Here is a 92,561-nt window from a genome sequence, read left to right on the forward strand (position 1 = left end):
TCAAGGACCCGAACTACCGCTACCAGTCGGCCGACGAGATGCGCGCCGACATCGAGGCCTGCCTGGACGGCCAGCCGGTCGCGGCGACCGCCGCGCTCGGCACCATCGGATACGGATACGGCGGCTCCACAAACAGCGCACCGACCGCGCTGCCGACGCTGCAGCAGCCGCGTCCCACACATGCCCAGCAGCAACAGTCTCGCCACGGCGACCACGGCGGCCGCCCGGGCGGCGCGGGCTTCGGCGCAGGGTCCACCGATCCGGCACCCGCCGGAGGCCGACGTCCATCCCTGGGCGCACTCATCGGCATAGGCGTGGCCGGCCTCGCTCTGATCGGCATTGCCGTGGGCACCGCACTCGGCCTCGGCGGCAACGACCAGCAGCCAGCCGCCGACACCTCCGCCATCTCCGACAGCGGCCAGTTGGGGACAGACGCTGCGCAGGCCCAAGCGAAGTCGCTCGACGCGCTGCTGAAGTCGAGCAACAGCAGCCGCACCACGGTGATCAACGCGGTCGCCTCCGTCAAACAATGCAGCAACCTCGCTAGTTCAGCGACCGACCTGCGCACCGCCGCGCGCCAGCGCGACGACCTGGTCACCAAACTCTCCCAGCTCACCGTCGACAAACTACCCAACCACAGGGAACTGGTGGCCCAACTCACCACGGCCTGGAAGGCGTCCGCCGCCGCCGACAACCACTACGCCGCCTGGGCCGACCAGGTCGCCGGCACGACGGGCTGCCCAAACGGCCAGGCGAAGAACACCAGACAGACCCTCCGGGGCAACGCGGCCAGCGAGCAGGCGACCCTCGCCAAGAAGAAGGCCGCCACCCTGTGGAACCCCATAGCACGCCAGTACGACCTCCCGCAGCGCCAGTTCACCCAGCTCTGAGCGAAATCCCGCGCCGATCACTACATTCCAAGTCTTGGAAACGCGCATGACGGACGCGACTTCTGCAACGGTCAGAAACACGACCTCGTTCAACGGATGCAGCGTGGACGGCCTGTTCGGCACAGGCGATGCGGTGATGTCCTCCCAGCCCGCGGTGCTGTCATCGGCGGGCTCACCCAGCATGCGGAGTAGTTGCTCCTTGCGTTCCGCCAGGCTCTCTCGGTCGATTTCCGACGAGTGACGGGCGAGCGGCTGAGTCTGGCCGCAGCGGCGGTCCGTGCATTTGGGAGCCACCAATCGTCGCCCCGGATCCGCGAGGCCGACCTCCGGTTCGCGCAGCGCGGCCGGGTTCGCGCGGCGCGGCCGGGTTCGCGCGGCGCGGCGGAGTGAACCCGACAGCGCGGGCTTGCCCAAGGCCGTCCTGGGCTTGCCCGCGCCACCGGCCGAGGCTTGCCCTGGGTCAGGTGCGGAAGTGCGAGAACCAGCCGCCGGCTTTCTGCTCGGGCACAACCTGGTCCTGCTCCTGGCGCTCGTGCTCGTCCCGGCTCGCGGCCTCGATGGCCTTGTCCTCGCACCCGTCGCACAACGTCGGATGCCACCGTAGCCCCGGCTTCGGGTACGCCACCGTCGCCTCCCATCGGTCGTCGGTGAACTTCGCCCCGCAGTTGGCGCAGACAGGACGGCGGGCACCTCGTCCGCTCCACCACCTGCCCGGTGTTCCGCAGCCCTCCAGCCGAAAGACTTCACCACCGCGACCGCCTCGCCCGGCGGAAGCAGGCGCCTTGCCCGTGGAGCCCTCCGGCAGCTCGTCATCGACCACCTCAGCGCCTACCCCGGTGAGTCCTTCACCGCCACGAGGATCAGCCGTGTGATCGACCGTTCGTCCGGTGCCGTCGCCAATGCGCTCGCTGGTCAAGGACGGCGTCGCCGAGCAGATGAGCGACCGACCGCGCACTTACCGCATGGCGACGCCGGACGGCAAGGCGTAGCCGCTCAATAGCAGCCAACCGGGGTTGGTCTCCATGAGAGTTGGGAGCCAGTCCCGGCTGGCTCTGCTCAGGGAGAAGAACCCGCGTCCGTTCGTTCCCACCTGCTGGGGGCGATATATGCACCGCTGCCAGCGTCGTTCCACAAGAGTGCGGAATCCCCAGAGCAGGGACGCGGTGTTGTCGCGGCATTTACGGAATGAGACTATTTGGCACCGGTCACTACGACCCCGACAACATGGAGCCTCCGCTACCTTGAAACCGCAGGTAGAGGGCCTGGTGTGACCGGTTCCCGGGGGGCTCCCGCAGAGCTGTCGCGACGCCTGTCAACACAGTCACCGTCGCATCCCTGGTCCTCTGGCGCCGTTCATGGTCGCCCTGGCGGGCGCTAGTTCCTCAGGCTCTGCGTGATTCGTAGGAACTCGGCGTCAGTCATGAACGGGTCGTCGGCCCAGAGGGTGATGGTGTATCCGTTCTGTGTCCACACTGCCGTCCACGTCCGTCCCGAGCCTTCTGTCTTCTGGATCCGGGCGGGATGACCGTTGACGGATATCAGGGTTCCCTGTGTGGGTGTGGTCTCGCCGGTGACCGCCGTGATGCTCACGGTTCCGGCTCGCCCTCCCTTGCCGAGGTTCCGTTGGTAGCTGTAGGTCCATGTGGGCTTGTCACCCCTGATGGGAGGCGCATTTCCGATCTTGCTCACCGCGATGACTTTCTCAGTACGAGTGAAGCCGGACGGCAGGTATCGGGGGTAGGGGAAGTGCGCGTCGTCGAAGGGGATGATGCGCGACCCGGTGACGGAGTCGGTGATCTCTCTGTCCCCCACCGGGCCATTGAGGGAGGTGCTGGCCAGTCCTTCGTGTGTGTCGCCGCACGAGTCGTTGACGCTGCGCGACGACTGCTGCTTCTCCTTCATTACCAGCGTGATGTCATGGGCGGATTCGTGGGCTTCGAGGCGGGGCCTGTCCTCGCAGTCCGTCCATGCAATGGGGGTGGTCAAGGTACGTCCGTGGTTACTCATGAGCACGTTTTCCAGCACGGCCGAGTCGTGACTGTACGAGTCGTCCCAGACCATCCAGCCGGTCACGGCTCCCGCGAGGCAGACCAACGCGACGCCGGCCCACACCACGCGGCGGAAGCGTCGGGAGTTCTTCAAGGGCACGGTCGCATACTCCGTTGTCTTCCGGTGGATGGCTGGCGTTAAAGCCTGCCATCGCGGAACCGAAGGGGGGAAGGGCGGGTGGGGTGCTCCACCCGCCCTCGTATCAGCCGGTGACAAGCGTCCAGTTCATGTCGTGCAGCGTCTGGTAGATCGGAACGTAGTAGAGCCCCAGGAAGCACCACGGCGTGCGGACGTGGCCGTCCGCCACGGTGGTTGCAGTTTCGTCTGCTGGGCAGGTGACCGTGGTATCGAAGGCAGTGAGTGTTCCGCGTGCCTCGTCGGCGGTGTAGTTGTTCACGCCGGCGAAGACGGGTGCGCCGCTGTCGCCGTTGACTCCTGCGATGCCGTCCGGAGTCAGTGAGGTGGCGTAAGCGAGATCGGTGATGGGCCGCCACCAACCGCCAACGCCGCTGGTTCCGATGTCAGTCTTTGCGATCTTGATGTTGCAGTGAACACCGCCGTTGGCGCCGTCCTCGCACACGTAGTCGCCGACGTTGTTGTGGCCCCAGCCGGTGACCGGCTTTGAGTAGTCGTAGGCCAGCTTCGCTGCCCCGTCGTACAGGTAGCCGCTGAGCTGGGGTTTCGGAAGGTCGATTCCCTGGACGTCGTCGGCCGTAGAGACCTCGAGGCCGTCGCTGCTGCCGACGGCGTCACCACCGGCATAGGTCCGCCAAAGGCCGTCGTTCCCGTTGCAGTGGGCGGCGGTGGTCAGCATGTTCTGACCCTTTTCGTTCTTGATGCCGAAGCCACTGGAGCAGATACCGCCGGTGGGATTCTTCAGCGCGGAACCTCCGGTCCACGGGGCGAAGTCCGTCTGCCTGGTGATCTCCGATGCGTTGGGGTGTGCGGCGGCAGGACGGCTGACCGGGGCCGCGGGTGTTGCGGCCTCTGCGGGCGGAGCCTTGTAGCTCACGGTGGTGTTGATGCCCGTCAACCGGCCGGTGAGGGCCTTGACCTCGCGCGAGCGGTCCTTGCGGACAGCGGGTGCGAGGGGATCCCTTGGGGTGGCCGTGCCCGGACCGAGGGCATCGGCATAAGTAATGTCGAGGCCGTTTCCGTCCACGGCCGGGCCGATGCTGGTGATGCGGATGGGGGTCGACACGCCAGCGACACGCAGCATCACGGGCTTCCCGCCGCGCAGGAGCTTGTTCCGGGCCGCGTGCAGATCGGCCTTGGAGTAGCGGGCCGGAAGGACCGAAGCAGTCACGCCCTTGGGCAGGTGAGCAAGGATACGCTGCACACGCTGCGGCGGGGAGCCCTTCCAGTGCAGGCGCAGGCCGTTGTGGTCGGGGTCAACTTCGATTTCCGTGAAGCCCGGAATCCTGGCCCGGTCCGATTCGGAGAGCCCTTCAGTGATCTGCCCGGCGACCTTGTCGAGCACTTCCTGCTTCTTCTCGATCGCGATGAGACGCGGATCCGTGACAGGGCGGGCTTCGCCGGCGACGGCTGCTGCCTTGGCCGCCGCGCCGCCGGGCGCTTGGACCGACGCGCCCGCGGAGGGGGAAGCGATGAAGGGAAGGGAGAGGGCCAGCGCCGCGACGGGGATGGCTGTCGCCGCCCGTCTGCGGCTTCTGCCGGTGTCCTTCACAAGACCTCATTTCATCGATTGCGCAATTGACGTGACCATGATCTCCAGCGGTGATCTTGGGAGCTAGGTGAAATTGAGACAGGTGAAGTAGATCGCCCGATGGAGCCGGACGGTTCGCGGGTTCCTGCTCGTTACCCGTAAGCCTTCTTGAACGCGTCCATGCCCGGCTGCACGTCAGTAGCGGCCTTCTCGTACCAGGCGCGGAACGCGGGGAAGCTGTCAGCGCTGCCACGGTTGAGGATGACGGTCACACCGTTGTTGAACTCCTGCTGGTCGTACGCATCGTCGGCGCGGAGGACCGCTGCGGCCTTCTTCCGGGCCTCGGCGCCGTCCTGCGCGGTCGCGGCCATCGACGGACCACCCAGGCGCAGCACGTCGGCCATCAGGCACTGGTCCTGGCGCAACTGCTCCGCGGCGGTGTCCTTGTACCAGGGGTAGGAATCATCGACCGGGTCGCCGCCGAGGCTGGTCGGGCCGGGCTGAACCGCCAGGCCCGCCAGGACGGACAGCGCGGCCACCGAGGTGACGGCAGTGGTGAGCTTTCGTGATCTTCGTGATCCAGGCAGGCGAAACCATGATCTGGGGTGCAAGATGCATCCCTTTCTTCATTCATGGGGGGGTGGCTGGCCGGGAGAACGCCGACTTCCTGCGCCGCTCCGAGGAGGAGCAGCGCAGGGCCGCCCAGTTCTACCGCGCCGTGCGGGACGCGGCACGCCGTGAGGTGCCGCTGCTGACCGCCGGCCACACCACCGCGGGCAGGCCGCGAAGGCGCTCGCTGACCGGCTGGCCGCCGAGCACCAGCTCACGTACGTCATCTACCGGGGTGGTGCCCGGATGCCGGTGCGGGCCTGGGCGGAGGCCGCGACCCTCGCAGGAGCGCCGTCGCCTACAACGCGGGCACCCTTAATCGGGCCCGCGAAGCCGGGGTGCGGTTCATGGAGGTGTTCGACGGCGCCGACTGCGGTTGGACCAGCCACAAGGATCCCGACAAGGCCGGGGGGACGCTGCGGGCGGTGGAGAAGGCCGCTCAGTGGCCGATTTCCCACCCGCGCTGCAGGCGGGCGTTCGGGGCGCGGCCGGACGTCACTGCGGGCAACTAAGGCCGCTGCTCGGGGAGATGGTCCTGCACCGTCACCCAGACATCGTTGCGCTGCACCGCTATGCTTGGCCGGTTTCGTCTACTACCTTCACCTCTGCGTCAGTGAGGGAGTTACGCTGTATGACCGCGCAGGGCAGGCTGTCTTCTACGGATCGCGCTCGGCTGGAGAGGCTGCTCGCCTCATGGCGGGACTCGCTCATCGACCTGAGCTTCCGTAACCGGCTACTCAACTACCAGCGCCGCCCTTCGTCCGCGGGTATGGATGTGGTCGAGCCCGGGTTGTCCACGGTGCTGGAAGGGCTTTCCCGTGGCTGTGCCTTTGCTGATGTGCGCGGCGATGGGCCGGAGGACGGGTTGGTGCCGGACACCATGGTGCTCCCAGTCGGTTCCACTGCTGGCGCCCGGTCGATTGACACTCCCGCGTCCCGGGCAGGCGTCGGCAGCAAACGCCCCGCTGTGAAGATCACCACGTCTAAGGCCACGCAGGCTGAACAGGACCGGCATCTGCGTCGCCTCGCCCTGGTCGCGCGGGAGAAATACAACGACTACGGACTGTGGGTGCTTCACCTCGGTGTGGGCTTTCTGGACTGGACGCCGGCCCCGTCTGCCGAGAAGAGCTTCAGTTCGCCGTTGGTGATGGTGCCGGTCGTGCTGGAACGGCGGCGCGGGGACTCGTACGTCCTGAAGGCCAACACAGATGAGGAGCCGGCTCTCAACCCGGCCCTCGCCATCAAAATGGGCGAGTTGGGCGTTGACTGGCCGCGTGTTGAGCAGTTGGAACAAAGTGAGATCCCCGCCCTGATCGCGAAGGTCCGGCGTGTGGTGGCGGGCATGCGCGGCTGGAAGGTCACCAATCGGGTCGTGCTGGATACGTTCAACTCGAGCAAGGAGGTCATGTATCGGGACCTCCTTGACAATGCAGGCCGGGTGCAGGCCAGCGCGCTCGTGCGCGCCATTGGACTGGGAGCCGACTCTGGCATCGCGCCTGGGACCTTTGCCTTCGAACCGGCGTCTATCGATCGTATCGACGAGATCCAGCCGCCGGAAAATGCCCCGTTGGTTCTCGATGCGGACTCTTCCCAGCGGCAGTGCGTTGCTGCTGCGATCGAGGGCCGCAGCTTCGTGATGGACGGGCCGCCCGGCACCGGCAAGAGCCAGACGATCACCAATATGATCGCGGGCTTGTTGGAGAAGGGCCGTACCGTGCTGTTCGTCAGCGAGAAGGCGGCTGCCCTGGACGTGGTCCGCAACCGGCTGAGTGACGTCGGTCTCGATGACTACGTCCTGGCCTTGCACAGCAACAGCACGGGCCGGAAGCAGGTGGCGCAGGAACTCGGTCGGGCGTTGCAAGCGCCTCGCCGCACCTTGTCGGGCGGCGCCCGGGCGGACCTTCAGCGTGCTCGCCAACTGCGCCAGGAGCTCTCGGGGTACGCAGCGGCGATGAACGAGCCCCGGTCCGGGCTCGGTATGAGCCTGCACGACGTCCTGGGCAGGATTTCACTGCTGGACAGTTCTCATCCACTGCCTGCGAGCCCGGCCTTCGACGCGGCGGCGCTCACCGGCGAGGGACTCGACCAGGCGATTGTGGCAGCCCGCCAGGTCAGCAGGTCGTGGCGCCCGGCTTTGGAAGGCACGGCGTTCTCCTGGTACGGGCTGACAGACGCTGGTAACCCGCTGCAGACGCTCGACCTCGCCACCGAAGCCCTCAGCGAACTCGATACGAGGCTGCTGCCACACACAGATCTCCTCGCTGAGCTTGCTTGGGAGGGAGTGCGTGACACCGTTCGGTTGACCGCTCTACTCCAGGTCGCGGGCGTTCGGCCGAGACTGCCGTACCCCTGGCTGACTGCCAACTACCAAGCCGTGACCACAGGGGTGACGGGCTTCCAACGCCGTCTCGAGAAGGTGATCGAAGCCGAACGGTCGGCGGAACTGACACTCGGTACGGCATGGGATCGATTGCCGGTCGAGGCGGATCCCACGGCGAGCGTGGAGGAGACCGCGTTGTCGGCTCTGCTGCCCGCGGCCATCGATATCAGCGTGCTCACTGCTGACGCGGCCCGTGAGCTCGGTGACCGCCTTGAGGCAGACGCCGTGGCACTTGAGGAGGCGGTCCAGTCGCTGGGGGCCGTTGCCGCGATGTACGGCGTGCCTGCCCCCGCGTCCTACGACGATGCCCTTCGTTTGGGCCGCCTCGCCACTCTTGCCGGACACCCCGACGATGCCAAACCGCTGCCCGCATGGCTCACCCGTGAGGGAGCGGCCGACGCCAGGACCGCGGCGCAGGTCCTGCGTGAAGCGGTGACGCGGCTGCGTGAGGCTCGGGGGAAGGCCGAAGCGGTCTTCACGGAACGGGTGCTGCAGGAAGAGTCTCTCGATGAGGTCACGCACCGGTTTGCCACCGTTCACCGTTCCTTCACCGGGAGACTGTCCGCAGCATGCCGGGCTGACCGCCGGTTGGTCCGGTCGCTTCTGCCTGAGGGCGGTAAATGCAGCAAGGCGGTTGTGGCCGCGCTGCCGGACGCAGTGGTTTGGCAGCAGGCGGCACGGACACTGAATGCTGAGGCCGGTCGCCATGCATCTGTGCTTGGCCGGCACTGGCGGGGCGAGGACACCGACTTTGATGGCCTGGGCTCCCTCATCGCACGAGCCGACGACATCCTCAGGCTGGCTCCCCGAGTGATGAACCAGGACGCGCTGGCGCGCGAGGTGGCTTCCGGGGGGCAACCGCGCCCTGCCGCGAGGAACACCGCAGAACGGGCAGCGGCCCGGCTGACGCAGTGGCGAGACTCTCTGGTGCTTCCACCCGCGCCTGGACCATCGTACGAATTGGAAGCGGGAAGCCTCGCAGCTGCTGCGAAGTGGAGCCGTGCGCATGTTGCACCTCTGCGAGCGGCCGAGCGGCTGATCCGGATGGTAGAGGAAACCGCCGCCGCGAGCGGTGGAGCAATCGCGACGGCGGGCCCTTGGACTCTCGCCGCAGCACGGGCCGGCGTGCATGCCGTACGGGCAGCGCATGCCGCTGCGGTGGAGTTCGAGTCCAGAGCGGAGGATGACCGGGCACTGCTCGGGGACCTCTACACAGGTCGGAGCACGAGCGCATCCGACCTGACTGCTGCCCTCGACTGGATCACTACTCTGCGTAAAGCATGCGGGCTTCAGAGCACGGCGTCGCTGAGTGCGTCGGCCGCCAAGATCCTCTATCACGCGGAAGCCGACACCGGGCTGGAAGCCGCTGCGGGCGCCTGGGCACGGGCCAGAGAGGCATTGGCAGATCTGTTTCGTCCGGAACGTGCGGAGCAACTCCGTAGGTCGCTCTCCCGCGGCCAGGATGCGGCCCTGAGCGTGCTCGCGGTCCTGGACGGCGATCGGGGCGGTCCTGACGAGTGGCGTGCCTACGACAAAGGCCGCCGTGCCCTCGACGATCTGGGCCTGGACGATCTGGTGGACCGGGCGGTGCGTCGCGGGGTTGCTCCGGCCGACTTCCCGGCGCTGGTCGAACGCGCGGCTCTGCGTGCCTGGGCTGATCTCCAGCTGTCCGGTGATCCACGGCTGGGAACCCCTCGATCAGCGGACCGCGATGACCTGGTGGCCGGCTTCCGGGAATTGGACGCAAGACTAGCCAACCACGCCCGTGCGCGCGTCATCGAGACGTGTGACGCCCGCCGCCCGCGGACCATGGACACACGGGGTGCGGCGTTGCTCAGACGAGAGGGCGAGAAGAAGAGTCGGCACAAGCCGGTGCGGGAGCTCCTGGAGGCCGCCAGGGAGACGGTGCCGCTGATCAAGCCGTGCTTCATGATGAGCCCGCTTACGGTCAGCCGGTTTTTGCCGCCCGACCTCGTCTTCGATGTGGTGATCTTCGACGAGGCGTCGCAGGTGCTGCCGCAGGACGCCATCAACTGCGTCTACCGTGGTCGGGCGCTGATCGTGGCTGGTGACCAGAAGCAGCTCCCGCCCACCGAGTTCTTCTCCTCGACGGGTGATGACGAGGAGGATAGCGATGACGATGAGGCGCCCGATCAGTTCCGCTCGGTGCTGGATCTGTGCAAGGCGAGCGGGCTGCTGGCCAGTTTGTCGCTGTGCTGGCACTACCGCAGCCGACACGAGGACCTGATCGCGTTCAGCAACCGGGAGTTTTACGACGAGTCGATGACCACGTTCCCGGGGGCTCATGCCGAAGGTCCGGATGTCGGCGTCGCCTTCTATCGCGCCAGAGAAGGCGTCTACCGTCCCGGGTCGGCCGCTCGGAACAACCCTGGGGAAGCTGAGGAGGTGGCCCGCCGGGTTATCCACCACTTCAGTACGCGCAAGGGGAGGTCGCTGGGTGTGGTCGCGCTGTCCCAGCCGCAGGCCGTGGCGATCCAGGACGCCGTGGACGTGGCACGCCGGAGTCGGCCCGACCTCGATGAGTGCTTCTCCGAGGACCGCCTGAACGGCTTCTTCGTCAAGAATCTGGAGAGCGTGCAGGGCGACGAACGGGACGTCATGATCCTTTCCGTCGGGTACGGCCGTGACGCCCAAGGCAAGTTCTCGAAGAACTTCGGCCCCATGAACAAGGTGGATGGCTGGCGTCGTCTGAACGTCGCCGTGACGCGGGCACGCTACCGCGTGGAGGTCGTGGCCTCGTTCGACCCGGGCGAGTTGGGGAATACGGGCAGCAAGAGTTTCCGGTACTTCTCCCGCTACCTGCGGTACGCGCAGAGTGGTCCGTCTGCGCTTTCCGAGGAGACGGTGGACCCGCAAGCCCAGCCGGAGAGCCCGTTCGAGGAATCCGTACTGGCGGTGCTGCGGGGCTGGGGCTATGACGTGCAGCCTCAGGTTGGCGTCGCCGGCTACCGCATTGACCTGGGGGTCCGGCATCCGCGCTGGCCGGGCCTGTACGCATTGGGGGTGGAGTGCGATGGCACCATGTACCACTCTTCGAAGGCAGCCCGTGACCGTGACCGGTTGCGCGAAGGAGTGCTGCGGGGACTTGGCTGGGAGCTGCACCGGATCTGGGGCACCGACTGGTACCGCGACCGGTCCGGTGCCGAGGCCCGGCTGCGCGATGCCGTCGAACGTGCGGTAGACCTCGTCGGTACGAGTCCCAACGCCCTGGGCGCCGGCGAGGGGGACGCGGCGGAACCGGAAGTGTCGACGTCACGAGCCGAGTCACGGAGCGGGCCTGCGCGGGGGCCCTCCGCGGGTAGGGGTGCCGGAAACCGGACCGCTCCCGTTTCCGCTTCCGCCGCGCGGCAGCGCAGAACCGTGCCGACTCCGCGGCGCAGTGAGCCCCCTTCTGCCACCATCTACCCGGTGACAGCGTTGGCCAGGACATCCTGGCAACGTGCCGAGAACGAGTTGTCCCAGATACGCGAGTACCTGCAGCAGCCGGAGCCCCTGGATACCGCCGCCGATTACCGGGTCCGTGCCGATAACCGGCGCAAATGGGAAAAGCGGCGCGAACAGCTCCGGGAGCGTGCCACCTTCCTGGAGGACTTCCTCAGGGCAACTCCTGCCGCCCCTCGCACATCCGGGGAAGCGACGGTCGCCCCCGGTCGCCTGGTGGGTTTGACTTTCGGTGGTTCCACGGATGTCGAGGAATACGAGATCACCTCCCAGAGCCCTGTCGCGGAGGAGGGCCAGGCACTTAGCCCGTTCACGCCACTCGCAGCCGCCCTGCTCTGGCTCAAGGCCGGCGTTGCGGTGGAGTACGAGGACGGCTCAGGGAAGCGCCGCACCGTCCACATACGACACGTTCGAGACTGAACGGAACCGTCAGGTCACCGGCCGGAGCCAGACGCAGAGAAGCGACCTGGCCACTGGCCGAACGGTGACGTCGGGGTCTGTCGACGGTGCCCGGATGCCGGTGCAGGCGTGGGTGGAAGCGGCCACCCTCGCCAAGAGCGCGGTCGCCTACAACGCGGGCACCCCCAACCGGGCGCGGGAAGCCGGCGTGCAGTTCATGGAGGTCTTCGACGGCGCCGGGTGTGGGTGGACCAGCCATCAAGACCCCGACAAGGCCAGCGGGACGCTCCGGACGGTCGAGGAGGCCGCGACGTGGCCGATCTCTCACCCGCGCTGCACGCGCGCCTTCGGGCCCCGTCCTGACCACGTGCCTGAGGTATAAGTGCTCTCACGTGGTGGGAGGGCGGGGGCGATGGTCGAGATATCTCTCCTGGGCTCGGTGGGGCCCGCGCAGAGTGATGAGCTGGTGCACTTCACCAGCAGGGGCAGGGAGCCGGGGCCGGGCGCTACGCCCGACGTTCGGGCGATGACTGCCAGCCAGCGGCTGGACTCGATACTGGGCAGCGAGACCCTGCGTACCTTCGCTCCCTACGGAGTGGCACGCGCTTGTGCCTGCTTCTCCGAGAGCCCCGCCAACCACCTCGCTCACCTCATCGTTGACCGACAGTTCGAGCCCTGGGGAATCGTGGCCACACGGGACGGCTTGCTAGCCGCTGGCGGTGGGGCGGTCGCGTACGTGCCGGACGAGGTCTACAACCAGCTCCGTGCCGCCGGGTTGGAGCACTGGGCGGTGCGAACCGGCGCCGGCTCCACCTGGATGCACGAACGGGAGTGGCGGGTGCCCGCCCCCGACGGGACTGCTGGCATGCAGCTGTACAGCCTCAGGGCTGTCCTCGTTGGCGACCGGGACTGGCGTCCGTCCCCTGTCCGCACAGGCCTGTCGATGCACATGGACCAGGGAACGCTGTGCGAGGGGTGTCCGGATCCCTTCTGCGAGGAGATGACGGACCTACCGCGCCTGTGGCTGCAGAGCGAGATATGGGTCTGGGACCCGGTAACCCGGCAAGTAGAGCTGTATCCGCCTGGCGCACTTCGTTGAGTCAGTCGCGCGTGGAGCCCTCGGGCCACACGATCTGCACGGGCACGCCGACACGGCGGGCGTAGGCGACGACGTCGGCGGTGCCGCCGTACCCGCGGGCCGGTCGCCCGTCCCACACGGCGATCACCTGGTCCGCGAGGCCCACCACGATTTCGCTGCCCGCCTGATGGGCCTGCGACGTCGATTCCTGCATGCCGGTGTGGTGGACGTCGATGGCGCGTGCCATCAGGTCGTCGTATACGGGGTGGTGCCAGTCGGGCAGGCTGTCGCGGTACTCGGCTGCGGGGATGACGACCTCCGGGCGGCCGCCGTGTGCGAGGACGGCGTCAGCGAACCAGGAGTCGGGGCCGTCGGCGATGCAGCTGATGGCCACCAGGTCCTCGGCGTCGTAGGCTTCGACGACCTTGGCGAGGTCGGCGCGGACTTGGGCTTCGACCTCGGGTGACAGCCCCCGGTGGCCCGTGATGCCCAGGCGCATGCTGGCTTCTCCCTTACAGGTAGGTGTCGTGCAGCAGGGTGTCGAAGTCGCGGACGATACCGGGCGGTGTCAGCGAGGTGTAGGTGCGGCGGAAGGCGCGGGCGCGCTCGACGACGCGCCCGGACCGCAGCCGCATCCCGTCGTGGACGGCGCGGGTGGCGAGGGCGAACGCGGAGTCGATACGGCCGGTTCTGAAGTGGCCGGTGGCGACGTCGAGGGTGAGTAGCGCCCGCTGCTTTTCGTGGCCGGAGGACAGCACCGCGGCGACTTCGGACGAGGTCAGTGTCCACCGGGAGCGGCCCAGGCGGGCCCCGCACACCACTCGGCAGGAGGCCACCTTCCGCTCGTCGAAGGAGAACACCCACGGCCAGGGCGGCGGGTCTTCGCGGGGCACGCGCGCGGTGTGCTGCTCGCAGGAGCGCAGGGCGCGTTCGGTGGCGCGCTCGTCGCCGGCGGTGGCGTGCGCGACGGCTTCGATGGAGGCGAACCAGGCGGCGGCGATGGCGGGCAGGTCCGGGCCGAGCTGTCGGCGGGCCCCGCCCCGAGCGGGGACGTCGGGGACCGGCGGTGCGGTGTTGTCCGGGTCAGGGGTGGTGCGCCGCACAGCCACCGCGAGCAGGCCCATGCGAGCCGGAAGGAGCAGCCAGTCGAGTGCCTGAAGACAGCTCGTCGTGCGCGTACAGGCCAGCACCTCTACGGCGGCCTCGGTCACGCCCTGGGCGAGTGCAGGTACGTCCAAGTTGCCACAGTCCTCGGCCGACATGTGGTCGACCGCACGGGTCAGCAGCGCGGCGAGCGGCGGGGCCTGACCGTTGTCGACGGCCGTGAGGAATGCGTGGGCGCGGCGGAGGAGCTGGTGCACGAACGGGTGGTTCTGTGGGGCTGCGGGAGCGGGCATGGTGAAGGGGCCTTCGGTGGGAGGCGGGCCGGTGTCATGTCGCCGGCCCGCGGTGCGGAAATCGCGCAGGGGTGGGGCGGGGGCCCGGGCGTGGGCCCTCGCATGGTCAACTGCGGCCGGTCACGTATCCGGTATGCCGTACAGCGACCTGGTAGCTCGCCAAGACGAGGGCGAGCTGGCTCATCTGTTGGGTGAAGCGTGCGGCGTGCAGGTCGGTGGTGTGGCCGACGCTGGCGAGGAGTCCGGTGACCGGGACGAAGCCCGGGTCCATGTGGGGGTCGCAGAGGTCGCTGAGGCGGTCGCGGACGTGGGTGGCGTGGCGGCGAAGTTTGCCGTGCAGCCGGTCAGCTTCGGCGGCTGTATTGAGGACCAGGTCGGCCAGTTCGCCCAGAGCGGTGCCGCGTTCGTGACGCTCGCGGAGGAGGCGTTGGTATCCGTCCTCGCCGAGGGCAGTGAGCAGAGTCTCGTGCCCGGGGGAACGCCTGGCGTCGGTGGCCTTGCCAGGTGACGACGAGGCCCTGTGGGTCCGGGCAGCGGTGCCACGGATGCGGCTGATGCGGTTGGTCATGACTCGCGGTCCTTTCCTGTTGAGGGTGCGATGGTGGGGGTGTCAGCGGCTTTCGCCGTAGCGGCAGGTGCTGGTATGGCCTTCGTCGACCCCGAAGGTGTCAGGCACCGTGTCCACCTCCGGGATGTCACCGGGCCTGAGCGGCGGGCGAGCCAAATGTGTGCCGAGGTCGGCGAGGTGCCGGACCAAGGCGAGAGGGACTTGACCGGAGCATTCGGGGCAGGGGCCGAGGAGTTCGAAGGGTTCGTCGTCGTAGATCGGGAAGCGGGCGAGGAAGACGTACTGCTCGTTTGTGTCGGGGCAGGTGGCGGTGGCCAGGACCGGCTCGCCCGGGATGGTGCGGCGGCGCAGCCAGTCCGGCGCGGTGGTGATCTGGTCCAGGCCGAGGCCGAGAGCGGCAGCCAGTCGGACGGCGGTGCGGGCGTGCTTCTCGCCCCGGTAGCGGCCGTGCGGGCTGACGGCGGTGTTGTGCCGGATGAACGCGGCGGCGGCGTGGGCGCGTTCGGCGAGTGACGTCATCGGGGGACTCCTTGGCAGTCGTGGTGGGTGAACGGTGATGGGTTGGCTGAGTGGGTGCCGCACCGGACCTGCCGGGGCGGCACCCGGCGGGGTTAGGGGTTGGTGGCGGCGAGGGCGGCGGTGGTGGCCTTGCCGATGGCGGTGACGGCCTGGGCCGGGTCCGTCAGCTCCAGGAGGGTGGCGCCGGGCAGCGGGCGGGGGTCGGGTTCGAAGGCGAGCCACAGCACCGCGCACCCCGCCGCGCGGAGGGTGGTGATGCGGTCGGCTGCGCGGGTGGCCTCGTCGGGGCGGTAGCGGCCGTCGGAGGCGATCACCAGCAGGCGGCCCGCGCCGGGTGTGGTGAGGTCGAGGGCTGCGGTCAGAGCATCGGCGGCCTCGGCGAGGCTGTGGCCGCCGCCGTCGGCGTCGAACTCGGTCACCCGGGCCGGGGTGCGGCCGGGTGCGGTGATCGCGGTCAGGGCCCTGCGGTAGGCGATGGTCGCGGTGCGCGAGTCCGGGTCGGTCAGCGCGGAGGCCTTGGCGATGATCCAGGCGGCCGAGGCGATCGGGGCTGCGGCGGCGTGCATCGAGCCGGAGACATCGACCGCGATACCCACCCGCAGGGGCGGGGTGGGGCCTTGGCGGCGCTGGGTGCGGATCCAGGGCTGGGCGGTGGGAATGGCGCCCGCCGCCTTCTGCGCGTCCCGGGCCAGGGCGCCGCGCATACTCAGCCGCCCGGGCGGTACCGCCGAGGCGGTGACGGTGACGGTGCGTTCTCGGTAGGCCGCAGCCGTCAATGCCCGAGCCAGCCGTCCCGCCGCTGCCTTCTCTACGGGCGGTGGGCGGGCGGGTACCGGTCACCGGCGAGGGGGCGTAACGGGCCTTGCTGCGCTGGCTTTCGGGGGTGAAGGGGCGTGCCCCGGGTGTGAAGACCTTCTTGGCGATCTCGGCGGCCTGGCGGGCGTGGGCGGCCTGGGCTGCCTTCGCGCGGGCGCGGGTGCTGCTGGCGGCATGGGCGCGGGCCTGTGCGGCCGCCTGCTCGGCTTCGTTCGCCGCCACCGCTGCGGCGATCTTGCCGACCACGTCGGCGAGTTGGCCCCTGGAGCCGGTGGGAGCAGGGGTGGGTTCCGGTGCCTGCGGGGTGGCTCCGAGGGCCTGGCACCAGGCTTCGGCATGCTTGATCATCGCTTGTGCGTCCTCGTCGGCGGTGGCGTGAGCGGCCGTCCAGATCTGCGCGAGGGTGTTCAGCAGGTCGGGTCCGAGGAGGGTGGTCAGTGCCTCGTTGAGGGGCTGGGTTTCGTCCGGGTCGAGGATGCCTGCGTCCCGGCGGGCCAGGATCAGTCCCGCCGCCGCCCCGGCCTGCCAGGGGTCGGTGGGCGTCTGGGCGTTGAAGTCCGGCAGGACCAGGCTCTGTACGGCGGCCCGCAGGAAGCCCCGGTCGCCGGGGCGGCGGGCCAGGTGCGCCTTCTCCACGCGTGCCTCTTCCAGGAGCTGGGCTGCCGCATCCAGTGCGGTGCCGCGTAGCGCGGCTGGTGTGCTCCAGCGGCTGTGGGCGGCGTGGGCGGCCTCGTGGGTGAAGGCTCCCCAGGCGACCGGGTAGCGCAGTTCGTCGCTGACCCGAGTGGGGTGGACGGTAGCGGGGTGGAGCGGGGCGAACAGGCCTGCGTCGATCTCCAGTTGGGCGAGGGGCGGGGTAGAAAGCGGCCGGGGCACCGGAGCGGGTGCCGGGCTCGCAGGTGACGATCACGTCCTCGCGTCCGGCCAGTTCCGGAAGCCGCTCCCCCAGGGCGGCGGAGATCCGCAGCCACTGCGCGGCCTGCGGGCGCGGGCGCGGCTCGTGGAGGGGGCCGCCGTCGTCCGCCCAGGGGGCGAGGTCGCATTCCAGCTCGGTCAGCGGGGGTGGTGCGGGCAGGAGGTGGGCGGGTGCAGGCATGGGTGATCGGGCCCTTTCCGGGAGGAGGCTGGTGGAGGGTTGGGGGGCCGGGACCGGGTGTGTTCCCGGCCCCCTGGGCGGGTGTGTTAGAGCTGGCGGCCCAGGGCCAGGGCGGTGACCGGGCGGCCGATGGCCTTGGTGACGATCTCGGCGACCGTGTCGCGGTCCTCCAAGGGCGCGATGCCGACCAGGTTGGCGAAGGCGGCCTCGGTGCCGAGCACGTCGGCGATCTTCTGGAAGGCGATCAACTCCCGCAGTTGCGGGGCCCATCCGACGTCTCCGGCCTGCTGGCTGGCGGCGAGGTGGCGGGCGATGCGCACCGCCGTGCGGTTGATCTTCAAGGCGGCGGCCAGGTCGTAGTCCGAGCCGACCTGGATCTGCACGCTGAATCGCGAGGCGAGGGCTTCGGTGAGGATCGCGCCGTGCACGCCCGGGTTGTGTCCGGCGATCACGTAGAAGCCGTCGGAGGCGGTGATCGTCTCGCCCTTGTGCGCCTTGACCTGGATCTGCCTGCGTCCGTCCATCGCGGGGTACAGGGCGGCCAGCAAGTTGGGGGAGATCAGGGTGGCGTCGTCCAGGAGGAGGGCGCGGCCCTCCTGCATGGCGGTGACGAGGGGGCCGTAGATGAATTCGTAGCCGCCGCTTGAGTCCTGGGTGTACTCGCCGATCAGGTCGCCGACCGTGGTGTCACCGTCTCCGGCCACCGTGATCAGGTCCGGGAAGGCCGCCTCGATCAGCGACGTCTTCCCTGTCCCCGGCGGCCCGTACAGCAATACCGGTACCTGCGCCTCCCGGAGCCGCCGCAGCGCCTCGACGTCCGGCAGCTGTGCCAGGGCCCTGGGGTGGTATTTCTGCCCGTTGGGCCGGGTGATCGGCTCCGGCCGCCCGCCCGGTGAGGGGGACGGTAGTGGTGCCTGCCTGGCCGACTGGTGCGGCACCGAGGCAGCCGGGCTGGGTTCGGGCGCGGGTCCCGGGGCCTGCTGGGCTGCTGCGCCCGTCATGGAAGTCGCCCGGTAGGTGCGGGGTTTGGCGCCCGACCGTTCTGCTTCGCCCCGGCAGACCAGTGTCTCGCACGCGTTGCCGACCGCCCCGCCCGAATGCCCCAGCATCTTCGCCAGCTCGGTCACTGTGAACCCGGTGTCTGGGTTGGCGGCGAGGATTTTGGCGATCCTTGCCCGCAGCTCGCCCGGGCGGGCCTTGCCGACCGGGCCGGGCGGCGGCCCCGCCGGGGGCGTGGGCGCGCTGGGCTGTGTGGAGGCAGCCTGCGCGGATACCAGGGTGGACGATGCGGGCGTGGGGGCAGGGGCGGGCACGGCAGGGCTCGTCATCGGGCGAATTCCTTCCATTTCTCGACCGGGAAACAACTAATTCGAATTCTGAAATAACCGCCCTCGCGGGGGCACACTCCACCCGTCATCCGTTTTCAGGCAGACCCTGTAGGGGGGATTCCCTTTCCCAGTCTTCTCGGGAACAATTCAAATATAGCTCGACCCGCACCCGGCTTGAAGCAGGATTCCGGCTTGATAATGCTGGAATTCTCGTGAATTCACGACGGGTTTTCAGGGGAAATTACGCCGCGACGACACAAGGCGTCGTGGCCTGCGGCACGCACGACCAAAACGGAGGCACACCGGTCGCCTGGAATGCACGTATTCGAGTGTGCGCTCGACTCCGCCTGCAGGTGTGGCCTGGACCGGGACGCTCTCACCGTCCCTCGGACCGCCTCATGGCCGGGCGTCCGGTGCCAGGACGGGCGCCGGCATAGGCATGGGCTGTGAAGTTAAGGGAAGCGGACCGCAAGCCTGCTGATCACGAGGCGAATTGGCGGACGTGCCGACATGTGCGAGGAAGCAGCCGGAGCGCCGAGCTGTTGGAGATCGGGATGCGTTGCTGCACCGATATACAGTCGCCCTCACCCACAGGTGGCTCGTAGAGCCCTGGCCTGCGCTCTCGGGTGGAATGAGGGCGTCGTATCCAAGCACGCACACGGACCCGACGGTGGATACGACACCGGATATGACGGGGCGGACGTCAGCGAGTCCCGGAATCAGCCCGTTGGATTCGGGCTGAACCGCAGGGCGTCGAGCCGGAGACTTCGGCACGGACGACGTCTGGCCGTTACGCGCCCTCGCGGGGAGGAAATCGCATGCAGTTCCCTTCGGCTCGACGGACATGGCCGAGCCTGAGGAGAACGGCCAGAACAACACCGTCGACATCGCCGCGGCTCGCTGGCATCAGGCCGGCCGCCACGACCAACAGGTCGCCGCCGCCTACCAAACCCTGGCCCACCTCCAGGTCGCCTACGACGAGGCGGCGGCTCAGCCGCTACTGAGATTCGCCGCGTGATGTCGCTCGCGCGGCACTCGGAGCTACAGCGATGTCTTATCCGCGAGCGAAACGACTCGGAGATCAACAGGTGTAAGCATGAGCATATGATCCTGCCAACCCGGCAGGATCATTCGGGGTCGATCACCGGGTGATCACTGGCTTGGCACCCTTCTCCGGCCGGGATCGTTCCGTCACCTTTCTGTTTTTACCCCTCCGCAGAGGAGCGCCGATGCGCAGGATTGCCTGCATCGCCCTCGGACTGGCCTTGATCGTCGAGGCCATCCCGCTGTTTGTTCTGCTCGCCGGGACTGCTGTCATCGCTCTGGCCTTCCCCCGCGAGCCTGGTCGCCCCGGCACTACGTGGATCGGCTATGTCTCCTTGGCCCTCGCCTTGTTCTGGGTCGTGGCATGTGTGTGGGGCGCTGCAAGGGCATTCGCCCGTGCATACCGCCGACCCACCGCAACCTGGTCCAGGGACTTCCTTTTCCTCGCCCTCGGCCACCTCGCCGCCGCCGTCCCGACCGCAGCCGAAGGCCTCTCACTCGTGGCCTTTGCCGAACTCGCCTTCGTGCCTCTTCTCCTCCTGGCCGCCCGGCCCTCGCGCTCCCGCACCTCGACGTCTACATTTGCTCTTCGAATCGAGCCCCTCGTGTCTGGGCCATCACCGCAGCCCGGGGAGCCGAAGCGAGCGACATCACGCGGCGAATCTCAGTAACAGCCCTGGCCCAGCGCAAACCGCCCGCTCGTACGGTGGAACGCCATGCCCAGCACATACGGACGGTCCTGCCCGACCACGCCGAGCAGGTCCTCGACGACGCGGCCTGGCCTGCACTGGCCGCCGCTCTCGCCCAAGCCGAGGACGGCTGGCCCCGACCCCCGCCAGCTCCTCCAGACCGCCGCTCGCCATCGTGCACTGGACGACGCCCCCTCCACCGCCAGGGGCTGGGCGCATCCGGTCCCAGTAGCAACGGGCGGACCGCTTCGCTCCGCTAAGAACTCCTAACGAAATGATCTTTGTGGTGGTTGGATCCTTCCAGTCCTGGGTGCTGGGCCGAGAGCGCCCGACAGCATCTGCTGCAAGGAAGTTGGCCGGTGCGGCCAGATGATCTGCTCGGGCGCTGAGCATTGGGTTATGTGGTTGCGGTGAGCCCGGTGGGTGGGGCGATGATGCAGCGGTGCGTGCTGAAGCGAATGAGGTCGAAGAGGCAATCAAGGGGGAGCTGCGGCTCATGGATCCCACCGTGCGAACGTCGCGGGCGGAGGCCAGGCAGCTGTTGGACCCGGAGTTCGTGGAGGTCGGCGCCTCGGGCCGGCGGTGGTCGTACGAGGAGATGCTGGCCGAGTTGCCGGACATATCCGGCAGCTCGGAGGAGGGTCCCCGGTATGTCCCCTCAGGTATGAGGGGTGTCGTGCTGGCTCCCGGTGTGGTGCACCTGACGTACGAGACCATGATCGAGGGACGGCGGGCGCGCCGGAGCTCGCTGTGGCGCAGGTTGGGCGAGGAGACGGGTTGGCGGATGTACTACCACCAGGCCACGCCCGTCCCGACCCAGGGCGACTGACGGTGCAGGTCACCAGCGGCGACGGAGTTCGGATCGCCTTCGAGGTTGTGGGCACCGGGCCGCCGTTGGTGCTGCTGCACGGTTTCTTCGGGGACCGCACGACGTGGCGGTCGGCTGGCTATGTCGACGCACTTGCCGGGGGCCATCGCCTGGTTCTCGTCGATGCCCGTGGCCACGGTGGGAGCGATGCACCCCACGATGTGGACAGCTACCGGATCGACCGTCAGGTAGGTGATGTCGTGGCCGTACTCGACGCACTCGACATATCCCGGGTGGCCTTCTGGGGTGCGTCGATGGGCGGCATCATCGGCCTCAACCTGCTGGCTGGGCAGCCAGAACGGCTGACCGCGCTGATTGCCGGCGGGGCACATGGCGGACGTGTCGCAGCTGCTCCGGCGGAGGTTCAGCAGGAGGTCGAACTGTTCCGCTCTCGGGGAACGGCTCCCTTCATCGAGATGCTGGAACGTCAAAGACCACTCCCGGCATGGATGCGCGCGGCGATGCAGGCAGCCGACCCGCATGCGCTGGCAGCGCTGACCGCCGCCCTTGACGCCCGCGACGGCGTCCTGGAAAGGCTCGCGCACACCCCTGTACCGGTGCTTCTGCTCGCCGGCGACCGTGACCCCCGGCTAGGGTCGATCCAGGACACCGCTGCTCGGATCTCGGGCGCGACCTGCGCCGAACTGCCCGGTTGCGGGCACCTCGACACATTCCTGCGCCTCGACCTCGCCCTGCCGGTGGTACGTCCGTTTCTCGCCGCGTACGCGGCTGGGCGAGCCGGTCAAGGCTTCTTCGGCGGCTGTCCTGCTCGGCATCATCCACGCCCACTTGAATGCTGACTCGCGCCTGACTGCCTGGGCGTCGTCTGAACTGCCGCCAGTCGACGCCAGCAGATCAACGAGCATCCGAGGCTCAGGAAGGCTTCGTGGATGTCGTCGCGAATCTCCCATCGGATGCGCAGGCGGCGGAACCAGTGCAGGTGAGCGAAGGCGCGTTCCACGACCCGGGGGGGCTGCGGTACGACGTCGTCATCGGTACGCGCATGGGGGCGCGCTGACGCCCAAAATCCGTCCCCATCCCGCACGAGGGCCATTGCCGCGGCGGCCACCGACGCGGCAGCGTGCCTGTTTGCTCTCGCCCCGGCTCGCGCGGGAAGAACGCGGCCGTCCACGGGTGGAGACGGGACTCTTCGGGTGAAAAACCGGAGCAGGGCCACCAGACCGGCGGTTCGCTGGCTGTTGGGACGGTCTTCAAATCTTACGTTCGGCTTCAGCCCCCACAGCGGGGGCGCCCGTGCACAGAGTCTCGTCGGCACCTGCCGCGGACCACGAAGCCGAGAGGGGGCGTCATGCACCTGATCCGCGGTGCACTCGCCGCTGCAACGCTGGCGGCTTCCGTCTCAGCCATCGGCCTGTCCTGCTTCGTCGCGGACTGGGTGCCCGGGAGTTCCGATGCCACGCAGGTCCGCATGGTCAGCGCTGCCGGCCTGTCGCGGGGCAAAGCCCACGCACCCGCTACGGATCCGGTCCCGCAGCAATCAGCGCTTCCCTGCTGGAGCTACGGCGGCCCTTACTGCGGCTGGGTGAGACCCTACTGGGGCGGTTGTGACAAGGAGTGGGGCCTGAGCTTCGGGTTCAAGGACTCTGACTGGCTCTGTCCCCACGACCCGCTCCCGAGCCCCTCAGCCACCCCCAGTCCCTCGGGCACCTCGGCCACCCCCAGCCCTTCCGGTACCCCGCCCTCCTCCGGGGGCGACGGTTCGTCGGTCACTCGCAGCCACTTGGCCAGACCCCACCAGTCGGCTAGCCCCATGGCCGAGCCCGGCCCCACGCCCACATCCAGTCACGCAGGTCACGTCGTCCATCGCCGGAAGCAGCGTTTTCCGACCGCTCCCTCACCGGAACCTCCGGGGACCGGTAGCAGTGACGGTGAGCACTCGCCGGTGACAGCTGAACCGCAGGTCCTGCCGTCGGTCGAAGACCCGCTCGGCTCTCACCCCGATCGCGGCACCGGGGCCGGCCTGCCGGTACCGGACCGTGAGACAGCTGATGCCGGCCAGATGGAGGGCGAGGACGGCTGAACCAGGCCGGTCGCACGAGTGGACAGCATCCGAGTCGGCGTAGGTGTCGCCATGCCCGGCGGGGGTGGCGCCAGTGCTCTGGCACCTGACGCAGGCCCGGACGAGACCGTGGGCGATGCCGCTCTCAGGGGCGGCACGGACGTCGTGGAGAGCGCCGGGCGGGGCGGGCGAGGCCCCCAGCCGGGCGGCCGGCGGGGGCCGCGAGGATCTGCACGTCCACGCCGTGTTGTCTGTGCCCGGCGGAGCGGTAGGCACGGTCGTGCGATGCGGTGGACGGTCAGCGCCGTCCCGTCCAGGGGACGCGCGTTTCATGGCCCCGCTCGGGTGATGGCCGCGCCCGTACCGTCGAGGCCGAGAACTTCGCGCACCTCGGGTTCCTGATGTGCCGTGGCGTCAGAGACCTGAGGTGCTGCCGGTTCCTCTTCCGGTCGACTGTCAGTCGGCAGATCCGCGTCGGCGGAGCCAGGCCGTGGCCAGCGTTCCCAGGACCACCAGCAAACCGCCGGCCGCGATCGCGACGTTCCTCGCGCTCAGGAGGTCGGTGCTCCAGCCGGCGGCCGTGCTGTCGTGCGGAACGGAGGAAGGGGCACCCCGCCCAGGCAGCGGGGCGCCGGAAGAGCCACTCCCGCCCGGAGTCGGACCGCCATGCGGACGAGCGCGGTCTCCGTCGTCCTTGCCCTTCTCGCAGTGGGTGGCCGGAAAGGGAAAGGCTCGCCTGTGGTTGTCGAAGGCCCTCACCACGAAGAGCGGGTGCACCCTGAAGAAGTCACGGATCTCGAACTCGTACTGGCCGGTGGTCTGGGTGGGGTATTTGACGTCCAGGTACGTCGAGACGGTGAAGCTGGTCCAGGGTGCTGCTGGTGAGGAGGACGATCCCGGGGTGCCTTGGAGGACGAGAGCCTCCGGCCCGCGCCGGCCATTGGTCAGAATCGCCCTCAGGGTTTTGTCGATGAGCACGACACCGCGCTGACTGTGGCAGGGACGCCAGGGGCCGTGGGGCCCGTCGTCTTCGTCTTCATGAAGCCGCGGGAAGGCGGCCGCGTGCCGTGCAGGGGCCTGCGCAGCGGCGCACGTCGACGCAGACACGAGAGCGACAGCCGCGCCCGCCAGCGGTGCTGCAACCCAGGCACGAAGATTCATCCGATGACCTCCATGGGTGGCACACGCAGGTGACCGCCTGCTGGGTGACACATCGACCCCCAGAAGAAGGTAAAAGAAATCGGCTCGTCAGATTGTGAGGGTCTCCGGGGAGCCGCGCTTGCTGTCACTCAACTGCAGTAGTCCCGGCGGAGATCGCGGACCGCGGGCGGCTTCCGCCGGGTGTCGCCGCACCCGCAGCGGACCCGCAGGGACCGGACCTCCCGACACGAACCGTCCCTCCTGCCCGTAGGCGGCGTCCGCGGTCACCCAGGCGAGGGAGAGAGCGGAGGCCACGGCACGTAGTACGAGGCGCTTGGCCAGCTCTCCCTTGGTGGCGAAGACGCGTTCGTCGGGGGCCTTCGCAGCCTGGCAGCGCTCGCGGTCGTCCGTCCAACATTGATGCCCCACAACGACGGTCGCCTGCACGCTGCAGCAGCTTTGGACGGGCGGGGCCCTTGTATAGCCCAGGCCCGCCGTGTGGCTGCGGCCACGAGGAGTTCATGGGTTCGCTCGTCGACAACTGCCGAGTCAGGGGACAACTTGCGCAGGCCGGTCGGAGCCGCCCGCTGGTGCTGACGCTCTGCCGTGTCTGTGAGGTCGCCGATCTGATGAACCAGCTGGGGTGTGTGTGCGAGTTCGACGAGATCCGCCATCCAGCCGGCTTCCAGTGCGCGGGATTCCTTCGCGGCGGCCGTGTCAGCGAGGCGGCGTAGATCGGCGAACACTCCATGGTCGACCGTCACCACCAGGAGCGCATCGCTCTCCATCTCCGTGAACAGGTGCGGATGGCCGAGGTCCAACGAGGATCCATCCAGGATTTCGCCGTCCCGGTCCCGCCTTGCACCTCGCCATCAGGGACGGAGCCGAGACTCCTCCACATCCCGCTCAGGTTGTAGTCCCGTCGGCACTTGGCCTTGCTCCCGAGTCGTTGCGGGTACCGCTCTTTGATGCCCTCCACCAGTCGGCGGGCGATTCCCCGGCCGCGCTGTTCCTCCGCCACACGCAGGTGTGCGAGCCGAATACGCGTGCTTCTCTTCGGCAGTCCGAACGGCGCGTAGCCGAGCGCCTCGTCCGCCTCAACCGCGGCCAGAAGGCCGCCGTCCTCCGCTGCCTTCCGGTAATCAGGAGGCGTCAGAAGTCCGAGCGTGTTCGTGTAGCGGTCACCCAGGGCTACGGCCTTTCGATCAGCTCGTCCTGCGCAGGCGAAACGGACACCAACTTGATCGCCATTGCTTCGCCTCCAGTTGGGCTGGCGCCGCGCAGCCGTAGCCAACTCTGGCCAATGATCCCTTTTCCGTACGGTCGGGCTATCTTTCCATCAGGATCAGGTACGGCACGGCACACGGCAGCTTTGGGGAGACCGGCGCAGTGGTGAAGCGGCACAACAGACGAGGCAGGCTCTGCGGAGCACTGGCGGGGGCGGTTGTGGCGGTCCTGGCGGTGGGCGGCTGCGACACGGGCGGTGGCAGCGCGACCCACCCGTCCGCTGTCCCGGTGAAGCCTGCCGCCAGCGGTGGCAGAACCAGTGCCGCGCCGGGCACGGCCGACGCCGCGGCCTGGCGCAAGTGGGGCCTGACGCCGCTGCCCGCTGCCCCGCAGCCTCCTGCTGACAAACCCGTGAAGCTCACCGCCTCCGGCACGGTTCCGGTTTTCACCCACGTAACGACCTCGCAGAAGGTCGTCTTCATCACCATCGACGACGGGCAGGAGAAAGACCCCAGATTCGTCGAGATGATGCGGGACCTCAAGATCCCGATCACGATGTTCCTGATGAACGACGTCATCAAGTCCGACTACGGGTACTTCCGGCAATTGCAGGCGCTGGGCAACCACATCCAGAACCACACCCTGCACCACCCCGTGATGAGCACTCTCCCACTGGCCCGTCAGAAGGAAGAGGTGTGCGGCGACCAGAAGATCCTCATCAAGGAGTACGGCACCGCACCGCTGCTGTTCCGCCCGCCCTACGGCGCGTACAACGCCAATACCAAGACCGCGGTGGGCGAGTGCGGGCCCAGGGCGATCGTCTGGTGGCGGGAGTCCATGCAGATCCGCAACCTGGCGTACCAGCTTCCCGACAAGAAGCTGCATCCCGGGGATATCATCCTGGCTCACTTCCGCGGGCCCTCGGAGCTCAAGGGCGCCACGATGACGCAGATGTTCTCCAGCCTGCTCAAGCGCATCCAGGAGCAAGGCTTCGCCGTGGCTCGCCTGGAGGACTACATCCAGCCACCCACGTTGCACTGACCGACGCCCCTGACGTCACGGTTGACTTCTGTTGCCCGGACGGCCCCTCCCGTGCGCCGAGCCATACGAGTAAGGAGCTGACGGGTGAGTTCAGGGCGTGTCCGACATGTCCTGCCGAACCGCGCTGCGATCCATAGAGCACCACGCTCGGCCAGTGCCCGCCTGCGTCCCCACCGGGAGCGCCGCACACCAACGGATGAAGCCCGCGCCTTCGCCGGCACGGCCGCCAGATCGGCGAGACAGCTGGCAGCGCGCGCCAGTTCCGCCTGCAGCCTTCGGCGCCGTTCGGCAGAACTCGCCCTCAATAACGCCGAATAGAGTCCCTCGACATCGGCCCCATCTGCCGGATCCGCGTATGGGATGGCGTGTGACCTCGTCCCCGCTGCGCCCCGCCCATCAGCCCTCCCTCTGCGCCCGGCCTGCTCGGCGTTGAGCGTGGAGGCCCCCGGCCGACGCGCAACAACAGCTCCAGGCCGCCCGATCCCCCGCCGTGCCGATCGCTGGCCCCAGCCCGCCCCAACCTTTCTCTTTTCTGTTTCGGGGTCGGCTGCGAGAGGCGCATAGGGGGATGTCGGGCTCCCGACCACCGCAGGTAAGGCATGGTGACCTGCGGCTACGTCGTCCAGGGTGCGGCAGGGCACGGTCAGTTGTCGGAGGAGATATCGGCGGGGATGCCGGCACGGTCGGGGGCGGTGTTGTTGCATCGTGACCGTGGTCGGGCCTTCGTGGTCGGTGGTTCGGTCAGGGTTGCCTGCTGCTGTAGCCGGTATACGCGGCGCCGGGCAGGACGGCGCCGCCCCTGTACGAGAGAGGCGGGCCGACGATGACCGACGTGGACGCGGGCGGTGGTGACCGGCTAGTGCTGGCGGTGCTGACGCAGTACCGGATGGCCACCACCGAACAGATGCATCGGGTGATCGCCCCCGAGGTGCGCATCGAGCAGACTCGGCGGCGGCTGGCCAAAATGCGCGATGAGGGACTCATCGACCGCATCACCCTGCCCCAGTCCGGACGGCTGCGCGCGTGGTTTCCCACCTCCTACGGCGTGCAGATCGCCTCGGAGTGGCCGGAGTTGCGCGGGCGGCGGCCGCCGAAGACGGTGTCCGATCCCACTGCCGCGCGACTGCGGGTCGGACACACTCTGACGGTGACCGAGACCGCGCTCCTCTTCCTCGAAGACGCGCGCCGCCGCGGCGAGTTGTGCCGGCCGCTGGACTGGCTGCCCGAGGTCTACCACCCCATCGGGGGTGGTGAGTCCGTCATCCCCGACGCGCTGATGTACTACCGGCGCGGACCCGCGGACGGCGAGGGGTCGATGCTGCGGGCGTTCGTCGAGGTCGACCGGGCCACCATGGGCCCGGAACGGCTGGCCGCAAAGCTCACCGCCTACGCCCGCCTCTACCACTACGTGCCCGCCGCCCCGGGTCGCCACCGGCCGACCATCGGGCAGGAACCGGTGCAGGAGGAATGGCGAAGGCGCTACCCGCTCTTCCCCCGCGTCTTGTTCGTCCTCGACGGCACCGGCCCCGCCGGCATCACCACCCGTATCCGCGCCCTGCACGCGACCGCCGCCGACCCGGCACTGGCCGGCTTCCTGCGCGTAGTCCCCGTGGTGGCCGCATCCCTTGTCGACCTACGCAACAACGGACCGTCCGAGCCAATCTGGCGCCCCATACGGGACCCTGACCGCAGAGTGGTCTGGAGCCACGCCCAAAATGTGTAGACCGGCCTGCGCAGCCGCTGCACAGCGCCCACCGCCTCCGTGCGACAGCTGCGCAGAGTTTTCCGACCACAGGCCCGACCACAACCCCGACCGCAGCCTTGCGCAAGGAACTGCGCACCGAGCGCCCAGCAGTTGCGCAGACTGGTGGACGGCTGCCCAGTCTGCGCACACGGGCGAATCAGAGCCTGCGCAGTCGTGTTCCTACCTGCCGTGGTTGGGCCCATGGTCGCCTCGACCACAGGGCCCACCACGCTTCGGCCCACCCGGCGCGTCAACGGGTACGTGGTGATTGCGCATCCTTGGGCGGGCGATGCGCACCTGGCTTCACAACCGACCGAGGGCCCTGCGCAGTCGGACCTGCCGACGGTGCCGACATCCCCTATTGCTGGGACAGAAGGTGGTTCCCCACGTCCCATTGGGTGGTGCGGCCTGCGCGCGGCCCGCACCCCCCTCAGGAGTCTCAGGTTATTGGGCTGAAAGCAGGTCCCGAGTTTCCTCGGCGCATCCCCACGACAGCGTGACGCCTGCGCCACCGTGCCCGTAGTTGTGCACGACCAGAGTGCCGTCCTCCCACAGGTCCTTCTCCACACGGACCGTGGCACGGGTCGGTCGAGCGCCGATCCGGTGCTCCAGCACGCGGGCCTGGGCCAGACGGGGTTCGACCTCTGCGCAGCGGACGAGGATTTCGGCCGCCGCCTTGTCGTCGGGGGCAAGGTTGCCCTCACCGTCGATGGCTGTGCCGCCCAGCACGACGGTGTCCGCGTGAGGATAGAAGCACAGCAGGTCCGGCGAAAGGCCGGTGTCCTCGGAGAAGAACTCGGTCAGCCTCGGGTTGGTGACGACTACGTGCTGGCCGCGGATGGGCCGGAGTTCAGGATCCGGCACCAGGTCGCGTGCACCGAGGCCCGAACAGTTGACGATCAACGAAGCCGGAGCGGCATCCGCGAGCGAGGCCAGCCGATGCCGCTCGACCGCTCCCCCGGCATCACGGAGCCGGCGCAGGAGGTAATCCAGATAGGTGGGCATGTCGATCAGCGGCACAGTAAACCGGTAGCCCGCCGTGAACCCGGGCGGGAGTTCGGCAGGCTCACACGGGCGGAAACCCGGCAAAGTCATGGCCCAGTCTGGCGCGGCCTCGGCCGTGCGGGACGCTTCGATGCCGCTGGTGAGCCGAACGCCCGTCGCCGGCTCCTCCGCCAGCTCGCGAAAGACCTCCAGCGACCGTTGTCCCCACAGGTCGACCTTGTCCTTCGGCTCGACCAGGTACGGCCCCCACATCGCCCCGGCCGCCAGCGACGTGGCACCGGGTACCTGCTCGGCCATCACGCGCACCGAAGCCCCGGCCTCGGCGAGAACGACGGCGGTGGTGAGCCCAGCCACCCCAGCCCCGACAACAACAACGCGCTCCCCTGCGGTCATGAACTTGACCCTAACCACCGGATGACGTCGAGAGCGTGGGATGAGTTGCGCAAACCCGTGATCGATTGTGTCCAAGTTTGACGACGAGCCGCCGGTGTCCGCGAACCCCATCGTGTAGTCGGTTGTCATCTCCCGCTCCGCCGTCCGAAGCGGCCCAGGAACTCGTCATCCCGACGCCGCTCCGCTGCGGTTTCGCGTATGACACTCTCGGTCCCCACGGCTCCGACTGTTGATCTACGAGTGCAGCCTCTCGACAAGGTTCTCGACCGTGTCGCTCGGTCTCGCCAGGTGCCTTTCCTCCAGGAAACGGTGTGCGCAAGCGCCGCTCGGTAGGAGCCCGAACAAGCCGCCATACCTGGGTCCGTGCCGAGCGGCGCTCGCTCGGCAAGATCACAGTCAGGCCAGTCTGTTCCGACTCACCCTCGGCCTTCGCCTTCGGCCCGTCTCGTCACTGAGAGTAGGGCGGGTGAGTGCTGACGTGTTGGGGCGATGGGTGCCGGACCGCCCCGAAAATGTGGCCGCGGTGCTCACCAAGGCGGACTTCCCGTGGTGGATCGCCGGCGGATAGGCGATCGAGCTCGCTGCCGGCCGTGAACTGCGCCCGCACGGCGATCTCGACGTCCTCGTCCTCCGCCGCGACCAGGCCCTCGTACGGGATCTCCTGGTCGACTGGGACCTGTACGTGGCGGACCCGCCCGGCCAGGGGGAGCTGCGACCGTGGCGTCTTGGAGAGGTCCTTCAGCCGCCGCTCCACGACATCTGGTGCCGCCGCACGCCGGTGGCACCCTGGTCCATCGAGCTCATGCTGGACGAGGCCGAGGGCACCCAGTGGGTCTCGCGGCATCTCTCCGCGATCCGGCTCCCTATCGACAGGCTCGGGCGGACGAGCGAGACGGGTATCCCATATCTCGCGCCCGAGGTGCAGCTCTTCTACAAGGCGAAGGCGGCCCGGGAGAAGGACGAGACCGACTTCCAAGCGGTACTGCCGCTGCTGGACGCTCCGGGCAGCAAGCGGGCCGCACGGCTGACCAGCGCTGTCAAGCCAGGCTGATGCCCTCGCTGTCTACGGTGGCGAGGGCAGGGCGTCGGCGCTTTCCGGGCCTGACCGCCTACACGGCTTCGGCTTCACATGGAACGCCTGCATCAGCCTGCGTCACGGGCAATAGAGCGGCACAAGCGAGGACCTCGACCAGATGCTCGGCCAACAGTCCGACATGCGGATCCGGCTGGACCAGGGCGGTGACATGGCCACGGGCGGTGCGCTCCCTGGCCCATTCGTGGTCGAGGCTGGTGAAGTCGTCGTCGATCCAGATGGCTGGTGCGTCGCGGAGCCAGGCGTCGACGTGGTCGCGTTTCCACAGGTAGCCGTTGGGGTGGCTGGTCGTGATCTGCGGACGCGGCAGCTCGACGTGTGGCAGGGGCGGGAGGCCGAGGAGCGGGCCGATGAGCGTGGTGGCGTCCTGGCGCCAGCTGGTGCACCAGACGGGGGTGACCAGGCCGGTTCGGATCACGTGCATGAGCAAGGGGCCGTGGGCTGGGTTGAGCCAGATGGTGACTGGGTTGTCGGCGGTTCGGCCGGTGGGTACGACGTCGTGGCGGGTGTGGGTCTCGGGGCCGGTTCCTTCCGCGTCCGGGAAGGGGATGAGGACGCCGTCGATGTCGAGGAGCAGGTAGGGCGGGCGCATCGGGTTCTCCCGGGGGCCGGGGGCTGGGGGCTGGGGGCTGGGGTCAGAGCTTGCGCGTGGTGATCAGCAGGGTGGTGGGCCAGAGGCCGTGGCGGGCGTCGTGGAATTCCTGGGCTGAGGCGAGCCAGAGACCCGCTCGTCCGAGGTGCTTCTCCCAGCGGTCGGCGTCGAACTCCCAGCGTGCGATGGGCAGACGTGTGCGGTCGGGGAGGGTGACGTAGTCGCGGCCGGGCCGGTCGTCGGAGGAAGGGCGCCTGCCGCCACGCTGGGGGTGGGGGACGGAGAAGGCGAGGGTGCATCCGGGTTTGAGGTGCTGGGCGATGGGCGGGAGCAGAAGCTCCGGGGCGACGAGGCCGATCGCTCCGAAGACGGAGTAGATCGCGTCGAAGCGCTCGTCGGAGGCTTGCAGGTAGTGCAGGGCGTGTCCGGCGACGAAGGTGAGGTTGTTCAGCCGTCCGTAGTGGGAGCGGGCTCGGCGGACCTGTAGGCCGACGAGGTCGACGCCGGTGACGTGGGCGCCGTAGCGGGTGGCGAGGTGGGCGGCGTTGTGGCCGGGGCCGCTGCCAAGTTCCAGCAGTCGCTTGCGGCGTAGATCCGGTCCGAGGATTTCGGCGCCGGGCCCGCTGCCGGGCCGCGTAGTCCAGTCCATGCGCGCGGGGACGGACAGCGGTTCGGCGGGGCTGGCCGTAGTGCGCTGGAGGGCGTGGACGTACCAGGGGGACGCCTGAGCGAGCACGTCAGACCTCCAGGAGGTGGAGGACGTCGGTGAGGTGCCGACGTACGGCCTTGATGTAGGCGGGGTCGGTGGCCGGGTCGTTGATCCAGCGGATGGACTGCTCCATGAACCACTCGACGGCCCAGACGCGGTGCCAGCCCAGCGCCCACTTCTCCGCCGGAAGCCCGCCACGCTCGGCGAGGGCGTCGGGTGTGCCGCCCTCGGTGACGTAGGACTCCAGGAAGACCCGCAGACGTACTGGGTCGGGGGCGTCGAGGGTGCCGTGCCAGCTGGCGAGGTCGAGCAGGCCGGGGCCGGTGAAGGCGCGGGCGAAGTCCAGCAGGCGCCAGCCGCGTCGGCCGATGTGGAGGCTGGTGGGGTGGAACTCGGAGTGCACCCAGCCGAACGGGCCGACCGTGGCACCGGCCGAGCGCGTCTCGGCGGCTTGGGTGATGCGGTCGAGCGCGTCCTCGATGTCGTGGGTGTCCTCCCACCGGTCGGCCTTGCGCAGGTGGCCGAGGTGTTCCAAGGCTCGCGCCGGGAGGCTGCGCAGACCTCCCTGATCGAGGACCGGCAGGGCTGCGGCTGTGCGGGTGCGGTGCAGGACCACGGCTGCGGCGGCGCCGTCGAGGTCGTCGGCTTCGCGGATGGGAGCGCCGAGGTCTTCCAGCAGCATCCCGAGCCAGCCGTCCAGGACTGCCGAGGCGTGAACGGAAGGGACGGGGACGCCGTGTGTTTTTGCCAACCGGAGTGCCTGGTCCTCCCTGTCGAAGGGCCTCCTGGCGTACTTGAAGATGGCGGTGCTGCCGTCGGTGAAGGTGAGGCGCTCGACGCCGGACATGGACCAGACGCGCACTTCCTCACGCGAGGCGCAGGTTTGGCCGGCGAGGATCAGCAGGTTGTCCAGGAGTTCGGCGTTGAGGGTCGTGTCCATGAAGGGCTCTCCAGTGCGGTGGTGGCGTCCGGGGCGGGCGAGAAGTGCCTGCTCACCCCGGAGCCTGGTGTGCGGTGTGCTGCTACGCGGTGGGGCTGACACGGTGGGCGTAGACCTGCTCGATCCAGCCGGCCTTGAAGGCCGCGAGGTCGTCGCGGAAGGCGCTCATCGACGCACCGTAGGGCGCGACGACGCCGCCGGACTGGTCCGGCACGGACTGGCAGCCGTGCACGAGCCGGCCGCCGAGGGCGGCGTGGGCCTTGATGGACTCCATGCGGCGGTGCTCGTTGAACCAGCCGCCGTGGTAGACCTCGTCCAGCATCCCGCCCATCTCGTCGTCCAGGTCGAAGACGACCGCGGTGGCGGCCGGGAAGAACCAGCACGGGCCGACGTTGGAGATGTGCCCGTCCAGCTCGACCTTGTTCAGTGCCATCAGCGTGGCCGCCTCGCGCAGCATCCGCTGGTGCTCGGCGGTGATCTGCGGCAGGCCGAGGTCGGCGAGGTGCTCGTCGCGGAACAGGTAGGCGTACACCTCGTAGGCGGTGGCCAGCACGCGGGCGGCGTCCGAGGTGGACTCGCCGTGGGACTTGATGAAGTCCAGGGCGAGCTGCTCGACCGCGCTCTCGGTGGTCTCCTCCACGTCCAGGAGCTGGGACTTGACCAGCTCCCAGTCGGCGACGAGCCAGGTGTTGGACTCGAAGCGGAAGAAGTACTCGGCCGGGTCGATCGTGATGCGCCGGCCGTCGACCTGGATGCCCGGCAGTCGGCTCCAGCGCTCGTCGAACGCCTGGGGCAGCTCGACCGTGATGGCCGTGGTGTCGATGGTGGTCACCGTGTCTCCGTCTCTGATCGGCCGGGTTCGGGCATGCCTGAACCCGGAGCGGGCGTACGGAACTTCAGGGCGCCGCCCGGCCGAAGGGGGAGCCTGGTCACGGTGTCGGACCGGGCCGGGCGGCTGATATTCAGTGAACACGTCGTCACGCACAGTCGGTACGGTGAGAGGCAGTCGAAGCGGTATACGCGGTTTACAGCACCGGAGCGGAGGCGATCGTGGCAGCACAGAAGGGCCCCAACGCCCGCCTGCGTGAGGCCATCGAAGCGACCGGCTGCACGTACGAGGTCCTGGCGAAGGACATCCGGCGTATCGCGGCGGAGAACGGGGAGATGCTCCAGACCAACAAGTCGGCTGTCTCCCATTGGGTGAACGGCAACCGCCAGCCCACAGGCCGGACCGCCCGGTACCTCGCCGAGGCACTGTCCCGACGAGCAGGCCGCACGGTCACCGAGACGGAGATCGGTCTCCGCGGAGGCGAGGCACCGACCGAGCAGACTGATCCCGTCCTCGCCGCGACCGACCTGGGCCGTGCCGACGTCGACCGCCGACGCTTCCTGACCGTGGCCGCCTTCACCGCAGCCGGCGTCGCCATGCCCCTTTCGTACGACCACGAAGCCACAGCGCGCATGCTTCGAGCCCGCACGGGCAGCTCCCTGGTCGGTACGGAGGATGTGGAGGTCGTAAGCCAGATCACCGCTGCATTCAGTGCTGCCGATGAGCGTCTTGGTGGCGGCCATGGGCTCACCACCGTCACCGCGTATCTCGCCGACACCGCTGCCCCCATGCTCCGCGGACGGTTCCCGAACGAAGCCTTACGTCAGGCAGCCTTCGGAGCGGTCGCAGAACTCGCCTACCTCGCAGGCTGGAAGCACCACGACCTCGGCCAGGAAGGTGCCGCCCAGCGCTACTACCAGGTCGGCTACCAACTCGCCTGCGAAGCCGACCCGCACGGCCATGCCGCCTGGATGATGCGTGCCCTCGCCCACCAGGCACTGAGCCTCAAGCAACCCCACCACTGCGTCGACCTCGTCGAGGGCGCACTGACCCGCGGCTTGGGCCACGTCGACGGCCAGACAGAGGCGCTGCTCCACATCACTCATGCCCGCGCGTACGCCGCCGTGGGCGAGAAGCCCGCAGCCGCCCGCGCCCTGCTCGCCGCCGAGGATGCCCTCCTGCGCGATGATGGCCCCCAGCCCAGCTACTCCCGCGTCAGCGGCCCGGCCGCCGGCACCGTGGCCAGCCACACCGCCCGCACGCTGACCGACCTAGCCGATCACGTCGGCACCGAGCAGCAGCACCGAGACGCCCTGGTCCGCTGGGACCTGCAGAAGTACAAACGGGTCCACGCGCTCACCTACGCCGACCTGGGCGACAGCCTTGCGGCACAGGCCCGCGCCGACGAGGCCGTCGCCGCCTGGTCCCAGGCCCTATCTCTCATGGAGGGCATGACCTCGGACCGCACCCGCAAGGCGATCACCTCACTCCGCTCCACCCTCGCCGTCTACCAGCGCCGCAGGGTGCCCGGGGCGGCCGAACTGGCCCGCCGCACACGCGAAGCACTGGCCTAAGCTGCCCACCAACCGGCCGACGAAGGGACACAACCGTGGCTCAGCCGACAACCGACGACCAGCCCAAAGCCCTCAAGCCCGCCCTCGAATCCATGACCCTGCTGGTCGCCGCCGTCATCGTCCACGACAAGGCCACCAACCGCGTCGTCCTCCTCCAGCGCAGCCAGAACGCCAAGTTCGCCCAGGGCATGTGGGACCTGCCGGTCGGCAAGAGCGAACCCGGTGAGCCGATTACCGAGACCGCCGTACGCGAGCTGTACGAGGAGACCGGCCTGAACGTGAAGCCGGAGGCCCTGAAGGTCGCCCACGTCATCCATGGCGCTTGGGGCGTCGAAGCTCCCAACGGCTTCCTCACGGTGGTCTTCGCCGCGCACGACTGGACCGGCGAACCGGAGAACCGCGAACCTAGCAAGCACGCTCAGGTCTGCTGGGTCGATGCCGATGCCATCCCGGAGGAGTTCGTGGACACCACCGCGAGCGCCCTCCACCGCTATCTCACCGGTGGCCCTCAGGTATCGCTGGATGGGTGGAAGTAGGGATCAGCACGGCGGCAGCGTGGCCTGAGCGGCCGGAGCGTCGAACGACGGGATGCGCGCTTCCTTCTGCTGGCCGGGGTCACGGTGCACTGAGCGCCACCAGATCAGCCCAGACGCGTTTGCCCCAAGGCAACCGGTCGACGCCCCAGGACTGCGCAAGGGCATCGACGATGCCGAGACCTCGCCCGCCGACCTCCTCAGGGGCAGGGGACTTCAGGAAGGGGAGAACACGGCTCCTGTCGAATACAGCGATCTGCACCGCTCGCTCGCCGGTACGTCTTACCGTCACCCGCATCGCAGCCGCCCGAGCGTGCTGGACTGCGTTGGCAACCAACTCCGCCGTGACGACCTCCGCGTCAGGCGCCAGCTCCTGCAGTTCCCACGCCTCGACGGCGCCCCTCACGAGCCGGCGGGCCAGCGGGGCAGACTCCATGGCACGCGGCAACACTTCCGTCCGTACCTTGGCGCTGTTCGAGACGTTGAGGGTCCGGGCCATCACGACGCCCCGCCCAATGCCCATCGCTCCTGGCCGGAGCGCGCAAGTTGATCGACGAGATCCGGTGTGCACAAGGCGGCCGGGGAATCCATCGGAACTGCCCAGTAGGACCGCCCGTCCTCATACGTCGTGCGCCTGACGGACGGCACCCCCAACAGCGTGCGCGGCGCCCGGCACTCGGTGCTCTGGTCCCTCCACTGGCGTGCCGTGCTCGGCGGCACAAGGGCGTAGTAGCGGCTCAGGCCGCTCGACGCGAAAACCGGACCGCCTTCGAGCGCTTTCGTCAGGAATGCGTCGACGTCAACGGGTTCCTCGCCGCCAGCCGCTGCGTAGACGAAGAAACCTGGGATGCGGATGGCGGTGAACAGGACACCGCAGCGCAGCAGGACCTCCATGCCTTCCTGCCACTCCTTGCGCGCGACCGCGACATCCGGCGCAGCACACAGGAGCCAGTGCTCCGCAGCGAGCGCACGTTCAGCGCCCGTCGTGACGTGAGGCTGCATCCCGCCTGCACAGGACCGCAGAGCCGACTGTCTTAACACCGTCGGGTCAACAGCATGCGGAACGGGACCCATGAGTGACCGCCTCCCTCTAGGCTCATTCAGGAACGGTCTCAACGGTAGAAATCCGCGCTCGGTGAAGCTTCCCCTTGATCGTGGACACCTGGAGACTGGGACCTGAGGTTCCAGAGGAAGTAGCACCAGGTGGGAAGCAAGTACACGAAGCGGTACACCGAGGAGTTCAAGCGAGACGCGATTGCGCTCGTGGATTCCTCGGGCAAGACGGTCACTGCGGTTGCCCGGGAGCTCGGCATCAGCTCGGAGTCCCTGCGCGGCTGGTACCGCCGGGCCAAGGCGAACCGGGGCGAGGGCAAGCCCGGTGAGCTGACCAGCGCCGAGCGCGAGGAACTCAAGCGGCTGCGCAAGGAGGTCCGCGAACAGCAGCAGACGATCGAGATCCTGAAAAAAGCGACCGCCTTCTTCGTGAAGGAAAACGACCGGTGAGCGAGCTGTACCGGTTGATCCATGCGGAGAAGGCGACTTACCCGATCGTCCTGCTGTGCCGGGTGCTGAAGGTCGCCCGCTCCTCCTACTACGCCTGGCGCGAGGGCGAGGTCGCCCGCCGCGCTCGGCGGACCGCCGATGACGCGCTCGCGCACGAGATCACCGTGCTGCACATCGCCTCCCGCAAGACTTACGGTGTCCCGCGCATCCACGCCGAACTGCGCCGCCTGGGCCGACAGGTGAACCGCAAGCGTGTCGCCCGTGTGATGCGTGAGCGCGACATCCGCGGCGTCAGCCGGCGCAGGCGGCGTTCGCTGACCCGGCCGGATGCGAAGGCGAAGCCGGCCCCGGACCTGATCGGCCGTGATTTCCATGCCGAGCGTCCCGGGATCAAGCTGGTGGGCGACATCACTTACCTGCCCACCGCCGAGGGCTGGCTCTACCTCGCCTGCTGGCTGGACCCGGCCACCCGCGAGGTCGTCGGCTACGCGATGGCCGACCACCACCGCGCCGAGCTCGTCGTCGATGCACTCGACATGGCCCACGGCCGGGGCGGGCTGGAGCCCGGCTGCGTGATCCACAGCGATCGCGGCGGCGAATATACGTCAGCCCAGTTCCGGGACCGAATACGAGAGTTGGGTCTGCGGCAGAGCTGCGGACGCACCGGTTCATGCTTCGACAACGCCGCCGCGGAGAGCTTCTGGGCCCTGCTCAAAGAAGAGATCGGAACCCTCATCTGGCCCGATCGGGCCACCGCCCGTGCGGAGGTCTTCAACTTCATCGAGACCTTCTACAACCGCCGCCGCCTGCGCAAGCACAAGACCTTCGGCTACCTCACCCCGGCCGAGACCAGGCAGCGGCATCAGCACGCCCTCGCGGCATAACGATCACGTGTCCGAGATCACGGGGAAACTTCACGGAACCTGAACTGACCGCGAGTACAGGTGGTTTACTGCGAGCCTCCAAGAATGGACTTCCCATGCGGCCAAGCCCACGACAAACCCTGACCGGCACTACGGGAACGGCCCCACGCCCCCGAGCGGGCATCATCTCGGGCTATGTCTTCCGGGTGATAAGGGAGCAGCAGGGCTACACGCAGGACGAAGCCGCCGAGCACTTGAAGGTGTCCCAGGACACCATCGCCGGGTGGGAAACCGGCCGGCGCCCGCTCACCGCCGTGCCCGTGGGACAGATGCTCGTGCACCGCCACCGGCTGATGCAGATGGGCACCCCGCCCGCCCTTTTGCAGGCACTGGAACGCGCGCTGGAGGCCGACGTTCTGCTTGCGAGCGTGCTCGACGAGGACACCCCTGCCGAGGAGAGCCCACTCGGTGCGATGGTCATGCAGCGGGAACTGGCCGAGGTACTGGTGTGGCCCCTAAACGGCGTCCCGCCGCAACCCCTCCGGGACCTTCCCGCACCGCCTCGCCCGCGCCGCGGCCCGTCCGCGTCCGGGCCAGAGCTCAGCCACACTGAACGACAGAGGTTCTTCACGCAGATGCGCCGTGCAGCAGAGCAGGCACGCGGTAGCGAACAGTTTCTGCTGCGCCGCCAGGCCCTCTACCTATCGGGGTACGACCACGAGGCGGACACGGCGGACTGGCTCGCGCACCAGCAGCGCACAGAGCGGCCGAACGACTGGCTCACCGGCTGGCTCAACTCCCGCTCCGTCGCGGCAGTCGCCGCACGGCATGGCGACCGAGACCGCATGGCCTACTTCATCGACACCGCGCTCATAGACGACGATGCCGGCGAGAGAGCGAATCTGAACTACTGGGCGTACTGGATCGGAGAGACCAGGCAGCTCGAGCTCTCCGACGACTTCATGGCCAACCGCACACCCTGGCCGTGGCCAGGTAACAAACTCCTCACCCACCTCGTCCAGGGCATCGCGCCCGAACACGGCTACGTGGATCTCAACATCCACAGCGTGTGGTCGCTGCTTCAGGTGCGCCCCAACCTGCTGCGATCAGGTGCGGCGGCCCAGGCCCTACGCGACCGACTCCCGATCATGTTGGATAGCGGTGAACTCTCGTCGCGAGCGCGACGGGAACTGCAGAGCATCCGGTACGCGATCCGCCTCGCCGAGGCGTGAGAGGAGCCCGACGGTGTCCGAGGACCTGAGCGCGGTTGCGCGTTTCCTGTACGAGGCAGGGACGCTGAAGAACACCGCACGCACCGGGTGGTGGATGGCCGGCGTACAGCACCCCGAGTCGGTCGCTGAGCACTCGTGGCGCACCGCCCTCATCGCAACGATCATCGCGAAACTGGAGGGCGCCGATCCCGCCCGGGCCTCGTTCCTCGCGGTGTGGCACGACTCGCAGGAGACACGCACTGGGGACGTGAACCACCTCGGCAAGAAGTACGCCGGGGAGGCCGACCCCCGCGACGTCACCGCCGACCAGGTCGCCGGCATGCCCGACATCCTGGCCCAGGCCGTGAAGGACCTCATCGAAGAGTACGAGGCGAAGGAGAGCCCGGAAGCAATCTGCGCTCGCGACGCCGACAAGCTGGAATGCATGATCCAGGGCATCGAGTACAAAGCCCAAGGCTACAAGAACGCCCAGCGATGGATCGACAACAGCCGCGGCCGGATCACCACCAAGAGCGGCCAGGCGCTCGCTGACGCGGTTCTGGAGACGGGCTCGCTGGACTGGCTCCGCACGGCGCTCGGCGAGAAGGAGAGCTGAGGTCAGTTGTACCCCCGCCGCTTTAAGCTCGACCCCGAACGGCATAGCGGAGTGCGTGACTATCAAGGGTCTTCCACGTGGCTAGCGTCCGCACGGTCGGGGCGGCGGTACTCGGCCAACGGGATCACGTGCGGGAGATACGCGGGGACGCGGGCGACCTTCTCGGTGTGCGGGTACAGCGGCGGGAAGGAGAGTTGCGCGGTCAGCGCGTTCTCGACGCCCGCGGGGACTTGGCGGTAGATCTCGTCGAGTTCCGTGCCAGTGCCGGTGGCGATCGGAGTGAACCGGGAGGTGAGCGTTCCCGCGGCGCGGGCCGGTGTCACGGTCAGCGTGAAGTCCCCACGTTCCAGGGTGGACAGGCTGTCGGCGTGCAGGCGCGCATTTCCATAGCGGCGCCTCGTGCCCGGCCGATGCCTCGCCGGCCAGGTGGTCGATCAGGTCGTCGGTGAGGACGATCTCCCTGCTGCCGTCGGCCATTGCCTGCCAGGCCAGCAGCCGCTCGTCGCGCTCGGAGACCACCGGTGGCGGCGCGTTCATACGGCTGCCGGGGTACTCGGCCGGGTAGCCGAGCCCGAACGCCGGGTCGAGGACCTCCTTGCCGGACACTGCTCATTCCGCGTTCCCTCCAGCCGGGTGGGCCGAGACGCCAAAGGCCGGCGCCCCGACGAAGAGCCTCACCGGGGGCAGTCGGCTCCGGTACGCCGTCAGCTCGCCGTTCGTCCGTCCGGCGGCGCGCGAAGAGGCGGAGGCGCGGCGTTACCGCCGCGCCTCACGCGGGGCGAGGCTGATCGGTCCAGTGCCTACCGGAAACGAGAAGCGGCGATGGACGCGGTGGACGAAGAGCGCCTCTGCAGGCGGACACCAGTACGGCGTCATTGAGTGATGTCGACGATCACGTAATTCCGCGATCGTCCACAGCGGAGTTCCTAAGCTTCGCCATCCCCGCCGCGTAGGGATGACAGGACCAGGCGCCCGTACCGTGTGGTGAGGGCTCCGGCTGTGGCGGCTACCGACAGTGTCAGTGCGATGAGCAGGTCTGCCACGGAGTTGTCGCCGAGGACTTGCAGGATGCTGAGGGCCGTGCCGAGTGGCAGGCCGAGGATGGTGAGGACGCCGAGGGCCGCGCTGATCTGCTGGCTCTCCTGGGTTTGTACGAGTCTGCTGTAGTCGGCTGCTTCGGCGAGGATTTCGTGGAAGCGTGCAGGGAGCCGGTGTTGGTTCTGGAAGGCGAGCAGCAGGTCGTTCGCTGGTCCGTGTGCGGTGAGGTGTTGGCGCCAGTAGGTGCTGCGAAAGACAGCGATGTTTCTCTCTAGTGCGCCGACCTGGCGTGCGAGCTGTGTTGAGTTGAACACCTCGGAGAGTTCGTCGGTGAGCTCGTCGATGTGATCGCGCTGGAGTGCGCCGAGGAGCAGGGCGTCGAGGTAGACGGTGCGGGAGTGAAGGGCGGCGAATTCGAAGAAGTCGCTGGCGCCGGTGTCGGTTCGGTGGCCGAGGAAGGCTGCGCCTTGGCGTAGGACGAGGGCGCTCCAGTCTGCCGAGATCCTGACGGCTTCCTTGAGCTGTTCACCAGCCGTCTCTGGGGGCAGGGGGAAGTCCTCGGGGGTGGAGCGTGATGCCAGTTGCCACAGCCAGCGGTCGGCGCTCGCTGGCAGTGCCCCTTCCGGGCCGGAGCGGAGGGCGGGGGTCTGCTGGGACGATGGGGTCATGAAGGCGATGGTGTAGGGCCTGGCTATGGCAAAGGGTGCGCCAGGGTCACGGACGTCGGCGATGCCGGCGAGAAGCCCGGCTGGGTCGAGGAGTTCTGTGAGCGGGTCCGGGGTCGGCCGGCGGCCGGCCAGAGCGCGAAGTACGGGTAGCAGCGGTCGTTCCACGCTCAAGTGCAGGACGGCAAGGGCGTGTTCTGGGTTGCGGGCTGTGGCGGCGCGGAGGAGTTCCATGCCCAGCAGGTGCAGCCCGTCCTGCTTGATGTCCAGGGGTAGGTGCCAGCGACGTGGCCGCCCGGGTGCCCCGTAGAGTGCGCGGGCAGAGGCAGCGGCGAAGTAGGTGGACCGGGTGCGGGCGTCGGTGCGGCGGCTGCCCAGCTCGAAGGGGAAGGGGCCTTCGGACCAGTTGGGGACATGTAACAGCCGTACGGGCAGGATGACCGTCAGTTCCTGGCGAGCACCCGTGACATTCTCGAGCAGCGGAACTCGGTAGGCGGTCACCGGTAGTACTCGGCCGGGTCTGGCTGGTCGAGGCGAATGACGAACTCGGCCCGGTCGGGGCTTTCGACACTGACATGGAAGCGGACGGGTTCGCCCGTGCGGATGGTCCGGAACCCCTCGGTCACAATCTGCCGGTAGTCGAACGTGTAGTACCGCTCGTCCTCGTCATCCCGGACGACATAGGAGCCGAGCGCACCGCTCACCCCACCGCCACTGGGACGCCTGTCCACGATGGTCCCGTTACGCGGCCCACCACCGCTCATGCCGTCGTCTCCTCTGTCTCGGACGTGTCGAGGTCCTGCACGCACCGGAAGCCGACCGCATTGCTTCCGCCACGCTTGCGGTAGATGCCCTTGCTGCTGGTCTGCACTGCCCGCATCGGATTGTCGTAGCTGCCACCGCAGATGACGGCCTCACCGGGGTCATCCAGGCTGGTGGATGTCCATTCCCAGCAGTTGCCCACCATGTCGATGAGCCCGAACGGGGAGCGGTTACCCGGTCGTTCATCGATGCGTGTCGCCCCGGCACGCCGAACAGCGTCGCCTGCAAAGTCCCGGTACCACGCCTGATACGTCACCACCGGACGACCGACCCAGGTGTCCGCGCAGTTGATACGGGTACTGTCGGGAGCGTCACCCCAGGGAAAAAGGCGCCCGTCGCTGCCACGTGCCGCGGCCTCCCACTCGAGGGACGTCGGCAGACGCTTGCCCTCGAACGCCGCGAAGGCGAACGCACTCCACCAGCTGACGCACACGGCAGGGTGGGCGTCGTAGCGAGGATTCTCGTAGTAGTCGGACCGCCGCAGCCGGTCCGTCCAGGGACGGTGTGTGACGCCGGCCGGCTGCTCGGGATGGTCCCAGGGCGAGGTGCCGTCCGCGTTGAGAGCGTTGAGGAAGCGACGGTAGCGCGCGACGGTCACGGCGTGCCGGTCGAAGCGTACGGGACGTTCGACACGACGGATCAGCAGCCGCTCGGCCGGCCCGACCAGGTACGCCCCGGCGGGCAGCACACAGTCGTCAGTCTCCGGAGCGCCTGGCATGCTGGCGAGGAAGGCGCGCACCTGCTCGGTCAGGAAGGCACCGCGGGGAAGGTCGGCTGCCACGTCCCGGTTCGCCGGCTCGGCCAGAAACCGGGCAGCCAGCAGTTCCTGGTATGCCGTGTGGACGAACGCGACGTGATCGGGCCCGGCGGGCCGCAGCAGCGGCGCGAGGACACAGGCGTCCAGGTCGAGGCGTCCGTCCTTGAAGGCGTCAGCCCCCATCTGCCGGTGTATGTCGAGGAGGGAGAAAACGGTGCGATCGGTGAGGAAGGCATGTCCGAACGCGGCGGGCAGCCGCCGCTCCAGATCGGGCTTTCCCCGCTCGGCCAGTGTCCGCGTGATGTGCGTACCGAGGATGTCCGCGAGCGGCTTACCCACGGGAAGGTTCAGCGCTGCGGTGAGGCGCTTCTCGAGAGGGGTTGCCTCGGGTTCAGCCAGGCGTACGACGTGGAAGTGAGGCACGCGGGACGGGTCGAGGCCGTTGGCGTACATCTGCTCGACCAGCTGCTCGGAGCGGCCCGCACCACTGTCCAGCAGCTGACGTACCTGGGGAGAGTCCGCGAGGAAGGACACCCGTGAACTCATCACCACGGCCGATTCGGCGGACAGGACGGCTGCGAGATCGGTGAAGAGCCGCAGGAAGCCTGCAGCGCTCGGTTCATCGACGCCCTCGTCTACGGCATCGAGCACACACAGCGCGGTCCCGGAACGGATGAGGTAGAGAAAGAGGTCGTAGGCGCGCGAGCGGTCCGACATCATCGCCGGCGCCAGAAGACGGGCCGCGTACTCCGAGAAAGGCTCGTCCTTCGGTTTGAGACCCAGGTCGAAGTAGAAGCGGAAGCGGCGGACCTCCGGATTGACAGCCAATGAGCGCAACAGCGTGCTCTTGCCGCTCCCCGGTCGACCAGTGACCAGGACGTTCGCGCTGCCACACGCCAAGCGGGTGACCAGCTCCGCCGCGTCACCGGACTGCTCCATATGCGACTCACCGGTGCGCGTGTCGACGGTCAGCGCCGCCGCGACGACAGCCGCCCGTGGCTCCGCCGGGTTGTCGGCATAGGTGAGACCGGCCAGGTGGGTGTCGAGATTGACGATGGTGTCGACGAAGCCGTTGTACCGCACGACCCGGAAATCCAGACCCAGTATCTGGTGCAGGGCGCCGGACTCCGCGCCACCGTCGTCGTCCAGGACGACGAACCGCGTGAACTTGGGCAACCGAGTGCGAAGCAGCTCCCCGCCCCTGGAGGCAAGGACGGTACTCAGATCGTCGGCGTCCCTGGAGAGCATCAGCTCCACGTACTCCAGCCGCATCCCCGACTCACGGCAGAACAGCTGGTACACGGTGTCCGGGCTGAGCACGAATCGCTTCGCCTGCCGGTATCCGAGGGTGACGTACAACCCGGCAAGGAACTCGCAGCGGCGTGCCACCTCGGGCGCCACGTCAGGCTCGCCGCCGAGCAGCGCCGCGCTCCCGGTGTCGGTGAACCACACGAGCACGTCGACGAGCCTGCGGACCGCCAGGAGACCGTCCTCGTCGCTGATGTCGTACCCGTCGTGTGTGGACCGGTTACGCAGCCGTCGAATGTCGTCAAGTGCATCCAGGACCGTGCTGCTGCGAATGTACGGACGGCATCGCTTGACCAGGTCGTTCAGCGCCTTCGTCGAGGGATCGCCCTCGAGGTCGTGATGACGCCACAGCTCCTTGAGAAGCTTCTCGGTCAGTTTCCCGACCAGGGCAACCGCGTTCTCCGGATAGCCGTCATTGAGAGACCGTAACGGCCGCTCCAGATCAAGCCCCAGCCGGTCAGCGATCCGCGAGTGGTCGTCGAGTTCACTCCGCAGGCGCCGCAGCCGCTCGTCGACCATCGTGCTCACACGGACTCCCCACGTCGCCGTCCGAGGACGAACGCGAACCGGTCCGGAAACACCAGCACAGGCTCCGGATGAGCGATGCGCATCTCTTCGATGCCCTTCTCGATCTCGCTGTCACTGAACGTGGCGAGCAGGGACATGTAGCGGGCGCGCACCATACCGAGGTACTTGTCCCGCTCGATGCGCAGCTCATGCTCGACGTAGCTGAGACTGGCCTCCAGCCCAGCCGCACGCAGATGTCCCTCGATGACGGCCGGGTCCGGCTGCAACTCCTCGAAGCGCGCAAGGGCCGCCCTGAACAGCGGGTACTGGATAGTGGCCGGGAGCATCACCACCAGCAGCCGACCTCCGGGCGCCAGCCGGCCGACCAGGCCACGAAGCGTGTGTGCCGGATCGGCCACGTGATGCACCGACTCTTTCAGCCACATCGCATCGAGCCGCTCGTACGGCAGACGAATACGCCCTTCCGCGATGTCCTCGGCGGACGCAACGATCGGTGTCAGATCTGCCGGAGGCGGGGAGCCGAGCTGACCGAGCATGGCCTCGGACGGGTCTACGCACAGAATCGGATGACGAGGCCGGAGCTGGTTCGCCACTTCTCTGGCGAACAGTCCCGTCCCGGAGCCGACGTCGGCGATCCGGTCTGTAGGCGCGAGCCGCAGCGCCTCGGCGATCCGGCCGGACATCCAGGGAACATAGTGCGGACCGTAGATCCAATGCTCGTCGTACTCGGCTGCCAGCTCCTCGTAGTGCCCTCGCACGTCGCGCCGTTCCACGATCCCCCTCGGTGCCCCTCGTGTGTCGCCGGTTGTGCCGCACAAGGCACCGGACAGGCTATCGCGCGTGGTTGTGCGGCAACAGTCTGTAATTCGCCGGTCGTCGGGCCCGGTACGGCGGAGGCCGATGGCCCTCAAGTGACGGGAGACCTCGGGAGGGTGTTCGCGGGTGTGGTGATCGCCGCGATGGTCTGTGCGGGATGTGTGGGGTGGTCTTTCAGCGCGCATCGGTGATCGGGAAGAGTCCTTACGGGACTTCTGTGCCTCCGCCGACCGCACCCTCCGCGCCAGCTCCCGGACAGGTCACTGGAACACCGCAGCCTGCGGTTTCGGCGCGATGATAGGTTCGAACACACCTGGTCCGCCGCGGCCACCGCCACCAGCCCATCCAGACCGCCCTCTCACCCGAGCCCGAGCCCACCAGGCACCGGCATGACCAAGGACATCATCGCGCTCACCGAGAAGACGCCCGCCCCCGCGACGCTGCTCGCCGCCTTGCGCACCGGCGGCTCCGACCTGGGGATCTCGGGCGGGTCTCTTGTCTGGACATATCGCCTGACCTGGTTGGATGACGTATGGGCAAGCCTCGCCCTCGCGTTGAATCCGACACGCCGAAGAGGTCACCGGCTACCGATCCCAGAATGTTCACTGATCGGTTCAAGGCGCCTTTGGCTTGAAGCGTGTGGATGCTGCAACAACTGATCTGATAGGGATGAATGTCCTGTTGTCAGTGGCGCGTGCGATGCTGAGCAGCACTGATGGAACGTATCTGCAATAGAACACGGGGGTTGACGTGACGGGGTGGGACATCAGTCCCAGCGGGGTTGAGTCCATTCTGTCGTTGGTGGGTCTTGCGGCCGACGACTTGAGCAAGGACATCAAGGGCTACGGGACGAGTGTCCAGGACGCCGCGGAGTCCGCCGGCACAATCAGCGGCCCGTACTGCGGTGGTCCGCCGGCGGGGCCGGTGGGTGCCGCGGTTGCGAACTTCGTCTCCGACACCGAGAGCTCGATCAAGTTCATGGCGGCCCGTATCAAGAAGACGATGGACGGGACGGTCAAGGCGACCGGTGCGTACATCGACGGTGACCTGGCGATGGCCGCCCGGGCCCAGCGTGACGCTGCCAAGGTGCCCACCTCGGCCGAGCTTCGGGCCGTGGGCGAGCAGACGAAGCACCACGGGGGCGGGGCATAGTGGACATGATCGAGCCGGGTGGGATACCCCAGTACACCGGCGACTTCAGCACGTTGTCCAAAGCAGTCACGTCGCTGCGTAAACACGCGATCGGCATCCGTCACGCCGGCCAGGACGTCCACTCACGCTTCCAGGCAACGGCCGCGTACTACCAGGCGCCGGAGGCGGACCAACTCCTGTCCTCCACCCAGCCGGTGATGGACACGGCGGACGAGTTCGCCGGCCACATCGAGTCCCTCGCCAACGCCCTGGACACCTTCGTCAGCGAAGCAAAGCCGTACGCGGACCGCCTGAAGCATCTGAAGGAGAAGGCGATCGCCTTCGTCGACAGCGTCCAAGGCGACGACGGCTGGACCAAGGACCAGCACAAGGTCGACGAGCACCAAGCACTCATGCACGGCGTGGCGGAAGCCGTCGTGGGCTTTCAGAAGGCAGAGCACAACGCGGCGGTCAAGATCGGCGCCATCAGCCCGGCGCTGTGCCGCCCCGTCGGCGACGAGGGCAGCACCTACGGCATCAGCGTCGAAAAGCTCGAGTCCATGCCCGACCTGCCGTGGGGCACTCCCGTTGCCCGCACCTACGACCGCTGGAGCATGGACTGGTGGGGCCACGGCATCAAGAGCTGGGCGTGGGACGGCATCGTCAAAGACAGCCTCTGGGGCGGCTTCGTCGGCCTGGGCACCTTCGAGGACAACCTCCTGGGCGTCAACGGCTCCGACGCACAGCACCAGACCTGGGACGGCCTCAAACGCACCATCGTCGGCGCCTACGCCTACGGCATGGACGAGGTCGGCCTGGGCAATCACCTCTCGGACTGGCAGCGGGACAGCAAGGCGTACGCCAAGGAGTTCGGCAAGCAGTTCATCGCCTACGACGAGTGGCACAAGGACCCCGGCCGCGCCCACGCCGTCACCAGCTTCAACCTCCTCACCCTGGTCGGGGGTGCCGGCGGGGCGCTCGCCAGGCTGGGCAAGGGAGCCAAATTCGTGGAAGCCGCCAGCACCGTGGCCAAGGTCGGAGATGCCCTGGATCCGATCTCCGGCGCCGCGAAGGCAGCGAGAGCCCTGTCAGACCTGCCCAAGGTCTCCAAGGTACTGACCAACGTCAGCGAACACCTGCGACTGCCAAAGACAAGGTTCCCCGACGGCGCCCTGGACGACCTCAGCAACCGCTACAGGGTCGACAAGAACGGCCGGCTCATTCCGATCAACGCCGATGGCACGCCCAACTTTGCCGAGGCTCCGCACGAGCCTGCCGCGGGTGATCGCGTGTCTCCCGCCGGGCCGGCTGATCGAGAACTCGCTGGCGTCGGAGGCCGCGCACCCGAACCCACCGTCCGAGGGGGTGATCACCTGTCACCACATGTCAGCCATGAGACCGGGGGTAGTGGAGGCGACAGGCTGCACGGGTCAGGAGGTGGCTCGGCAGCAGGCGAAGCCGGAAGCGTCGGCGGAGGCGCAGACCATCCTGGCACGACAAGCCATGGGCACGGTGAGGGATCCTCTCACGGTGGAACCGGCCATCACGGTGAGGCGTCGTCGGGCCACGTGCCGCCGGAGTCGCCACACGGCGATGCGCATCACGGTGAAGCGCCGGTGGCTGACGGCCACAACACGGCGGAGGGTGGGGGACCAGCGCACAGCCACATACCGGGTATCGATCGCGCGCGGTACGGCACGAGAGACGGGGAATATGCTCAGGCCCATACGGGACCGATCAGGCCGGAGCAAGAAGCGGGAGTCCTCGACGAGCTCAAGCACGCGAAAATGAATTCCCGCGATCAGGAGGCTGTGATCCACTCCTTGCGAAAGGACCCCTATGGAGCAGGTGTCGCCGAGCTCATCAATCGGGGCCATCTCCGCGGGTCAGAAAATTACAAGGGAATCCTGGACATGTGCAAGAAAGGACCCACCAGAAGGGACCCGAAGGAAAGTATGGTCCCCGCGGCCTACATGGCGTTGAGGTACGCCACGGAGCTTCAAGACCGCGGGTTCACTCACCTGGGGTTCGAGCTCGGTGACAACACCACTACGTATGACATCGACGTCTACACGCGACATCCTGATGGCACGATGGATTACGGATATCAGCTCAAGGACGTCGACAACATCGACGGCATCAAGAAGGCAGCCCGAAAGTCGGCAAGCCAGCTAGATTACCCCATGAGTCATCGAGTCGCTATTCTTGACGTACACGCCTCGATGGGGGACCTTACGCCGCGGATGTTCGAGGAAGTGGTACGTTTCTCACGCAGGTCCAACGCAACGTATCTCCTCCGTTTTGAGGATGGCGCTATCACGTACCCGCCCGACGGCCCTGTCTTCCCATAAGGATTAGTCATGTCGACCCTGATGCGCGCACCGCGCCCCTGCGGCTCTTGGTTCTGGGATCTCAGCGACGTCCATGAGCCGGGACTGCCATCAGCACTGAGCATTGCGGCACGCATGGCCGATGTGCTGAAGAAATTCGATCTGCTCACCCCCGTGAGACTCGAATACGGCTGGTATGTACTCGATGCTGGGTCCACAGGCGTGACTAGCAGCCTAATCATCGCCACAACGCCATTGAATGACCCGAAGCTGCCCGAAAGGGTAATGGGAAGCCGGCCCTTCGCGTTCCCCGACGCCGAAGTGGACGACTTGAAGGTTGTCGGTTCCGGCTCATGGATCACTGCGGAGGGGGCAGCCCGCACGGAGCCGCGGCTGATTGAACTGGCTGTCTCGCCAGACCCCCTCGGCCCGACAGCCGAAGTCGCCGTGCACCACGACGTCTGGAGTTGGTTCGACTTCTCAGGCCGTCCGCATCCCGAGATCTACAACCGAAACGCTCCTCGGCTCGCCGACGCATTGCGTGAACTGACCGCTGTGCTCGGCGTGGGGCCCGAAGCGGGTGACGCTACGTATTTCGGTCATGCCGTCGAATACGGCATCTCGACACCTGATGCCTATGACGACGGCCTCGGCCCCAATCTGACAGACAAGCTTTAACCGCCGAATACGCCACATCCACCCGACACCGGATCGACGCAGGAGTCGCGGTCCCGCAGAACCGCGGTTCAGAAAGCAACACATGCCCCAGGACGTCATCGCCCTCACCCCGCAGATGCCGGACATCAAGACGCTGCTGGCCGCACTGCACGCCGGCGGCCCCGACCTGCGCGTGAACCAGGCAGCTGGAGGAGCCGTCGCCCAGTTGTGCACGGACGACGGTCAGCTCCTGGTCTCCGTGGAGGCCCCCCGCTACCTGCAAGTGCCGGGCGAGACAGAGCGGCTGCTGGGCCCCGGTGTTCGGACAGGAGAGCCGGTGTGGTGGACCGAGGTGCGGGCAACCAACAGCGTCGCGGAAGCCAGGCGGCTCGCCGGCTCTGTCGCGGGGCGGCTGACAACGCTGCTCGGCGGCACCACATGGCCGCCTGAAGCCGCCCATACCGACGTCGTGGCCGTCCGGGCCACAGGCGGGGCGGTGGTCTCGTCCACTGACGTGGACGTACTGGCCGATGTGGATGTGCAGACTGACAACAGCGTCGTCGTCATCTACGACCGCCCGGTCGTTGCCGCCACGACATGGCTGACCGAGGCAGTGCGAACGGCCGCACAGAGCCGTCGCGAGCTGTATCTCGTCACGTCCCCCAATACCCGGCTGAGCCTGCCCACCTGTACCGTGCTGGAGCGCATACCCGCGCGCTGGGTCGTACGCCACCCCGAGCACGGCTACTACGACGGCCTCTCCGGAGCCGTACTGCGCTGGCACGACGGACGCTTCACAACGGCTGCCGACAACGGCCGCCGGATCGCGGACGCCTTCCAACCCCCGCTCGGCAAGGGCGGTGACCGGCAGTTGCTGCTGTCCATCCGCACCATCCACCCCGCCCACGAGCACGTGATACTCGGTGGCGCTCTGGAGGACGCCTGGCAGACCCTCACCGGATCGCCACCGGCCGGATGGGCCACCGCCGAGCCCATCAACGTCCCTTGGCTGCCCTGGCAACTGACCGACCTGGCCCGCGCCCGCGCCCGCCAGTCCCAGCCCACCTGGGCCGTCGCCATAGGCAGCCCCGACCGCCCCGCGATCGCCGCCTTTCGCATCGCTCACACGCGAGAGGGCGTTGAGGAACACATCACCCTGGCTCTCGGCTATGCCGCCGGCGAAAGAGTACCGATCGAGCTGCTGCCCCAGTTCGCCGAGTCCCTCACGGCAAAGCACAACCTCGCCACCATGATCAGCGAAGTGCGTGCAGCGCGAGCGGACCTGACCACTCCGGCCCACTACGAACCACCGCCGATTCCGGTCTCTCTCACTCTCGGCCCCGACACAGTGGCCGAACTCGGCATCACCCATGCCCGCAACGCCCTGCCGGACAACGCCCCCACCCAACTGGGCCCGGCCGCTCGCCCCGCCCTGCACTATCCGCTCAGCGACGGCACCGACCCCGCCGCCTGGCAACGCCTGCGACACATCAACGAGCACCTCGAGCGCGGAAGCAGGGCGGCTGCACGGCCCTCCTGAATTCGCCCTGCACACGGCCGGGCAATCCACTTCCTCTGCGCGGGGTTGTAGCTGTGAGCCACGGTTGGCCTCCACCGGTGTACCGTGCACCACACCGATCACCATTGGGCGGCCGCCCCTGGGTAACCACAGGCATCAAACGCAGATCCCTACAGGAACTCACCCTCACCGAGAAGGCCCTGAACCGTGCCCCGGCCGCGGCGCGGGCACCGGTCGAGCGCGGCGTCGCTCGCCTGAAGCCCTGGCGGATCTTTCGCAGATCCCGGTGCAGTCCCAACCGCATGACGTCAATCGCCAAGGCCATCCTCACCCTGGAGCGGCAAGCTGAAGAAGCTCAATGATCTCGGCATCGTTCGCTCAGGGATGGAACGGCCGGAGAATCCCAAGGCGTTGCAGCTCCACGATGTGCTCCGCCACGCGTCGCGGTGCTTCGCCGCCGGTCACCAGCACGCCCGCTTCGATGTTGCGCTGGGCGGCGGACTCGGTGAGGTTGGCGCTGCCGAGGAAGAGTGTGCGGCGGTCGGCGACGGCGAGCTTGGCGTGCTGGCGACGGCGCCCCTGCTGGGCCGGGTCCCGGGCCCAGGACCACAGCCGCAGTCCGGGTACGGAGGCGAACGCCTCGGCGGGCTCCTTCCCGGAAAGGAGTCCGCCGGCACCGGTCAGGGTCTCGACGACGACATGTGTCCGCACTCCCCTGCCCGCCGCTTCGGTCAAGGCGCGGGTCAGGGCCGGATACGGACGAGCCGCGTACGTCATGGCCAGCAGTTCGTGCCGAGCCCCGTTGATGACCTCGACCAGTACCTGGGCGGTGGCGCGGACGGGCACGGTCGGTGTCGAGGGGCCACTCCACACCGTGCGGACGCGGACCGTGTCCCGGGCCTGCCGGCCGGGTGAAGCCGATCAGTGCCCATGCCTCGCGCAGCCGCTCGACCTGCCTGATGTCGGCGAAGAGCTTGCCGCGGGACGACGGAGAAGCCTTTGACCTGCTCGTTTCGCGGGACGACGTCGACGTCGATGCCCAGGGCGGCGCCGTGCTGATGGAGGGCTGGGCGGCCCAGCAGCACACCCCCTTCCTCAACTCGGAGGGCATGAGGAAGCGACATGCACAAGGTCCCCAACCGGGCATATCGCTTGATCGAGCGAGGCACGTCCTCGGCCCCATCACCCTCTACGCCCGTGGCCACCAAGACCCCGTCGGCACCGACCTGCGGTATCTTGGCCAGGGGTACTATTACACCGAACTCGTGCAACGGCAGACTCGGCGGCGGCCTCGAACGCGGGCTGGCTCACGGCAGCAGGCCGACCGGTGTCAGCCCCGAGGCGCAGAACGGGGAGGCGCTTGGAGCCTACCGGGCGATGTGGCGACAGCGAAGTTGCATTCAATGCAGCATGGCGTGGATTCTGCTCCCGGCCTGGGAAACGCGGGAACCGCCGGAAGCTGCGGATCATGGTCCTCGACCTCCCGGTGTCGCCAGTTCGGTGAGTATCGGTTCCCTGGAGCGGCCTGGGCAAGAAGACCACGCGTCGAATCCCGAGCGTGTTCGCGATCTCGTCAGACGGGTGTTGCGTGCGCGGCGGTGCTCGTACAGGAGCCAGGCAACATGCTCGACGAGCTCATGCGGGGGCGAGGCCGTCCGCCACTCGCCGTCATTCCGTAGAATCGACAACCTCCAGGTCATCTGTTCGACCTCTGCGCAGCGGGCGAGGATATCGGCCGCCGCCTTGTCGTCGGAGGCAAGGTTGCCCCAAGGCCGGGTAGTTAACGTTTCCGCAGGTCACGCAAGGGGGTCGTTTTCCTGCGTGATGGCCGCGTAGCGCCCTGTTCGGACCCTCTTGATCATTCCTTTCTCGGTCCAGCGGGCGAGTTGTCGGTAGGTGGCGACGAGGGTGACGTCGCCGAGGAGCTCGGCAATCTCCCGTGAGCGCCATAGCCGTTGGGGTTCTGCCTGCAGGATGGCCAGGACACGTGTCATGCGGGTGCTGGTCTGGCCAGGGCCGACGTACTGGGGGACCGTGGTCGTAGGCAGTGCGGGCTCCGGCACCGGCGGCGGCAAGAGCGTAATCGCGGTTGAGGTCACGGCCGTGCTGGCATCAGGGCGGCCGTCCAGTTTCCTTTCCGCGTAACGGGAGATGGGGGACTTCACCTTGCGAGTGCTGACGCGGGCCCGCCGTGCGGGCGACAGCGCCGACAGGAGTCGCCGGCCGATCTCTCCGATGCCCTGCTCGAAGATGCCGTCCGCACCTACCAGTAGGTCACGGGCTGTTTGGAGGGCGATGGTGAAACCGCAGCGGTCGGGATCGGTGCCCGGCTGGGACTCCGCCGCCTGGACCATGGTGCGGCGCAGGAGCTGATAGAGGGTGAGCAGGGCCCACATCTCCTGCTCGACGCCCACCGGGTCGTGCGAGCGCAGGACGCGTCCGTGCAGGATGGTGTGGCGCAGCGCGTAGTAGGCGCTCTCGTGCTCCCAGCGCTCGTGATACAGGTGCACGGGGCGATCGGCGGGGTAACGGCGAGCGTCCAGGAGCGTGGTCACCAGGCGGTAGGAGCCCTCGAAGGTACTGCCATCGGTGCAGGTGATACTCACCTGGGCTTCGATGATCCGCACCGGGACGCCACCGATGACCGAGAGGTAGGAGGAGTCGCCGAGCGGCTTCAGGACCGGTGGGCGGCGGCGCCGGCGGATGCGGCCCAGGAGCTGTGCGCCGGTGGCGTGCACGGCTGTGAGGAAGTCGTTGCTGTCGAAGCCCCGGTCCCACAGCACCAGCATCTCGGGGTTCAGATGGTGCATCAGCCTGGTGGCGTAGGAGGTCTCGCCCTCCCGGGTGGGGCCGAAGACCGCTGCGATCACGGCCCGGGTGCCGGTCTCGACCAGCGTCATCAGCTCGACCTGGGGATACCCGCCATGCGGGCACCGCCCCAGCCACCCCCGGTTGCGCTCGCTGTCCGGCACCTTGATCGAGCTGCAGCCGTCGAATGACACCGTCCGGTACGGACCGAACCGCACCCCCGACGTGGTCGGCCGGGCCAACGGCCCGGCCAGCACCTCGAACAACGCCCGCACCGGCGTGCTGCCGAGCCTTCGGCGCAGGTCACGGAGCGCCTTCGTGCTCGGGCGGACAACCGCAGTCCCCGGCAGGCCGGCCGTCAGTTTCGCCCACACAAGCCTATAGCCGACCTCGGGGAAGAGACACATCGCCAGCAGGAAGTAGACCCCGACCCGCGAGGGAAGATCCCGCAGCCGGCGCTGCACGGTCCGTGTCTCCGACAAGACCGCATCGACCAGCTCGAACGGCACGATCGGCGTCAGCTCTCCCAGATGCCCAGGAGCGAACCGACCCCCAGCCACGGTGACCGTTCGGGTGATGGTCGCCAGCGGCGGTGGCAGGACACAATGCTCGGGCAACGGAGCTCCTTCGGGAACAAGCTGTCTTGGACGATTGCCTGTACCAACGAGCTCCGTTGCTCCATGTCAGGACTTTCTCAACTCCCTTGCGTGACCTGCGGAAACGTTAACTACCCGGCCTTGAAGGTTGCCCTCACCATCGATGGCTGTGCCGCCCAGCACGACGGCGTCGCCGTGAGGATAGAAGCACAGCAGGTCCGGCGAATGGCTGGTGTCCTCGGAGAAGAACTCGGTCAGCCCCGGGTTGGTGACGACGACGTGCTGGCCGCGGATGGGCCGGAGTTCAGGATCCGGCACCAGGTCGCGAGCACCGAGGCCAGAACAGTTGACGATCGCCGAAGCCGGAGCGGCATCCGCGAGCGAGGCCAGCCGACGCCGCTCGACCGCTCCCCCGGCTGCGCGGAGCCGGCGCAGGAGGTAATCCAGATAGGTGGGCATGTCGATCAGCGGCACGGTAAACCGGTAGCCCGCCGTGAACCCGGCCGGGAGTTCAGCAGGCTCGCACGGCCGGAAACCCGGCAAAGTCATGGCCCAGTCCGGCGCGGTCTCGGCCGTGCGGGACGCTTCGATGCCGCTGGTGAGCCGAACGCCCGTCGCCGGCTCCTCCGCCAGCTCGCGAAAGACCTCCAGCGACCGTTGTCCCCACAGGTCGACCTTGTCCTTCGGCTCGACCAGGTAGGGCCCCCACATCGCCCCGGCCGCCAGCGACGTGGCACCGGGCACCTGCTCGGCCATCACGCGCACCGAAGCTCCAGCCTCGGCGAGAACGGCCCCGGCGGTGAGCCCAGACACTCCAGCCCCGACAACAACAACGCGCTCCCTTGCGGTCATGAACCTGACCCTAACCACCGGGTGACGTCGAGAGCGTGGGATGAGTTGCGCCAACTCGTAATCGATTGTGTCCAAGTTTGACGACGAGCCGCCGGTGTCCGCGAACCCCATCGTGTAGTCGGTCGTCATCTCCCGCTCCGCCGTCCGAAGCGGCCCAGGAACTCGTCATCTCGACGCCGCTCCGCTGCGGTTTCGCGTATGACACTCTCGGTCTCCACAGCTCGGGCTGTTGATCTACGAGTGCAGCCTGTCGACGAGGTTCTCGACCGTGTCGCTCGGTCTCTCCGGGTGCGTTTCCTCCAGGAAACGCCGGTGCGCAAGCGCCGCTCGGTAGGAGCCCGAACAAGCCGCGATACCTGGGTCCGTGCCGAGCGGCGCTCGCTCGGCAAGATCACAGTCAGGCCAGTCTGCCGACTCAGCGTCGGCCTTCGCCTTCGTCCTCGTCACTGAGAGTATGGGCGGGTGAGTGCTGACACGTTGGGGCGATGGGTGGCGGACCGCCCCGAAGATGTGGCCGCGGTGTTCGCCAAGGCGGACTTCCCGTGGTGGATCGCCGGCGGATACGCGATCGAGTTCGCTGTCGGCCGTGAACTGCGCCCGCACGGCGATCTCGACGTCCTCGTCCTCCGCCGCGACCAGGCCCTCGTACGGAATCTCCTGGTCGACTGGGACCTGTACGTGGCGGACCCGCCCGGCCAGGGGGAGCTGCGGCCGTGGCGTCCCGGAGAGGTCCTTCAGCCGCCGCTCCACGACATCTGGTGCCGCCGCACGCCGGTGGCGCCCTGGTCCATCCAGCTCATGCTGGACGAGGCCGAGGGCACCCCGTGGGTCTCGCGGCGCCACTCCGCGATCCGGCTCCCTATCGACAGACTCGGGCGGACGAGCGAGCCGGGTATCCCATATCTCGCGCCCGAGGTGCAGCTCTTCTACAAGGCGAAGGCGACACGGGAGAAGGACGAGACCGACTTCCAAGCGGTACTGCCGCTGCTGGACGCTCCGGCACGCGCCTGGCTGACTGGGCGCGATCAAGGTGATCGCGCCCAGTCACCCCTGGCTTCGCAGACTCCAGCCGGTCAGCCGAACGTGAGCAGCGGAACGTCGTAGAGGTCGGGGTTGCGAGGCCGGGTCATCGTCGGCGATGTGACCTCCACGATCAGCAGCTCGCTGAGGAACTGGGCCTCGGCGCTGAGGAGGTGGCTCGTCCTGCCGTCGGCCGACTGGGCCTTCAGGCCGGCGGAGACGTGGATGTGCGGGAGTATTTCGCCGGTGGCGGGGTCGTGGGCGAGGGTGCCCGCGCCGAACGCCTCGACGTTGGTGACGTACGTCTTCGCCCAGACTGGCGCGTCCGGGTCCGCCAGCCTCTCACAGGCGCCTACGATCTCGGCCTCCGCGAAGGCTCCGATGAACGAGGGGATGTAGCCCTGTCGTACGCCGTTGTCCCGGCAGAAGGTGGACAGTGCCTCGAAGAAGTCCTCTCCGTGGTCGAAGGTGACGCCGAAGGTACGGCCTACGGTCAGCTCGTGAGCGCGCATGTGCGGGTGTCTCCTGAAGAGGCGGGATCAGCGGGCGCAGGCGGTGGTGAAGGTCTCGCGGACCGCCGCCCCGTCGGCTCCCTGAGTGAGCAGAGCGTGCAGCAGGAGTCGTGTCTGGTACGGGCTCAGGTCTCCGGCGCCGATCCGGCAACCGCCACCGCAGGGGTGGGCCATGCGGCGGTGCACCGGCTCTGAGGCGAACCTCGCGCAAGGCTGACCACGGCGCTTCGACGCGTTCTGTTCTCGATTCGTGTGGCGCGGCCGCATGTGCCAGCGGCCGCGCCTCACCTGGCTCAGTAGGCGATGACGAGCCGCACGGAAGGCCGGTTGATCACGGCTCCGTCGGCGAGGTCGCTGTCCGGTGTGTCCGCGGGGTATGCGGTGACCACGGGTTCGGCGGTCCGGTCCGGGCTCCAGGAGCGGATCTGCGTGCAGATCCGCTCGGCGAGATCGGCGCCGGCCGGGCCGTAGCCGACGGCTCCCAGCCGGAACCGGGGTTCGGCCCCCGTGTCTTCGGCGGTCCGTTCCAGAGTGAGGTACGCGATCGAGTCGCCCTCGACGAGGGCGGGGCTCAGAGCAGGCGAGGCGGGACGGTGGAGGCCCGCCTCCACCGCCGCGGGCTTCGCGGTGATGCGGCAGGTCGCTCGCTCGGTAGCGCTCAGACGCAGCCAGACGCCGTCGAACGACTCAACGGGGCCGACTGTCGCATCGGTCCAGACGATCGACTTCGGTTGGGTGAGGGCGTTGCGCAGGCGTTCCGGGGTGATGGACTGGTCCTCGTCCCAGTAGAGCCTGACGAGCCGGTTGTCGTCGATGTAGTCGTTCCGCTCGCCGTCCTGGCCGATCACCGGGAGGAAGCCGCACAGCTTCACGGAGTCGGACCGCATCCGGTCCTTCTCGCGCTGGAACGCCACGGACCTGGACAGCCCGCGCCATCGCAGCGGGACAACGAGGCGTCCGCCGACGGCGAGCTGGTCCCACCAGGCACCGGGAAGGTCCCACATGCCGACCGTGGCGATCATCCGGTCGTAAAGGCCGAACTCCGGGGCGCAGAGGGCGCCGTCCCTGGTGACCACGCGAACGTCTCCGCATCCGTTCGCGTCCAGCATCCGGCGGGCGTAGGCGGTCACGTCGGGGTCGATGTCGCACGTGGTGACCTGTCCCGACGTGCCGGTGAGGTGCTTGAGCAGGGCGGCGTTGTAGCCGGTGCCAGCCCCGATCTCGAAGACGTTGTCGCCTTCGCGGACCGCGAGTTGGACCAGCATGAAGTGCACGACGTCAGGCTGGGAGGCGCAGCTCAGCGGGAGCGCGTCCTCGTCGGGGTTCTCTTTGATGGTCACGCTCTTGTTGGCGTACGCCTCTTCGAGGGGCACGTCGAGGAGGAAGGCGTGGCGGGGTACGGCCCGCATGGCGGTTTCCACGCGTGGGTCGCGGAGGCCGGCGACGTCGGCCGCCAGGATGTCGTCGACCAGGCGGTTGCGCAGGTCCTCTGGGGCGGCGCCGGTGGTGGTGTTCATCGCGTCCTTCCGGAAGGTGCCCGGCCATGGGTACGGCAGGGGCAGATCGTACTCATTTGTTCTGGTGCTCGGTTGTGGTTTGCGGCGTCATCCCGTCAGGAGCAGGCAGCGGTCCCATGCCGCGGTGAGCGTCGTGTTGACGAGGTCGGTGAGACGGACCAGGTGGATGCCTGCCGTGCCGTCCATCAGGCCGACGCCCTCCGGTAGTCCGCTGTGGTCCAGGTGCTCGTTGAGCCGGGCGTGCAGGCGGGGCAGATGTGTCGCGAGTTCATCGTCCATGGCATTGGCGGCGGCGCGGGAGACGGTCCGTATGAGTCCCGCCCAGCCGTGGCAAAGGGATGCGTCGGTGAGCTGGGCGAGCTGCTGGTCGTCGGCCAGGCATCCGGCCAGGGCCTGCTCGGCCTGGCGTTGCCGGTCACGGTCACCGAGGGCGAGGCCGGCGAGTTGTTGGGCGCGGGCGATGCCGGGAGTGCCGTAGCACCAAGACGGGCGTCTCGGTCCTCGGAGCTGGGGTTCGCCGCGTCGGTGTTCGGCTCTGGTGATCAGGTCCGGCCACCAGGCGCGCGAGCCGGTGCCGGTGCGCCACCGGTCGAGCCAGTCGCAGATCCGGATGATGGCTTGCGTCTGTCCGGGCACCGCGTGGCCGTGGCGCAGGGCCATGGCCAGCAGCGCCAGCGGTCCCGCGATGCCATGGGCGAGGCCGAAGTTGCCGTGTCCGCCGGGCCATCGTGGCGACGGTCGTAGATCGGGGCTGTCGCTGGTCCACCAGCCGGGCAGGGGTTGCGCGCCGATGGTGATCGGTTCGGTCAGTCGCACAAGGTAGGCGAGGGTGTCTCGCAGTTCCGTCCTGTGGCCACGGTGCAGGTGGTACGTGCCCAGGCCGGTCAGTCCGCTGATGAGGTCGTACTCGCCCAGGGTGGGCAAAGCGCCGCGGTCGAGGCGGGCATGTGCCCGCTTGAGTCGGTGGCCCGTGACGTCGGCGAGGTGCGTGTCCAAGGTCGTCAGGACACGCGCGGCGGTGCTCGTCTGCGTGAAGCTGAGGACGTAGGCGACAGCTGGGGCGCCCTCGTACAGGCCGCATGCTTCGGGGGTGGCCTGGATCGGTCCCTTGACCATGGCGGCGGCCCACGGCCGGAGCGCGTCCCGGTCCTCTTGGCCGGCACGGGCTCTGACGGCATGCAGCAGGGCGACTCCCGCTGCCCCGGAGTACAGCGACTGGCCCCAGCCGGGCCTGGTGGGTGTGAGCGGTGCGTCGTGGTTCATCAGCGGCTCTCCCCCGGCCAGGCAGCCCTCGCGACGGCGGACTGACGGGCCAGGCGCCGGCAGATCCGCTCGTCCCCCTGATCCAGACCACGCAGGCGGTTGTGGTGCATGTGCAGCAGGGACTCGAGGACGGCGTCGAGGTTCATGCTCTCGGCGAGGCGCTCGCGGTACAACGCCAGGGCCACGGCGCGGCGGTGCCACGCGTGGGCGAGCGCGTCGCCCCAGCCGCGGGCCCGGGGCGTTGAGCGGCGGACGAGTTCGATGGCCTGGTCGCTGACGTCTCGCTCGACGCGGGCCGGAGGCGCGGTGCGGTTCGCCAGCCACCGCATGCCCTCGTCGGGACCGAGCAGGCCGCAGGCGATATCCACCATCCCCACGGCGGCCAGCGCGCGTCCGTCGATGCCGGTGACTCCCAGACCCTGCAGGGCAGCGATGGTGTAGGCCGAGTCGGCCGTGAACACCGACTCGACACCGCGCAGGGCCGCGCCAATGCCGTAGCGGCCGATCTCCGGGGTGTACGTGTCGAACACGAGCCTGCTGCTGAGCCCCTCGCGGCGCAGCCTTGCGGCCCATCGGGCGACGAGCTCGGTGTAGGTGGCGTGCTGACCGGGGCTTCGGGTGCGGATGCGCAGGCGCAGGTGGTCGGGGTCGTGGGGGGTGCGGTAGCGGACGAACCACCACTCGGGTGCGTCCGGAAGCCGAGCTGTAAGCCGCGTGAGGTGGGTGCCGATCAGCTCCTCGAACTGGTCGGGGTGGCTGTAGATCTTGGCGTTCAGCCAAGGGGCCTGTACCGAACCCGGTACGGGTCCGAGTGTGCTGTTAGTGAGCACCGGGAGGACGCCGGAGAGCGGGTCGGGAGTCGGCGGGCGAGTGCTGGTCATCGGCAGGGCGATCTCGTGGACGTGGCCGCCGATCCAGCCGTAGCTCTCCTCGGCAGGCGCTTCGGTGAGCACGGCATGGCCTTCCCGGTCCAGGTGGGCGCGCAAGACGGCGGCGTTGGCGGGCACGTCGAGTTGTAGCCGCCGTGTCCGGTCGTCCTCGCGCAGCTCGACGGCACCCCGGCAGTGCCACTGTTTCCTCCACCGGCCGAGGGCTTCCGCCCACTCCCGCGTGTCCGCGCCGCGGCCCGGCAAAGCGTCGGCCGTCAGGTTCCAGCGGCTGGGAGAGAGGATCACGCGACCGTAGCGGACGCGTGGCAGGAACGGCAGCCGTGCGCCGTGTGGGCCCCAGTCGAAGCTGGTCCAGGCAGGGCCGAAGGCGCGGGTCAGATGGGCGAGGAAGCGGGCCAGGGGCGGTGGTTGCTTGTCCAGGGCCATGGCGTGGAAGACCTGCGGGTCTACCACGCGGCGGTGGGAGATGCTGACCAGGTACAGGCGGGTGTGCGTTGCCGTGATCGCGAGGTCTTTGATGTCGATGAGCGTGGAGGCGGTGTCGTTGGGGCTGCGGTGCTCGCCCAACGGGATCACGTGCGGGAGATACGCGGGGACGCGGGCGACGTTCTCTGTGTGCGGGTAGAGGGGCGGGAAGGAGAGTTGGGCGGTCAGAGCGTTCTCGACGCCCGCGGGGACTTGGCGGTAGATGTCAGCGAGTCCCGTGCCGGTGGCGACCGCGGTGAAGCGGGACGTGAACGTTCCCGCCGCGCGGGCCGGCGTCACGATGAGCGTGAAGTCCCCGCGCTCCAGGGCGGATAGGCTGTCGGCGTGCAGGCGCGCGCACATCTCCACGTGGGGCGGCGCCTCCTGCCCGGTCGATGCCTCGCCGCCCAGGCGGTCGATCAGGTCGTTGGTGAGGACGATTTCCCTGCTGCCGTCGACAAGTGCTTGGCAGGCCAGTGCCAGCAGTCGCTCGTCGCGCTCGCAGATCGCCGGTGGCGGGGCGGTCATGCGGCTACCGGGATACTCGGCCGGGTAGCCCAGACCGGACGCCGGGTCGATGACCTCCTTCACCGGTACCAGCGTGCCGGTGCCGTACCGCTCCCAGAACGCGACCTGGTACTCCTTCCACACGCCCTGGCCCGTCGGTCGGCGCGTCAACCGCAGCAGCACGTCGGCCGCCCTCTCCATCTCGTGCGCGACGCTCTCGGGGATCCGCACCTCGGCGTCCAGGAGCAGGTCGACGGCCAGCGGGCTCCGGCCCGCGTCGGAGAGTCCACGCAGCCGGGTCGTGAGTTTCTCCCGAGCCGGTCCTTGAGCGCTCTCCGGACACCGGTTGTGCTCGTGCTCGGCGTGTCGTACCGCTTCCAACTTGTGCAGCACCTCTGCGGCCTGAGGCACCGTGGCGGCGCCCACGCCGTGCAGCCGCTCGATCAGGTGGGAGAGCGGATCTGTGTCGGTCATCGGCGCGCGTAGGTTGGTGATCAGGAACTTCTCGCGCACCAGCGAGTCGAGCAATGCGCCGATGGTCTGTGGCTCGGTACGGGGGAAGAAGGCGGCTAACTGCTCGACAAGGGCGCCGAAGCGAACCGGGTCGCGCGCGAGCTCCTCGATCAAGCGGACCGCGCTGGTGCGCCGGGCGGTGGCTCCCATCGGTCCGCCGTGCGGGACGTGCAGTCGGCTACCGCGACGCACGGCGAGGTTGTTCAGGACCACGTCCAAGCGCTCCAGCAGCGCCGAGCACGCCTCCAGGCGGACGATGACGTCGTCCAGCCACTCGGTGTCCACCCGCGCCACGGCCCGGTGTGAGTCGCCCCATCGCACGTACGGCGTGTAACCCAGGCCGAGCGGGGCCACCCCCGCAAAGAGCCCGAACGGGGTCGGTCGCCCGGCGGCACGCAGCATGTAGCGGACGGTGGCCATGGCCGCACGCCGGACCTGCTTGGGGCGCGCCGGCTGCCCAGTGCAGATGGCGTCGACCCGCGTGGCAAGATCGCCGCTTGCGTGCCGAACGGCATCGGCGAAGCGCGCATCAGCCCACGCCTGCTTCAACCACCTGCCGCACGCCTCCGTGTCGGACGGTTCGGGCCACCATCCCGGCAGACTCGTTGGCGGCATCGCGGCGGCCCGAAGCAGTGCCGCGCCTGCGTGCCGGTAGATCTTTCCGTCGCTTCCCATCCCCTGCCTCCGCCATCAGCGCTGTGAACGGGGGGGCCGGGAGCAGCAGCGCCCCCGACCCCGTGCCCGAGCGGTCGTTAGACAGCGCTCGCACAGGACGATGCGCAGGTCGACGCGCAACCGTCGCCGGTACCGCACGCCTTCGGCAGCCGGTCGGCGCCGACCTCTGTGACGATGGTCAGGTCGATGTCGAACGGGTCGGCGGGCACCTCGGGGACGCCTGTCGCGACGGGTGCCTCGGTGGTGGCCGTCGTGACCGGGCTGAGCGTGGTTGCAGTCATTGCATTTCCTCTTCCTGTCGGAGGGATTCGGACGGTTCGTCGTGCTGCCCGGCTGATGTGCGGCATCGCCGCACCTCAGCCGTGGTCCAGCGTGCGCACCCTGCGGTGCGCCCCCTCTCCGGCTGACCGGACTCCGTGGGGGACGGGGATTCGGAGCATCCGGAGAGGGGAGCCGAGGACACGGATCGGAGCTACCGGAGCTGGCCCGCGAAGAGCGTGGTCATTGCGGTGCCGGTCACCAGGACGGGCAAGAACAGCACCTGGAAGGCGTCGAAGCCGAACCGGGCGAGGTATTTCGCCGGATGGTGCAGCATCCAGGCAACCTGGCCCAGCAACTGCCGGAGAGTCCGTTGCCGCATGGTGGTCATCACGCCGCCAGCCTCCGTGAGTCCGCAGAGCCGACAGCAACGACGACCGTCCACGGCGTCGAGAGCAACGCCCCTATCCGGGCCTGCCGTGCCGCCGGAGGGTTCCACCTGTCCCCCTCGAGACCACCCAACATCACGAGCAGGGAAGGTCACGATCCCGGCCGCCCTCCCCTGCTCGACCGCAGCCAGAGCGTTGTGCCAGCCTTCGCACAAGGCGCGGCTCTCTAACGGTGCCGCCCGGTCGACGTACGTCTCGACTGCATCGCAGCCGGCGCCGGCGACGTACCGCCGTCCGCCGGCCTCGCTGTGGTCGGTGACCTCACCGTGCGACGCGGGGAGGCAGGCGTACAGCGCCAGGCTGCCATGGGGCACCTGGTGTGATGCCGTCCGCCTCACACTGCTCATTCCGCTTTCCCTCCAGCCGGGTTGGGCCGAGCCGCCAACGGTCGGCGCCTCGATGAAGAGCCTGGCCGGGGGTAGTCGGCGGCGGTACGCCGTCAGCACGCCGTTCGTCCGCCGTCCGGCAGGGCGCGAAGAGGCGGAGGCGCGGCGTACCGCCGCGCCTCACTCATGGCGAGGCTGATCGGTCCAGTGCTACGGAAAAGAGAAGCGGCGATGGACGCGGTGGACGAACAGCGCCTCTGCAGGCAGACACCAGTACGGCGTCATTGGGTGAAGCTGGCCGACTGCGCCGAGCCTTCGGGCTTCGCGCGCAGGCACGTACGCGAGGTCCTAGAGGGATGTGCCTCGCCAGAGCGGGTCGACGACGCCGTTCTGGTCGCCTCGGAGCTCGTGGGCAACGCGCTCAGGCACACAGCCAGCGGTCCGGACTGCATGTGCGTGGAGGTCTACCGGGACGCGGCGGTGCTGCGGGTCCACGATGCGGGACGGGATGTGTCCAGGGTCAGGGCACGGTCCGCGGAGATGTCGCAGGATGAGCTGACGGATAGTGGTCTCGGGCTGCTACTCGTCGGGGAGTTGGCCTCGGCGTGGTCGGTTTGGCCGACCGCGATCGGCAAGGAAGTAGTCGTAGTTCTCGCCCTGGACTCCGGTGAGCTATCCGAGCGGGACGTTCTTGCGTACATCCCAGCGGTACGTCCGCCCGTCACGACGGAGCTCCACCAACTGGACGGCACGTACGGAGAGTTCGACGATTGGAAGAGCGCGGAGCTCTGAGACCGCCTTCACGACGGGGGCGGCGGGGCGCTGGCGGTTGTTGTACGCGAGGCTCAGGTGCGGCCGGAAAGCGGACGTCGGCTTCTTCGGCGCCAGTCCGACGCCGTTCCCTGCCTTGGCCAGCGCGTGGTGCAGCCGGAGCAGGGGTTCCCAGGGGCCGAGGGACAGGCGGACGGCGCCTCGGGATCCGGCCAGCGGCATGGCGCGTACGGAGAACGCGGAGGGCAGCAGTGCCTCGGCGTCCCGGGCCAGGCTGTCCAGTTGGCCGGGGGTGACGACGTCCGGCGTTCCCACTCGGGCGAGGGTGATGTGCAGTCCGTCCGTCGGCACCGGATCGAGGCCGAGGGGCGCCAGCTCCTCCTGGCAGCGCCCGGCGAGATCCGCGAGCAACTGATCATCTGGGAAGGTCAGCATCCAGTAGTACGCCCGGCTGCCGTCCGACCAGCCGGGGCGTGCCCAGTGGTCGGTCATCTCGTCGAGTGCGCTGAACGCCGCCCAGTCGTGGGCCGCGGTGACCGCCGGGTCGTGCGTGTCCGCGGGGGGCTCGGCGGGGAACGCGGCGGGATCGGCACTGAGCAGGGGCACCCGACGTACTCCTTCGGCTACACACTGCCCCGGCGTTACGACGACACCGACGGCGCCTACGACGCGGATGACGCCATGGCCAGGGCTGCTGGCTGCGAGCTCCAGGTCCGGAACTCGTCGCCATAATCGCGTACCGCCGGGTGATCACGCCACGGCCCGGCCTGCTCATGCAGGTCGCGGGAGCGCTGGTAGACGGAGCTGATCGGGGTGTCTCCGCACAGCCGCAGGGCCTCGCGGCCCAGCACCATCGCCTGATCGATGTCGGGTGTGCGCTGCTGCAGCAGCGCGGTGGCGACGTCCAAGCGTACGAGCGAACGGCTCCAGGAGGAGCTGGAGTGCTCCACGAGATCGTCGATGTGCTCGGCGTCGCGCAGGACCTGCGCCGTATTGCGCAGGGCCACGTGTGACGTGACGGCGTTGGCCAGCGTACGGGCCCGTCCGTACGGCTCGAAGGAGATGCAAGGGGTCAGCCCGACGGGTACCTCGTGGAGGTCGGAGAGATGGAGTGCCTGTCCGAGGACCTGTTCGACGGCGCGCCAGTCGCCGGTCTTGCCGAGGGCCCGGGCCCGGCCATTGGCGAGCAGGCGGATGGACTGGGCGTGGCGCGGGACTCGCTCGACGGCCGCGGCGGCGCAGGCGTCCGCCTCCCCGTACCGGCCGGCGTAGTAGAGGCTGAAGGAGAGGGTGCCGCATGCCCAGAGCTCGGTGTCCAGGTCGCCGATCTCACGGCTGAGATCGCGGGCTTCGGTGCAGTACGCCTCCGAGAGCGCGAAGTCCCCCGTGTTCACCGCCATGTAGCCGAGCAGACCAGAAGCGCGGGCGGCGAGGCGGAAGAGCTCCCGGCGCACACGAGGGGGCTGACGGCCGTCGAGGAGGGTGTGAGCGAGCTGCCACGCCTGGCGGGCCTGGGGGCGGAGGACGTACGGCCCGTCTTGTTCGTACCGACTGGTGCTGCCCTCCAAGGAGGTATCGAGGAAGGCGAGCGTTGCCTCGTCGGCGTTGCTGGCCGTCAGCTGCCGGGTCCGGGTGACGATGTCCAGCGGGTTCTCATCACCCTCGCGCGGCGGAGGAGGACTCGGGGCTGGCCGGCATGTGGGCGGCTCCTCGGAGCGGTCGTGCGCGGAGTCGCCGTCGTATGCAGTGGAGAACAGCTCGGACACGGGTCTGCCCAGCATGTGTTCCAGCACCCGGCAGGCGTCAGGGCGGGGCAGAGTAAGCAGCTCCCCGCCGTACCAGCGGTCGAACTGGCGTGGCGAGACCTGGAGGGACGCCAGGCGGGGGTCGCGGTCGAGTTTCGCCAACCGGGCGGCGGCCCGCTCGTACTGGGCGGCGAAAGCCTCGTGCGTCGTCAGGTGCCGTTGCTGGAGCAGCTGCCGGAGCAGCGTTGTCCGTGGCATGGCCCACCCTCCCGGTGCGGCGTGCGGGACCGACGCGGAGGCGCGTGCCGGTGGCGGGGTGGTGGCGATGCGTCGCCCATCGGTCGGCTGCGGCGCACGCCTCTACGGACGCGCGCCGTGACTCCTGACAGCATGCAGACGCAGCCACCAACTAGGCAATATGTCTTGCGAAGTTGACCCGTATGGGTTGTACAGGCGTCGCCGGTACGGAGAGACTCCTGGCATGGCCTTGAAGAGAAGCCTGGTCCCGCAGTCGGTGTACCGACGACAGCTCGCGGCACGGCTGAAGGAACTGCGCGATGCGACCGGGCTCACCCTCACCGAGGTCGCCGACCAATTGGAGGTCAACCAGGGGTCACTGAGCCGGATCGAGAACGGCGAACGTGGTACGACGCCGGTCCTCGTCCGGGCGCTGCTGGACCTGTACGGCGTCGACGACGAGGACCGGCGCGCCGACGTGCTCGACCTCGTACGAGCGGACAAGGAGCAGCAGAAGCCCTGGTGGAGGAAGTACTCGACGGTGCTCAGCCCGACCCGCTACGACGGCTACCTCGCTCTGGAGGCCGGCGCCACGCACCTCGCCAACTACCAGCCGATGCTCGTGCCGGGGCTGCTCCAGACCGAGGACTATGCCCGCGCCGTGATTTCCCAGATGAGGAAGGACCTGTCCCCACCGCAGGTCGAGTCCCTGGTCAGGGTCCGCATGGAGCGGCAGAAAAGCCGCCTGGGCGGTGAGGCCCCCGCCAGGCTCTGTGCGATCCTCGATGAAGCCGTGCTGCGAAGGACCGTCGGCTCGGTCGAAGTGATGCGCGACCAGATGCGGAAGCTCGTGGAGGCGAGCGAGCTGCCAAATATCACCGTGCAGCTGCTGCCGTTCTCACTCGGAGCGCATCCCGGGCTGTATGGGCCGTTCGTCATCCTGACCTTCCCGGCCCCCACGCCAGACCTGGTGTGGCTGGAGAACCCCAAGAACTCCGTGTACCTCGAGTCCCCAGCCGACGTGGACAACTACACGGACATCTTCCACCAGCTGAGGGGCACTGCCCTCGAACCGCCTGAGACCCGCACCCGCATCGAACGCATCAGCAAGGAGCTCTAAGTGAGCACACCCCGCACGATCATCCAGTCGCCAGCCGCCGACCTCACCGACGCGCAGTGGCGCAAGAGCTCGTATAGCGGGGGTGCGAACGACTGCGTGGAGATCGCCGACTTGGGAGACCGTGTCGCGGTGCGCGACTCCAAGGACATCGGCCGTCGGCCGTTGCTCTTCTCGAAGAGAGCGATGCGCGCGGTGGTGAGCGGAGTCGCCTGTGCGGCGATCGGTCAGCGCTGCGGCTAACAAGAATCCTGGGCCGTGGCGAGGAAACCGTGATGGGCGGTCGCCGTAGGCGTATACGTCTCGGGTCTGAACGACGGGGGGGCGCTACGGGAAGCGGGCGGCCCCTGTCGGTGGCCGAAGAGATTCCCGGACGCACGTCGCTCATGGCCTGCGCGATGCGAGGGCGCACCTCGTCGAAGTCTTGGGCGAAGGCCCGGGAGCGGACCCCTCAAATGGGATGATCGCGTTCGGCGTCACGTAAGCGGTTCGGAAAGGGGCTGGAACGATGCTCAAGGATTCCTCATTACGGGGCTACTTGTTGGAGGAGTCGTTGGCTTGGCTGCTGCGCTCCAGCGGTTACCGGCTGCTCGTCCACGAGGACCAGGATCCGGTCGAGCTGGTCAGTGACGGCGACACCCTCCGGGTCAAGGGACGGGGTGCGGTCCACCAGGTCGATGTGCTCGGGGAGTTCGCGTTCACGCCGGCGTTCTCCATGCCGGTACGGCTGTTTCTGGAGGCCAAGTACTACCAGAGTCGCTGCGGGCTGGAGGTCGTGCGCAATGCCCACGGCGTAGTGCACGACGTGAACGAGAACTTCATGACGGGCACGGCAACCAGGCCCAGGCAGCGGTACAAGTACTCGTACGCCCTGTTCTCGGCGAGCGGTTTCACGGCGGACGCACAGAGGTACGCGCTCGCCCATCAGATCTCGCTGGTGGATCTGTCCGGCGCGTCCTTCGCGTGGTTGCTCGGCCACATCGGCACCACCGCGCAGAGCCTGTACAAGGCACAGCAGTACCTGCCTGGGACGAGTTCCTTTCCGGTGAACTGGATGCGTACCGAACTGCGACGCAGGCTTCAGACGTCTCCGCTGCATCTATTGCCGCAACCCGCGGCGCCCGAAGGGAAGTTCGTCCAGATGGCCGCCACCGCGCTGGCCGAGTTCGCTGACGCCCTGCGTGGTCGCAGCGGTGTGGAGCTGCTCCTCGGTTTCCCGTCTGCGCCGTTCATTCTTCCGCTCGCCACGGACGACCACGAGCGGTTCCTGGAGTACGCGGAGGCGAGGCCGGACCACGCCGTGCGGATCAGGCGGCGTGGGATGGGCAGCGCGGCGGAATGGACGCTGGCCCCTGCGGATGCCGTCGGCGCGTACGAGCTGGCGTTCAAGCTCCCCGAGCACATCGAGGAGTGGATCAGTGATGTCGAGGGGAAGGAGCGCCGCCGCACCGCCGAGGTCAAGGAGCAGTTCCTGTCCACGATCACGCTGTATCGCATGAACGGTGCGGGCGTGCGCGCCTATCAGTTGCGCTATGAGGCGAGTTCCTTCTCCCAGGCCGGCGCTGTAGTCACGCCGTGACCGCCGCGACACGACCGGTGGGCAGGTACGGGCTCGGTGTGCCATGCCAGCTGATCAGCAGCGCGTCACGGGCGCGGGTGGTGGCGACGAACAGCAGGGAGCGCGCCTTGCGCTGTTCGCGTTCGTAGCGGGCCGGGTCCTCGGTGCGGTAGCGCTCAATGACGCTGGTGCGCGGGATGATGCCGTCGCTGGCGCCGATGATGGCGAGCCGTTGGTATTCGAGGCCCTTGAAGCGGTGCATGGTGCCCACGTGGACCTCACCATCGCCCTTGGGGCCCTCCTTGGTCAGTTCGGCGCAGGTGATGCCCGCTTTGGCCTCCAGATGGTACATGGTCTGGCTGACCATCTCCCGATCGGCGACGCACACCGCGATACGGCCGCTGGGGTCGACAGGAGCGCCGCCTTCGTCGGTGGACAGCTCTCCCCGCCACGTGCGCAAGGTGGCCGCGAGGCCTGCCAGTTCGTCCTCCCAGGTGTCGTAGCGGACGAACCCGGGCTGGGGTCCGTGGAGGACGGAGCGGTAGCCGGCGAGGGTGTCGGTGCCGTCATCGAGGTCGTCGTAGACGACCTTCTCGTCCTTGCTCCTGGGGTTCTTGGGGTCCACGACCCGCAGGGCCTCAGCGAGGATCTCCCTCGTGGTCCGGTAGCTCAAGGTGAGCCGGGAGGAGCGGCCCCGGATGTGGATGCCGAGAGCGCCGAGGGCGACCTGATGGTCATAGATACGCTGGTGAGTGTCGCCGGCGATGAACAGGTCGTCGGGAAGGTCGGGGTCGGCCATGGCACGCAGCATCTTCCAGTGCGCGGGGCGCAGGTCCTGGGCTTCGTCGACGACGATGTGCCGGTAGCGGTAGCCGAGGTAGCGCATGCCGGAACTGTTGTCGCGGTGAATGAGGTCCTTGCCGCCGATCTCTTCCTTGTAGGCACGCCTGCCCCTGATTTTCGCGGCGCGTTCGATCTCGAAGCGGGCGGCGCGCTCCGCGGCCTGGCCCCAGGTTTCCACACCCATCTTGTCGAGGCGGGCGGTGAACTGCTCGATCAGCTTCCAGATGTGGGCGCGCTCCGGGCGGGTCAGCGCCCGGACTCGGCCGGCCCGGCGGGCCTTGAAGTAGTCGGAGCGGGTGGGTACGGACTGGCCGAGGATGACCTGCTCCCACTCCTCCACGAGGAACTCCGCCTCGAAGCGCCGGTCGTCGAGTTCGGTCAGCAGCTGGCGCATCTCGTTCACTGCCACCTGGTCGTAGACGCGCTGCCTGCCCCGTCCGGGGGCGGTGTTCTCGCCGAGAACACGGGCCGCGAGCTGGTCGATGTGGGCGATGTCCACGCGTGCCAGCAGGTCGGGCTCGACCAGAGAGGCGAGCCTGAGACGCAGGTCGGTGGTGAGGTTCTTGGTGAAGGTCGTCAGCAGGATGGGTTTGTTGTGGCCCGGGGGCAGCTGCTCGGCGAGGTGCTTGACGCGGTGCAGGGCGACGATGGTCTTGCCGGTGCCGGGTCCGCCAGAGACGCGGGCTGGGCCGTTGTAGTGGCGGTGGACGATGCGTTCCTGGGTGGGGTGCAGGAAGACCTTCCAGGCGCGGAAGTCGCCCTCCTCGATGGCGGCGCGTACGGCGTCGTCGACGGTGGTGACCTTCGTGCGGGAGAGGGCGGCCGCGAAGTCGTCAAGGTCCGGCTCCTGTTCGAGCTTGACCGGTGCAGTGATCTCCTTGCGCACCTCGTCGACGCTCATGCCGGCGGCGAGACCGTACAGGACGTCCTTCGACAGCAGGGGGGCGCCTTCGAGGAGCTGGTCGAGTTCGGTGCTCGTGGTGACGGCGAGCGCCAGATCGATCAGCTGCTCGGCGACGCCCAGGGCGCGCAGCCCGGCGGCGTCGTAAGCGGCCAGCAAAGGCGGCTCGGCAGGCTCCGGTTCGGCGGCGGGCTCGGGTACGGGCTTGACCGGGCGCGTCTCCGGCTCGGGTTCGGCCGGAGTGAGTGTGATGCCCGCGCGGCGCAGGGCGCTGTCGCCGACGACAGCCAGGTCGACGAACTCGATCTCGCCGGTGACCCGGTTGACGGCGACCTGAAGCTCTTCGTAGACATCCTTGCGGTGACGGACGGCGATAACCAGCCAGCTCTCGGTGCCATCCGCGTCGACGCCGGTCCGGGCCAGCAGGGCCCGGTAGTCCTGGGAGACGCGGGCGGACCAGATGCGGGAGTCACCCTTCAGCTTCTTCTTCCGCAGCCCGTGGAGTTCGGGGTTCTCGCGGAAGTGGTGACAGAAGTTGTAGAAGTCCGACTTCACCGAACGGTCGAGCTTGTAGAGCTCCTGTTCGGCCTTCCGGTACAGGCTGAGCCGGGCCGTCATCGGGGAGTGCCTTCTTCCATGTCGTTCGTGTCGGGAAGCTCCACCAGGAGCTCCTCGAGGTGGTCGAGCCATTCGGCCGCGGTGCGGACCGTCCAGCCGTCCTCGGCGTAGGCGGTGTCGCGCCGGTGTGCCTCGTCGTCGTCCTCGCCGTCAGGGGCCGCCACGACGGCGATCTTGACGCCGTGGGTGTGCCAGGCGAAGTCGGCCTGCCAGCGGCTGGTGCCGAGTTCGTGGCCGAAGACGGGCGCCTTCTTGCCGCGCTCGGCCAGGATCTCGGCGAGGCGGAGCAGATCGGGTGCCTCGTCGGGGTCGTCGCGCAGGATCTCCAGGATCTCCCGGTCCCAGGCGGCGTCGCGCAGCAGCTGGGCCGCGGCGACCTCGGCCGCCGAGTCGTGGTCCGGGTCGGGGTCGACGGGCTTGACCGCGGCTGCCGGTACCTCGGGGACGACGGGGGCGGGTGCGCCGATGAGGGAGGCGAGTTCGCCGAGCCCGCCGCAGACCTGCAGGACCTCGACCTCGAACCGGGCGGCTGAACTTCCGGCCAATTGGACACCGTCACCGCCGTTCCCGATCAGGAACTGGGTGAGGTTGCTCCAGTAGAGCCAGGCCCGCCAACGCTGCCTGTGCTCGTCCGTGTCAAGGACGGTGTCGCTGTCTTCGAGGACGGTGAGGGCTGTCCACTTCAGGTTCTCTGGATCGGCGGCGTCGAGGGCGAACACGATCGGCAGCCCGGAGGCGTCCGCGCTGCGGAAGACGTGTACCGGGCCGATGCCGACAGAGTCCGGCACGACCGGCTTGTCGTCGCGCTCGGCGGCGCTGAAGGCAGCCAGTTCGCCTCGCAGGGCCGCGACCAGCTCGCGGCGGCTGCCCGTCGCGGCGACCGGGATCGTGCCCGGCTGGGCAGTGAGCCCGGTGACAAGGGCGCGGGCCCGGCGGGCCCACTGCTCGGGGTCCGGGTCGCGCAGATAGGCGATGAGCGTGTCGATGGGATTGACGAAGATCACGCGAGCAAAGTCAGCGCGCTGCCCGCCGTACTGGTCGTACGCCGCCTTGGCCTGCTCCTGGGCCGGGCCCCCGTACGGCGGCCAGACCGGCTTGGTGCGGCCGGCGTGCTGCAGCTCGAAGAGGTCGATGTCCGCCCAGGTGATCTGGAAAACGATCTGTCCCTCGGCTCGCAGCCGAGTGCGCTTGGCCGCGTCGGCGGCGATCTCGTTGTGCTCGCGGCTGGCGTGGAACCGGTAGCCCTCCAGGTAGACCTTGACGCTCCGCTTGGGGCCGTCGACGCGGGTGAAGGTGAAGTCGCTGACCGTGCCGTGCAGTCGCTGCTGGGCGGTGAGCCGCCAGTGGGCTCCGGCGCCCTTGTCGAAGGTGAGGTGTCCGCTCGCGTGGCCCTGGATCTCCTCGAGGGTAGCGTCGTCGGTCGCCTTCTCCCAGGCGCGCAGGGCGGCCAGGAAGCGGGCCTCCAGTTCGGACTCGACCTGGGCGTCGAGGCCGACGAGGCCGGTGTGCTCGACCTCCTCGGTGTCCCAGCCGTCCGAGCCGTCCTCCTTGAACAGCAACGTCTCCAGGAGGGTCAGGACGGCCTGGCGGGAGACCACGTCCTGAAAGGGCTCCGGGGTGTAGCGGTGCAGGCAGCGGTGGCAGGCCCGGCGCCGCTCCTCGGCGCAGGGGCACTCCTTGAGCAGCTCGTACGCCTTGAGCAGGGTGTCCCGGAAGGCGTCCGGCTTGGTGAGCCGGTCCAGGTAGCCGGTGCCGCCGGGCAGGGCGTCGTACAGCACCAGGAACCAGCGGCGCTCCCCGCTCGCGGTGTCCGGCATGGAGGCCACGGTGGTGGCGAGGTGCTGCGGATCGCCGCCGAAATGCCGGTCCACGCCAAGCCTCAGCGCGGCCCGGAAGGAGTGCACCTTGGCGTCCACGTCCGCGGTCGCGGCTGGGATGAGGACCCGCAGTGCCTCGGTGCGCAGCTGGTGGGCAAGCAGCACCGGTTCCTCGCGGGCGTCGGTCTTCTTGCCGCGGCGCAGCGGGCACCAGGGGCGGTGGTGCTTGAGCCGGCCGCTGCGTACGGCCGCCGAGTCCAGCTCGTCGGTGTGGTGGTCGAAGACCGGCTGCCCGTCGGCACTGGCCGCACCGCACGCGGTGCACACGTGGAACGGGTTGAGGCGTACGCGGTGACCGGCGAAGTCGTCGCGGGCCGGGGCATCGTAGCGGACGGGCCCGACGTTGATGCGCCGGATCATGGCGCTGCGGCAGTAGTCGACGCCGAACGTCTGGGTGGTGTGCCGCCACGAGGAGTCCGGCTCGATCTCCTCGACGGGGATGTCGACCGCGTCCACGGCCATGTATGTACGGCGGTCGCGGTCGTCCTTGTCGTCGCGGATGCGGGCGTCCTCACGCTTGTCGCGCGAGGTGACCGTGGAGGGCTCGACGACCTGGAACAGGCACGAACCGTCGTCTGCGATGTGGGCGGTCTTGCAGCGCGGGCACGGGGAGCGGTCCTCGGCCGCGTTCTCGGTGCGGACGTAGCCGCAGCCGGGGCAGACTCGCCAGGTCCGCCACTCCTGCTGTCCACCGGTGGCGATCTCGATTCCGCTGACCTGGTGCTTGTAGCCGTTGACGTAGAAGGTGTTGCCGGGGGCCAGTTCCTCCAGGGCTATCCGCCGGGGCCGCTCGTAGTCGTAGGTGTCGGCGGTGTATTTCGTCGGGTCGGTCTCGCTCTCGCCGTACAGGGTCGCCGACAGCACGGTCGTCGTGTCGATGAGCGCGTAGTTGGGCAGCAGGCCCAGGTCGCACAGCGCGGTCTGGGCCGGGGTGTCGCCCAGGGTCATCAAGTGGCGGCTGACGCCTCGCCGTTCGGCGTCAAGTTCGGCCTTCTGCCGGGCCTGGTCGGGGTCGGATTCGTGCAGTTCGCCATGGGCCTCATCGATCTCCTTCAGTCGGGCCCGCAGCGCGTCCTGGGCACGGAACCACTCCCGCTCGGCCTCCTCGACCTTGCCGCGCAGTCCGGCGGTGGCGTACTCGGTCAGGTCGGCCTTCGCCTGGTCGCTGACACCGGTGGGGAACAACTCCAAGAACCCGCCGACCAGTTCCTCGCCCTGGGCGAGGGCCAGCTCGACCAGATCGACCAGGTAGCCCGACGGCCCGAAGAGCCGGGGCGCCTTGTGCGGAAGGGCCGGCAGCGGCCTGCCGTCCGCGCGCAGGAGGCATCCGGCGGCGGCGAGGTCCAGCAGGTGGGCCAAGTACTGGCGGCGCAGGATCTCGACCGCCGACAGGTAGCAGCCCGGCGGCACGATCGCGCCCGCGATCAGCTCCTTGGGGCGCTCCAGGAAGTACAGGTCACGGCGCCTGCGGTTCGGGATGGTCAGCAGGAAGGCGTTGCCGGTACGGCGTCCGGCCCGCCCCGCCTGCTGCGCGTACGAGGCGGGGCGGCGCGGCAGCGCGGCGAGGACCACCGCCGACAGGTCGCCGATGTCGATGCCCATCTCCAGCGTCGGCGTGCAGGACAGCACGTTGGGGTCCTTGAAGCCGTCGCGCTGCTTGAAGGCGTTCTCCACCTTCTCGCGCTGCGGGCGGGTGAGCATGCCGGTGTGCTCGGCGGTGACCACCTGATAGGTGCCCGCCTTGCGGTACAGGCGCCGGTAGTAGTCCTTGGTGTAGTCGCGGTCGCGGTGATGCACCCCCAGCCCCTCCGGTCGGTCACCGGCGACCAGCCGGCCCCTGCGGCACCGGTACGACGGGCAGGGCTGCTCATGCCACTGGTCGAGCAGCGAGGGGTGGACGGTCTGTTCCCAGAAGCACACCGGGCAGCGCACGTAGGCGTGACGCACCTGCTCGTCGTCCAGGAGCTGCGCCTCGATGTTGCCCGGCTTGAGCCCGTACACGCGCAACGAGGTGTCCCGCGGGGTGCGCACCGACAGCAGTCCCAGCGCGGCCAGTTCGGGCAGCAGCCGGTTCCAGAAGTCCGGAGCCAGCTCCCGCGGAAGTTCCAGGCAGCGCCCTGCCCATCGCTCGTACCAGGACAGGCGCCCGGTGGCGAAGTCGAACTCGCTGCCGTTCTTCGGCCCGTTCAGCAGGAACACCGGGGCTGCGACCCGTTTGGGGAAGGCGCGCATGCCTGGCGCCCGTCGGCCCCAGATGAAGTACCGGCTGGTGCCCGCCTCGTCCACGTACTTGTCGAGCCACTGGTGGGCCACCGCGCCCCGGGTGCGCAGCCGCTCCAAGAAGACCCGCACGAACGCCAGGTAGCGGGCGTGGTCCTGCGGAACCAACGGCACGCGGTCGCTGACGCACTCCTCGTGGACCCTGCGGACCAGGGTCACGACCGCGTCCGGATCCTCGATGCGCACCTGTGCGGCGGCGGTCCGGGTCAGCTCCAGGGTGCGGCCATTACGGGAGCGGAAGCCGAACTCCATCAGCGCCTCGAAGGCGAGGCGCTGTCCGATCAGCCGCCACACCGGCAGGCTGCCGCCGCGCCCCTGCCCGGACAGCAGCTTCTCCACGCCCTTGTAGACGTGCAGGTCCGGCGGCACCACGGCGGCCAGAGTCTCCTTGTCCGTGGTGGCCTCGACGACGTTCGCTATCAGGTCGTTGAGCGCTGTCGGCTCCTCGTGGCGCAGATGCTCGGCAAGCAGGGCGCGCAGCGAGAAGGTGTACGAGCGGTTGGCGACGAACCCGGCCCGGTGTGCGGCATCCTGCACCGAGTCGTTGAACATCAGGGTCTTGTCCTCGTGCAGCTCCTTGTCGAGCTCGCCGCCCGTGAACAGCTGCGTGATGGACGCCGCGGCCATAGCGGCCGACCCGGTACCCAGGAAACGGATGGCGTTGCGCTCGCCACACGCCGGGCACCAGTCCTCGCGGGCGGCGGTGTTCGCCACCGTGCCGCCGAAATGCACCAGGACGAATGCCGAGTCGCGGGCCGTCAGCCGCGGTTCCTTGGTGTCCTTGTCGTAGTCGTTGAGGGGATCGGGCAGCCGCAGCCGCTTGCGCGACCCGTCGAGAACCATCAGGGTCCCGCCCGCACCCTGCCCCGCCGTACCGCCGCCACGGCCGCCGGGCGCCATGGGGGTCGCGCCGGAGCCCTCCCGGGCCTGCTGGTCGGTCGCCGCGATCAGGTTCCGCACCCGGGCCTTGTCCTGCCCCAGCGAGGCCCGCCGGATCTTGAAGGTGTCGAACTGGACGTCGTGGTCGTCGCTCTCGGGCGAGAACACCGCCCACCCCGACCGCCCACAGTCACGGCAGTACACGGCTGGCAAGAACAAGTTGGCGCTCTGCCCGGAAGTGGCCGTCGTCACCGGCACGGGACGCTCCCCGTCGGTGGCACTCGCGTCCTCCAGCCCCGCGACGTCCCAGCGAAACTCCGCCTTCGGCCACGGCAGGACACCACGCAGCAGCCGGGACACCGACCGGGCCCACTGGTGCACCTCGACGTGCACGAACGGCCGCGGCTCCCCCGGCGGCGACTTCGGATCACGGGCGTACGACAGCAGCGCCACGAACCGGGCCAGCGCCTCGGCCGCCTTCTCCGGCTGCCGGGCCACCGCCTCCGACCAGCCGGCCGCGCCCGCCCGCCACATGATGTCCAGCACCTCGGCGCCGGTCTTCACCTCGCCGTCCAGCGCCTGCATCACCGCACGCGTGAACAGATGCCGCCGCAGGTTCTCGCCCAGCAGGAACGGGTCCTTGTCACGGACTCCGGTCACGGCCTCGATGAGGTCGAGCAGTGCCTCCTCGCCGCCGGAGGCGGGATCGGGCAGCGCGAGCAACTCGTCCGGGGTCGGCAGCCCCTGCATCTTCATGTCCCGCAGCGGGATGAACTCCTCGACGGGCAGCCGGTTCTCCCCGACAATCGACTCCGGCGTGAACTCGGTGCCGAAGACGTGCGTCGCCACCTCCAGCAACTGCGCCACGCCGTCCTCGTCGGTGCCCGAGGCGAGCGTCGCCGAGGTCGCCACCGGGCAGATACGGCCCAGCGGACGCCCCTTCTCCGACGCCCCCACCGCGGACGCCAGCCGCCGCAGCAGCATCGCCACGTCCGTGCCCTGCGCACCGTCGTACGTGTGGAACTCGTCCACCACGACGTACCGGATGTCCGACTCCCGCCACAGCGGAGCGTCGTCCTCACGCTGCAGCAGCAGGTCCAGCATCTTGTAGTTGGTGATCAAGATGTCCGGGGGCGACAACTGCATGTCGCTGCGCCGGGTGCGCACCTTCTCGTACTGCGTCACCGCCCGGTCACCGATGTACAGCCCGGCCCACAACTTGCCGAGTTCCGCCTTGTGCTGCGTGAGCAGGTCGTTGATGCGCTGGGCCTGGTCGGTGGCGAGGGCGTTCATCGGGTACAGGAAGACGGCCTTGATCCCGGTCTTCCCCGCCTCCCGTTCGCGGCGGCAGTGGTCGAGCACCGGATAGAGGAAGGACTCCGTCTTGCCCGAGCCGGTACCGGTGGTGACGAGGGTCGGCTGCGGGGTGTGCCCGTTGGCCGACGTCAGCCGGGCGAAAGCGACGGCCTGGTGGGCGTACGGTGTGAATCCCTCGCGTTGCCATTCCAGGTGCTCGCGCCAGCCGTCGTCAGCGGTGGAGAAGGGCGTACGGATCCGCAGGTACGGCCCCCGGAACATCCCGGAGCTTTCGTCCCCGAGGAACCGGTGCAGGGCCTCCCGGGCACCCTCGTCACTGAGCGCGTATGTCGTCGACAGGTACTGCAGCAGGCTCTCTTTGAGCCCGCGCGCCTGGAGGGTGGGCCTCACTGCTCAGGTACCTCCTGCCTGACCGGGTCCCAGTCGCCGTTGGCGATCGCCTCGTCGAGCCGCTGCTTGAAGTGGGCGTGCGCTTCGCGCATTTCAACCTCGCGCTTGGCCTGGTAGAAGGGGGCGCGGTAACCCTCGGGGACGGGGGTCTTGTCGTCCGGTTCACGGCCCTGTTCGACGGCGGCGCGGTACGGCTCGAAGTCCTTCCAGGAGTCCTTCGTCTGGCGCTGGCCGATCGTGCGAGCGTTTCCGGCGATCTTCCATCCGTCGGCGTCGAACCAGGTCACGGCCTCGTACTTCTGCAGTACGGGGAAACGGCCCCGGTACGCGGCGATGAGCGCGTCCGCGTCCATGCCCAGCCATACCGCGACGAGGGCGTCGATCTCCACGAGGGCGGAGCGGCGGGCGCGTTCCGTGCGGAGGGGGGTGTCGGGGCGCCAGTCGGGAGTGACGTCGTTGAGGGGTTGGAGGCCTGGCCAGTCGCGGGCCCAGGGTTCGGCGGTGGGCCAGATGGGGTCGTAGAGGTCCCTCCAGAGGTCGGCGTAGGCGGTGGTGAGGCAGTTGAGACGGAGGGTGCGGAGGAGGAGGGCGGGCGCTAGGGGATGAGTGGGGGTAGGGGCTGGCAGGGCGCTGGCTCGGCCGACGTCAAGGTGTCCTGTGCCGGTTACCCGCAGCAAGTAGTCGACGGGAAGCGAGGCCCACATTCCGGCCACAAGAGCAGTCACGTGGATATTCAGCACCCAGGCACTTCGAACAACGTTCGTGTGTGCTGCGCCAGGCGGGACAAGCGCGGGATAAAGGCTACGCTCAGTGTTCGGTGCAATCATCTCGCGCCATGCGAGCCGGGGGAACACGACGAACCGCCGCTTGGCCCGCTCCACCAGCGCGGCATCGATCTTCTCGGCCGTGACCTGCTCTTCCGGGATCCGGTCATCGTGCGCGATCTTGCGCCGGGTGCGAGCGATCTCCTTCTCGCTCGACCGCAGCCGCGCAAGAGCACCGTGGTCGATCCACCGATCCTGCTCACGCAGGTATGCCTGGTTCCTGCCCGGCATCCGCACGTATTCGGTGTCGGGTACGAAGTCCGGTGCCAGAGCGACGAGATCAGCCCCGTACGGATCATTGCTGTTGGCGTCATGCCGCTTGAACACGGGCGTTGCGACACTGATCTGGGTGCCCTTAAGGATCACCCGGCGCCACCGGTCCGGTTGGTACTCCTGCCCCGTATCAGGGTCAGGCCGGTTGTAGTCGATCAGGTTGTCCTTCTTGGCGCCGCTCTCGTGATACCCCGGCGAAATCTGCGGCTCGAACGCCCCCAGCCGCACCGGATAATCCGCCAGCGCCTCGATGGCCGCCGCTTCCGCCGTACTCACCGGGAACAGCATCCGAGCCTGCTCCACCGGCTGGTCGGTCTCGTCCAACAGCCGCTGCCACACTGCAAGTTGCTCAGTATCCACCCGCACAACCCGCGCCAGATGCGGCCGCTCGTCGAACTCCCCGTTCCGATACCGAACCCCCGGCACCTCACCGGAACCGTCGTGTTTGCCGGAGTTCCGCAACGCGTCCGCCGAGACCAGCCAGGAGAGGTGATCGAAGCCGATCTCCCCCGGCTGCCCATAGACGTGCACACCGAAGTGGGCGGTGTGGCCAACCGGCTCCGGGAAGAAACGCTGGCCCGCGTTGACGAAGTCCCCATGAATCCGCAGCCGCCGATAGGACGCCTCCCGAAGCGCCCCCTCCTTGTCCCCGGTGAAGTGCGTATCCGGATGCACCATGCCCGCAGTCCCGACCCCCGACATGTGCGCCCACACCTGGGACATGAACGCCCGGTACAGATCCGGCTGCGTCCCCGTCAGCAACGGGTACATCTGCGGCGACCCGAACACCGCGACCTGCCCACAGACGTTCATCAGCTCACCCAGCACATACCGCCGGGCCTTCTCCTTGCCCAGCACCTCCTCACGCCGCCGTTCCTTGTCCGCCGTCGACGCCTTCGTCTCCAGCTCGAACCACGGCTCGTGCTCCGCCAGCACCGCGGACTCGTTCCATCGCGGACGCACCCACGGCGGATTGCCCACCTGCAGGTCGAAGCCCCCGCTCTCCGCGAAGACGAGGGCGAACTCCAGCTCCCAGTGCAGGAAGCCCTGTTCCTCGGCGATGTCCCCGACCACCCGCAGCCACGGGAACCGGTCTTCGGGATTGCCGGCGTCCATGCCCATGAAGCCGGGAAGCGTCTCCTCGAAGCCCTTGAGATCGTCAAGGCTCTGGAAACTGTCCACCAGCGTGCCGTCCGGTACGTCCGCCCTGCCGAGCATCGCCTCCAGGAACTCCAGCCAGTCCTCGAGGTCCTTGAGCGGAACGACAGGCCGCCGCTCCGGCGTCTTCGGCTTGGCCGGACCCGTCTTCGCCGTCCTCTTCGGGGCGATCTCCTTCACCTCGACGAGCCCGTCCTCGTCCTGGAGCTGATCGAAGGAGCTCTGCTCGGGCCCCATGGCGAACAACGCCGACACCTCGACGAACCGCGGCGCAGCACTCGGCTCAGGTGCTTCCGCCACCGCCGGGGCCGCCGTAACCGCCTCTTCGGGCTCCGCCTCCGGCTCCCCCGTCAGTGGTACTCCCGCCACCTCGCTCAGCCGCTCCGCCCCGCTGACGTCGACCTGAGCCGCGTACTCCCCGTCCGTCCCGTCCAGCAGCCCGGCCTTCTCGGCGGGCCAGAACCACAGCGCGCACCACGCGTCCATGACCTTCTTCAGCCGCCAGTACGGGGTGTCGACGGCGTTGAACAGGTCCTCCAGGACCTTCTCCTTCGGTACCGCCTGATCGGGGTGGCGTAGGAAGGCGTATTCGGGGTCGTTCGGGTCCGCCTGCCACACGTCGATGCGGCGGGCGATCTCCCGCTCGGAGAGTTCCATGCGCTTGACGACGGCCGACCACAGGAACTCGACGCGCCGGGCGGCGTCCCGCAGCCGCGTGTACTGCGAGGTCGCCTCTGTCTTCGGCTTCCCGGTGCGGGGGTTAAGGGCGACCGTGCCGTCCTTGTTGAGGTGCGCCGTGCTGCGCTTGGGACGCTGGAGGATGCCCTTCTTCCAGGCGCCGAGCCGCTCGACGTCGGCCTTGGCGAGGTCCTTGGCCTCCTTGGAACCGGCGACCGCTGCCCACCCCGGGCACGGCAGCAGGAACTGGTGGACCGCGCCGTCGGGCAGCGGCTGTGGCTCGCCGTCCTTCAGGAACGGCAGCGAAGTCGGTGCGAGGGCGCCCTTCGCCTTCAGCCACGCCTTGTCCGCACTCGACACGTCGTCGCCGGCGAAGACCGCACGGCGGGCGCCGATGAGGGAATTGCCGCGGCGCAGGTGCAGGCCGAACCAGGGCGCGCGCATGCCGGGGTGCATGGTGTTGAGCCACAGCGACACCTCGGCCAGTTCGACGCCGGTGGCGTTGAGGTCGACGCCGTAGGCGTTGTGCAGGGCGACGTACGCCTTGACCTTCTGCTTCTCGGTGAGTGCGGCGTCCGCGGGGATGGTGATGCCGAGTTCTTCCTGGCGGCGGCGCAGGTACTCGTCGGCGACCTGGTTGATGGCCTCGTTGAGGAACGCGCCGGAGCCGAGCGCCGGTTCGCATATCCGGTACTTCAGCAGGTCGGCGGCCCGGGTCCTGATGACGTTGCCGTCGGCGTCCTTTTCCTGGTCGAGGCGGTTCTTGAGCGTCAGTTCGACCGTGACCTCGGTCAGGGACTGGGGGGTGTAGTACGAGGCCGTGGTCTCGCGGTCCCGGCCCGCGAGCCGGTAGACGAAGGAGCCCTTCTCGTACCGCTTCACGCCGCGCAGGCCCTTGCGGGCGTCGTCCTCGTCGTACTGGACGAGCGTCCTGTCCGGGTACTGGTCCTGCTTGCGTGAGGGGATCAGCCAGGAGCCCTGCTCGGGGTCGCCGCCGCGGGCCACCTCGCACAGCTCCTCCTCGGCGATGATGCCGGTGTAGGACATCAACCCCTCATAGACAGCGCCGAGTTGGTTGATACCGAGGTTGCGGTAGGAGATGAAGCCGCCGCGCTCGCCGCGTCGGCCCCTCTTCATGGTGAGCAGGCGCAGCACCTCGTGCAGGGCCTCGTTGCGCAGGCGCAGGTCGAGCCAGCGGGGGGCCTCGTCCTCGTCGCTGCGCGGGTCGAGGACGCCGCGGCCGATGAGGCGGATGGCGCCGGGTTCGAAGAGTTCACTGCGGAGGGGTTCGAAGCGCAGGCCGCGGTCCTCGCTGCGGCGGGCCTTCTTGGCCTTGCGGGTCTCCTCGTCGTCACCCGGCTGGTCGTCGTCGGGTTCGGTGCCGTAAGGGCGGTGGCCGTAGTTGACCTTGTTGAAGAGGACGCTGAGGGATTCGTAGAGGTGAAAGCCGTTGCGTGCCTCTTCCTCGACGAGCTCCTCATCGCGCTCGACGAGTTCGCGCAGCCGGGCCATGGAGTAGCCGGCCTCGTAGGAGCCGTCGTCGGCAGGGAGGATGCCCAGTTCGGGGCGGGCCTCGGCGTAGAGCAGGAACAGGATGCGGTACAGGTAGCGCAGCGCCTCGCGGGTGAGTTCGCGGGGGAAGGGGATCCTGGGGTCCTCGATCTCGGCCGGGGTGACGTTGTTCTTCGGGTCGGCCATCTGGTGCAGGACTTCGTTGGCGATGATCTCGACCGAGCGTTGCAGGCCCTGGCGCAGTTCGGTGGAGACGCCCGCCGCGTTGTCACCGGAGGACTTCAGCAGGGCATCGATGGGGCGGCTGGTGTCGTTCTCGCCGGGACGCAGCATGTCCAGGCTGAACAGGGCGGCGATGGTGGCGAGTTCGCCGAGCTGGGCGCGGTCGTTGCGCTCGAGGGCGGTGTCGAGGTTGACGGCGAGGTAGCGGCCCTCGCTCCAGGCGTGGCGGTCGGCGAGCACGAGGACGCCGCCGCACAGCAGCAGCACGAAGCGGGGGTGCGGGCCGCCCGCTTCGCCGAGTTCGCTCTGGAAGAGCCAGGAGGCGAGTGCGGCCCCCGTCTCGTACGACTCGCTGGCACCGGCGCGGAAGGGTGTGAGGAGGCGTCCGGCGGCGTTCGCGTCGAGGGCGGCGTCGTTGTCCGCGGCCCAGCCGCAGTCGAGGGCGACGATGCCGTGGCCGTGGTAGGCGACGGCTACGACGTGGTCGCGGCCGGCGCGGTGGACGGCGAGTTCGGCCAGTGAGGTGTCGTAGCCGAGGGCGCGCAGGACGGTCTGGTGCCATTCCGCGAGGCGCTTGGCCCACTCGGGGTCGTTGTGCGTGTTCAGGCGGGCTTCGTCGTCGGCGTCGGCCTGCGTGGTTCTGACGAAGTAGCCGCGCAGTTCCTCGGCAAGGTAGGGGGTGCGCAGGGTGCGTAGCAGTTCGCGCGGGGTTCTGCGAGGGTCGTTCTCGTCGCCCTCGCGCAGCGCCCAGGTGGCGAACAGGCCCTTCTTCAGGTCGGTGCCGAGCTGTTCGGCGAAGTAGTGCGCGGAGAGGTACTCGCCGCGGTTGGCGAAGGAGTCGAAGTCGGTGCTCACTGCTCGGCGCCTCCCTCGGCGGCGGTACGGGTGTGGTCGGCGGGTTCGAGGACGGCCAGCAGCCGCAGCATCGGTTCGCCGGCCGTCTGCAGGGACGTGACGAGTTTCAGGCGCCGCTTGGCCGTCCGGTCCAGCTCGGCCTCGTTCGGTCGGGCGCTGGCGAACAGCGCTTCCTGCCGCCATACGGCCACCCGGTCACGATGGGGCTTGAGGGTGGCCTCGATCCGCTCGCGGTATTCGGCCTCCAGCACGCCGAGGTGCTGTGCGGCGGCGTCGATCGCCGCGGGCACGAGTGCGCCCAGGCCGGGGAGGTCCCGGGGCTCCGCACGGCCCGGCATGCCGGGCCCGACGCCGTATGCACGCAGTACCTCGTCGGTCAGGGCCGTGACGACCGGGGCGCCGGGCAGGCCGGAGACGGCCATCCACTCGACGACGGTGGGCTTGCCAAGTGCGTTGGAGTAGATGCCCTGGACCAGATAGGTCGGGCTGTCGACGGTGGCGGCAAGCACGGGGGCCTTGTGTCGGCCGATCTCTACCAGCACCTTGTCGGTGAGCCAGTCCAGGACGGGGTGGACGTCGGTGATGTAGGAGACGTTGGGCCACTGGGAGTCGCCGGTCTCCCGCGCGGCCTTGAGCCGCCGGGCGGCGAGTTCCTTGGAGAAGGTGACGCGCATCCGTGCCGGCCGGTCCTTGCCCGGCAGGATCTCCTGCTCGTCCAGGTACGACTTGGGCAGCGCCTTGAGCCGGTACAGCAGGTCCCGCGGTGGTTCGAAGGCGATGGTGCCGTCGTCGTCGCGGCGCAGTGACAGCATGTTCTCCGGGTTGGGGCGGCAGACCTGCTTCAGCGCCTCCTCGAAGTAGTCGGCCGTGGACGCGAAGAGCCGGGGCACCACCGCGCGGGCGACCTGCGGCTGATCGTGCACGGCGCCCACCTGTCCGAGGATGCCGGCGAGGAACGCGGGCCCGGTCTGCTGGGACTGCTTGATGGACTCCTCGACCGTGCGGCCCGCGATCAGGTCCTGGGTGAGGCGGCTCTCCTCCTCCTTGGCCCGGTACAGGCCGGTGACCGCCTCGGCCGATCCCTCGATCCGGTGGGCCTCCTCCTCGCGCGCGAGGAGCTTCTCGCCCACCAGGCGGTCGTCCAGCGTGCGGGGCTCTCCGGTCGTCTCGTCCGTGCGCCATGGGACGTCGCTGGTGAGGATCAGCGCGCGGAACTCGGGCCGGTGTGTCTGGCCGTAGCGGTCGATACGGCCGTTGCGCTGCTCGATACGGATCAGGGACCACGGCAGGTCGTAGTGGACCAGACGGTGGCACTGCTGATGGAGGTTGACGCCCTCGGAGGCGACGTCGCCGGTGAACAGGATGCGCACGGGATCGTCACGCAGCCCGAACTTCTCGACGATGTCCTGCTGTTCCTGATCGGTGGTGGCTTCGCCGTGCATGACCTGCACCGCTCCGCCGAAGGCCAGCCAGGGCTTCTTCTCGTCCTTCTTCCCCTCCGCGCCGGCGGTGCGCGGGAAGCCGAGGGCCGCCGGTACGGTCTCGGCGAGCCATCGCAGGGTGGGGATACTCTCGGAAAACACCACCACCCGGGTCTCGGAGCCGGGCCCGACCCCCATGGCCCGCAGCTCGTCCACCAGCGCCATGAGCTTGGCGGAGTCCTGGTCCTCGATCTGCTCGGCGAGCTGCCGCAGGTCGACCAGGGCAGCCCGCTCGGCCTTGCGAGCCGCCTCGCGGACGGCCGGATCCTCCGGGCGGGTGCGCCGCTTGTCGCCATCGTCGGCCTTGTCCGGCGGCGGGTTGTCCAGGTTGCCGATCCTGGTCTTGATCGTCTCCAGCAGGGCCTTGTGCGAGGACAGGAACGACTTCAGGAGCCGGTACGGAACGAGCTGGTGCCGACTCGCCGAGGGCGCGGACGGATCGGCGGGGATCCAGCGCGTGGCCAGCTCGGTGAAGACCGCGAGTTCCTTGTCGGTGGCCGGAACGTGGATCGGCCGAGACGGGCCACGGTCGGCCCAGGCGTTGTCCTTGAGCGACTCCCGTACTTCCGGCGAGGTCTTCGTACGCCGGATGTAGAGGTGCTTGAGGTCGTCCACCTCGTACTGGGACGGATTGGCGATCGCCGCCTCGTCGAGCATCCTGATCAGCTCGGCGAACGACACAGCGTCGCCGTTGTGCGGGGTGGCCGAGGCCAGGACCAACGCGTCCGTCCTTCGGGCCAGCAGCCGGGCCAGCGCGTTGTTCTTCGTGCCGCGGTTGACCAGGTTGTGCGACTCGTCGATGACGACGGCGTCCCAGTCCGTGTGCTCCAGGTGGTGCGCGTACACGTCGCTCTTCAGCGTGTCCACGGAGATGATCACGCGTTTGAAGTACGCGAACGGATTGCGGCCCCCGGGGATGTCCCGCTGCACCCGCTGGATACCGGTCGAGTCCAGCCGCACCAGCGGGATCCCGAACCGGGTCCACAGCTCCCGCTGGAACTGCTCCAGGACATGCTGCGGTGTCACAACCAGGATCCGCTCGCCCCGCCCGCGCCGGATCAGTTCCGCGAGCAGCACCCCGATCTCCAGGGTCTTGCCGAGGCCCACGACATCCGCGATGAGGATCCGCGGCTGCGGGTTCTTCATCGACAGTGCCAGCTCGGCCGGCCGTAGCTGGTGGACCTGCTGGTCCATGAGGAAGCCGTCCGCCAGCGCGAGCCCGTGCTCAGTCTGCGGAAGGAACGTCTTCCGTACGATCGCTTCGAGGAAGAGCCGGGACCGACGGTGGTTGGGCGAGTCGTCCGGCACCAGTTCCGTCTCGCGCGGATCAAGTTTCTGTACGACGTCCAACCGGTCGTAGAAGACTGCCTCTATACCACGGACGAACGGCGAGATGCCCGTGACCTCCACCATCCAGCCGTCACGGGTCCACTCGCACTTTCGCACGAGCCACAGGTCTTCACGGATCAGAACCTGTGCCCCCGGAGCGTAACCGCCCGACGACGGCCGCTGGCGCTGCGATGACGCGACCTCGGCTTCGCGGGCATCCTGCACTACATCGCTCCGACCGCCCACGGCTTCTGTCCCGACGCCCAACGTCCGCTCCACTCCTTACCCACGGCCCGCCGCACGCGGGGCCTACGCAGCCCCGTCCCGGTATGGCCGTCCCCAAGTTTCTCACCAGCCACTGACACCGTCGGTCACAGGGCGGCATCAACCGCATACTGCGAGCGCAGCTCCTCGGCCACTCGCTTCGACGCCGGCGGCCGACCACGGGCGGGCCGAGGCTTTGGCCCTGCCTCCGGGCGTACGGCAGGCTCGCCGGGCACGGGGGCCGAGCCGTCCTCCTGATCCGCCTCGTCGTTCCCCTCGTCCGCCCTGACCACGTCACCTTCGCGGCGCCCGTCGAGCGGCGAGTCGCCGCCACCGGCCTCTTCGAGCCTGACCTGGTCCTCGAGCAACCTCTCGAACGACGGTGACAGCGGCCCCTCGGCCGTGTCCGGCGCATCGCCCTCGACCGTCCTCGCGATCAGCGCCAGCCGAGCGTCCGCCGGGCTCAACCCGGCTTTCTTCAGCAGGTCCGTGCACATCCGCGCGACGGCGTCGAGCTTCGGCCGGTCCTCGGGTTCGTGCGCGAGCATCGACGCGATGAGCGGCCGCAGCCCCTCCGGTACCCCTCTCAGATCCGGACCGATGGCGGGATTCGCGACCTGCATGGCGACCGCCTCCCACGCCACACCGTCATACGGGTAGTGGTGGGCCGCCGCATACAGCAGCACCGTGCCCAGCGCGTACACATCCGCTGCCGGTGTCACCTTCGGATGCCCGCTCGCCTGCTCTGGCGGCATGCACCGCACCGTGCCGATGATCATGCCGCTGTGCGACAGGGACTCCTGCGCGGCATCCATGAAGGCACCAAGCCCGAAGTCGATGATCATGGGGCCGTCCTTCCCCATCATGACGTTCTGGGGCTTGAGGTCCCGATGCACAAGGTCCGCCGCGTGCACTGCCTCCAGCCCCTCGGCCAGCAAGGCACCGAGGCTGGCGACCAGCGGCACCGGCAGGACACCGCCCTGATCCACACAGGCCAGCAGGGTACGGCCAGCCACGTACTCCATGGCCAGCCAGGGCCGGTCGGCAAACGGATCGGCCTCGAGGAACCGCGCCACCCTGTTCGTGCCGACCACCGTCCGCGCGATCAGCGCTTCCTTCTCGAACCGCGCCCTGGTGAGGGGGTCGAGCTTGTCGCTGCGGATCAGCTTCACGGCCACCGGAGCCCCGCCCGGCGTGTACGCGAGGTACACCTCCCCCATACCACCCGAGCCCAGCTCCTTGGCCACCGTGTAACGGCCAATCCGCTCGGGCATCCCCGCCATCTACCGCTCCGAACTCCTCAACCATCCCCGCACGCCCACCAGCCAGGACACGGGGGCGCCGATCAAGCCTAGTCGTTCCCGCTCCGGGGTTGTGAAGGTTCTGCTGACTTCGCCTGCCGCCTGCGGAAGCGGCGCTCTGATCGAACGGGGATTGCCAAACCATCGGATACCACCGCAGGGGACAGAGACGCACTCCGCATCGCGGGCGCTGCAAAGCAGGCGGCTGGACCGCTCGTGGAGCTGGTGGCTCGCGATCAGGCGGATGCGGGAAGCTGAGAAGGATAGGGAACCTGCCGCGAATGGCCCGTAGAATCCGCGCAGTTGAACGGAATTCTTCACGCCTTGGGGGGCAAGTGCGCGCATGGATGGTACGGGCTGGCAGCGAGGGCGAACGTGAGGAACCCGCGCTGAGTGAGGCCATCGTCGCCGCGGGCTGGACGGAGCTCGTCGACGACCTCACGGATGTCGCCGACCGGGAGCAATTGCGCGCCTTGGTGGAGGCCACGTATCCGGACTACAGCCCCCGCGTCATCGGAAACTGGGTGGGACAGCTGTGGCGGTTCCGTCACGAGATGAGCATCGGGGACCTGGTTGTCATGCCGCGCCGGTCTCGGCAGCTGGCGCTCGGCGTGATCACCAGTGAGTACGTCTTCCGCCACGGCGCCGAGCCCGGACTGCAGCACACCCGGCAGGTGAAGTGGGAGCGCACCGGCCTGGAGCGCCGTGCCGTACAGCAGGATCTTCTCGACAGCATGGGGTCACTGCTGACCATTTTCGAACTGCGCCGGTACGACGCTGCCCGCCGCGTTGCCGCCCTCCTGAACAACGGAAAGGACCCGGGCAGCAGGGAGTCGGGACCGGAGAGCCGCACCTTCTCCTCCTGGGCCAAACTCCTGGAAGCCGCAATAGAAGCCCCAGCCGATCAGCCGCTGGCCATCACGACACGTAGGCTCATCGAGGCCTGGGGCCTCACACGCCGGAGTTCGGCGAGCGTCGACCAGATCGAGGCAGACCTGGCAGACAAGGGACTGACCGCCCGTCCTCCGATCAACACCGGGAGCATTGACAGCCTCGTTACCCTGCTGCGTATCGGCGCGGAACCGGGCCCCGACCAGCCTTTGCTGACTGATGCAGACGTCCCCGATGAAACGGTCGAGCAGGCGCCGCTCACCTACCGCATCAATCATCTTGCCTCGGCCACCGGAGGCGTGGTGTCCGTGAGCCCGAGTGACACACCGCGCAAGGCCATCACTGCGATGGTCTACCACGACTACTCTCAGCTGCCAGTGCTGGACGATTCCGGACGGTTGTGCGGAGTCGTCACATGGGAATCCATCGGCCGCGCTCGCGTCTCCGGCAGTCCTCTCACGCTGGCCGACATCGCCACTCCCGATCCCCTCAACCTGCTCGACCAGGCGGAACTCCTCCCCTGGGTCTCCCAGATCCAGCAGCGCGGGTATGCCTTTGTCCACGACAGCCAGCACAAGATCATCGGCATCGTCACCGCATCCGACCTCAGCTTCCAATTCGGCGTTCGCGTCCAGCCCTTCGTCCTGCTCGAAGAGTTGGAGCAGCGTCTGCGACGTCTGATCAACCAGGCTTTGATGCGCGGCACCCTGACGCTCGCCCAGATCCATTCAAAACTCCTGCCGCACCGCAGAAAGAGAGTTCATGCCGCAGACGACCTCACCCTGGGCGAGTACCCCCACGTGCTCGAGCCGACAGAACACTGGGAAGCGCTGGACTGGGACGTCGATCAAAGCCTCGTCGTCGACTCGCTGAACGAATGCACGGAGTTCCGGAACAGGCTCATGCACTTCAGCCCGGACCCCCTCCCGGACAGCGAACTCGCTCCGGTTCGCGGTTTGCTCGAAGTGCTCCGGGCGCTGGACCCGACCGCCTGATGACGACTTCGCAGGACCTGCTTTGAAGAGCGGGTCCTGGACGCTGGCCGGAGTCATCACCGCCGACAGCAACCAAGAGTGACCTGACCCGGGCAAATCCCCAGGTCAACGCAATGAAAACGGACGAGCCCGCTGTCGCCGAAATCAGTCTGAGCCCGGGCAGACCAACGGATTAAGCAGCCAGTCACCTTGCCCCAAACAGTGATCAACCGGCGCAGGGCGGCAAAACCGAAGTGCAACATCTCTATACGGAATGTGTCAGCACCGACGAGTCACCTGGCCCGGCGCCCGGCAGCGCATGCCTCAGCCCACAGCCGAGCCGTACTCAAGTACGGCCACCCCCCAGAAGATCCACGTGGCCCTCCCCGACAAGCCACCCAACGTGACGGAGTCCGTCGCAGCCGCCCTCCTGGAGCTCCTTCGCGCCGTGATCGCCGAGCCAGGGCGGCAGCACCTCGATCCCGAAGACGCCTAAGCAGGGATGGACGCGGCTGGCTCTTCTTGCCCAATCGAGGTACGACAGACCGCCACATAACACCCGCAACGCGATACACGCCATACACCCCGGGGGTCTGACCGCACGTGATCCGTTTCGCCTTCGCCGGACGCTGTTCCACCGAGGACCTTCAAGATCCCGAAGCCTCCAGGAACTGGCAGCTCACCCGCGCCCGAGCCCGATCGAGCCCGCCGGGGGCCAGATCGTCAGCGAGTACTTCGACGTCGGCCACAGCCGCTCCCTGCCCTGGCAGCGCCGGCCCCGCGCCAACGAACTCCTCCAAGCCCTCCGCAACCCGAACCGGGGCTTCGACGCCGTCGTCATCGGAGAGCCACAGCGCACGTTCTACGGCAACCAGTTCGGCAACACCTTCCCCGTCTTCGTCCACTTCCGCATCCCCCTGTGGGTCCCGGAAGTCGGCGGACCCATCGACCCGGACAACGAAGCCCACGACCTCGTCATGTCCGTCTTCGGCGGCATGAGCAAAGGCGAACGCAACCGCATCAAGATCCGAGTGCGGACCGCCATGGGCTCCCAGGCACAGCTTCAGGGCCGCTATCTCGGCGGGAGACCGCCCTACGGCTACCGGATCGCCGACGCAGGCCCCCCAACCCGCCCAAGGCCGCCGCCGGCCAGCGCATCCACAAACTCGAGCCCGACCCCGCCGCCGCACCCGTCGTGCAGCGGATCTTCACTATGTACGTGGAGGGCGTGAGCTACAGCGCCATCGCCGCCCAGCTCACCCGGGAAGGCATCCCCTGTCCCTCCGCCCACGACGCCACCCGCAATCCGCACCGCAAGAACACCGCATGGCAGCAGGGCGCCGTACGCGCCATCCTCCTCAACCCCCGCTACACCGGCCACGAGGTCTGGAACAAGCAACGCAAGGAAGAACGCCTCCTCGACGTCGACGACGTCACCCTCGGCCACCGCACCCACATGACCCACAACCCGCCCGACGAGTGGATCCACTCCAACGAACCCGCCCACGAAGCGATCATCAGCCCCGATCTCTTCAATGCCGCCCTCACCGTGCGCACACAGCGCGCCCGCAACCAGGGGCCGCAGGAGCGCGCCGGCAAGCAGGGCGGGCGCCCCTACGTCTGCGCGGCCGGGTCCGGTGCAGCCTGTGCGGGCGCAAAATACAGCCCGCCACCATCCGCAGCCGCGTCTACTACCGCTGCGAGTTCAAAGAGGAAGAAGCCGCCCTCTATCCCGACCTCACCCGCGCACCGTCTACCTGCGCGAAGACATCGTGTGCCAGGCCCTGGACCGGTGGATCGCCCGGGCCTTCGCTCCGGACCGTCTCTCCGCCACCATCGAAGCGCTCACCCACGCCAGCGCCGCGGCAAGCGCCGCAGAGCCCCGGACCCCCGAGCAGGCCCAAGCACGCCAGGCGATCAAGGAGTGCGAGCTGCGGCTCGCCCGCTACCAGGCGGCCCTCGATGCCGGAGCCGACCCCGCCGTCGTCAGCCAGTGGATCAACGAGGCCCAGCGGGACAACGACGCGGCGCAGAAGAAGCTCGACGCGCACCCCGCCGCCCCCGTTATCTTCTTCGCGGTCCTGCAAGAGGGCCGCTGGCCTCCGGGCCCGGCATGACTGTTCCCCCCTGTCGAAGGGATGACCTGGGGGGTG

General features: G+C 68.5%; 71 protein-coding genes and 10 pseudogenes. 35 read left to right on the forward strand and 46 right to left on the reverse strand.

The window, feature by feature from the left end; translation table 11 throughout:
- Positions 1–890: pseudogene (locus ACFYZB_RS39685) on the forward strand (hypothetical protein); the annotation flags it as partial.
- Positions 891–923: 33 nt separating this feature from the next.
- Here the strand turns inward: ACFYZB_RS39685 and ACFYZB_RS39690 are convergent.
- From ACFYZB_RS39690 to ACFYZB_RS39710, 5 genes and pseudogenes are all read right to left on the reverse strand, one after another.
- Positions 924–992: pseudogene (locus ACFYZB_RS39690) on the reverse strand (transcriptional regulator); the annotation flags it as partial.
- Positions 993–1,350: 358 nt separating this feature from the next.
- Positions 1,351–1,515, reverse strand: a complete 165-nt coding sequence (locus ACFYZB_RS39695; protein WP_388766722.1) for a hypothetical protein — start codon at positions 1,513–1,515, stop codon at positions 1,351–1,353.
- Between the two features lie 749 nt (positions 1,516–2,264).
- A complete protein-coding gene (locus ACFYZB_RS39700; RefSeq protein ID WP_388766724.1) occupies positions 2,265–3,038 on the reverse strand; it encodes a hypothetical protein in 774 nt (257 codons plus the stop codon).
- A 103-nt stretch (positions 3,039–3,141) separates the two neighbouring features.
- On the reverse strand, positions 3,142–4,626 hold the full coding sequence (locus ACFYZB_RS39705; RefSeq protein ID WP_388766725.1) for a hypothetical protein: 1,485 nt from the start codon (positions 4,624–4,626) through the stop codon (positions 3,142–3,144).
- A 131-nt stretch (positions 4,627–4,757) separates the two neighbouring features.
- Complete coding sequence (locus tag ACFYZB_RS39710; RefSeq protein WP_388766726.1) at positions 4,758–5,144, reverse strand: hypothetical protein; 387 nt, start codon at positions 5,142–5,144, stop codon at positions 4,758–4,760.
- A 417-nt stretch (positions 5,145–5,561) separates the two neighbouring features.
- Between ACFYZB_RS39710 and ACFYZB_RS39715 the strand changes: the two genes are divergently transcribed.
- The 4 genes from ACFYZB_RS39715 (at position 5,562) to ACFYZB_RS39730 (ending at position 12,554) form a co-directional block, all read left to right on the forward strand.
- Positions 5,562–5,726, forward strand: coding sequence for a hypothetical protein (locus ACFYZB_RS39715; protein WP_388766728.1), 165 nt, complete (start codon positions 5,562–5,564; stop codon positions 5,724–5,726).
- Positions 5,727–5,845: 119 nt separating this feature from the next.
- Positions 5,846–11,476, forward strand: a complete 5,631-nt coding sequence (locus ACFYZB_RS39720) for a DUF4011 domain-containing protein (RefSeq protein WP_388766729.1) — start codon at positions 5,846–5,848, stop codon at positions 11,474–11,476.
- Between the two features lie 94 nt (positions 11,477–11,570).
- On the forward strand, positions 11,571–11,837 hold the full coding sequence (locus tag ACFYZB_RS39725; protein WP_388766730.1) for a hypothetical protein: 267 nt from the start codon (positions 11,571–11,573) through the stop codon (positions 11,835–11,837).
- 30 nt (positions 11,838–11,867) lie between these two features.
- Positions 11,868–12,554, forward strand: coding sequence for a hypothetical protein (locus ACFYZB_RS39730; RefSeq protein WP_388766732.1), 687 nt, complete (start codon positions 11,868–11,870; stop codon positions 12,552–12,554).
- Position 12,555: 1 nt separating this feature from the next.
- On the opposite strand, the gene ACFYZB_RS39735 is transcribed toward ACFYZB_RS39730, so the two are convergent.
- The 6 genes and pseudogenes from ACFYZB_RS39735 to ACFYZB_RS39760 all read right to left on the reverse strand — a co-directional run bounded on the left by ACFYZB_RS39735 (position 12,556) and on the right by ACFYZB_RS39760 (position 18,098).
- Positions 12,556–13,032, reverse strand: coding sequence for a hypothetical protein (locus ACFYZB_RS39735; protein ID WP_388766733.1), 477 nt, complete (start codon positions 13,030–13,032; stop codon positions 12,556–12,558).
- A 13-nt stretch (positions 13,033–13,045) separates the two neighbouring features.
- Positions 13,046–13,930 carry a hypothetical protein gene (locus ACFYZB_RS39740; RefSeq protein ID WP_388766735.1) on the reverse strand — a complete coding sequence of 295 codons (885 nt, stop codon included), beginning with the start codon at positions 13,928–13,930 and terminating at the stop codon, positions 13,046–13,048.
- A gap of 106 nt (positions 13,931–14,036) precedes the next feature.
- Positions 14,037–14,498 (reverse strand): hypothetical protein, encoded by a 462-nt coding sequence (locus ACFYZB_RS39745; RefSeq protein WP_388766737.1) that lies wholly within the window; start codon positions 14,496–14,498, stop codon positions 14,037–14,039.
- Positions 14,499–14,540: 42 nt separating this feature from the next.
- The gene (locus tag ACFYZB_RS39750; RefSeq protein ID WP_388766738.1) at positions 14,541–15,017 is read right to left on the reverse strand and encodes a hypothetical protein; all 477 of its coding nucleotides are present in this window, start codon (positions 15,015–15,017) and stop codon (positions 14,541–14,543) included.
- Positions 15,018–15,109: 92 nt separating this feature from the next.
- Positions 15,110–16,929, reverse strand: a pseudogene (locus ACFYZB_RS39755) (VWA domain-containing protein).
- Between the two features lie 86 nt (positions 16,930–17,015).
- Positions 17,016–18,098 (reverse strand): AAA family ATPase, encoded by a 1,083-nt coding sequence (locus ACFYZB_RS39760; RefSeq protein ID WP_388766838.1) that lies wholly within the window; start codon positions 18,096–18,098, stop codon positions 17,016–17,018.
- Positions 18,099–19,101: 1,003 nt separating this feature from the next.
- Here ACFYZB_RS39760 and ACFYZB_RS39765 point away from each other — a divergent pair.
- From ACFYZB_RS39765 to ACFYZB_RS39775, 3 genes are all read left to right on the forward strand, one after another.
- Positions 19,102–19,275 carry a hypothetical protein gene (locus tag ACFYZB_RS39765; protein WP_388766740.1) on the forward strand — a complete coding sequence of 58 codons (174 nt, stop codon included), beginning with the start codon at positions 19,102–19,104 and terminating at the stop codon, positions 19,273–19,275.
- Positions 19,276–20,486: 1,211 nt separating this feature from the next.
- Complete coding sequence (locus tag ACFYZB_RS39770) at positions 20,487–20,819, forward strand: DUF4440 domain-containing protein (RefSeq protein WP_388766741.1); 333 nt, start codon at positions 20,487–20,489, stop codon at positions 20,817–20,819.
- Positions 20,820–20,821: 2 nt separating this feature from the next.
- Positions 20,822–21,658 carry an alpha/beta fold hydrolase gene (locus ACFYZB_RS39775; RefSeq protein ID WP_388766743.1) on the forward strand — a complete coding sequence of 279 codons (837 nt, stop codon included), beginning with the start codon at positions 20,822–20,824 and terminating at the stop codon, positions 21,656–21,658.
- Here the strand turns inward: ACFYZB_RS39775 and ACFYZB_RS39780 are convergent.
- The 3 genes and pseudogenes from ACFYZB_RS39780 to ACFYZB_RS39790 all read right to left on the reverse strand — a co-directional run.
- A pseudogene (locus ACFYZB_RS39780) lies at positions 21,634–21,822 on the reverse strand (hypothetical protein); the annotation flags it as partial. The gene ACFYZB_RS39775 and the pseudogene ACFYZB_RS39780 sit on opposite strands and share 25 nt — an antisense overlap.
- 1,512 nt (positions 21,823–23,334) lie before the next feature.
- Entirely contained in the window at positions 23,335–23,856 is a 522-nt protein-coding gene (locus tag ACFYZB_RS39785) for a hypothetical protein (protein WP_388766744.1), read from the reverse strand.
- Between the two features lie 270 nt (positions 23,857–24,126).
- Complete coding sequence (locus ACFYZB_RS39790; protein WP_388766745.1) at positions 24,127–24,465, reverse strand: transposase; 339 nt, start codon at positions 24,463–24,465, stop codon at positions 24,127–24,129.
- A 74-nt stretch (positions 24,466–24,539) separates the two neighbouring features.
- Here ACFYZB_RS39790 and ACFYZB_RS39795 point away from each other — a divergent pair, with 74 nt between their 5' ends.
- Positions 24,540–24,752, forward strand: coding sequence for a hypothetical protein (locus ACFYZB_RS39795; protein ID WP_388766747.1), 213 nt, complete (start codon positions 24,540–24,542; stop codon positions 24,750–24,752).
- 26 nt (positions 24,753–24,778) lie between these two features.
- Here the strand turns inward: ACFYZB_RS39795 and ACFYZB_RS39800 are convergent, their stop codons facing one another.
- Entirely contained in the window at positions 24,779–25,312 is a 534-nt protein-coding gene (locus ACFYZB_RS39800) for a GNAT family N-acetyltransferase (protein WP_388766749.1), read from the reverse strand.
- A gap of 98 nt (positions 25,313–25,410) precedes the next feature.
- On the opposite strand from ACFYZB_RS39800, the gene ACFYZB_RS39805 reads away from it, so the two are divergent.
- A complete protein-coding gene (locus ACFYZB_RS39805; RefSeq protein WP_388766751.1) occupies positions 25,411–26,286 on the forward strand; it encodes a polysaccharide deacetylase family protein in 876 nt (291 codons plus the stop codon).
- A gap of 823 nt (positions 26,287–27,109) precedes the next feature.
- Positions 27,110–28,009 carry a replication-relaxation family protein gene (locus tag ACFYZB_RS39810; protein WP_388766753.1) on the forward strand — a complete coding sequence of 300 codons (900 nt, stop codon included), beginning with the start codon at positions 27,110–27,112 and terminating at the stop codon, positions 28,007–28,009.
- 465 nt (positions 28,010–28,474) lie between these two features.
- Here the strand turns inward: ACFYZB_RS39810 and ACFYZB_RS39815 are convergent, their stop codons facing one another.
- Positions 28,475–29,428, reverse strand: coding sequence for an FAD-dependent oxidoreductase (locus ACFYZB_RS39815; protein ID WP_388766840.1), 954 nt, complete (start codon positions 29,426–29,428; stop codon positions 28,475–28,477).
- Positions 29,429–29,626: 198 nt separating this feature from the next.
- Between ACFYZB_RS39815 and ACFYZB_RS39820 the strand changes: the two are divergent.
- Positions 29,627–29,820: pseudogene (locus tag ACFYZB_RS39820) on the forward strand (hypothetical protein); the annotation flags it as partial.
- Positions 29,821–30,110: 290 nt separating this feature from the next.
- The gene (locus tag ACFYZB_RS39825) at positions 30,111–30,479 is read left to right on the forward strand and encodes a hypothetical protein (RefSeq protein WP_388766754.1); all 369 of its coding nucleotides are present in this window, start codon (positions 30,111–30,113) and stop codon (positions 30,477–30,479) included.
- Between the two features lie 58 nt (positions 30,480–30,537).
- Here the strand turns inward: ACFYZB_RS39825 and ACFYZB_RS39830 are convergent, their stop codons facing one another.
- The 4 genes from ACFYZB_RS39830 to ACFYZB_RS39845 form a co-directional block, all read right to left on the reverse strand.
- Positions 30,538–31,113 carry an HAD domain-containing protein gene (locus ACFYZB_RS39830; RefSeq protein WP_388766755.1) on the reverse strand — a complete coding sequence of 192 codons (576 nt, stop codon included), beginning with the start codon at positions 31,111–31,113 and terminating at the stop codon, positions 30,538–30,540.
- 43 nt (positions 31,114–31,156) lie between these two features.
- Complete coding sequence (locus ACFYZB_RS39835; protein WP_388766757.1) at positions 31,157–31,849, reverse strand: class I SAM-dependent methyltransferase; 693 nt, start codon at positions 31,847–31,849, stop codon at positions 31,157–31,159.
- Position 31,850: 1 nt separating this feature from the next.
- The gene (locus tag ACFYZB_RS39840; RefSeq protein WP_388766758.1) at positions 31,851–32,762 is read right to left on the reverse strand and encodes an aminoglycoside phosphotransferase family protein; all 912 of its coding nucleotides are present in this window, start codon (positions 32,760–32,762) and stop codon (positions 31,851–31,853) included.
- An 82-nt stretch (positions 32,763–32,844) separates the two neighbouring features.
- Positions 32,845–33,594, reverse strand: a complete 750-nt coding sequence (locus tag ACFYZB_RS39845; protein ID WP_388766760.1) for a hypothetical protein — start codon at positions 33,592–33,594, stop codon at positions 32,845–32,847.
- Between the two features lie 218 nt (positions 33,595–33,812).
- Here ACFYZB_RS39845 and ACFYZB_RS39850 point away from each other — a divergent pair, with 218 nt between their 5' ends.
- Entirely contained in the window at positions 33,813–35,165 is a 1,353-nt protein-coding gene (locus ACFYZB_RS39850) for a helix-turn-helix domain-containing protein (protein WP_388766762.1), read from the forward strand.
- 35 nt (positions 35,166–35,200) lie between these two features.
- On the forward strand, positions 35,201–35,701 hold the full coding sequence (locus ACFYZB_RS39855) for an NUDIX domain-containing protein (RefSeq protein WP_388766763.1): 501 nt from the start codon (positions 35,201–35,203) through the stop codon (positions 35,699–35,701).
- Positions 35,702–35,780: 79 nt separating this feature from the next.
- Here ACFYZB_RS39855 and ACFYZB_RS39860 read toward each other — a convergent pair whose 3' ends face one another.
- Together ACFYZB_RS39860 and ACFYZB_RS39865 are read right to left on the reverse strand one after the other, a co-directional pair.
- The gene (locus tag ACFYZB_RS39860; RefSeq protein WP_388766765.1) at positions 35,781–36,197 is read right to left on the reverse strand and encodes an ATP-binding protein; all 417 of its coding nucleotides are present in this window, start codon (positions 36,195–36,197) and stop codon (positions 35,781–35,783) included.
- On the reverse strand, positions 36,197–36,700 hold the full coding sequence (locus ACFYZB_RS39865; RefSeq protein ID WP_388766767.1) for a hypothetical protein: 504 nt from the start codon (positions 36,698–36,700) through the stop codon (positions 36,197–36,199). The genes ACFYZB_RS39860 and ACFYZB_RS39865 overlap by 1 nt, the downstream gene beginning before the upstream one ends.
- A gap of 201 nt (positions 36,701–36,901) precedes the next feature.
- On the opposite strand from ACFYZB_RS39865, the gene ACFYZB_RS39870 reads away from it, so the two are divergent.
- The 4 genes from ACFYZB_RS39870 (at position 36,902) to ACFYZB_RS39885 (ending at position 39,891) form a co-directional block, all read left to right on the forward strand.
- A complete protein-coding gene (locus tag ACFYZB_RS39870) occupies positions 36,902–37,201 on the forward strand; it encodes a transposase (RefSeq protein WP_351218511.1) in 300 nt (99 codons plus the stop codon).
- A complete protein-coding gene (locus tag ACFYZB_RS39875; protein WP_388766768.1) occupies positions 37,198–38,085 on the forward strand; it encodes an IS3 family transposase in 888 nt (295 codons plus the stop codon). Before ACFYZB_RS39870 ends, ACFYZB_RS39875 begins: the two co-directional genes overlap by 4 nt.
- Positions 38,086–38,180: 95 nt before the next feature.
- Positions 38,181–39,296: a helix-turn-helix domain-containing protein gene (locus tag ACFYZB_RS39880; RefSeq protein WP_388766770.1), complete on the forward strand. Its 1,116-nt coding sequence runs from the start codon at positions 38,181–38,183 to the stop codon at positions 39,294–39,296.
- A gap of 13 nt (positions 39,297–39,309) precedes the next feature.
- The gene (locus tag ACFYZB_RS39885; protein WP_388766771.1) at positions 39,310–39,891 is read left to right on the forward strand and encodes an HD family hydrolase; all 582 of its coding nucleotides are present in this window, start codon (positions 39,310–39,312) and stop codon (positions 39,889–39,891) included.
- 62 nt (positions 39,892–39,953) lie between these two features.
- On the opposite strand, the gene ACFYZB_RS39890 is transcribed toward ACFYZB_RS39885, so the two are convergent.
- The 6 genes and pseudogenes from ACFYZB_RS39890 to ACFYZB_RS39915 form a co-directional block, all read right to left on the reverse strand.
- The gene (locus ACFYZB_RS39890) at positions 39,954–40,214 is read right to left on the reverse strand and encodes a lantibiotic dehydratase (protein ID WP_388766773.1); all 261 of its coding nucleotides are present in this window, start codon (positions 40,212–40,214) and stop codon (positions 39,954–39,956) included.
- A 130-nt stretch (positions 40,215–40,344) separates the two neighbouring features.
- Positions 40,345–40,428, reverse strand: a pseudogene (locus ACFYZB_RS39895) (hypothetical protein); the annotation flags it as partial.
- A gap of 389 nt (positions 40,429–40,817) precedes the next feature.
- Positions 40,818–42,095: a hypothetical protein gene (locus ACFYZB_RS39900; RefSeq protein ID WP_388766775.1), complete on the reverse strand. Its 1,278-nt coding sequence runs from the start codon at positions 42,093–42,095 to the stop codon at positions 40,818–40,820.
- On the reverse strand, positions 42,092–42,325 hold the full coding sequence (locus ACFYZB_RS39905; RefSeq protein ID WP_388766778.1) for a hypothetical protein: 234 nt from the start codon (positions 42,323–42,325) through the stop codon (positions 42,092–42,094). Before ACFYZB_RS39905 ends, ACFYZB_RS39900 begins: the two co-directional genes overlap by 4 nt.
- A gap of 29 nt (positions 42,326–42,354) precedes the next feature.
- Positions 42,355–45,000, reverse strand: coding sequence for an SUMF1/EgtB/PvdO family nonheme iron enzyme (locus ACFYZB_RS39910; protein ID WP_388766841.1), 2,646 nt, complete (start codon positions 44,998–45,000; stop codon positions 42,355–42,357).
- 5 nt (positions 45,001–45,005) lie between these two features.
- Entirely contained in the window at positions 45,006–45,782 is a 777-nt protein-coding gene (locus ACFYZB_RS39915; protein WP_388766779.1) for a class I SAM-dependent methyltransferase, read from the reverse strand.
- A 432-nt stretch (positions 45,783–46,214) separates the two neighbouring features.
- Between ACFYZB_RS39915 and ACFYZB_RS39920 the strand changes: the two genes are divergently transcribed.
- The 6 genes and pseudogenes from ACFYZB_RS39920 to ACFYZB_RS39945 form a co-directional block, all read left to right on the forward strand.
- The gene (locus tag ACFYZB_RS39920) at positions 46,215–46,484 is read left to right on the forward strand and encodes a hypothetical protein (protein WP_388766781.1); all 270 of its coding nucleotides are present in this window, start codon (positions 46,215–46,217) and stop codon (positions 46,482–46,484) included.
- Between the two features lie 91 nt (positions 46,485–46,575).
- Positions 46,576–46,977 carry a DUF6507 family protein gene (locus ACFYZB_RS39925; RefSeq protein ID WP_388766782.1) on the forward strand — a complete coding sequence of 134 codons (402 nt, stop codon included), beginning with the start codon at positions 46,576–46,578 and terminating at the stop codon, positions 46,975–46,977.
- A complete protein-coding gene (locus ACFYZB_RS39930; RefSeq protein ID WP_388766784.1) occupies positions 46,977–49,307 on the forward strand; it encodes a hypothetical protein in 2,331 nt (776 codons plus the stop codon). Before ACFYZB_RS39925 ends, ACFYZB_RS39930 begins: the two co-directional genes overlap by 1 nt.
- Before the next feature lie 9 nt (positions 49,308–49,316).
- Positions 49,317–49,964, forward strand: a complete 648-nt coding sequence (locus ACFYZB_RS39935) for a hypothetical protein (RefSeq protein WP_388766786.1) — start codon at positions 49,317–49,319, stop codon at positions 49,962–49,964.
- An 82-nt stretch (positions 49,965–50,046) separates the two neighbouring features.
- Positions 50,047–51,483, forward strand: coding sequence for a DUF6177 family protein (locus ACFYZB_RS39940; protein WP_388766788.1), 1,437 nt, complete (start codon positions 50,047–50,049; stop codon positions 51,481–51,483).
- Between the two features lie 107 nt (positions 51,484–51,590).
- A pseudogene (locus ACFYZB_RS39945) lies at positions 51,591–51,824 on the forward strand (transposase family protein); the annotation flags it as partial.
- A 16-nt stretch (positions 51,825–51,840) separates the two neighbouring features.
- Here ACFYZB_RS39945 and drmC read toward each other — a convergent pair.
- The 4 genes and pseudogenes from drmC to ACFYZB_RS39965 all read right to left on the reverse strand — a co-directional run bounded on the left by drmC (position 51,841) and on the right by ACFYZB_RS39965 (position 55,718).
- A complete protein-coding gene (gene drmC, locus ACFYZB_RS39950; protein ID WP_388766790.1) occupies positions 51,841–52,308 on the reverse strand; it encodes a DISARM system phospholipase D-like protein DrmC in 468 nt (155 codons plus the stop codon).
- Positions 52,309–52,436: 128 nt separating this feature from the next.
- Positions 52,437–52,520: pseudogene (locus tag ACFYZB_RS39955) on the reverse strand (IS5/IS1182 family transposase); the annotation flags it as partial.
- Positions 52,521–53,258: 738 nt separating this feature from the next.
- Positions 53,259–54,887 (reverse strand): IS4 family transposase, encoded by a 1,629-nt coding sequence (locus ACFYZB_RS39960; RefSeq protein ID WP_388766792.1) that lies wholly within the window; start codon positions 54,885–54,887, stop codon positions 53,259–53,261.
- A gap of 66 nt (positions 54,888–54,953) precedes the next feature.
- Positions 54,954–55,718 carry an FAD-dependent oxidoreductase gene (locus ACFYZB_RS39965; protein WP_388766842.1) on the reverse strand — a complete coding sequence of 255 codons (765 nt, stop codon included), beginning with the start codon at positions 55,716–55,718 and terminating at the stop codon, positions 54,954–54,956.
- Positions 55,719–55,916: 198 nt separating this feature from the next.
- Between ACFYZB_RS39965 and ACFYZB_RS39970 the strand changes: the two are divergent.
- A pseudogene (locus ACFYZB_RS39970) lies at positions 55,917–56,111 on the forward strand (hypothetical protein); the annotation flags it as partial.
- Positions 56,112–56,180: 69 nt separating this feature from the next.
- The gene (locus ACFYZB_RS39975) at positions 56,181–56,822 is read left to right on the forward strand and encodes a nucleotidyltransferase domain-containing protein (RefSeq protein ID WP_388766794.1); all 642 of its coding nucleotides are present in this window, start codon (positions 56,181–56,183) and stop codon (positions 56,820–56,822) included.
- Here ACFYZB_RS39975 and ACFYZB_RS39980 read toward each other — a convergent pair.
- From ACFYZB_RS39980 to ACFYZB_RS40005, 6 genes are all read right to left on the reverse strand, one after another.
- Complete coding sequence (locus tag ACFYZB_RS39980) at positions 56,792–57,250, reverse strand: PPC domain-containing DNA-binding protein (RefSeq protein WP_388766796.1); 459 nt, start codon at positions 57,248–57,250, stop codon at positions 56,792–56,794. The genes ACFYZB_RS39975 and ACFYZB_RS39980 overlap by 31 nt on opposite strands.
- A 293-nt stretch (positions 57,251–57,543) precedes the next feature.
- Entirely contained in the window at positions 57,544–58,767 is a 1,224-nt protein-coding gene (gene fxlM, locus ACFYZB_RS39985) for a methyltransferase, FxLD system (RefSeq protein ID WP_388766798.1), read from the reverse strand.
- 87 nt (positions 58,768–58,854) lie between these two features.
- Positions 58,855–60,030, reverse strand: a complete 1,176-nt coding sequence (locus ACFYZB_RS39990; protein WP_388766800.1) for a lanthionine synthetase C family protein — start codon at positions 60,028–60,030, stop codon at positions 58,855–58,857.
- A complete protein-coding gene (locus tag ACFYZB_RS39995) occupies positions 60,030–63,080 on the reverse strand; it encodes a lantibiotic dehydratase (protein WP_388766802.1) in 3,051 nt (1,016 codons plus the stop codon). Before ACFYZB_RS39995 ends, ACFYZB_RS39990 begins: the two co-directional genes overlap by 1 nt.
- A gap of 77 nt (positions 63,081–63,157) precedes the next feature.
- Positions 63,158–63,361: an FxLD family lanthipeptide gene (locus tag ACFYZB_RS40000; RefSeq protein WP_388766804.1), complete on the reverse strand. Its 204-nt coding sequence runs from the start codon at positions 63,359–63,361 to the stop codon at positions 63,158–63,160.
- A 191-nt stretch (positions 63,362–63,552) separates the two neighbouring features.
- Positions 63,553–63,729, reverse strand: a complete 177-nt coding sequence (locus tag ACFYZB_RS40005) for a hypothetical protein (protein ID WP_388766806.1) — start codon at positions 63,727–63,729, stop codon at positions 63,553–63,555.
- Between the two features lie 615 nt (positions 63,730–64,344).
- On the opposite strand from ACFYZB_RS40005, the gene ACFYZB_RS40010 reads away from it, so the two are divergent.
- Entirely contained in the window at positions 64,345–64,905 is a 561-nt protein-coding gene (locus tag ACFYZB_RS40010; protein WP_388766808.1) for an ATP-binding protein, read from the forward strand.
- On the opposite strand, the gene ACFYZB_RS40015 is transcribed toward ACFYZB_RS40010, so the two are convergent.
- Both ACFYZB_RS40015 and ACFYZB_RS40020 read right to left on the reverse strand, forming a co-directional pair.
- Entirely contained in the window at positions 64,786–65,490 is a 705-nt protein-coding gene (locus ACFYZB_RS40015; RefSeq protein WP_388766810.1) for a 2'-5' RNA ligase family protein, read from the reverse strand. The genes ACFYZB_RS40010 and ACFYZB_RS40015 overlap by 120 nt on opposite strands.
- Before the next feature lie 56 nt (positions 65,491–65,546).
- Complete coding sequence (locus ACFYZB_RS40020; RefSeq protein ID WP_388766812.1) at positions 65,547–66,887, reverse strand: hypothetical protein; 1,341 nt, start codon at positions 66,885–66,887, stop codon at positions 65,547–65,549.
- Between the two features lie 223 nt (positions 66,888–67,110).
- Between ACFYZB_RS40020 and ACFYZB_RS40025 the strand changes: the two genes are divergently transcribed.
- From ACFYZB_RS40025 to ACFYZB_RS40035, 3 genes are all read left to right on the forward strand, one after another.
- Complete coding sequence (locus ACFYZB_RS40025; protein ID WP_388766815.1) at positions 67,111–67,986, forward strand: Scr1 family TA system antitoxin-like transcriptional regulator; 876 nt, start codon at positions 67,111–67,113, stop codon at positions 67,984–67,986.
- Positions 67,987–68,226 carry a DUF397 domain-containing protein gene (locus ACFYZB_RS40030; RefSeq protein ID WP_388766816.1) on the forward strand — a complete coding sequence of 80 codons (240 nt, stop codon included), beginning with the start codon at positions 67,987–67,989 and terminating at the stop codon, positions 68,224–68,226. It begins immediately after the preceding gene.
- A gap of 265 nt (positions 68,227–68,491) precedes the next feature.
- A complete protein-coding gene (locus tag ACFYZB_RS40035; protein ID WP_388766818.1) occupies positions 68,492–69,562 on the forward strand; it encodes a hypothetical protein in 1,071 nt (356 codons plus the stop codon).
- On the opposite strand, the gene ACFYZB_RS40040 is transcribed toward ACFYZB_RS40035, so the two are convergent.
- From ACFYZB_RS40040 to ACFYZB_RS40060, 5 genes are all read right to left on the reverse strand, one after another.
- Entirely contained in the window at positions 69,552–71,903 is a 2,352-nt protein-coding gene (locus ACFYZB_RS40040) for a UvrD-helicase domain-containing protein (protein ID WP_388766821.1), read from the reverse strand. The genes ACFYZB_RS40035 and ACFYZB_RS40040 overlap by 11 nt on opposite strands.
- On the reverse strand, positions 71,900–78,646 hold the full coding sequence (locus ACFYZB_RS40045) for a DEAD/DEAH box helicase (RefSeq protein ID WP_388766823.1): 6,747 nt from the start codon (positions 78,644–78,646) through the stop codon (positions 71,900–71,902). The genes ACFYZB_RS40040 and ACFYZB_RS40045 overlap by 4 nt, the downstream gene beginning before the upstream one ends.
- Complete coding sequence (locus tag ACFYZB_RS40050) at positions 78,643–84,168, reverse strand: hypothetical protein (protein ID WP_388766825.1); 5,526 nt, start codon at positions 84,166–84,168, stop codon at positions 78,643–78,645. The genes ACFYZB_RS40045 and ACFYZB_RS40050 overlap by 4 nt, the downstream gene beginning before the upstream one ends.
- Positions 84,165–87,095, reverse strand: a complete 2,931-nt coding sequence (locus ACFYZB_RS40055; protein WP_388766827.1) for an SNF2-related protein — start codon at positions 87,093–87,095, stop codon at positions 84,165–84,167. The genes ACFYZB_RS40050 and ACFYZB_RS40055 overlap by 4 nt, the downstream gene beginning before the upstream one ends.
- Positions 87,096–87,349: 254 nt before the next feature.
- Positions 87,350–88,525, reverse strand: coding sequence for a serine/threonine-protein kinase (locus ACFYZB_RS40060; protein ID WP_388766830.1), 1,176 nt, complete (start codon positions 88,523–88,525; stop codon positions 87,350–87,352).
- Between the two features lie 353 nt (positions 88,526–88,878).
- Here ACFYZB_RS40060 and ACFYZB_RS40065 point away from each other — a divergent pair, with 353 nt between their 5' ends.
- Together ACFYZB_RS40065 and ACFYZB_RS40070 are read left to right on the forward strand one after the other, a co-directional pair.
- A complete protein-coding gene (locus ACFYZB_RS40065; RefSeq protein ID WP_388766832.1) occupies positions 88,879–90,429 on the forward strand; it encodes a CBS domain-containing protein in 1,551 nt (516 codons plus the stop codon).
- Positions 90,430–90,727: 298 nt separating this feature from the next.
- Entirely contained in the window at positions 90,728–90,904 is a 177-nt protein-coding gene (locus ACFYZB_RS40070; protein WP_388766834.1) for a hypothetical protein, read from the forward strand.
- A 151-nt stretch (positions 90,905–91,055) separates the two neighbouring features.
- Here the strand turns inward: ACFYZB_RS40070 and ACFYZB_RS40075 are convergent, their stop codons facing one another.
- Entirely contained in the window at positions 91,056–91,376 is a 321-nt protein-coding gene (locus ACFYZB_RS40075; RefSeq protein ID WP_388766836.1) for a hypothetical protein, read from the reverse strand.
- Positions 91,377–91,621: 245 nt separating this feature from the next.
- Here ACFYZB_RS40075 and ACFYZB_RS40080 point away from each other — a divergent pair.
- Together ACFYZB_RS40080 and ACFYZB_RS40085 are read left to right on the forward strand one after the other, a co-directional pair.
- Positions 91,622–91,909: pseudogene (locus ACFYZB_RS40080) on the forward strand (recombinase family protein); the annotation flags it as partial.
- A 271-nt stretch (positions 91,910–92,180) separates the two neighbouring features.
- Positions 92,181–92,525: a hypothetical protein gene (locus tag ACFYZB_RS40085; RefSeq protein ID WP_388766843.1), complete on the forward strand. Its 345-nt coding sequence runs from the start codon at positions 92,181–92,183 to the stop codon at positions 92,523–92,525.
- Positions 92,526–92,561 lie beyond the last annotated feature (36 nt).

This window comes from Streptomyces sp. NPDC001852 (genome assembly GCF_042891825.1).
Classification (GTDB): Bacteria; Actinomycetota; Actinomycetes; order Streptomycetales; family Streptomycetaceae; genus Streptomyces.

Excerpts from the sequence above, each read along its gene's own strand:
- ACFYZB_RS39715 (WP_388766728.1), top strand. The coding sequence starts at position 5,562 with ATGGAGGTGTTCGACGGCGCCGACTGCGGTTGGACCAGCCACAAGGAT.
- ACFYZB_RS39720 (WP_388766729.1), top strand. The coding sequence starts at position 5,846 with ATGACCGCGCAGGGCAGGCTGTCTTCTACGGATCGCGCTCGGCTGGAG.
- ACFYZB_RS39725 (WP_388766730.1), top strand. The coding sequence starts at position 11,571 with ATGCCGGTGCAGGCGTGGGTGGAAGCGGCCACCCTCGCCAAGAGCGCG.
- ACFYZB_RS39730 (WP_388766732.1), top strand. The coding sequence starts at position 11,868 with ATGGTCGAGATATCTCTCCTGGGCTCGGTGGGGCCCGCGCAGAGTGAT.
- ACFYZB_RS39735 (WP_388766733.1), bottom strand. The coding sequence starts at position 13,032 with ATGCGCCTGGGCATCACGGGCCACCGGGGGCTGTCACCCGAGGTCGAA.
- ACFYZB_RS39740 (WP_388766735.1), bottom strand. The coding sequence starts at position 13,930 with ATGCCCGCTCCCGCAGCCCCACAGAACCACCCGTTCGTGCACCAGCTC.
- ACFYZB_RS39745 (WP_388766737.1), bottom strand. The coding sequence starts at position 14,498 with ATGACCAACCGCATCAGCCGCATCCGTGGCACCGCTGCCCGGACCCAC.
- ACFYZB_RS39750 (WP_388766738.1), bottom strand. The coding sequence starts at position 15,017 with ATGACGTCACTCGCCGAACGCGCCCACGCCGCCGCCGCGTTCATCCGG.
- ACFYZB_RS39765 (WP_388766740.1), top strand. The coding sequence starts at position 19,102 with ATGGCCGAGCCTGAGGAGAACGGCCAGAACAACACCGTCGACATCGCC.
- ACFYZB_RS39770 (WP_388766741.1), top strand. The coding sequence starts at position 20,487 with ATGGATCCCACCGTGCGAACGTCGCGGGCGGAGGCCAGGCAGCTGTTG.
- ACFYZB_RS39795 (WP_388766747.1), top strand. The coding sequence starts at position 24,540 with ATGGGTTCGCTCGTCGACAACTGCCGAGTCAGGGGACAACTTGCGCAG.
- ACFYZB_RS39810 (WP_388766753.1), top strand. The coding sequence starts at position 27,110 with ATGACCGACGTGGACGCGGGCGGTGGTGACCGGCTAGTGCTGGCGGTG.
- ACFYZB_RS39815 (WP_388766840.1), bottom strand. The coding sequence starts at position 29,428 with ATGACCGCAGGGGAGCGCGTTGTTGTTGTCGGGGCTGGGGTGGCTGGG.
- ACFYZB_RS39830 (WP_388766755.1), bottom strand. The coding sequence starts at position 31,113 with ATGCGCCCGCCCTACCTGCTCCTCGACATCGACGGCGTCCTCATCCCC.
- ACFYZB_RS39840 (WP_388766758.1), bottom strand. The coding sequence starts at position 32,762 with ATGGACACGACCCTCAACGCCGAACTCCTGGACAACCTGCTGATCCTC.
- ACFYZB_RS39860 (WP_388766765.1), bottom strand. The coding sequence starts at position 36,197 with ATGGCCCGGACCCTCAACGTCTCGAACAGCGCCAAGGTACGGACGGAA.
- ACFYZB_RS39865 (WP_388766767.1), bottom strand. The coding sequence starts at position 36,700 with ATGCAGCCTCACGTCACGACGGGCGCTGAACGTGCGCTCGCTGCGGAG.
- ACFYZB_RS39880 (WP_388766770.1), top strand. The coding sequence starts at position 38,181 with ATGCGGCCAAGCCCACGACAAACCCTGACCGGCACTACGGGAACGGCC.
- ACFYZB_RS39910 (WP_388766841.1), bottom strand. The coding sequence starts at position 45,000 with ATGGTCGACGAGCGGCTGCGGCGCCTGCGGAGTGAACTCGACGACCAC.
- ACFYZB_RS39920 (WP_388766781.1), top strand. The coding sequence starts at position 46,215 with ATGACCAAGGACATCATCGCGCTCACCGAGAAGACGCCCGCCCCCGCG.
- ACFYZB_RS39935 (WP_388766786.1), top strand. The coding sequence starts at position 49,317 with ATGTCGACCCTGATGCGCGCACCGCGCCCCTGCGGCTCTTGGTTCTGG.
- ACFYZB_RS39940 (WP_388766788.1), top strand. The coding sequence starts at position 50,047 with ATGCCCCAGGACGTCATCGCCCTCACCCCGCAGATGCCGGACATCAAG.
- ACFYZB_RS39965 (WP_388766842.1), bottom strand. The coding sequence starts at position 55,718 with ATGACCGCAAGGGAGCGCGTTGTTGTTGTCGGGGCTGGAGTGTCTGGG.
- ACFYZB_RS39980 (WP_388766796.1), bottom strand. The coding sequence starts at position 57,250 with ATGCGCGCTCACGAGCTGACCGTAGGCCGTACCTTCGGCGTCACCTTC.
- fxlM (WP_388766798.1), bottom strand. The coding sequence starts at position 58,767 with ATGAACACCACCACCGGCGCCGCCCCAGAGGACCTGCGCAACCGCCTG.
- ACFYZB_RS39990 (WP_388766800.1), bottom strand. The coding sequence starts at position 60,030 with ATGAACCACGACGCACCGCTCACACCCACCAGGCCCGGCTGGGGCCAG.
- ACFYZB_RS39995 (WP_388766802.1), bottom strand. The coding sequence starts at position 63,080 with ATGGGAAGCGACGGAAAGATCTACCGGCACGCAGGCGCGGCACTGCTT.
- ACFYZB_RS40000 (WP_388766804.1), bottom strand. The coding sequence starts at position 63,361 with ATGACTGCAACCACGCTCAGCCCGGTCACGACGGCCACCACCGAGGCA.
- ACFYZB_RS40005 (WP_388766806.1), bottom strand. The coding sequence starts at position 63,729 with ATGACCACCATGCGGCAACGGACTCTCCGGCAGTTGCTGGGCCAGGTT.
- ACFYZB_RS40010 (WP_388766808.1), top strand. The coding sequence starts at position 64,345 with ATGGACGCGGTGGACGAACAGCGCCTCTGCAGGCAGACACCAGTACGG.
- ACFYZB_RS40020 (WP_388766812.1), bottom strand. The coding sequence starts at position 66,887 with ATGCCACGGACAACGCTGCTCCGGCAGCTGCTCCAGCAACGGCACCTG.
- ACFYZB_RS40025 (WP_388766815.1), top strand. The coding sequence starts at position 67,111 with ATGGCCTTGAAGAGAAGCCTGGTCCCGCAGTCGGTGTACCGACGACAG.
- ACFYZB_RS40035 (WP_388766818.1), top strand. The coding sequence starts at position 68,492 with ATGCTCAAGGATTCCTCATTACGGGGCTACTTGTTGGAGGAGTCGTTG.
- ACFYZB_RS40040 (WP_388766821.1), bottom strand. The coding sequence starts at position 71,903 with ATGACGGCCCGGCTCAGCCTGTACCGGAAGGCCGAACAGGAGCTCTAC.
- ACFYZB_RS40060 (WP_388766830.1), bottom strand. The coding sequence starts at position 88,525 with ATGGCGGGGATGCCCGAGCGGATTGGCCGTTACACGGTGGCCAAGGAG.
- ACFYZB_RS40070 (WP_388766834.1), top strand. The coding sequence starts at position 90,728 with ATGCCTCAGCCCACAGCCGAGCCGTACTCAAGTACGGCCACCCCCCAG.